This window comes from Klebsiella sp. NPDC088457 (assembly GCF_044900465.1).
In the GTDB taxonomy this organism is placed as follows: Bacteria; Pseudomonadota; Gammaproteobacteria; order Enterobacterales; family Enterobacteriaceae; genus Klebsiella.
This window is the reverse complement of record NZ_JBJDNH010000010.1, coordinates 57,672-139,674: the sequence shown is the minus strand read 5'-3', so window position 1 is coordinate 139,674 and position 82,003 is coordinate 57,672. Positions and strand designations below refer to the sequence as shown.

At 56.0% G+C, this 82,003-nt stretch carries 78 protein-coding genes and 2 pseudogenes (1 of these 80 running past the window's edge); 39 read left to right on the top strand and 41 right to left on the bottom strand.

Annotation, left to right across the window (positions count from 1 at the left end; translation table 11 throughout):
• Nucleotides 1-52: 52 nt before the first annotated feature.
• From minC to minE, 3 genes are read left to right on the top strand one after another with little or no spacing between them, the layout of a single operon-like run.
• The gene (minC, locus tag ACI2JR_RS08870; RefSeq protein ID WP_462478357.1) at nt 53-751 is read left to right on the top strand and encodes a septum site-determining protein MinC; all 699 of its coding nucleotides are present in this window, start codon (nt 53-55) and stop codon (nt 749-751) included.
• 23 nt (nt 752-774) lie between these two features.
• A complete protein-coding gene (minD, locus tag ACI2JR_RS08865) occupies nt 775-1,587 on the top strand; it encodes a septum site-determining protein MinD (protein ID WP_041146180.1) in 813 nt (270 codons plus the stop codon).
• Nucleotides 1,588-1,590: 3 nt separating this feature from the next.
• Nucleotides 1,591-1,860, top strand: a complete 270-nt coding sequence (minE, locus tag ACI2JR_RS08860) for a cell division topological specificity factor MinE (protein WP_002910902.1) — start codon at nt 1,591-1,593, stop codon at nt 1,858-1,860.
• An 83-nt stretch (nt 1,861-1,943) separates the two neighbouring features.
• On the opposite strand, the gene rnd is transcribed toward minE, so the two are convergent.
• The 5 genes from rnd to ACI2JR_RS08835 form a co-directional block, all read right to left on the bottom strand.
• Nucleotides 1,944-3,059 carry a ribonuclease D gene (gene rnd / locus ACI2JR_RS08855; RefSeq protein ID WP_165905633.1) on the bottom strand — a complete coding sequence of 372 codons (1,116 nt, stop codon included), beginning with the start codon at nt 3,057-3,059 and terminating at the stop codon, nt 1,944-1,946.
• Nucleotides 3,060-3,140: 81 nt separating this feature from the next.
• A complete protein-coding gene (gene fadD, locus ACI2JR_RS08850) occupies nt 3,141-4,826 on the bottom strand; it encodes a long-chain-fatty-acid--CoA ligase FadD (RefSeq protein WP_132724643.1) in 1,686 nt (561 codons plus the stop codon).
• A 208-nt stretch (nt 4,827-5,034) separates the two neighbouring features.
• Complete coding sequence (locus ACI2JR_RS08845) at nt 5,035-5,616, bottom strand: Slp family lipoprotein (RefSeq protein WP_132724644.1); 582 nt, start codon at nt 5,614-5,616, stop codon at nt 5,035-5,037.
• Between the two features lie 38 nt (nt 5,617-5,654).
• Nucleotides 5,655-6,350, bottom strand: a complete 696-nt coding sequence (gene tsaB, locus ACI2JR_RS08840) for a tRNA (adenosine(37)-N6)-threonylcarbamoyltransferase complex dimerization subunit type 1 TsaB (RefSeq protein WP_132724646.1) — start codon at nt 6,348-6,350, stop codon at nt 5,655-5,657.
• A gap of 67 nt (nt 6,351-6,417) precedes the next feature.
• Nucleotides 6,418-8,328, bottom strand: a complete 1,911-nt coding sequence (locus ACI2JR_RS08835; protein ID WP_462478351.1) for an ATP-dependent DNA helicase — start codon at nt 8,326-8,328, stop codon at nt 6,418-6,420.
• A 131-nt stretch (nt 8,329-8,459) separates the two neighbouring features.
• Here ACI2JR_RS08835 and ACI2JR_RS08830 point away from each other — a divergent pair, with 131 nt between their 5' ends.
• Complete coding sequence (locus ACI2JR_RS08830; protein ID WP_132724650.1) at nt 8,460-8,804, top strand: RidA family protein; 345 nt, start codon at nt 8,460-8,462, stop codon at nt 8,802-8,804.
• Here ACI2JR_RS08830 and ACI2JR_RS08825 read toward each other — a convergent pair whose 3' ends face one another.
• Nucleotides 8,805-8,990 (bottom strand): YoaH family protein, encoded by a 186-nt coding sequence (locus ACI2JR_RS08825; protein WP_132724652.1) that lies wholly within the window; start codon nt 8,988-8,990, stop codon nt 8,805-8,807.
• Nucleotides 8,991-9,078: 88 nt separating this feature from the next.
• Here ACI2JR_RS08825 and pabB point away from each other — a divergent pair, with 88 nt between their 5' ends.
• The 4 genes from pabB (at nt 9,079) to ACI2JR_RS08805 (ending at nt 14,338) form a co-directional block, all read left to right on the top strand.
• Entirely contained in the window at nt 9,079-10,434 is a 1,356-nt protein-coding gene (gene pabB / locus ACI2JR_RS08820; protein ID WP_462478350.1) for an aminodeoxychorismate synthase component 1, read from the top strand.
• A gap of 3 nt (nt 10,435-10,437) precedes the next feature.
• Entirely contained in the window at nt 10,438-11,016 is a 579-nt protein-coding gene (locus ACI2JR_RS08815; RefSeq protein WP_462478349.1) for a CoA pyrophosphatase, read from the top strand.
• A gap of 256 nt (nt 11,017-11,272) precedes the next feature.
• The gene (gene sdaA / locus ACI2JR_RS08810) at nt 11,273-12,637 is read left to right on the top strand and encodes an L-serine ammonia-lyase (protein WP_462478348.1); all 1,365 of its coding nucleotides are present in this window, start codon (nt 11,273-11,275) and stop codon (nt 12,635-12,637) included.
• A gap of 132 nt (nt 12,638-12,769) precedes the next feature.
• Complete coding sequence (locus tag ACI2JR_RS08805; protein WP_462478347.1) at nt 12,770-14,338, top strand: EAL domain-containing protein; 1,569 nt, start codon at nt 12,770-12,772, stop codon at nt 14,336-14,338.
• A gap of 57 nt (nt 14,339-14,395) precedes the next feature.
• Here ACI2JR_RS08805 and yoaE read toward each other — a convergent pair whose 3' ends face one another.
• Nucleotides 14,396-15,955 (bottom strand): CNNM family cation transport protein YoaE, encoded by a 1,560-nt coding sequence (gene yoaE, locus ACI2JR_RS08800; RefSeq protein WP_132724662.1) that lies wholly within the window; start codon nt 15,953-15,955, stop codon nt 14,396-14,398.
• Nucleotides 15,956-16,402: 447 nt separating this feature from the next.
• On the opposite strand from yoaE, the gene manX reads away from it, so the two are divergent.
• The 5 genes from manX (at nt 16,403) to mntP (ending at nt 20,596) form a co-directional block, all read left to right on the top strand.
• On the top strand, nt 16,403-17,374 hold the full coding sequence (gene manX / locus ACI2JR_RS08795; RefSeq protein WP_132724664.1) for a PTS mannose transporter subunit IIAB: 972 nt from the start codon (nt 16,403-16,405) through the stop codon (nt 17,372-17,374).
• Nucleotides 17,375-17,429: 55 nt separating this feature from the next.
• Nucleotides 17,430-18,230 (top strand): PTS mannose/fructose/sorbose transporter subunit IIC, encoded by an 801-nt coding sequence (locus tag ACI2JR_RS08790; RefSeq protein ID WP_132724666.1) that lies wholly within the window; start codon nt 17,430-17,432, stop codon nt 18,228-18,230.
• A 12-nt stretch (nt 18,231-18,242) separates the two neighbouring features.
• A complete protein-coding gene (locus ACI2JR_RS08785; RefSeq protein ID WP_132724668.1) occupies nt 18,243-19,094 on the top strand; it encodes a PTS mannose transporter subunit IID in 852 nt (283 codons plus the stop codon).
• Between the two features lie 55 nt (nt 19,095-19,149).
• Entirely contained in the window at nt 19,150-19,608 is a 459-nt protein-coding gene (locus ACI2JR_RS08780) for a DUF986 family protein (RefSeq protein WP_132726213.1), read from the top strand.
• A 421-nt stretch (nt 19,609-20,029) separates the two neighbouring features.
• A complete protein-coding gene (gene mntP, locus ACI2JR_RS08775; RefSeq protein WP_132724670.1) occupies nt 20,030-20,596 on the top strand; it encodes a manganese efflux pump MntP in 567 nt (188 codons plus the stop codon).
• A gap of 3 nt (nt 20,597-20,599) precedes the next feature.
• On the opposite strand, the gene rlmA is transcribed toward mntP, so the two are convergent.
• From rlmA to mgrB, 6 genes and pseudogenes are all read right to left on the bottom strand, one after another.
• Entirely contained in the window at nt 20,600-21,394 is a 795-nt protein-coding gene (gene rlmA, locus ACI2JR_RS08770) for a 23S rRNA (guanine(745)-N(1))-methyltransferase (RefSeq protein WP_132724672.1), read from the bottom strand.
• Nucleotides 21,395-21,455: 61 nt separating this feature from the next.
• Nucleotides 21,456-23,201 carry a peptidoglycan glycosyltransferase FtsI gene (gene ftsI / locus ACI2JR_RS08765; RefSeq protein ID WP_132724674.1) on the bottom strand — a complete coding sequence of 582 codons (1,746 nt, stop codon included), beginning with the start codon at nt 23,199-23,201 and terminating at the stop codon, nt 21,456-21,458.
• A gap of 191 nt (nt 23,202-23,392) precedes the next feature.
• Complete coding sequence (cspE, locus tag ACI2JR_RS08760; protein ID WP_001062678.1) at nt 23,393-23,602, bottom strand: transcription antiterminator/RNA stability regulator CspE; 210 nt, start codon at nt 23,600-23,602, stop codon at nt 23,393-23,395.
• A 12-nt stretch (nt 23,603-23,614) separates the two neighbouring features.
• Nucleotides 23,615-23,759: pseudogene (locus ACI2JR_RS08755) on the bottom strand (DUF2627 domain-containing protein).
• Nucleotides 23,760-24,393: 634 nt separating this feature from the next.
• A complete protein-coding gene (locus ACI2JR_RS08750) occupies nt 24,394-24,684 on the bottom strand; it encodes a YebO family protein (RefSeq protein WP_132724676.1) in 291 nt (96 codons plus the stop codon).
• A gap of 74 nt (nt 24,685-24,758) precedes the next feature.
• Nucleotides 24,759-24,902, bottom strand: coding sequence for a PhoP/PhoQ regulatory lipoprotein MgrB (gene mgrB, locus ACI2JR_RS08745; RefSeq protein WP_015584020.1), 144 nt, complete (start codon nt 24,900-24,902; stop codon nt 24,759-24,761).
• Between the two features lie 159 nt (nt 24,903-25,061).
• On the opposite strand from mgrB, the gene ACI2JR_RS08740 reads away from it, so the two are divergent.
• Nucleotides 25,062-25,304 (top strand): YobH family protein, encoded by a 243-nt coding sequence (locus ACI2JR_RS08740; RefSeq protein WP_132724678.1) that lies wholly within the window; start codon nt 25,062-25,064, stop codon nt 25,302-25,304.
• A 59-nt stretch (nt 25,305-25,363) separates the two neighbouring features.
• On the opposite strand, the gene kdgR is transcribed toward ACI2JR_RS08740, so the two are convergent.
• Nucleotides 25,364-26,155: a DNA-binding transcriptional regulator KdgR gene (kdgR, locus tag ACI2JR_RS08735; RefSeq protein ID WP_132724680.1), complete on the bottom strand. Its 792-nt coding sequence runs from the start codon at nt 26,153-26,155 to the stop codon at nt 25,364-25,366.
• A gap of 177 nt (nt 26,156-26,332) precedes the next feature.
• Here kdgR and ACI2JR_RS08730 point away from each other — a divergent pair, with 177 nt between their 5' ends.
• Nucleotides 26,333-27,706 carry an MFS transporter gene (locus ACI2JR_RS08730; protein ID WP_132724682.1) on the top strand — a complete coding sequence of 458 codons (1,374 nt, stop codon included), beginning with the start codon at nt 26,333-26,335 and terminating at the stop codon, nt 27,704-27,706.
• Nucleotides 27,707-27,784: 78 nt separating this feature from the next.
• On the opposite strand, the gene htpX is transcribed toward ACI2JR_RS08730, so the two are convergent.
• The 4 genes from htpX to ACI2JR_RS08710 form a co-directional block, all read right to left on the bottom strand.
• Nucleotides 27,785-28,666 (bottom strand): protease HtpX, encoded by an 882-nt coding sequence (htpX, locus tag ACI2JR_RS08725; protein WP_004863936.1) that lies wholly within the window; start codon nt 28,664-28,666, stop codon nt 27,785-27,787.
• 233 nt (nt 28,667-28,899) lie between these two features.
• On the bottom strand, nt 28,900-30,948 hold the full coding sequence (gene prc / locus ACI2JR_RS08720; protein WP_462478346.1) for a carboxy terminal-processing peptidase: 2,049 nt from the start codon (nt 30,946-30,948) through the stop codon (nt 28,900-28,902).
• Nucleotides 30,949-30,967: 19 nt separating this feature from the next.
• Entirely contained in the window at nt 30,968-31,642 is a 675-nt protein-coding gene (gene proQ, locus ACI2JR_RS08715) for an RNA chaperone ProQ (RefSeq protein ID WP_132724686.1), read from the bottom strand.
• Between the two features lie 97 nt (nt 31,643-31,739).
• Nucleotides 31,740-32,237, bottom strand: a complete 498-nt coding sequence (locus ACI2JR_RS08710; protein ID WP_462478356.1) for a GAF domain-containing protein — start codon at nt 32,235-32,237, stop codon at nt 31,740-31,742.
• 132 nt (nt 32,238-32,369) lie between these two features.
• Here ACI2JR_RS08710 and yebS point away from each other — a divergent pair, with 132 nt between their 5' ends.
• The 5 genes from yebS (at nt 32,370) to ACI2JR_RS08685 (ending at nt 38,403) form a co-directional block, all read left to right on the top strand.
• Nucleotides 32,370-33,653, top strand: coding sequence for a membrane integrity lipid transport subunit YebS (yebS, locus tag ACI2JR_RS08705; RefSeq protein ID WP_462478345.1), 1,284 nt, complete (start codon nt 32,370-32,372; stop codon nt 33,651-33,653).
• Nucleotides 33,622-36,255 (top strand): MlaD family protein, encoded by a 2,634-nt coding sequence (locus tag ACI2JR_RS08700; protein WP_462478344.1) that lies wholly within the window; start codon nt 33,622-33,624, stop codon nt 36,253-36,255. Before yebS ends, ACI2JR_RS08700 begins: the two co-directional genes overlap by 32 nt.
• 74 nt (nt 36,256-36,329) lie before the next feature.
• Nucleotides 36,330-37,763 (top strand): 16S rRNA (cytosine(1407)-C(5))-methyltransferase RsmF, encoded by a 1,434-nt coding sequence (rsmF, locus tag ACI2JR_RS08695; protein WP_462478343.1) that lies wholly within the window; start codon nt 36,330-36,332, stop codon nt 37,761-37,763.
• A 115-nt stretch (nt 37,764-37,878) separates the two neighbouring features.
• Nucleotides 37,879-38,118, top strand: a complete 240-nt coding sequence (locus tag ACI2JR_RS08690; protein ID WP_132724696.1) for a YebV family protein — start codon at nt 37,879-37,881, stop codon at nt 38,116-38,118.
• A 93-nt stretch (nt 38,119-38,211) separates the two neighbouring features.
• On the top strand, nt 38,212-38,403 hold the full coding sequence (locus tag ACI2JR_RS08685; protein WP_064793225.1) for a YdfD/YebW family protein: 192 nt from the start codon (nt 38,212-38,214) through the stop codon (nt 38,401-38,403).
• Between the two features lie 3 nt (nt 38,404-38,406).
• Here ACI2JR_RS08685 and pphA read toward each other — a convergent pair whose 3' ends face one another.
• Complete coding sequence (gene pphA, locus ACI2JR_RS08680) at nt 38,407-39,051, bottom strand: protein-serine/threonine phosphatase (RefSeq protein WP_132724698.1); 645 nt, start codon at nt 39,049-39,051, stop codon at nt 38,407-38,409.
• A 165-nt stretch (nt 39,052-39,216) separates the two neighbouring features.
• Here pphA and ACI2JR_RS08675 point away from each other — a divergent pair, with 165 nt between their 5' ends.
• The 3 genes from ACI2JR_RS08675 to ACI2JR_RS08665 all read left to right on the top strand — a co-directional run bounded on the left by ACI2JR_RS08675 (nt 39,217) and on the right by ACI2JR_RS08665 (nt 42,388).
• The gene (locus tag ACI2JR_RS08675) at nt 39,217-40,167 is read left to right on the top strand and encodes a VirK/YbjX family protein (protein WP_462478342.1); all 951 of its coding nucleotides are present in this window, start codon (nt 39,217-39,219) and stop codon (nt 40,165-40,167) included.
• Nucleotides 40,168-40,281: 114 nt separating this feature from the next.
• Entirely contained in the window at nt 40,282-40,425 is a 144-nt protein-coding gene (locus ACI2JR_RS08670; RefSeq protein WP_462478341.1) for an Ecr family regulatory small membrane protein, read from the top strand.
• Between the two features lie 625 nt (nt 40,426-41,050).
• The gene (locus tag ACI2JR_RS08665) at nt 41,051-42,388 is read left to right on the top strand and encodes a hypothetical protein (protein WP_462478340.1); all 1,338 of its coding nucleotides are present in this window, start codon (nt 41,051-41,053) and stop codon (nt 42,386-42,388) included.
• Nucleotides 42,389-42,990: 602 nt separating this feature from the next.
• On the opposite strand, the gene ACI2JR_RS08660 is transcribed toward ACI2JR_RS08665, so the two are convergent.
• From ACI2JR_RS08660 to yobA, 3 genes are read right to left on the bottom strand one after another with little or no spacing between them, the layout of a single operon-like run.
• Nucleotides 42,991-43,329, bottom strand: coding sequence for a YebY family protein (locus ACI2JR_RS08660; protein ID WP_165905612.1), 339 nt, complete (start codon nt 43,327-43,329; stop codon nt 42,991-42,993).
• A gap of 16 nt (nt 43,330-43,345) precedes the next feature.
• Nucleotides 43,346-44,215 (bottom strand): copper homeostasis membrane protein CopD, encoded by an 870-nt coding sequence (gene copD, locus ACI2JR_RS08655; RefSeq protein WP_132724706.1) that lies wholly within the window; start codon nt 44,213-44,215, stop codon nt 43,346-43,348.
• A 3-nt stretch (nt 44,216-44,218) separates the two neighbouring features.
• A complete protein-coding gene (yobA, locus tag ACI2JR_RS08650; RefSeq protein ID WP_132726216.1) occupies nt 44,219-44,593 on the bottom strand; it encodes a CopC domain-containing protein YobA in 375 nt (124 codons plus the stop codon).
• Nucleotides 44,594-44,719: 126 nt separating this feature from the next.
• Here yobA and ACI2JR_RS08645 point away from each other — a divergent pair, with 126 nt between their 5' ends.
• Together ACI2JR_RS08645 and exoX are read left to right on the top strand one after the other, a co-directional pair.
• Nucleotides 44,720-44,950, top strand: a complete 231-nt coding sequence (locus ACI2JR_RS08645; protein WP_132724708.1) for a DNA polymerase III subunit theta — start codon at nt 44,720-44,722, stop codon at nt 44,948-44,950.
• Nucleotides 44,951-45,028: 78 nt separating this feature from the next.
• The gene (gene exoX, locus ACI2JR_RS08640) at nt 45,029-45,688 is read left to right on the top strand and encodes an exodeoxyribonuclease X (protein WP_132724710.1); all 660 of its coding nucleotides are present in this window, start codon (nt 45,029-45,031) and stop codon (nt 45,686-45,688) included.
• A gap of 5 nt (nt 45,689-45,693) precedes the next feature.
• Here exoX and ptrB read toward each other — a convergent pair whose 3' ends face one another.
• The 3 genes and pseudogenes from ptrB to ACI2JR_RS08625 all read right to left on the bottom strand — a co-directional run.
• Nucleotides 45,694-47,754 (bottom strand): oligopeptidase B, encoded by a 2,061-nt coding sequence (gene ptrB, locus ACI2JR_RS08635; RefSeq protein ID WP_462478339.1) that lies wholly within the window; start codon nt 47,752-47,754, stop codon nt 45,694-45,696.
• A gap of 116 nt (nt 47,755-47,870) precedes the next feature.
• Nucleotides 47,871-48,545, bottom strand: coding sequence for a tellurite resistance TerB family protein (locus ACI2JR_RS08630; RefSeq protein WP_462478338.1), 675 nt, complete (start codon nt 48,543-48,545; stop codon nt 47,871-47,873).
• A gap of 220 nt (nt 48,546-48,765) precedes the next feature.
• Nucleotides 48,766-49,000 (bottom strand): annotated as a pseudogene (locus ACI2JR_RS08625) (YebG family protein); the annotation flags it as partial.
• A gap of 135 nt (nt 49,001-49,135) precedes the next feature.
• On the opposite strand from ACI2JR_RS08625, the gene purT reads away from it, so the two are divergent.
• Nucleotides 49,136-50,314 carry a formate-dependent phosphoribosylglycinamide formyltransferase gene (gene purT / locus ACI2JR_RS08620; RefSeq protein WP_132724718.1) on the top strand — a complete coding sequence of 393 codons (1,179 nt, stop codon included), beginning with the start codon at nt 49,136-49,138 and terminating at the stop codon, nt 50,312-50,314.
• A gap of 62 nt (nt 50,315-50,376) precedes the next feature.
• Here purT and ACI2JR_RS08615 read toward each other — a convergent pair whose 3' ends face one another.
• From ACI2JR_RS08615 to zwf, 3 genes are all read right to left on the bottom strand, one after another.
• Nucleotides 50,377-51,018 carry a bifunctional 4-hydroxy-2-oxoglutarate aldolase/2-dehydro-3-deoxy-phosphogluconate aldolase gene (locus ACI2JR_RS08615; protein WP_132724720.1) on the bottom strand — a complete coding sequence of 214 codons (642 nt, stop codon included), beginning with the start codon at nt 51,016-51,018 and terminating at the stop codon, nt 50,377-50,379.
• Nucleotides 51,019-51,058: 40 nt separating this feature from the next.
• On the bottom strand, nt 51,059-52,870 hold the full coding sequence (gene edd, locus ACI2JR_RS08610) for a phosphogluconate dehydratase (RefSeq protein WP_462478337.1): 1,812 nt from the start codon (nt 52,868-52,870) through the stop codon (nt 51,059-51,061).
• A 222-nt stretch (nt 52,871-53,092) separates the two neighbouring features.
• A complete protein-coding gene (zwf, locus tag ACI2JR_RS08605; RefSeq protein WP_132724724.1) occupies nt 53,093-54,568 on the bottom strand; it encodes a glucose-6-phosphate dehydrogenase in 1,476 nt (491 codons plus the stop codon).
• Between the two features lie 319 nt (nt 54,569-54,887).
• On the opposite strand from zwf, the gene ACI2JR_RS08600 reads away from it, so the two are divergent.
• Together ACI2JR_RS08600 and pyk are read left to right on the top strand one after the other, a co-directional pair.
• A complete protein-coding gene (locus ACI2JR_RS08600) occupies nt 54,888-55,793 on the top strand; it encodes a MurR/RpiR family transcriptional regulator (protein ID WP_165905634.1) in 906 nt (301 codons plus the stop codon).
• Nucleotides 55,794-55,911: 118 nt separating this feature from the next.
• On the top strand, nt 55,912-57,354 hold the full coding sequence (gene pyk, locus ACI2JR_RS08595) for a pyruvate kinase (RefSeq protein ID WP_132724726.1): 1,443 nt from the start codon (nt 55,912-55,914) through the stop codon (nt 57,352-57,354).
• A 72-nt stretch (nt 57,355-57,426) separates the two neighbouring features.
• On the opposite strand, the gene ACI2JR_RS08590 is transcribed toward pyk, so the two are convergent.
• Entirely contained in the window at nt 57,427-58,761 is a 1,335-nt protein-coding gene (locus tag ACI2JR_RS08590) for a 2-hydroxycarboxylate transporter family protein (RefSeq protein ID WP_462478336.1), read from the bottom strand.
• A 422-nt stretch (nt 58,762-59,183) separates the two neighbouring features.
• Here ACI2JR_RS08590 and ACI2JR_RS08585 point away from each other — a divergent pair, with 422 nt between their 5' ends.
• The 3 genes from ACI2JR_RS08585 (at nt 59,184) to dcuR (ending at nt 62,684) form a co-directional block, all read left to right on the top strand.
• Nucleotides 59,184-60,131 carry an AEC family transporter gene (locus ACI2JR_RS08585; RefSeq protein ID WP_462478335.1) on the top strand — a complete coding sequence of 316 codons (948 nt, stop codon included), beginning with the start codon at nt 59,184-59,186 and terminating at the stop codon, nt 60,129-60,131.
• A gap of 75 nt (nt 60,132-60,206) precedes the next feature.
• Nucleotides 60,207-61,892: an NAD-dependent malic enzyme gene (locus ACI2JR_RS08580; RefSeq protein WP_462478334.1), complete on the top strand. Its 1,686-nt coding sequence runs from the start codon at nt 60,207-60,209 to the stop codon at nt 61,890-61,892.
• A 75-nt stretch (nt 61,893-61,967) separates the two neighbouring features.
• A complete protein-coding gene (dcuR, locus tag ACI2JR_RS08575; protein ID WP_462478333.1) occupies nt 61,968-62,684 on the top strand; it encodes a two-component system response regulator DcuR in 717 nt (238 codons plus the stop codon).
• Between the two features lie 55 nt (nt 62,685-62,739).
• Here the strand turns inward: dcuR and lpxM are convergent, their stop codons facing one another.
• From lpxM to znuA, 3 genes are all read right to left on the bottom strand, one after another.
• Nucleotides 62,740-63,714, bottom strand: coding sequence for a lauroyl-Kdo(2)-lipid IV(A) myristoyltransferase (lpxM, locus tag ACI2JR_RS08570; protein WP_132724736.1), 975 nt, complete (start codon nt 63,712-63,714; stop codon nt 62,740-62,742).
• Between the two features lie 175 nt (nt 63,715-63,889).
• Nucleotides 63,890-65,209: a murein DD-endopeptidase MepM gene (gene mepM, locus ACI2JR_RS08565; RefSeq protein WP_132724738.1), complete on the bottom strand. Its 1,320-nt coding sequence runs from the start codon at nt 65,207-65,209 to the stop codon at nt 63,890-63,892.
• Nucleotides 65,210-65,224: 15 nt separating this feature from the next.
• A complete protein-coding gene (gene znuA / locus ACI2JR_RS08560) occupies nt 65,225-66,169 on the bottom strand; it encodes a zinc ABC transporter substrate-binding protein ZnuA (protein WP_132724740.1) in 945 nt (314 codons plus the stop codon).
• A gap of 78 nt (nt 66,170-66,247) precedes the next feature.
• On the opposite strand from znuA, the gene znuC reads away from it, so the two are divergent.
• Together znuC and znuB are read left to right on the top strand one after the other, a co-directional pair.
• Complete coding sequence (gene znuC / locus ACI2JR_RS08555) at nt 66,248-67,000, top strand: zinc ABC transporter ATP-binding protein ZnuC (protein WP_132724742.1); 753 nt, start codon at nt 66,248-66,250, stop codon at nt 66,998-67,000.
• The gene (gene znuB / locus ACI2JR_RS08550; protein ID WP_132724744.1) at nt 67,000-67,785 is read left to right on the top strand and encodes a zinc ABC transporter permease subunit ZnuB; all 786 of its coding nucleotides are present in this window, start codon (nt 67,000-67,002) and stop codon (nt 67,783-67,785) included. Before znuC ends, znuB begins: the two co-directional genes overlap by 1 nt.
• 63 nt (nt 67,786-67,848) lie before the next feature.
• On the opposite strand, the gene ruvB is transcribed toward znuB, so the two are convergent.
• The 6 genes from ruvB to aspS form a co-directional block, all read right to left on the bottom strand.
• Nucleotides 67,849-68,859: a Holliday junction branch migration DNA helicase RuvB gene (gene ruvB, locus ACI2JR_RS08545; RefSeq protein ID WP_132724746.1), complete on the bottom strand. Its 1,011-nt coding sequence runs from the start codon at nt 68,857-68,859 to the stop codon at nt 67,849-67,851.
• Nucleotides 68,860-68,867: 8 nt separating this feature from the next.
• On the bottom strand, nt 68,868-69,479 hold the full coding sequence (gene ruvA / locus ACI2JR_RS08540) for a Holliday junction branch migration protein RuvA (RefSeq protein WP_132724748.1): 612 nt from the start codon (nt 69,477-69,479) through the stop codon (nt 68,868-68,870).
• Between the two features lie 79 nt (nt 69,480-69,558).
• Entirely contained in the window at nt 69,559-70,080 is a 522-nt protein-coding gene (gene ruvC / locus ACI2JR_RS08535) for a crossover junction endodeoxyribonuclease RuvC (RefSeq protein ID WP_462478332.1), read from the bottom strand.
• Nucleotides 70,081-70,222: 142 nt separating this feature from the next.
• Entirely contained in the window at nt 70,223-70,963 is a 741-nt protein-coding gene (locus ACI2JR_RS08530; protein ID WP_132724752.1) for a YebC/PmpR family DNA-binding transcriptional regulator, read from the bottom strand.
• Between the two features lie 60 nt (nt 70,964-71,023).
• The gene (gene nudB, locus ACI2JR_RS08525) at nt 71,024-71,467 is read right to left on the bottom strand and encodes a dihydroneopterin triphosphate diphosphatase (RefSeq protein WP_462478331.1); all 444 of its coding nucleotides are present in this window, start codon (nt 71,465-71,467) and stop codon (nt 71,024-71,026) included.
• A gap of 1 nt (nt 71,468) precedes the next feature.
• A complete protein-coding gene (gene aspS / locus ACI2JR_RS08520) occupies nt 71,469-73,256 on the bottom strand; it encodes an aspartate--tRNA ligase (RefSeq protein WP_132724756.1) in 1,788 nt (595 codons plus the stop codon).
• Nucleotides 73,257-73,524: 268 nt separating this feature from the next.
• On the opposite strand from aspS, the gene ACI2JR_RS08515 reads away from it, so the two are divergent.
• The 5 genes from ACI2JR_RS08515 to cmoB are packed head-to-tail and all read left to right on the top strand — an operon-like array spanning nt 73,525 to nt 77,148.
• Nucleotides 73,525-74,091: a hydrolase gene (locus ACI2JR_RS08515; protein WP_462478330.1), complete on the top strand. Its 567-nt coding sequence runs from the start codon at nt 73,525-73,527 to the stop codon at nt 74,089-74,091.
• A complete protein-coding gene (locus tag ACI2JR_RS08510) occupies nt 74,088-74,906 on the top strand; it encodes a DUF72 domain-containing protein (RefSeq protein WP_462478329.1) in 819 nt (272 codons plus the stop codon). Before ACI2JR_RS08515 ends, ACI2JR_RS08510 begins: the two co-directional genes overlap by 4 nt.
• Nucleotides 74,907-74,959: 53 nt before the next feature.
• Nucleotides 74,960-75,355, top strand: a complete 396-nt coding sequence (locus tag ACI2JR_RS08505; RefSeq protein ID WP_132724762.1) for an MAPEG family protein — start codon at nt 74,960-74,962, stop codon at nt 75,353-75,355.
• Nucleotides 75,356-75,394: 39 nt separating this feature from the next.
• Nucleotides 75,395-76,138 (top strand): carboxy-S-adenosyl-L-methionine synthase CmoA, encoded by a 744-nt coding sequence (gene cmoA, locus ACI2JR_RS08500; RefSeq protein ID WP_132724764.1) that lies wholly within the window; start codon nt 75,395-75,397, stop codon nt 76,136-76,138.
• Nucleotides 76,135-77,148 carry a tRNA 5-methoxyuridine(34)/uridine 5-oxyacetic acid(34) synthase CmoB gene (gene cmoB, locus ACI2JR_RS08495; protein ID WP_132724766.1) on the top strand — a complete coding sequence of 338 codons (1,014 nt, stop codon included), beginning with the start codon at nt 76,135-76,137 and terminating at the stop codon, nt 77,146-77,148. The genes cmoA and cmoB overlap by 4 nt, the downstream gene beginning before the upstream one ends.
• Nucleotides 77,149-77,236: 88 nt before the next feature.
• On the opposite strand, the gene cutC is transcribed toward cmoB, so the two are convergent.
• On the bottom strand, nt 77,237-77,980 hold the full coding sequence (gene cutC / locus ACI2JR_RS08490; RefSeq protein ID WP_132724768.1) for a copper homeostasis protein CutC: 744 nt from the start codon (nt 77,978-77,980) through the stop codon (nt 77,237-77,239).
• Nucleotides 77,981-78,056: 76 nt separating this feature from the next.
• Nucleotides 78,057-78,626 (bottom strand): VOC family protein, encoded by a 570-nt coding sequence (locus ACI2JR_RS08485; RefSeq protein ID WP_462478328.1) that lies wholly within the window; start codon nt 78,624-78,626, stop codon nt 78,057-78,059.
• A gap of 230 nt (nt 78,627-78,856) precedes the next feature.
• Between ACI2JR_RS08485 and argS the strand changes: the two genes are divergently transcribed.
• Nucleotides 78,857-80,590: an arginine--tRNA ligase gene (argS, locus tag ACI2JR_RS08480; protein WP_462478327.1), complete on the top strand. Its 1,734-nt coding sequence runs from the start codon at nt 78,857-78,859 to the stop codon at nt 80,588-80,590.
• A gap of 394 nt (nt 80,591-80,984) precedes the next feature.
• Here argS and ACI2JR_RS08475 read toward each other — a convergent pair whose 3' ends face one another.
• Nucleotides 80,985-82,003: the 3' portion of a glycoside hydrolase family 105 protein gene (locus tag ACI2JR_RS08475; protein ID WP_462478326.1), read on the bottom strand. 121 nt of this gene lie beyond the right edge of the window; only the last 1,019 of its 1,140 coding nucleotides appear in the window; its start codon lies beyond the right edge, outside the window — the gene reads right to left on this strand; its stop codon occupies nt 80,985-80,987.

Genomic DNA, 82,003 nt, shown 5'->3' with positions numbered 1-82,003 from the left:
GAATATCACCGCACTTCGGCGGGTGATAAACAGCACAGTGAGTAAGGCCAGGATGACAAATACGCCAATCGAACTTAAAGGCAGTAGCTTCACCTTATCTGTCGTTCATTTGCACGACGCAAATCCCGAGGTTATTCGTCAGGCGTTAGAAGACAAAATCGCCCAGGCTCCCGCTTTTTTACGTCATGCTCCCGTCGTTGTGAATATCAGCAGCGTCGAAGAGGTCGTTGACTGGCGCGCCATGCACGAGGCCATCGCCAGCACCGGCTTACGGATTATGGGCGTGAGTGGTTGCAAAATCCCGCGGCTGAAGACGGAAATCGACCGCAGCGGGATCCCTTTACTGACGGAAGGGAAAGAAAAAATGCCCCGTCAGGCGCCGTCAGAACCGGTTGCACCAGCGCCAGTTGTTAATCAGATCACAAAAACACGTTTAATTGATCTGCCGGTACGTTCCGGTCAGCGCATTTATGCTCCAAACTGTGATCTAATTGTTACAAATCATGTGAGTGCCGGTGCGGAACTTATTGCCGACGGTAACATCCATGTATATGGCATGATGCGAGGACGAGCGCTCGCAGGCGCAGGTGGCGATAGAGAAGCGCAAATATTTTGTTCACACCTCACGGCGGAGCTGGTGTCCATCGCTGGGGAATACTGGCTGAGTGATAATATCCCGGCCGAATTTTATGGCAAAGCGGCGCGCCTGAGTCTGGGTGATACCGCGTTGACTATTCAACCGTTGAGTTAGTCCCTTTTTAACAAGGAATTTCTATGGCACGCATTATTGTTGTGACTTCGGGTAAAGGGGGCGTTGGCAAGACTACCTCCAGCGCGGCCATCGCTACCGGTCTGGCCCAGAAGGGAAAGAAAACCGTCGTTATCGACTTCGATATCGGCCTGCGTAACCTCGACCTGATCATGGGCTGCGAGCGTCGGGTGGTTTATGACTTCGTCAACGTCATTCAGGGCGATGCCACGCTGAATCAGGCGTTAATCAAAGATAAACGCACCGAAAACCTCTATATCCTCCCCGCTTCCCAGACGCGTGATAAAGATGCGTTGACCCGCGAAGGCGTCGATAAGGTTCTCGAAGAACTGAAAAAAATGAATTTTGATTTTGTTGTCTGTGATTCACCTGCAGGCATCGAAACCGGTGCGCTGATGGCGCTGTACTTTGCTGACGAAGCCATCATCACCACTAACCCGGAAGTCTCCTCCGTTCGTGACTCCGACCGTATCCTCGGCATCCTCGCCTCCAAATCCCGCCGTGCGGAAAATGGCGAAGAGCCGATTAAAGAACATCTGCTGCTGACGCGCTATAACCCTGGCCGCGTCAACAAAGGCGACATGCTGAGCATGGAAGACGTTCTGGAAATCCTGCGTATCAATCTGGTCGGCGTGATCCCGGAAGATCAGTCCGTACTGCGCGCGTCAAACCAGGGCGAGCCGGTTATTCTGGACGATGCATCAGATGCAGGTAAGGCTTATGCCGATACGGTAGAACGTCTGCTCGGAGAAGAACGTCCTTTCCGCTTCATTGAAGAAGAGAAGAAAGGTTTCCTCAAACGCCTGTTCGGAGGATAAATTATGGCATTACTCGACTTTTTTCTCTCGCGGAAAAAGAACACGGCCAACATTGCGAAAGAGCGCCTGCAAATCATCGTCGCGGAGCGTCGTCGCGGCGATGCTGAACCGCATTACCTGCCGCAGCTACGGAAGGATATTCTGGAAGTCATCTGTAAATATGTGCAGATCGACCCGGAAATGGTCAGCGTGCAGCTGGAGCAGCGAGACGGTGATATTTCGATTCTGGAGTTGAACGTGACTTTACCAGAAACGGAAGAGTCGAAATCCTGACGGTGGGTGCACCCGATAGCCTTGCGCTATCGGGCCAGTTTGTTGTATGGCCCGGATATCACCTCCGGGCTATTTGCCGTGGCTTAGCGCGGATATTCGCTTAACAGCGCCTTCAGGCGATCGGCCATCAGTGCGCTACGCCAGCCGGAAATTAGCTCCGGCAAGGTATTGCCGCTCTTCAACTGCCAGTGCCAGTTTAGCAGCTGGTTAATCTGCCGTCTGGACGCCAGCAGCTCCGCACTCAGCCCCGTTCCGCTACTCACATCCTGCACCAACGCTTTAATCTCTTTAAAGACCTTGCGGTATCCCGGCATATCGATCAGGTTTTGCAGCGGTTCCGGTAACGCCTCTTCCGGCAGCTCCTGCGCTTTCGCCACCAGGCTTATCAGCGTTTTACCGTGGAAGCGAATTTCACTGCCGGATAATCCCAGGCTATCGAGCTCGCCCAGGCTCCCCGGCATATAGCGCGCCACGCTCCACAGGTGTTCTTCACGAACGACAAAATTAACCGCCATATCGCGATCGCGCGCTTTACGCAAACGCCACTCCGCCAGCAGCTGCAGGCAGCCAAGCTGGCGGCTGCGCAGTTGCCAGGCGTTGCCGATATCGCGCCATGCCTGCGCCGGGTCCTGCACTTCCTGGCGACGCTGCTGCATCAGACGACACTCATCCAGCGCGGCGGGTAGCCAGCCGGCGGCTTCGGTTTCCGCCATCAGCTTGCTGGCGATAGGCAGCAGATACCAGACATCGGCAGCGGCATAATCGCACTGACGCTGGGTCAGCGGACGCGCCAGCCAGTCGGTGCGCGACTCGCTCTTATCCAGCGCGACGCCGGAGTACTCTTCCACCATGGATGCGAATCCCCATGACATCGGGCGACCGCAAAAGGCCGCCAGAATCTGGGTATCGATCAACGGCGCCGGCATCAGGCCAAAGGTGTTGAGGAACACTTCCAGATCTTCACTGCCGGCGTGCAGGTACTTGGTGACGTCTTTGTTCAGCAACAGCTCGCGCATGGGCGCCCAGTCGCTGATTTCCAGCGGGTCGATCAGCGAAACCTGTGTGCCGTCAAACAGTTGCAACAGGCCCAGCTGCGGGTAGTAGGTGCGGGTGCGGACAAATTCCGTATCCAGCGCAAGCGCCGAAGCCGCGCTTGCCGCTTCACAGATGGCGCGAAGACCATCGTCGGTGGTGATCATCTGATAGTTCAAATCATACTCTCTTAACTTGCGCCCATAAAAAACGCCGGCTTAGCCGGCGTCTGGCGACTCGCGTATACCTTAGGCTTTATTGTCTACTTTAGCGCGGGCTTCGTCACGCAGTTCTCGCCGTAAAATTTTCCCAACGTTGGATTTCGGTAGCTCATCACGAAATTCCACCAGTTTTGGCACCTTATAACCGGTCAGGTGACGGCGGCAGAAGGTAATCAGCGCCTCTTCGGTCAGCGCCGCGTCTTTCTTCACGACGAAGATCTTCACCGCTTCGCCGCTGCTGCCTGACGGGACGCCGATGGCGGCCACTTCCTGAACGCCAGAATGCTGCATCACCACATCCTCGATCTCATTCGGATAGACGTTGAAACCGGAGACCAGGATCATATCTTTTTTACGGTCCACGATGCGCAAAAAGCCTTCATCATCCATTACCGCAATATCCCCGGTATACAGCCAGCCGTCTTTGATAATTTCAGCGGTCGCGTCCGGGCGCTGCCAGTACCCCAGCATCACCTGCGGGCCTTTCACGCACAGTTCCCCCGGCTGACCCGGCGGCACTTCATTATCGTCATCGTCCACCAGTTTCGCTTCGGTAGACGGGACCGGCAAACCGATACTGCCGCTATGATAGTCAATATCGTGCGGGTTAACGCTGACCAGCGGCGCGCACTCGGTCAGCCCGTAGCCCTCCAGCAGATACTGGCCGGTCAGTTTCATCCAGCGTTCGGCCACCACCTGCTGCACCGGCATCCCGCCGCCGGCGGAGAGATGCAGTGAAGAGAAGTCGAGCTGCTGGAACTCTTTATTGTTGAGTAAGGCGTTGAACAGGGTGTTAACCCCGGTCATTGCCGTAAACGGGTATTTCGCCAGCTCCTTCACCAGACCCGGAATATCGCGCGGGTTGGTAATCAGCAGGTTCTGGCCGCCGAGTTCAATGAACAGCAGGCAGTTCATGGTCAGCGCAAAGATGTGGTACAGCGGTAATGCCGTAACGACAAACTCTTTCCCCCGGTGCAACAGCGGCCCGTAGGTGGCATTCACCTGTTCGAGGTTAGCCAGCATATTGCGGTGGGTGAGCATCGCCCCTTTCGCCACCCCGGTGGTACCGCCGGTATATTGCAGGAACGCCAGATCTTCCGTGACAATATCGGGTTTGACGTACTGCAGGCGGTAGCCATTATGCAGCGCGCTGCGGAAAGAGATCGCGTCAGGCAGATGATACTTCGGCACCAGCCGCTTGATATATTTGACGACGAAATTCACCAGCGTGCCTTTCGCCGTGGAGAGCTGATCGCCCATGCGCGTCAGAATCACGTGTTTCACCTGGGTTCTGGCGACCACTTTCTCCAGGGTATGAGCAAAGTTGGAGACGATGACAATCGCCGCCGCGCCGCTGTCATTGAGCTGGTGCTCCAGTTCCCGCGGCGTATACAGCGGATTGACGTTCACCACGATCATCCCGGCGCGCAGAATACCGAATAACGCAATGGGGTATTGCAACAGGTTAGGCATCATCAGCGCGACGCGGTCACCCTTCTGCAGGCCCAGCCCCTGCTGAAGATACGCGGCGAACGCCCGACTGCGCTCCTCCAGCTTACGGTAGGTCATCACCTCGCCCATATTGATAAATGCCGGCTGGTCGGCATATCGCGTGGTGGCATGTTCAAACAATTCAACCAGGGATTGATAGCGGTCAGGATTTATCTCCGCCGGAACATCGGCGGGATAGCGGTTTAGCCAAACCTTTTTCACTGCATCACCTCTGAAATAGTTATTCGTCGTCATCACAGCCCCTGATCAACAAACATTCTGTTAACATTATATTAACTCAGCGTACCAGTTTATTAATTAGGCGTTTTACAGGTTGCGAAGCGCGTCACTATTTATTTTTCTTATCAGACTAAAAATGAAGAAACAGCGGACAAGCCGCTGTTTCTTTTAGCTTACAAAAACTACAAAATCATTCAGTTACAACACTTCTGACTTCCGCAGGGCCCGGATTATACCAACCCCAGCCGCCATAGCCGTAGCCCCAGGGGCGTGGGCCAAACATCCACGGATCGATAGGCTGCGGCGGCATAACCACCTGCTGCACCACGTTCCAGCGCTTATAGCCGGTGGCGTTCATCAGCATAAATTTGTAGGGCGTGTTGCCTACTTTTCCGTCGACGGCGCCGGTAATCGGGCCGACGACGGTGACCAGCTGACCACGAAAATCGACCGGGTCAAGGAAGCCATTCACGTCGGCGTAGATCCGCCCGCGTGAAGGTTCATTCAGCTCAGGCCGGGCGCCGCTGTCTAACGGCACGGTGGCAATCTCCAGCCGGGTTTTCCCCTGTTGATTCTGGATGTTGACGACCTTACCGCCAAAGCGCGCTTCCTGGCCGACATACAGCTGCGGCGCAGCCATCACCCGGACTAAATCTTGCTGTGGCGTCGGACTGGAGCCTTTAATGGCATCCGGCACCGAAACGCAGCCGCTCAACGCGGCGGCAACGGCGCCCGCTAAAAACCAACGTACTACTTTATTTTGACCCGCCATGATGCGACTCCTTATCTCAGGCTTCTGCTTACTGAGATTCATTCCCGGCCGGGAAGTTTCTTCCATGCCACTTCGTTTCGCAAATAAACCGGTTCGGCTTTCTCCACGGCGACGGTTTGTCCGGCAGCGAGCAGATAGCAGGCCAGCGGCAGCATATCCTCCGCCTCGGGCAGCGTCATTTCGCCGTCGGTTAATACCAGTGGCGCGTTTTTCGCCAGATCGGGCCAGGCTTGCCAGCCGGTGCCCACGGTCGCCCACTGGCCTGCCAGCTGCTGCAGGCGTTCGCTCACCGCTTCCGGCTTCAGCACCGCCTCGCTCTCCTCACCGTGCCAGACCCCCTGCTCATCACGCTGGTATTCCGCCCAGTAGACTTCCCCCATGCGAGCATCAATAGCGGCCAGCACGCGGGTCGCTCCGGTTTTACGCCATGCGCCCTGCGCCATGGTGGCCAGGGTCGACACGCCGATCATCGGCAGTTCCGCCCCCAGCGCCAGCCCCTGGGCAATGCCGATACCGATGCGCACGCCGGTAAAACTGCCCGGCCCGCGGCCAAACGCCAGCGCATCGAGGTCAGTGAGTCGCAGATGACTTTCCGTCAGGACATCCTGCACCAGAGGCAGAATACGTTGCGTGTGTTCGCGGGGACAAATTTCGAAATGAGCACAAAGGGTGCCATCATTCCACAGCGCCGCGGAGCAGGCCTCCGTGGCGGTATCGATAGCCAAAATTCGCATGGGTTGTCGCGCTCTCGCTCTAGCAGATTGACAAAATGGCGCGCAGCTTACCACATTTTGCGACAGATTACCTCGCCGGCGGCACGGCGAGGAAGCGCACCGCCCGGCGAATATCGCGGGTTCGCGGCGCCGGCGGCAGGCTCGCGAGGAACACCGCGCCATACGGGCGCATCACCAGACGGTTGTCGCAAATCACCAGCACCCCGCGGTCGTCGATATCACGAATCAAGCGCCCTACCCCTTGCTTGAGGGTAATGACCGCATCCGGCAGCTGAACTTCAGCAAAAGGATCGCCGCCGCGCAGGCGACAATCTTCCATCCGCGCTTTCAGCAGCGGATCGTCCGGCGAGGTAAACGGCAGCTTGTCGATAATCACCAGCGAAAGCGCATCGCCGCGCACGTCTACCCCTTCCCAGAAGCTGCTGGTGGCCACCAGCAGGGCGTTACCGGCGCTGACAAACTGCTGCAGCAGCTGCCCCTTGCTGGTTTCTCCCTGCAGCAGCACCGGTAGCGTCATGGTGGCGCGGAACTGCTCGGCCAGATCGCGCATCATCGCGTGCGAGGTACAGAGCATGAAGCAGCGACCGTCGTTGGCCTCAATCAGCGGTTTGAGCATCGCCGCCAGGTGCCGCGCGCCGCCGGGCTGATTGGGCAACGGGAGATTGCGCGGCACGCAGAGCAGCGTCTGGCGGGCGTAGTCAAATGGGCTCGGCAGCAGCAGCGACTCCGCCTCTTCAATACCGAGGCGCGCGGTGAAGTGGTGCAGATCGTCGTTAACCGACAGCGTCGCCGAGGTAAAAATCCAGCTGCCCGCTTTTTGCGCCATTACCTCTTTAAACTTTTCCGCGACGGTTAGCGGGGTGAGCGCCAGGGTAAAGTGGCGGGAAGTACATTCGTACCAGTAGCTAAAGCCCGGCTGGTTAATCTCCTTCAGCCGTTTCAGGCGCGCGCGATACACCGTGGCGCGCTCGAAAGCGGCATCCAGTAGCGCCGAGCGGCCAAGGGAGAGTTTCGCCACGTCGTAGCATAGCTCCAGGGCATCATCGAGCAGCAACAGCGCACGCTGAATATTGCTATCCGCCAGCAGGTCACGAAGATTGCCGCGATAGCCGGGTTCGCCGAGCTGCAAACGGAAATCCTGCGCGCTCTGCGCCAGGCGGTCGGCGCACTTTTGCAACTGCTGAGTATCTTTTAGCTCGGTGCGGTAGGCGATGGTGATGTCCTTCGCCAGGTCCTGCAGCTGGCGACTGGAGAGCGACTGGCCGAAATACTGGCTGGCAATATCCGGGAGCTGATGCGCTTCATCGAAGATCATCACCTCCGCCTCCGGGATAAGCTCGGCGAAGCCGCTCTCTTTAACCACCATGTCGGCGAGGAATAGGTGATGGTTCACCACCACCACATCGGCATCCATCGCCTTTTTACGCGCTTTAACGACGAAACAGTCTTTATACAGCGGGCAGTCGCTACCCAGACAGTTATCGTTGGTGCTGGTGACCAGCGGCCAGGCCTGGGAGTCTTCGGCGACGCTGACGCAGGTGCTGATATCGCCATCGACGGTTTGATTCGACCACGAGCGCAGCAGAATCACGTCGCTAAGGGTTTGTACCGGCAGATCGCCGCCGGCCATCGTCTGCTGTTCGAGGCGTTCAAGACACAGGTAGTTGGAGCGCCCTTTCAGCAGCGCCAGTTTACCGGTGAAGTTCAGCGCTTTTGCGACGGTCGGCAGATCGCGGCTGTACAGCTGATCCTGCAGCGCTTTCGATCCGGTGGAGATAATCACCTTTTTATTGGCCCGCAGCGCCGGCGCCAGATAGGCGTAGGTTTTGCCGGTCCCGGTGCCTGCCTCGACCACCAGCGGCCGCGCCGCTTTAATCGCCTGGGCCACCGCCATCGCCATCTGGCTCTGCGGTTCGCGCGGTTTAAATCCCGGAATCGCCCTGGCCAGCTGGCCGTCTGCTGCAAAATCGTCGATCACAATGCCCCCTGGTTATCTGGACAGTGATTATGTCAGGGAGGGCGTCGTTTCACCAGTCCGGGTAGTGACGCGGGCAGAACATTGTGGCAGTCTTGCCGCTGTCTGATGGAATAAAACCGAAGGAAACTAACATGACAATTACGCGTATCGATGCCGAAGCCCGCTGGTCTGATGTGGTGATCCACAACCAGACGATTTACTACACCGGCGTACCAGCAAACCTTGATGCGGACGCCTTTGAGCAAACCGCGAATACCCTGGCGCAGATTGACGCCGTGCTGGAAAAACAGGGTAGCAACAAGTCGCGTATTCTTGATGCCACCATTTTCCTCGCGGACAAAAGCGATTTTGCCGCGATGAACAAAGCCTGGGACGCCTGGGTCGTTGCCGGCCACGCCCCGGTACGCTGCACCGTTCAGGCCGCGTTAATGAAGCCGGAATACAAAGTCGAAATTAAAATTATCGCCGCGGCTTAATTACTCGTCTTCGTCTTCATCTTCAAAGCGCGCGACGATCCGATCTCCGGTATGCGTGGCGCGCAGTTCACTCGCCACCAGCGCAATGGCCTCACCGCTGCTCATCCCGTTAGCCATCAGTTCCTGAATACGTTCTACCGCTTGTTGCTGTTGCTCGTGGCTCAGCGAAGGTAAACCTGCAAACATGACTCACTCCTGCTACATTGTGTGGCGTAATTATTTCATGCCGCCCCCCTTTTACACCAGAGGACGGTAACGATTAGGATCGAGGAAGATGTTGTCCCCCGCTATTATTACCCTGCCATGGCACCCGGATGCTGCCGGGCGTTTCTTTACTCCTTTAAGCACCACGCCGTGGGCGATGCTGTTGCATTCCGGCTTTGCCGACCATCCGCATAACCGTTTTGATATTATCGTCGCTGAGCCACGCGCCACGCTGGTCACCCGCGGCGGGACAACCGCGATTGATGACGGCCAGACGCAAAGCCTTTCCACGGCCGATCCGCTGACGCTACTGCAGGCGCAGCTGGACCAGTGCGGACTCGCGCCGCAGGCGCATCCCCATCTGCCGTTCCTCGGCGGCGCTCTGGGACTGTTCGGTTACGATCTGGGCCGCCGTTTTGAATCCCTGCCCTCGCAGGCCGCGACGGATATCGCGCTGCCGGATATGGCCGTCGGTATTTATGACTGGGCGCTGACCGTCGATCATCAGCGCCGCGAAGTCTCGTTGCTTAGCTACGGCGATCCTCATGCCCGGCTCCGCTGGCTACAGGCGCAGTCCCCCGCGCCGGTGGTCCCTTTTGCCCTGACGTCGCCCTGGCGTTCAAATATGACCCGCGCGCAGTACGGCGAGAAATTCCGCCAGGTCCAGGCTTACCTGCAGAGCGGCGACTGCTACCAGGTCAACCTGGCGCAGCGTTTTCAGGCCAGCTACCGCGGCGACGAGTGGCAGGCATTTTGCCAGCTAAACCGTGCCAATCGTGCGCCGTTCAGCGCCTTTATTCGCCTGCGGGAAGGCGCCGTGTTGAGCCTGTCCCCCGAGCGCTTCATCCGCCTGGAGCAAGGCGCGATCCAGACCCGGCCGATTAAAGGCACCCTGCCGCGCCTGGCGGATCCGCGGGAAGACGCCCTGCAGGCGGCTAAACTGGCCGGCTCGCCAAAAGACCGGGCGGAGAATTTAATGATCGTCGACTTGATGCGAAATGATATTGGTCGGGTCGCCGAAGCCGGTAGCGTACGGGTTCCGGAGCTGTTTGTGGTGGAACCCTTCCCGGCGGTGCACCATCTGGTGAGTACGATTACCGCCAGACTGCCGGCTCATCTCGATGCCAGCGATCTGCTGCGCGCGGCGTTCCCCGGCGGTTCGATTACCGGCGCCCCCAAAGTGCGAGCGATGCAAATTATTGATGAACTCGAACCTCAGCGACGCAATGCGTGGTGCGGCAGTATCGGCTATATCAGCCGGTGTGGCAATATGGATACCAGCATTACTATTCGCACGCTGACGGCATTTCAGGGGCAACTGTACTGCTCAGCCGGCGGCGGCATCGTAGCGGACAGTGAAGAAGCGGCCGAATATCAGGAAACGTTTGATAAAGTGCATCGTATTTTGCAACAACTGGAGAGCTAGAACATGGCGGATAGCAGCCTTGAACTGGACGACTTTCTTTCGCGTTTTCAATTATTGCGCCCGCAGCCAACGCGCAACGCGCTGAATCAGCGCCAGGCGGCCGTGCTGGTGCCCATCGTTCGTCGGCCGCAGCCGGGGCTGCTGCTGACCCAGCGCTCGTCGCGGTTACGTAAACACGCCGGCCAGGTCGCCTTCCCGGGCGGCGCCGTCGATGACACCGACGCGACGCTTATCGCCGCCGCATTGCGCGAGGCGCAGGAAGAGGTCGCGATTCCTCCACACGCGGTCGAGATCATCGGCGTCCTGCCGCCGGTGGATAGCGTCACCGGCTTTCAGGTCACCCCGGTGGTCGGCATTATTCCGCCGAATCTCCGCTATCATGCCAGCCAGGACGAAGTGGCGGCGGTCTTTGAAATGCCCCTCGCCGAGGCGCTGCGCCTGGGGCGCTACCACCCGCTGGATATTCATCGGCGCGGCAATTCGCATCGCGTCTGGCTGTCGTGGTATCAGCACTATTTTGTCTGGGGGATGACCGCCGGCATTATTCGCGAGCTGGCCCTGCAAATCGGTATTAAGGCTTAGCTTTTCTCATCACTTCTGATGCGGTCGCCGCGCCGGCCGCGTTCACCGCCTTGCCGGTCGCGTCCCCCCGCGCGGCGGGTCGATACATTAGGATATATACTCAAAATGAGAAGGCGCTCTCATCATTAGTAATTTCTCCGTTATCCATTAGTTTAATTCATGTGAATAGTTAAGCTGATGGTGCGGTTCCCTCTTACACTATGGGCAGTTATCACATCGTTGCCGCTGCTGCGGTAACCCTGTCAGGAGTATTAGCGTGATTAGTATATTCGACATGTTCAAGGTGGGGATTGGTCCCTCATCTTCCCATACTGTAGGCCCGATGAAGGCCGGTAAACAGTTCGTCGATGACCTGGTCGAAAAGGGATTGCTGAATGAAGTGACCCGCGTGGCGGTGGATGTCTACGGCTCGCTTTCATTAACCGGCAAAGGCCACCATACGGATATCGCCATTATTATGGGACTGGCGGGCTATGAGCCGGCAACGGTCGACATTGACGCGATCCCGGCATTTATCCGCGACGTCGAAAGCCGCGGGCGTCTGCTGCTGGCGCAAGGGCAGCATGAAGTGGATTTCCCGCAGGATGACGGCATGCGTTTTCGGAGCGACAACCTGCCGCTGCACGAAAATGGGATGACGATTCATGCCTGGGCGGGCGACAAAGAGATCTACAGCAAAACGTATTATTCCATCGGCGGCGGTTTTATCGTCGACGAGGAGCATTTCGGCAAAGAAAGCGCCAATGAGCTGAGCGTACCCTACCCGTTCAAATCGGCGCAGGAGATGCTGGCATACTGCAAAGAAACCGGGCTGTCGCTCTCCGGCATGGTGATGCAGAACGAGCTGGCGCTGCACAGCAAGAAAGAGATTGAAGATTATTTTGCTAACGTCTGGCAAACCATGCGCGCCTGTATCGATCGCGGCATCAATACCGAAGGCGTGCTGCCTGGCCCGCTGCGCGTCCCGCGTCGCGCCTCTGCGCTGCGCCGTCTGCTGGTAGCCAGCGACAAGCTGTCCAACGATCCGATGAACGTCGTCGACTGGGTGAATATGTTCGCCCTCGCGGTCAACGAAGAGAACGCCGCCGGCGGGCGCGTCGTGACCGCGCCGACCAACGGCGCCTGCGGTATCGTGCCGGCGGTACTGGCCTACTATGACCACTTTATCGAATCCGTCAGCCCGGACATTTATATTCGTTACTTTCTGGCGTCCGGCGCCGTGGGCGCGCTGTACAAGATGAACGCCTCGATTTCCGGCGCGGAAGTCGGCTGTCAGGGCGAAGTCGGCGTGGCCTGTTCGATGGCGGCCGCGGGGCTGGCTGAACTCCTTGGCGCCAGCCCGGAGCAGGTGTGCGTCGCTGCGGAAATCGGTATGGAACACAATCTTGGCCTCACCTGCGACCCGGTCGCCGGCCAGGTGCAGGTTCCGTGCATCGAACGTAACGCAATTGCCTCCGTGAAGGCAATCAACGCCGCGCGTATGGCCATGCGCCGGACCAGCGAACCGCGCGTCTCGCTCGATAAAGTCATCGAAACGATGTATGAAACCGGTAAAGATATGAACGCCAAGTATCGCGAAACCTCCCGCGGCGGCCTGGCTATCAAAGTCCAGTGTGACTAAACGCTCTCTCGTAAAATGCGCCCGGGCCGGGCGCATTTTTCTTTTTTTCTTCGCTATTTATTTACCCCCCCTACCTTTGCGCTATGACGGTTGTTATCCTTAACAGAACTTAGAGTCGACAGGGTGTCGCGCATGCAAAATGCACAAAAGGTTATTACGACATACCGCCGTAAACGTATTGCCGTTTGTTTGATTGTCGCGCTCCTGACGCTCACAACGACGCTGGTCTTCCGATTTATTTCACAGCGCAGCCTAAATCAGCAACGCGTGCAGATAACCACCGGTCAGATGGTGGCGGCGATGGACGAAATTTTGCGCCCGCTGGCGGCTCAGCGCCTGTCGCTGCAGCAGCTGGTGGGGCAACCCTGCCGCGACGTGCAGCTGCCGCTGCGCAAGCTGGCGGCCTCGCTGCAAACGGTGCGGACAATCGCGCTGGTGAAATCCAATATCCTGTACTGCTCCAGTATCTATGGCGAGCGTAACATCCCCATTCATCAACGTCAGCCCATGCTCCCCGCCAGCCACCCGCTGCTGGCCTATGCCACCGACGGCTCGCTGCTGGTGGGTTCTCCGGTGTTAATTCAATGGTTCCCGGCCTCTTTGAGCGGCGCTGACGGCGTGCTGATGATGATTAACATCGAGCTGCTGGGGGAGTTAATTCTCAACGCAAAATCACCATTAATTACCGGTATTGGTCTGCGTGTCGGCAGCAGGAGTTTTATCAACGGTGTCGGCGTGGTCGAGCACGACGCCGGGCCGGGCGAGCAGATTATTTACAGCCAGAGCTCAACGCAGTTTCCGTTTACCATTAACGTCAGCGGTCCCGGCGCCTCGGCTATCGCCCTCAATGAACTCCCCGGCGTTCTACCGCTGGCGCTGATCCTGAGCCTGATGATGACCGGTATCGCCTGGCTGATGACCGCCGGCAGAATGAGTTTTTCCCGCGAAATCAGCCTCGGTATCGCCGCACGCGAATTCGAGCTATGGTGCCAGCCGCTGGAGAATCTGCGTACGCAACAATGCTGCGGCGTTGAGATCTTGCTGCGCTGGAATAATCCGCGTCGGGGAAATATCTCTCCGGAGGTCTTCATTCCTATCGCGGAAGGTTACAACCTGATCGTTCCGCTCACCCGCTACGTGATTGCGGAAACCGCGCGCCGGCTAGCCCTGTTCCCTGAGAATAAAGATTTTCATATTTCGATCAACGTCGCTGCTCGCCATTTCGCCAATGGCGAACTGCTGCGCGATCTGCATCACTACTGGTTTAGCGCCCACCCGATACAGCAGTTGGTGGTTGAACTTACCGAACGCGACGTGCTGCAGGATGGCGATCGGCATATGGCGGAGCATCTGCATTTTAAAGGCGTCCAGCTGGCGATCGATGACTTCGGCACCGGCAACAGCTCCCTGTCGTGGCTGGAAAAACTGCGTCCTGACGTGCTGAAAATTGATAAGTCTTTCACCAGCGCCATCGGCGTTGACAGCGTCAATGCGAAGGTGACGGATATGATTATCGCGCTTGCGCACCGCTTGAAAATTGTGACGATCGCTGAGGGGGTTGAGACGGAGGAGCAGGCGGAGTATCTGCGGCGCCACGGGGTCGATATCCTGCAGGGGTTCCGCTACGCCAGGCCCATGCCGATAGCGCAATTTCCACAGTGGCTGGCGGCCTCGCAGACGCGCCCGGCGGTGGATAATTAACCGGCCAGCCTCCGGGAGAGGCGGCTGGCCGACCGGCACACTACGTTTGTTTGCCGGTTACTCTTCTTCGTGGCTATCGGGCTGAGTCTTCACAACCCGCACCAGATCGACACGATAGTCGTTCGCTTCAAGGACCGTAAACTGCAGTGGCGCCCGCTCCACTACATCGCCGGTACGCGGGATATGGCCATTTACGGCAATCACCAGCCCGGCAACCGTGGCGATGTCTTCATCTTCATTGACGATGTCATCCAGGCCCACCGCCTGCTGTAAGGCGTGCAGGTCGGTTGAACCTTTGATCAACCAGCCGTCGCCGTCAGCGACAATTTCTGGCGTTTCATCAGCATCCGGGAATTCACCGGCAATGGCTTCCAGAACATCCAGCGGCGTCACCAGCCCCTGCACCACGCCAAACTCGTTGGTCACGATGACGAAGCTTCCGCGCGCGCGACGCAGCACGCCCAGCAGGTTGATCGGATCCAGTGTTTCCGGCACCACGATCGCCGGAGAGGCAGAAGCTAACGCCGCGACGTTCTCACCGCCCTCCAGCGCCACCAGCATCTCCTTCGCCCGCACGATACCAATGATTTCATCCAGCTCGCCCCGGCACACCGGGAACAGGCTGTGCGGCGAGGAGAGCAGCTGGCGACGAATTTCTTCTTCGCTTTGCTCCGCATCCACCCAGCTGATTTCACCGCGCGGGGTCATAATGCTGCGCAATGAGCGCTGCGCCAGAGTCAGAACGCCGTTAATCATATAGCGCTCTTCTTCGGCAAACGCCCCTTCCGGCACCGGCACCGGCGCCGGGCTGTCGCCATCATGGCTGACGGCGTGTTGCTTACGCCCACCCATCAGACGCAGGATCGCATCCGCCGTACGCGCGCGCAGCGGCAGCGTCGACTGGTGGCGAATAAAGTTACGTCGCGCCACCTGGTTGAAGAACTCAATGGTGATCGAGAAGCCAATCGCCGCGTACAGATACCCTTTCGGAATATGGAAACCGAAACCTTCAGCCACCAGGCTCAGGCCGATCATCAGCAGGAAGCTCAGACACAGCACCACCACCGTCGGATGCTGGTTGACGAAGCGGGTTAACGGCTTCGAGGCCAGCAGCATCATCATCATCGCAATGACCACCGCGGCCATCATCACCGGCAGATGATTCACCATCCCGACGGCGGTAATCACCGCATCCAGCGAGAAGACGGCGTCAAGCACCACGATTTGCAGCACCACTACCCAGAAACTGGCATAACCTTTGCCGTGGCCGGCATCATGCTGGCGGTTTTCCAGCCGTTCATGCAGCTCAGTGGTCGCCTTAAACAGCAAGAATATCCCCCCGAGCAGCATGATGAGGTCGCGCCCGGAAAAAGAGAGATCCGCAATGCTGAACAGCGGTTTGGTCAACGTCACCATCCACGAAATGACCGACAGCAGCCCCAGACGCATGACCAGCGCCAGCGACAGACCGATCAGACGCGCTTTATCACGTTGTTTCGGCGGCAGTTTATCCGCAAGGATGGCAATAAAGACCAGGTTGTCGATACCGAGCACGATCTCGAGGACGACCAGCGTCAACAAACCGATCCAGATCGAGGGATCCATTAAGAATTCCATGAGTTGCTCCAGTTAACGACCGACGGAGTCATCGCGATGTCATCCACGGCAGAGACAATCGTAGCGGGTAAAAAAGCGTAGCAGGTAGCGGCGGCAGAAAAGTGCCTGAAGGTGAAAAGACGTCGATGAGGGTCCATACAGCGGGCTATGCCCTATACTCCTGAGTAATTAAACGGAAGCTAAACATAGCAAAAAATGGAGGAAGATTGGAAAAAATTTTACCAGTCTTTGCAATAGGTAAGCCTATTTTTTGCGCTGCGAATTTATTGCTTGCAGATGCGTGATTAACGGATCTTCATCACATTAATTATTTTTTCACTATCTAAAATAATTCACGGTAGTAATTATTTTAGAACCTACACCCTCACTGAATCGATTTTGTCCGCAAGAATGATTCAGGATGTATCACAACAGATGATGCATTCACGATAATAAAGGAGGTAGCAAGTGACGATTGCTATTGTAATAGGCACACATGGTTGGGCTGCAGAACAACTGCTGAAAACCGCAGAAATGCTGTTGGGCGAGCAGGAAAACGTTGGCTGGATCGATTTCGTCCCTGGTGAAAACGCAGAAACGCTGATCGAAAAGTACAACGCACAGCTGGCAAAGCTGGATACAGCAAAAGGGGTGTTGTTTCTCGTCGATACATGGGGAGGCAGCCCGTTCAACGCTGCCAGCCGCATTGTCGTGGATAAAGAACATTACGAAGTGATTGCCGGCGTCAACATTCCGATGCTGGTTGAAACGCTGATGGCGCGCGACGACGATCCGTCGTTCGACGAGCTGGTGGCCCTGGCGGTAGAAACCGGTCGTGAAGGCGTGAAGGCGCTGAAAGCGAAAGCGGTGGAGAAAGCGGCCCCTGCTCCGGTTCAGGCTGCGGCGCCTAAAGCGGCAACGCCGGTGAAACCAATGGGGCCAAACGACTATATGGTGATCGGCCTGGCGCGCATCGACGACCGTCTGATTCACGGTCAGGTTGCTACCCGCTGGACCAAAGAAACCAACGTCACCCGCATTATCGTCGTGAGCGATGAAGTGGCGGCGGATACCGTACGCAAAACGTTATTGACACAGGTTGCTCCTCCGGGCGTCACGGCCCACGTTGTCGATGTGGCAAAAATGATCCGCGTCTACAACAACCCGAAATACGCAGGCGAGCGCGTCATGCTGCTGTTTACTAACCCTACCGACGTGGAACGTGTCGTTGAAGGCGGCGTGAAAATCACGACCGTCAACATCGGCGGGATGGCTTTCCGTCAGGGTAAAACGCAGGTGAACAACGCCGTTTCGGTCGATGAAAAAGATATTGAAGCATTTAAGAAACTGAATGCCCGCGGTATTGAACTGGAAGTCCGTAAAGTTTCCACCGACCAGAAACTGAAAATGATGGACCTGATCGGCAAGGTGAGCAAATAGCCCTGCGGGTCGGCCCCAATTTTCAACTTAAGACTTAATCAACAGGAGAAGTACAATGGAGATTACCCTTCTTCAGATTGTGCTGGTGTTCATCGTCGCGTGTATTGCGGGTATGGAGTCGGTACTTGATGAATTTCAGTTCCACCGTCCTCTGGTGGCCTGTACCTTAATCGGTATCGTTCTGGGCGACATGCAGAAAGGTATCATCATCGGCGGTACGCTGGAGATGATCGCCCTGGGCTGGATGAACATCGGCGCGGCCGTTGCACCGGATGCCGCGCTGGCGTCCATTATATCCACCGTTCTGGTTATCGCCGGCGGTCAAAGCATCGGCGCCGGTATCGCCCTGGCTATCCCGCTGGCGGCGGCAGGCCAGGTACTGACCATCATCGTGCGCACTATCACCGTGGCCTTCCAGCACGCGGCGGATAAAGCGGCGGAAAATGGCAACCTGACGGCCATCTCGTGGATCCACGTTTCGTCGCTGTTCCTGCAGGCAATGCGTATCGCCATCCCGGCCGTTATCGTGGCTATCTCCGTCGGGACCAGCGAGGTTCAGGGCATGCTGAACGCTATTCCGGAAGTGGTGACCAGCGGTCTGAACATCGCCGGCGGCATGATTGTAGTGGTCGGTTATGCGATGGTCATCAACATGATGCGCGCAGGCTACCTGATGCCATTCTTCTACCTCGGCTTTGTTACCGCGGCGTTCACTAACTTCAACCTGGTTGCTCTGGGTGTGATTGGCGCAGTCATGGCTATCCTCTACATTCAGCTGAGCCCGAAATATAACCGCGTAGCGGGTGCGCCAGCTCAGGCTGCTGGTAATAACGATCTCGATAACGAACTGGACTAACAGGTGAGCGAAATGGTTGATATGACTAAAAATACCACCGAGAAAAAACTCACTCCGAGTGACATTCGTGGCGTGTTCATTCGTTCTAACCTGTTCCAGGGGTCATGGAACTTCGAACGTATGCAGGCGCTGGGCTTCTGCTTCTCTATGGTACCGGCCATTCGTCGCCTGTACCCGGAGAACAACGATGCACGTAAGCAGGCTATTAAGCGTCACCTGGAGTTCTTTAACACCCACCCGTACGTCGCCGCGCCGGTACTTGGCGTTACGCTGGCGATGGAAGAGCAGCGCGCCAACGGCGCAGAGATCGACGATGGCGCCATCAACGGCATCAAAGTCGGTCTGATGGGGCCGCTGGCAGGGGTCGGCGACCCGATCTTCTGGGGTACCGTTCGTCCGGTATTCGCCGCGTTAGGTGCCGGCATCGCGATGAGCGGCAGTCTGCTGGGCCCGCTGCTGTTCTTTATCCTGTTCAACGCCGTCCGCCTGCTGACCCGTTACTACGGCGTGGCTTACGGTTACAGCAAGGGTGTGGATATCGTTAAAGATATGGGCGGCGGTTTCCTGCAGAAACTGACCGAGGGGGCGTCAATTCTCGGCCTGTTTGTCATGGGGGCGTTGGTTAACAAGTGGACGCACGTGAACATACCGCTGGTGGTGTCCAAAATCACCGGCGCGGATGGCCAGGTTCACGTCACCACCGTGCAGACCATCCTTGACCAGCTGATGCCGGGCCTGGTGCCTCTGCTGCTGACCTTCGCCTGTATGTGGCTGCTGCGGAAGAAAGTTAACGCCCTGTGGATCATCGTTGGCTTCTTCGTCATCGGTATCGTCGGCTACGCTATCGGCCTGCTGGGCCTGTAATTATCCTGTTGTCCGCCGGGGGCCTGCCCCCGGCTTTTTTTTAACTGGAGGATGGATGACACTCACGGACCTGGTGCTGATTCTGTTTATTGTTGTTTTACTGGCGTTTGCGATTTATGACCAGTTTATTATGCCGCGCCGCAACGGCCCGCTGCTCCTCGCTATCCCCCTGCTCCGCCGCAGCCGCGTCGACGGGATCATCTTCGTCGGCCTGACGGCCATACTGATTTATAACAACATTATCAGTCACGGGGCGCTAATAACCACATGGTTATTATCTGCACTGGCATTAATGGGCCTGTATTTGTTCTGGATAAGAACCCCTAAAATCATCTTCAAAGCGACGGGCTTTTTCTTCGCCAATATCTGGATTGAATATAAGCGAATTAAAGAGATGAATTTATCGGAAGATGGCGTGCTGGTGATGCAATTAGAGCAGCGACGCTTGCTTATTCGTGTACGAAATATCGACGATCTGGAAAAAATTTACAAACTTCTCGTTTCAACTCAGTAAGTTAAAAATATAGCGCAGGCTATATTCCCGCGAATTACGCCAGATGAATACATAGCCATGGCTATATTTCAGCTGGCCATTTCAACGATATTATTTAACGATTTATTGACCTATAAATTCAAATGAAAATCGTTATCATTTGGTTGCCGAAATAAACCAAAGCTGTTATTGTTTTATATTCTAAAAATATGTTAAGGTTGCGCCCGTCGTTGGGGAGTAGCCGATTTCCTGCCTGTCAGGAGATGTACGTGTCAACATACTCGTTGCAAAACGTGGCACGTACGGGTTGAAGAAGATGCTCAATCAGGCGAGACCATAGACACATCACTGCTGTACGCAATCCCCTGTCGTGGGCCGCGTTGCGTATATTTACTGGGGGTAGTGATGTGTCATATGGATTTTCCCCGGTCAGGACGCACTCATGAACATATCCGCGATGATTCTTCTTGCTTTTGGCATGTCCATGGACGCCTTCGCGGCTTCTATCGGTAAAGGCGCTACGCTACACCAACCTAAATTCTCCGAAGCCTTACGCACCGGGCTGATTTTCGGCGCCATCGAAACCCTGACGCCGCTCGTCGGCTGGGGTATGGGGATGCTCGCCAGTCAGTTTGTTCTGGAGTGGAATCACTGGATTGCCTTTGTCCTGCTGGTATTCCTCGGCGGGCGTATGGTGATTGAAGGTTTTCGCGGTACCGATGACGAAGCGTGCGAAGCCCCGCGCCGTCATGGATTCTGGTTGCTGGTCACCACCGCCTTCGCCACCAGCCTCGACGCAATGGCCGTCGGTGTTGGCCTGGCGTTCCTGCAGGTCAATATTATCGCCACCGCGCTGGCCATCGGCTGCGCGACGTTGATTATGTCAACCCTGGGGATTATGGTCGGGCGATTTATTGGCCCGCTGCTGGGCAAACGGGCTGAAATCCTTGGCGGTATCGTCCTGATTGGCATTGGCGGCCAGATTCTGTGGAGTCATTTCGCCGGTTAACGCTCAACCTTCACGCTGCCAGAAATGCACCATAAAGTCGGTCTGGCAGCCAAACGCGGCCTGTGCGCGTAATGTTGCACGCACCGCCGGTTTTGCCCGCCATGCGAAGGGCGTCATCTGCAACAACGCTTCGGCTTCATGCCCGGTCAGCTGCATCGGATAGGCCAACTGCTGCTGTTGACGCAGCGTAAACCCGGGCATCTCTTCGTTATTTTCCTCATGCAGCCGCACATCAGCATAAATCAGCCCTTTCAGTTCCAGCAGATGCCGCGGTCCCGGCGTGGCGGTGATGACCCAGCCGCCAGGCCTGACGACGCGCGCCAGCTCCTGCGCGTTGCAGGGCGCATAAATCCGAATCACCGCATCAAGGCTGGCGTCATCAAAAGGCAGGCGCTGGCTGGAGGCGACGCAAAAATTCACCTGCGGGTAGCGTTTCGCCGCGGCGCGAATCGCCGCTTTCGACACGTCCAGGCCCCAGCTGTTGGCGGCGATAGCGGCAAATGCATGGCTGTAATACCCTTCTCCGCAGCCGATATCCAGCAGGTCGACGGGGGCTACGCTGGCAAGAAATGCGCTGATGGCATCGCGGAGCGGTTGATAGTGTCCGGCGTCGAGAAACGCCCGCCGCGCCTGCATCATCTCCGCGCTATCGCCCGGATCGCGCGAGCGCTTGAACTGCACCGGCAGTAAATTGACATACCCCTCTTTCGCCAGATCGAACTGGTGCCGCTGCGGGCAAATATAGCTATTATCGCGCCGGGTAAGCGGCGCGTGGCAAAGTGGGCAACTGTATGACATGACAACTCCGATGTCGCTGAAAGGGCGAAAGTGTAGCGCTATTCGCCCTTTCAGACCACTGTTACAACGCCGGCGGCGCGGCCTCGCCGTTGTGCATCACGATCAGATTTTCCGAGCCCTGCGGCATCCCGTCCGGCATAACGTTCTCCAGGCGTAAAACGTCCCCCATGATCTGGCTGAATACCGGCGCCGAGATTGCCCCGCCGTAGTAGGCCCCGTTACCAGGGTCGTTAATCACCACCACCAGCGCGAACTGTGGATGACTGGCGGGCGCCACGCCTGCGGTATATGCCACGTATTTATCGATATATTTGCCATCCGGACCGATTTTTTTGGCGGTCCCGGTTTTTACCGCAATACGGTAATCACGCACGGCGGCTTTAGTCCCGCCGCCGCCCGGCAGCGCCACGCTCTCCATCATATGTTCCACCTCGTGGACGATCGGCTCTGGCATCACCCGGGTGCCAATCACCGGGGGGTCGATCCGGGTGATTGATAAAGGACGTTCAATGCCAAAACCGCCGATAGTGGCATAGACATGCGCCAGCTGCAGCGGTGTGACCATCAGACCATAACCAAAGGCAAAGGTCGCGCGGTCCAGTTGCCCCCAGTAGCGACGCTGCGGCATCAGCCCCGAGCTCTCGCCGGTCAGCCCCAGTCCGGTCGGGTCGCCAAAACCAAACGCTTTATAGGTATCAATAAGATGCTGCACCGGCATGGCCAGCGACAGATGGGAAACGCCGGTATCGCTGGATTTTTGCAGGATACCGGTCAACGTCAGCTCCGGGTAATAGCCGACATCGCGAATGCGGTGTCCATCGAGCACAAAGGGATGGGTATCCACCACGCTATCCGGCTGCACAATCCCCTGCTGGAGCGCCGTCATCACCACCAGCGGCTTGACCGTTGAGCCCGGCTCAAAGATATCGCTGATGGCGCGATTACGAAAATCATCCAGTTTGGCATCATCACGGTTATTGGGGTTAAAATCCGGATAGCTGGCCATCGACAGAATTTCGCCGGTGTCGATCTTAATCAACACCGCCGCGCCCGATTCCGCTTTATTCCAGTTCACGGCGTTATCCAGCGCATCTTCGGTCACCGTCTGCAGCCGTTCATCGATACTCAGCTGAATATTATGTGCCGGAACCGCCGCCTCTTCGGTAATATTCTCAATCACGTGGCCATGGCGGTCTTTGCGCACCAGTCGACGCCCCGGCATTCCGGTGAGCTGAGCATTAAAGCTTTTCTCAATCCCCTCAATACCCTGGTTATCGATATTGGTGAATCCCAGCAGGTTAGCCGCCACGTGCCCCGCGGGATAAAAGCGGCGCGATTCATCACGCAGATTGATCCCCGGCAGGTGCAGTTTGTCGATCCATTCGGCCTGCTCCGGGTTAACCTGACGAGCCAGATAGATAAACCGCATATGAGGATGACTCTCAACGCGTCTGGCCAGATCGCTCAGATTGAGATGCAGAGCCTCCGCCATCGCCTGCCAGCGCGGGCCATAGCCGACGCCGCCCTTTTGCATAATCGTTTGCGGGTCGGCCCAGATGGCGCTCACCGGCACGCTTACTGCCAGCGGGCGGTTCTCACGGTCGCTGATCGTTCCACGTTGCACATCGATGGGCTCTTCGCGCAATGAACGCATATCTTCTTGTTTAACAAGGTTATCTGGAGAAATTATTTGCAGCCAGGCCACCCGGCCTAACAGTATTCCGAGACAACCGAGAATAGCCACGCACAACAACCCAAAACGCACCGGGGTGAAATGAGCAGCTGACTTACTTTTGTTCTTTTGCACCGTAGCTCCAGCATTATTTTGCAACCATCTGATTTAACAGAAAATCAGCAAAACAAAATGCGAAACAGTGCTAATAAGGATGTTGTTTTGCAACAAAGCGCGACGGCGGGGGAAAAATGGAAATGTTTTGCAATAAAGACTAAAAAGCCCCGCAGAGGCGAGGCTTTTTCTACAAGATGAGTGGTCTTGAATCAGATAGCAGTAACGTTAACTGCTGCCGGACCTTTCTGGCCGTCCTGAATTTCGAACTCAACGTTCTGGCCTTCAGCCAGAGTTTTGAAACCGTTACCCTGGATAGCGGAGAAGTGTACGAACACATCTTTGCTGCCATCAGCCGGAGTAATGAAGCCAAAACCTTTAGACTCGTTGAACCACTTAACTTGACCTTTAATCTTTGCCATTTGCAAAATTCCTTAGACTGTTTTCTTCGCCCGTAGGCGCTTACATAGATAAAACTGACACATTACTGCATGAGGCACTAATATAAGGTTCGGCAGAGAAGCGGTATTCAACGACAACGTGTTTACTCAGGACTTCTTTACTGAAAATGCCACACATAAACAGAACTGTACCTCGTTTAACCCGAAAGGTGTTATCACATACAACGTAAATAATGGCAAGCCATTTTTAAACGTGTCTCGATCCCCCGCACAAATTATAAGGTAATCATTTGATCACCTGCACATTTATGCGTCTTTGCCGCCCTGGGCTACCCTCGCCGTCACGCCCGCCAGACAATATAGTTAGCCTGAACGTTGCAACTTTTTTACCATAGCTCAACAACTTCTGTTCGTCCAGGTACCCGGGCGTACGAACGGCCAATTTTCAGGGGTAACCATCCGCGGCTGTGCATAATGATGCGCATAAAAACGCATATCGATAGCTGAAAATGCGCTTGATTTAAGCCGTATAGCGATATAAAGCCGCGATCATGGCCAGGCTATAAATATTATTTATAGTACAATTGAAACGTGAACCATTAATGACAATATTTTTCGTCAGACAATTAAAACGCATGGTTATTATATTATTTGAGTAACTGCAAAATCAGTGAGGTTAGTAGAGAGAATTGCGAGCGCCAGCACATTAAGTGACATCAGATAAGTCACAAGGATGAGAAAAGATAAGAATAAGTTATAGCTAAAGGCGATAATACAGGCGCACACCGCGACGGTGCACACCTGTCCACGGGTTACCGTTCGGCGACGAGACGAATAAAGTCGTCATCGTCCTTGCCCTTCTCTCCCGTTGAAGTTTTGGCAACCTCTTCCTTTTCAGGCTCATTGGCTTCACAAAGACGACGCAGCAGCGCGTTTTGCCGCTTTTGCTGATCCAGTAAGGCCTGCAGCAGTGCAATCTGCTGATTGGTGCGCGAACTTGCGCGATTAACAAAAAACCATAACACCAGACCGACAAACAGCAGCACGATGGACAGCGCCAGTGATGCCAGATTAAAGATCCCAGGACTTAATAACTCACTCATTTCACCACCTCAAAGAGAAGGCGTTCATTCTACCACTCGCGCAGCAGAAGAAAATCGGTCGTCATAAAAATGTCTTACCAGGGGATGAACTTGTTGATCGTGCAGATGCCGCTGAAAAACTGTACATCCTGATCGCACATTACGTTAAGCATCTGAGTCCACAGCAATAAACAGCCTGCTATGATGACTATCAGCAAAACCCAGCGTACTTTTTTCACTCCACTCTCCGCATCAGTATCAGATGGTTCCAGGATAACATGAGCATCTTAAACCGCGGCTAACTGTAATACGAAAGGCAAGTTTAGGAATCATAGACTTGTTTCAAGGCGTGTAGCTGGCAAAATTAACGCAGGGATAATACAAATAATGAGGCAACAATGCGATTAATCATTCGTTCCATTGTCGTACTGGCTATCGTCTGGATTGGCATATTATTAAGCGGTTACGGCATCTTGATTGGCAGCAACGAGAACGCAGCGGGGCTGGGTCTTCAGTGCAAATATCTGACTGCGCGCGGCACCAGCACCGCACAATATGTCCATTCGGATAGCGGCATCATCGGGCTCACCGACTGCCCCGTGTTGCGTAAAAGCGCCACCGTTATCGACGACAAAGGCTAATGTTTTTGGGCTACAGCATGGGTTGCCGCTGTAGCCCACGAACCAGAACGCCATTGCGATCAGAATGGATAGTCGTTGTACCCCATCTGTTCAGAAATCTTACGCGCCGCGGTATGTAACATCGCCACGTATTCGTGCAAACGTTCTTCCGAGAAACGCAGGGTCGGGAACGAGATGCTCAGCCCGGCGATCACCACGCCAAAGCGGTCGAATACCGGCACGCCGATGCAGCGCAGCCCCTCTTCCTGCTCTTCGTTATCTTCGCCATACCCCTGCTGACGCACCTGATCAAGCACCCGCAGCAGCTCCTCGGTACTGGTAATCGTCCGGTCGGTGCTCCGTTTGTACTCGACGCCTTCCAGAATCTGCTCAACTTCGCCACGATCGCGCCACGCCAGCAGCACTTTACCAATAGCGGTGCTATACAGCGGGTTGCGACGACCAATACGCGAATACATGCGCAGGTTGTACATCGAGTCTATTTTGTGGATATAGACAATGCTGTCTTCATCCAGCGCCCCCAGGTGAATAGTCTCTTTCGTCAGGCGTGAAAGTTCACGCATCTGGATGTCGGCACTGCGTACCAGATCGACATTCTGTAACGCGCGAGCGCCGAGTTCGAACAGCTTCAGCGTCAGCGAGTATTTCTCTGACTCGCCTTCCTGAGCCACATAGCCCAACGATTTCATGGTCTGCAAAAAGCGATAAACGGTGCTTTTTGACATCATGACGCGCTGGGATAGTTCGGTTATGCCAATTTCACGCTCTTCACCAAGCGCCTGCAGAATGCCAAAAACCTTCAATACCGAAGAGACAGAATCTGGCTGCTTATCCAAATCTGCAACTGCCATTTATCACCTCATCGTAACTGTTTTATAAAATTTAGAACCGGTTTTTATTATAAATTCGCATTACGGTAGCCGCAATCGTTCTTCTGCTCATTCGTTACAAATCTGCGACATACAGCCGAATAATCAATGCTAAAATCATTATCCAGAGAATAGTCACCACTAAGACGCACATTTAACATGGATAAAAACATTCCCGATGGCCTGCCTTTGCCGCAGCGCTACGGCGCCATCCTGACCATCGTTTTAGGCCTGGCAATGGCGGTACTCGACGGGGCAATCGCCAACGTGGCGCTGCCCACCATCGCCAGCGATTTAAATGCCTCCCCGGCCGCCTCAATCTGGATCGTCAACGCCTACCAAATCGCTATCGTTATCGCGCTGCTGCCGCTCTCATTTTTAGGCGACATGGTCGGCTATCGACGGATCTATAAAATCGGCCTGGCGCTCTTTACCTTCACCTCCCTGGCCTGCGCCCTCTCCTATAGCCTCGAGATGCTGACCCTCGCGCGCGTGGCGCAGGGTCTGGGCGGAGCGGCTCTGATGAGCGTCAATACGGCGCTGATTCGCCTGATCTTCCCGCAGCGTTTTCTCGGCCGCGGGATGGGGATTAACTCCTTTGTGGTTGCCGTTTCATCCGCAGCCGGCCCCACCATTGCCGCGGCGATCCTCTCCGTCGCCTCATGGCAGTGGCTCTTTTTAATCAATATCCCGCTGGGAATCGTTTCGCTGATCCTCGCGATGCGCTACCTGCCAGCAAATACCGGACGGAGTAAAATTACCCGCTTCGATCTCCCCAGCGCGATCATGAACGCCCTGACCTTTGGCTTACTGATCACCGCGCTCGGCGGATTTGCTCAGGGCCAGTCCGGCCAGCTGGTGCTCGCGGAAGTGGTTGCGATGCTGATCATCGGCTTCTTCTTCGTCCGCCGCCAGCTGCAGATGACGGTTCCTCTGCTCCCCATCGACCTGCTGCGGATCCCGCTTTTTTCACTCTCCATTTGCACCTCGATTTGTTCATTCTGCGCGCAGATGCTGGCCCTCGTTTCCCTGCCCTTCTTCCTGCAGTCGATGATGGGGCGCAGCGAAGTGGAAACCGGACTTCTGCTGACGCCATGGCCGTTAGCGACGATGGTGATGGCGCCGCTGGCAGGGTATCTGATTGAGAAAGTCCACGCGGGACTGCTGGGCGCACTCGGTCTGCTGGTGATGGCCTGCGGCCTGTTCGGTCTGGCGCTGCTGCCCGCATCACCTTCCGACCTGGATATCATCTGGCGGATGGCGCTTTGCGGCGCCGGTTTTGGTCTGTTCCAGTCGCCGAATAACCATACGATAGTCTCTTCCGCACCGAGCCATCGCAGCGGCGGCGCCAGCGGAATGCTGGGAACCGCGCGCCTGCTCGGACAAAGCATCGGCGCGGCGCTGGTCGCGCTTTTGCTTAATTTAGAGGGCAACAGCGGCACCCACAGCGCGCTGCTGCTGGCCGGCGGGCTAGCCGTCATTGCCGCGACCGTCAGCGGGCTTCGCGTGACCCAGCCCCGTCCGGGCAGATAGTCGCCCTCAGGTTTCAGGTAAAAAAAATCCGCGGCCCTGAAGCCGCGGATTTTTGTTTTTATTTCTGAACGTGCTGAATTACTTCAGGTATTCCCCGCTACGCAGCGCTTCAATACGCTTATCCAGCGGCGGGTGAGTCATGAACAGTTCGCTCATCGACTTCGCTTTACCGTTAATACAAAACGCCATCATGCTGCTGGCCTCCTGCGGTTCGTAGCTGGTTTTCAGACGCTGCAGAGCGGCAATCATTTTCTCCCGGCCAACCAGTCTGGCAGATCCGGCGTCCGCATGGAACTCACGGTAGCGCGAGAACCACATGGTGATGATGCTGGCCAGAATACCAAACACCAGCTCCAGAACGGTGGCAACGGCAAAATAAATCAGCGGGTTACCGTTACTGCTTTCGCTGTCATCCCGGTTACCGCCAAGAAAACCGGCCGCAATCTGCGCAATAACGCGCGAGATAAAGATAACGAAGGTGTTCACCACCCCCTGAATCAGCGTCATGGTGACCATGTCACCGTTGGCGATATGGCTGATTTCGTGAGCGATAACGGCTTCCGCTTCATCACGGCTCATGTTTTGCAACAACCCGGTGCTCACGGCAACCAGCGAAGCATCGCGGCGCGCGCCGGTGGCGAACGCGTTGATATCCGGCGCATGGTAGATGGCGACCTGCGGCATGCCGATGCCAGCCTGCTGCGCCTGCTGGGCAACGGTATTCATCAGCCAGCGTTCCGTTTCATTACGCGGCTGCTCAATGACCTCCCCACCCACCGATTTTAGCGCCATCCATTTCGACATCATCAGCGAAACGATCGAACCACCAAAACCAAAAAGCAGCGCCATAATCAGCAGTCCGGTCATGCTGCTTGACTGAATTCCTGTCAGGCTTAGCACCAGCCCGAATACCACCATCACTGCCAGGTTGGTCAACAGGAAGAGCGCGATTCGCATCATAATTTTCTTTTAACCTCGGTTTAACAAAACGCACTATGCGATTACCCATATCGTATGGGTAGAACGTTAATTTTCAACCATCAACCCCCGCTAAGTCACGAGAAAGACACAACTTTACATTTTGTAGCATATCGCTGACATCAACGTCAGGTGTTGACATTTTGTATGTATTAATCAGGAAAAGCGGGGAGAGAGAAATGAAAACGGGCACAGTATGTGTGCCCGTTAGAGACTTATTTACTGACCGGTGGTTCCACCGCTGGCTGCTCTTTCTCAAGATGAGCGAGGTCGAGCGCGATGTGGACCGTCTCATCAAGATACGGATCCGGTTCCTGGTAATCTTTCGGCAGATCGTCCAGTTTCTTCAGCGCCGGCTTGCCTTCGCGCTTCAGACGGTCGTTGATGCGTGCCAGACGCGTCGCATCGTCTTCTTCGTTCTCTTTCTCACGCTGGGCGTAATTCAGGGAGACGATATAGCGCTTATCTTTCATCGCGTTGTAGCGGGCAATGTCCTTCATGATGTACTGGAATTCCGGATCTTTGGCGATCCGCTCATCATGCAGCTTCAGCAGACCTGGTCCAAACGGCGTCAGATCGCCGGACTTCACATAGGTCGCCGCATTGACGCTATCCCACGGCAGCGCGTTATCTTCATACTGCTCACCGGTTTCGCGATCTTCGGTGCCGGTCGGCATCATGATATCCGGCGTCACACCTTTACGTTGAGTACTGCCGCCGTTGATGCGGTAGAACTTCTGAATGGTGTACTGTACGGAACCCAGCGCCGGCCAGTCAGGACGCAGCATCTGATCGTAGATGCGGTTCAGCGAGCGATACTGCTGAACGGTGCCTTTACCGAAGGTTGGCTCGCCGACAATCAGCCCGCGGCCATAGTCCTGCATGGCGGCAGCGAAGATTTCCGATGCCGAAGCGCTGAAACGATCGACCAGCACCACCAGCGGGCCTTTGTAGTAAACAACGCCGTCCGTGTCGCTGTCTTCGCGCACTTTACCGTTGTTATCGCGGACCTGTACGACCGGGCCGGATGGAATGAACAGACCCGAAAGCGATACCGCTTCGGTTAGCGCGCCACCGCCGTTACTGCGCAGGTCGATAACGATGCTGCTGACATTCTGTTTCTCCAGCTTCTGCAGCTGCACTTTGACGTCGTCCGTCAGTCCAACATAGAAGCCAGGAATATCCAGGACGCCGACTTTCTCTTTACCGACGGTTTTCACCGACATTTTCACCGCGCGATCTTCAAGACGGATACGTTCACGGGTCAACGTCACGATGCGCGTTTTCGCCCCTTTACCGGCAGGCAGAACTTCGAGACGAACTTTACTGCCCTTCGGCCCTTTAATCAGGGCGACAACGTCGTCCAGACGCCAGCCGATGACGTCAACCATGCCCTTACCGGACTGACCGACGCCAACGATGCGATCGCCGACGCTAATGGATTTGCTCTTCGCCGCCGGGCCGCCGGCCACCAGCGAATTAATCACCGTATAGTCGTCATCCATCTGCAGCACCGCACCGATCCCTTCTAATGACAGGCTCATTTCGGTATTGAACTGTTCGGTATTGCGCGGTGACAGATAGTTGGTGTGCGGATCAATCTCACGGGCGAAGGCGGTCATCACCAGAGAGAACACATCTTCGCTGTTGGATTGCGCCAGACGGCGAATGGCGAATTTGTAGCGACGGGTTAAGGTTTCGCGAATTTCTTTATCATCTTTGCCGGCGAGCTTCAGGCTCAGCTGGTCAAACTTAACCTTGGCATCCCACAGCGCGTTCAGCTCGGCCTCGTCTTTCGGCCACGGCGCTTTGCTGCGGTCCAGATTGAAGCTATCGTTGCCGGTAAAGTCCATCGGACGTTCCAGCACCTTCAACGCATACTGATAGCGCTCGAAACGACGTTTCTGCCCGAGGTTATACAGGTCGTAAAAAACGTCCAGCTTTCCGCTGCGCAGCTCGTCGCCGATCTGGTTCTTCTTCGCGGAGAACTGCGCGATGTCGCTGGCCAGCAGCACGTTGTGGCTGTAGTCCAGTAGATTCAGGTAGCGATCGAAAATTTTTGCCGAGAAGGCATTGTCGAGATCAAATTGCCGATAGTGGGAGCGCGTAAAACGCGAGGTCACCCGCTCACTGACCGTCGCGTGCTGCGGCTCTTCTTTCAACACGGGGATCTGATCGGCGCTGGTAATATCGTCCACGGCGAACGCATGGCCTGCTATCGCTAGCAGGCCCGCAAGCGCGGTGAGCTTAAAGAATTTGTTCATGCCTGGCCCGGCCTCCGTTTCAGAACACCAGGTGTTCTGCGCGTACAATCATTGACATACCAGAAGTCAGCTGTACACGAACGCCATCTTTGGTGATTTCCAGAACGGTGGCGTCCATTGCATTGTTGCCTGCTTTCACCTTCAGAGCCTGGCCAACGCTTAATGCGGTCAGATCTGATACAGGGGTATGACGCTCTTCACGCGGTGCTTTCGCAACGGCAGGACGCGGCTTACGCTGTTCGGTGCCTTCTTTGCGGCGAACCTGAGGACGAGGCTTACGCTCACGGCGAGCGCCATCTTCCTGCTGACCCGCAGCGGCGGCGGCTTCGCGCTTTTTAGCCTGCTGGCTTGCGCGCTGCGCCTGAACGCGAGCTTTGGCTTCCTCGAGCTGCTGACGGGCGTGAGCCACATGTTGCTCTTCCAGTTCGCCACACGGGTTGCCATCAAGGTCAACGCGGATAGCGCCCGGCTTAACGCCGTACAGATAACGCCAGCTCGAAGTATAAAGACGTAAAGCGGCACGAAGTTGGGTTTTGCTGAGATTCATCTCCCCCCCAACACGCTCAACAAGATCCTGAAAAATACCGACTTTCAGGGGGCGAGCTTCGCCTTCAGCGCTGAAACACTGAGGGAAACGTTCGGCCAGAAACGCGATAACTTCTTTACTGCTATTCAACTTAGGTTGATTTTCCATGAAATTTCCTGATTACAACGGACGTAGCCAACAAGCCGCAGGCATGAACAGGCGTCATTATAATGACGCCATCGCTAAATGCTACGTTATCCGTTGATTATCCTGCGACGTGGGCAAATATTTTTTGATAGTCGGTCGCAGAAATGAGTTTTTCCAGATGTGCGACCAGTTCAGCCAGCCCTTGTTCATCCTCAACGGTGAAGCGGGAATACGCGGTGCTGTCGATATCCAGAACGCCAATAATCTGATTATTCACCTGCAAAGGAAAAACGATTTCCGAATTGCTGGCGGCATCACAGGCAATGTGACCATCGAAGGCATGGACATCTTCCACACGCTGCAGGCGATTTTGTGCCACGGCCGTGCCGCACACGCCGCGCCCAACCGGGATCCGTACGCAGGCCAGTTTGCCCTGGAAAGGCCCCAGCACCAACGTATCGCCTTCGAGCAGATAGAAGCCTGCCCAGTTAACCTCACTCAGGCGCTCAAACAGCAGCGCGCTGGTGTTCGCGATCATGGCCAAAAAACTGGTTTCGCCTGCCATCAATGCCTGAAAATCACGGTTCAGATCCGCGTAAAATTCTGTTTTGTTCATTATATAATCACTTAGTTGTCTTACTGCCAAACACTTACTGCCTAATAAAATAAGCATTAAATGCGTTCAGGCTCAAGATGAATTCATTCCTGGGTTAAGATAGTGAGATACATTCATTCCTGTACGTAATAAATGCCACTAAAAACACAACCGATTACGCCAGCCAAAAAGATGATCGTGCATGCGGTAGGTCAACCCTTGCCGCAGGCGCACTATCACCGCTGCCCCCAGTGCGACATTCTGTTCCGCTTGCCGGTGCTTAAGCGCAATCAGAGCGCGTGGTGCCCCCGTTGCAACGCGAAAGTTCGCGATGGCCGTGACTGGTCGCTTTCGCGCCTTGGCAGCATCGCGCTGGCAATGCTGGTACTGATGCCTTTCGCCTGGACGGCGCCGCTGCTGCGCCTGCACCTGCTCGGCGTGCGTATTGACGCTAACGTATTACAGGGCATCTGGCAAATGACCGGTCAGGGCGATCCGCTGACCGCGGCGATGGTGCTGTTTTGCGCCGTTGGCGCGCCGGCGCTGCTGGTTATCTGTATCGCTTACCTGTGGCTGGGAAACGTGCTGGGGATGAATTTACGCCCGGTGCTGCTGATGCTGGAGCGGCTCAAAGAGTGGGTGATGCTGGATATCTATCTGGTGGGCATCGGCGTGGCCTCCATCAAGGTACAGGATTACGCCTTCCTGCAACCGGGCGTCGGGCTCGTCGCCTTTATCTCGCTGACGCTGCTCAGCATCCTGACGATCATTCATATGAATGTTGAAGAGCTGTGGGAGCGTTTTTATCCGCAGCGACCGGCGCTGCGCCCGGATCCGGCGCTGCAGGTGTGTACCGGTTGCCATTACACCGGTTTTCGCGATTCCCGCGGGCGCTGCCGCCGCTGCCATACCCCGCTACGCCATCGGCGGCCGCAGAGCTTACAACGAAGCTGGGCCGGCTTGATCGCCTCAATGGTGTTCCTGATCCCGGCTAATCTGCTGCCGATCTCGATTATTTACGTTAACGGTTCTCGCCAGGATGATACGATTCTCTCTGGCATCATGTCGTTGGCGAACAGCAACATCGCCATTGCCGGGGTGGTGTTTATCGCCAGTATTCTGGTGCCCTTTACCAAAGTTATTGTGTTATTTACGCTGCTGGTCAGCATACACTTCAGGTGTGAGCAGGGACTGCGTACCCGCATTCTGCTACTGCGGCTGATTACCTGGATCGGTCGTTGGTCAATGTTGGATCTGTTTGTTATCTCATTAACCATGTCTCTGATCAATCGCGACCAGCTCCTCGCTTTTACGATGGGACCGGCTGCGGTATATTTCGGCGCCGCGGTAATATTAACTATCCTTGCTGTTGAATGGCTGGACAGCCGCTTACTTTGGGACGCACATGAGTCAGGAAACACCCGCTTCACCGACTGAAGCCAGAATTAAAACCAAACGTCGCATTTCGCCATTCTGGCTGCTGCCGGTGATTGCGTTCTTGATCGCCAGCTGGCTGATCTGGACCAGCTATAACGATCGCGGGACGACAATTACCATCGACTTCCAGTCGGCCAACGGGATTGTCCCGGGACGCACGCCTATCCGCTATCAAGGGGTAGAGGTGGGCACCGTGGAGAATATCTCCCTGAGCAAAGACCTGAGTAAAATCGAGGTGTCCGCCAGCGTCAAAGGCGACATGAAAGACGCTCTGCGTAAGGAGACTCAGTTCTGGCTGGTGACCCCGAAAGCCTCGCTGGCCGGTGTTTCCGGTCTTGATGCGCTGGTTGGCGGTAACTATATCGGCATGATGCCGGGCCCGGGAGAGGCGCAGGATCATTTTGTCGCCCTCGATACCCAGCCCAAATACCATATCAACAATGGCGAGCTGATGATTCATCTGCAGGCGCCGGACCTCGGTTCACTCACCAGCGGCTCCCAGGTCTACTTCCGCAAAATCCCCGTTGGCCGGGTTTATGATTTCTCGCTCAATGACAACAACCAGGGCGTGACCATCGACGTCCTGATCGAACGGCGCTTCACCAACCTGGTGAAAAAAGGCAGCCGCTTCTGGAATGTCTCCGGCGTGAAGGCCGATGTTGGCCTCGGCGGCGCGAAAGTTCAGCTGGAAAGCCTGTCGGCGCTGGTCAACGGTGCCATCGCCTTTGACTCCCCTGCGGATTCCCAACCGGCTCAGCAAAATGATGAGTTCGGGCTGTATGAAGATTTGGCCCACAGCCAACGCGGCGTGCTGGTCACCCTCGAACTGCCCGATGGCCGGGGGTTGAAGGCCGGTTCTACCCCGCTGATGTATCAGGGGCTGGAAGTCGGCCAGCTCACTAAACTCAACCTCACCCCCGGCAGTAAAGTGACCGGTGAGATGACGGTCGACCCCAGCGTCGTCACCCTGCTGCGGGACAAGACGCTGATTCAGATGAAAAAGCCGAAGATTTCTCTGGATAACCCGAGCCTCAGCGCCCTGCTTACCGGCAATACCTTTGAACTGGTGCCTGGCGAAGGGGAAACGCGCAACCACTTTGTCGTTCTGCCGGCGGATAAATCCCTGCTGGAAGAGCCTGACGTCGCCACGATCACCCTGACGGCGGCGGAGAGTTACGGGATTGATGCCGGGCAGCCGCTGGTGCTGCACGGCGTGAAAATTGGTCAGGTTCTGGAGCGTAAACTGACCGCTAAAGGGGTGACCTTCCAGGTGGCGATTACCCCTGAGTATCGTGGACTGGTGCACGGCGACAGCAAATTTGTCGTCAACAGCCGCCTTGATGTGAAGGTCGGTCTCGATGGCGTCAAAGTGCTCGGCGCCAGCGCCAGCGAGTGGGTTGACGGCGGGATTCGCATTATTCCCGGCGAAAAAGGGGCGATTCAGTCCAGTTATCCTCTGTATGCCAATATGGAAAAGGCGGAGGAAAATAGCCTGAGCGACGTGCCGACCACCACCCTGAGCCTCACGGCGGAAACCCTGCCGGACGTTCAGGAGGGTTCGGTGGTGCTGTATCGTAAATTCGCCGTCGGCGAGATTATTTCGGTCAAACCCCGTCGCAACGCCTTTGATATCGATCTGCACATCAAGCCGGAATATCGTCATCTGCTGACCAGCAATGGCGTGTTCTGGGCCGAAGGGGGCGCCAAAGTCCAGCTCGATGGTCATGGTCTGACCGTGCAGGCGTCACCGCTGGCGCGAGCGCTGAGAGGCGCCATCAGTTTTGACGATCTCAGCGGAAACAGCGCCGCTGCGCGCATCGGCAATAAACGCATTCTCTATGCTTCAGAAACCGCCGCTCGTGCGGTAGGCGGTCAGATCACGCTGCACGCCTTCGATGCGGGTAAAATATCCGAAGGGATGCCGATTCGCTACCTGGGGATTAATATCGGCCAGGTGCAGACGCTGAATTTAATTACCGCTAAAAACGAAGTGCAGGCGAAAGCCGTGCTCTACCCGGAGTACGTTAATACCTTCGCCCGCGGCGGCACCCGCTTCTCGGTGATTACCCCGCAAATTTCTGCGGCGGGCGTTGAACACCTGGATACGATCTTCCAGCCCTATATCAACGTGGAGCCGGGTCGCGGTTCGCCGCGTCGTGATTTTGAAATTCAGGAAACGACGATCAGCGACTCCCGCTATATCGATGGCCTGAGCATCGTCGTCGAAGTGCCGGAGGCGGGTTCTTTGGATATCGGTACGCCGGTGCTGTTCCGCGGCCTGGAGGTCGGTACGGTGACCGGGCTGACGCTGGGCTCCATGTCCGATCGCGTGATGGTCAAACTGCGCATCAGCAAACGCTATCAGTACCTGGTTCGTAACAACTCGGTATTCTGGCTCTCTTCCGGGTATAACCTCGACTTTGGCCTGATCGGCGGCGTGGTGAAAACCGGGACCTTCAACCAGTTTATTCGCGGCGGTATCTCCTTTGCCACGCCGCCGGGCACGCCGCTGGCGCCGAAAGCGCAGGATGGTAAACACTTCCTGCTGCTGGAAAGTGAACCGAAAGAGTGGCGCGAATGGGGCACCGCCCTGCCGCAGTAAGCAAAACGCTCCGGTGTCCACCGCCGGAGCGTTTATGATAAACTGCGCACCCTTTTTTCTTGTGGTGCGCACCAGTGGCTCAAAACGCTGTCTACTTTCCCGACCAGTTCCTCGCTCAAATGCGTGAGGCGATGCCGACGCATCTCTCCTTCGATGATTTTCTCGCCGCCTGCCAGCGTCCGTTGCGCCGCAGCCTGCGCGTCAACACGTTGAAAATCAGCGTGGCCGACTTCCTGCGACGGGTGGCGCCTTACGGCTGGCAGCTGACGCCCATTCCGTGGTGCGAAGAAGGTTTTTGGATCGAGCGAGATGATGAAGATACCCTGCCGCTGGGCAGCACCGCCGAGCATCTGAGCGGTTTGTTTTACATTCAGGAGGCCAGCTCAATGCTGCCGGTTGCCGCGCTGTTTGCCGATGGCGACATGCCGCAGCGGGTAATGGATATGGCCGCCGCGCCAGGATCCAAAACCACGCAGATCGCCGCCCGCATGGACAACGCCGGCGGGATCCTCGCCAATGAGTTTTCCGCCAGCCGGGTTAAGGTCCTGCATGCCAATATCAGCCGCTGCGGAATCAGTAACGTTGCCTTGACCCATTTTGATGGCCGGGTATTCGGTGCTGCCCTGCCGGAGTGCTTTGACGCCATCCTGCTTGATGCCCCCTGCTCGGGCGAAGGGGTGGTACGTAAGGATCCCGACGCACTGAAGAACTGGTCGCCGGAAAGCAACCAGCAGATTGCGCAAACCCAACGCGAGCTGATCGACAGCGCGTTTCACGCGCTGCGCCCCGGCGGCACGCTGGTTTACTCCACCTGTACCCTTAACCGGGAAGAAAATGAAGAGGTGGTACAGTGGCTATTGGCCCGCTATCCGCAGGCGGTGGCGGCGTTGCCGCTTGGCGCATTATTCCCGCAGGCCGCTGAGGTATTGACGCCTGAGGGTTTTCTCCACGTCTTCCCACAGTTTTTTGACTGCGAAGGCTTTTTTGTCGCCCGTTTACAGAAAACCGCGGCCATCGAACCGCTGCCGGCCCCCGGATATAAGGTCGGGAAGTTTCCTTTTGCACCGCTGAAAGGCCGGGAAATTGCCGCGGTTTCCGCCGCCGCAGCCGGCGTGGGCCTGCGCTGGGATGACAGTCACAGCCTGTGGCAGCGCGATAAAGAGATTTGGTTATTCCCGAAAGCGCTGGAATCCTTGATTGGCCAGGTGCGTTTTTCGCGGATTGGCATTCGTCTGGCAGAGACGCATAACAAAGGTTACCGCTGGCAGCACGAGGCGGTCATCGCCCTTGCGGAGCCCGACGCACCGTTTGAACTCAGCCAGGCCGAAGCGGAAGAGTGGTACCGAGGGCGCGATGTCTACCCCGCAACACCGCCGCAGCAGGACGAAGTTATCGTCACCTTCCAGGGCGCCCCCCTTGGTCTGGCGAAGAAAGTCGGTTCGCGGCTGAAAAACAGCTATCCGCGGGAACTGGTTCGCGATGGAAAGTTATTTGCCGGTCAGGCGTGATCGAGTTCGAATAAACAGCATTTTTTAACTGGCGATTTGCGCCTCATTGTCTACGCTGAAAAATGGCGGCCTTAACTGGTCGTACCACGACTCAGCAGATCAATGGGGTGAACTTATGAGCAAAACCAGCATTCGTATCGGCGCGTTTGAGATAGACGATGCCGAACTGCACGCAGAACAGCAGGGAGAGCGAACGTTAAGCATTCCTTGTAAATCCGATCCAGATTTATGTATGCAACTGGACGGCTGGGACGCCGAAACCAGCGTACCAGCCATCCTCGATGGTCAACATTCCGTCCTTTACCGCAAGCACTACGATCAACAAGCCGATGCCTGGATCATGCGCGTTGCCTGATTCAAAAAGAACCCGTCGCCTGAGACGGGTTATTTCTCCCCGCCCTTTCTGAGCTACCCTATACTGATAAACCAAGCCGAATATGAGGCCAGGATGTTTGCCTTAGTGTTGTTTATTTGTTATCTGGACGGCGGTTGCGAAGATATTGTGGTGGACGTTTACGATAACGAACGACGGTGCCTGGTGGCGATGGATGACCAGCGAATACGCCAGGGCGGCTGTTTTCCGGTCGAGGATTTTATCGATGGCTTCTGGCAGCCAGCCAGCAAATACAGTGACTTCTGACCCTCACTGCAGCTGCACCAGCGTCAGTTCACCGCCGAACACCGCCCCGGTATCAATGTAATGCTGATTATCGCTATCATAACGCCGCTGTAACGGCGTATGGCCGAACCAGAAATGATCGGCGCCGCCAATCGCGCCGTGCCGCCCGGCGAGATGATCGGTGAGACGCTGCCGACGCCATAATACCTGCTCCGCGTCCACCGGCTGCTGCCAACGATAGCTGGCCGCCGGGTAATCGGCGTGCGCAACAACGTGCCGCTGCGAGCCAGCGCAAAGCTCAACGATCAGCGGTAGTTCGCGACAGCGGACCAGGAGTCGATCAATCTCCTGCTGTTCACGCCGCGAGCTCTCCTGATACCAGCTTCCGCCATTCATGATCCATAACGCCAGCGCCCCGCTCTCTTTTGCATCCAGCGCCATCTGTTCATGATTTCCCCGCACCGCGCGAAACCAACGGCAGCGAATCAGCGCCAGGCAACGCGCGCTTTGCGGCCCGCGATCGATCAGATCGCCCACCGAGATGAGCAGGTCCTGGTAAGGGTCGAACTTTCGCTGGCGCAGTTTTGTCATCAGCAGCGCAAAGCAGCCGTGTACATCGCCTACCAGCCAGATATTTCGCCAGGCTGAACCATCAATACGCTGATACATATTTTGTCCCCCTGCTACAATTATAGATAATTATTTATCGTCTGATACGCCTTAGATATCCACATCAATCAAATTTAAACGAAAGCGAAATATAGTCCGTCCGGATATTAATCTCGCGTCGCCCTGTCTCTAAAATAGAGGCTAAATAACGACGAGGTATTTATCGTGACGGACAATAGCCTGCATTCAACCTACGCAGTACAGCCACGCACAAATCTTATTGCCGATCTGGTGATGGGCCGACTTATTCCCGCGCCAATTTGGCAAACGCGTCATTATCGGCTTAAATTTTTGCTACGCACGGCCTTATTTTATAAACCCACCCGGGCGATGCTGGATAATCTCTCCGCGCGCCCGGACTTTAAGCAACTGCTCGCCGCGCAGGTGACGCTGCCGGGGAAAGTTCATCGCCAGTATCTGGCCCGCGGGCTCAGCGCCAGCCAGCGCGCGCAGGCGATGATCAGCCACTATCAGTTTCTCGATACCCTCCCCGGCACGCGCCTGGCTGGCGCCATGACGTCGGCCAGGGAACTGAAGCTGCTGGAGCTGCGGGGCAAAGATGACGCCCTGTTCACCTTATCAGCCTCCTCTGCCGGTAAAGCGGAACGTGAGGGCGAGACCACGTTGTGGCTGCGCGACGGCAATCAGACGCTTCTCGCCAGCGCCACCTTCAGCGTCGTCTGCCAGCAGGAACAATGGCAGCTGATCATCGGAGGATTGCAGGGCCCACGGCGTAACGTCTCCCATGAAGTGATTAAGCTCGCCACCCGCGCCTGCTATGGTCTGTTCCCTAAACGCCTGCTGCTTGAGTTTATCTGGGCCCTGGCGGCGCGAAGCAATATCCAGGCGATTTATGGCGTGAGCGATAACGGCCACGTTTTCCGGGCGCTGCGCTATCGTCTGAGCAAAGGGCGCCATTTTCATGCCAGCTATGACGAATTCTGGCAATCTGTTGATGGCATCGCCGAGGGCGCCTGGCGCTGGCGCTTACCGCTGCGGCTGGAAAGAAAGACACTCGAGACGATCGCCAGCAAAAAACGCGCCGAATACCGCCGTCGTTTCCAGCTGCTTGATGACATGATCGCTCAGGTGGACCTGCTCACCTCCCGTGCTTAGCAGAATGGGGCGCATCAATTAGACGCCGTTTTGCGTAACGGCGTTTGCATCTTATCCTCTGGTTTCGTTACTATCATGCCTTCATCGTTTTCCTTTCGGGTAACCATTGAAGTTATGAGTAAAACTGAAACCGTTCTCCTGGCACTTGTACTGGTCATTCTGCTAACGGCTCTTTGGTTTATTTTCAGCGGTGCAATTTGGGCGTTAGTCAGTTATCTTGAAACGCAGCTGTACCCTTCTTTTGTTACGCCAGAATAACGTCTTATCTTTTATTCGCGAAGCACTTAGACCCATCCTCTCTACCCTACCATTTTTTAAAAAGCAAATTTTAATAAAATTAAAAATCATATTTCTTAATCTCATTGCTATTCTGTTTATCATCCCGACAGAGATACTCTTCGCCTTCCGATGTTGGCCCGCGACGTTCACCTGCGCTACGGGTCCAATCAGGTGCAGGTGTTTTCTTTCCTCTTTTTGCACGACTCGTCTCAGAGAATTCATTCATCCACGCCACAAGTCTACAGTTCCGACATTCAACCAGGAACGGCACACACTCCACATACCGCATCGTCGTAGGGCGGTTGTTGGCCAGCGCGCGTTTTCAAACCACTGACAACGGTAATTTTGCCGATAACCGCACCGGGTGCATCCCAGATAAGCCATCCTTCCGGCTTTAACCCTGGCAGACCCGCTCCCTCTAAGGAGGGTGTCAGATATCACCGCCAGTGGTTAACAGAGACCTTGTCCGAATTCAGCAGTCCGGCATTTGCTGTAACGCTGTGTACCTTTGCTTGCTAACGCTGTAAAATCCTGCGTTTCACCGCTCATGATGACGGGCTTCCATACTGAAGAAGTGAAACTCATTAAATAAAGGGATTTAAAATTGAAAAAGCATTTGTATTATCTCTCCAGTCTCCTGGTCATCTTATTATCCTGTAACGTTTTTGCTACCGTGGGATTTTTATCACCGAGCGGTATCAACCCAAAATTTGCCGCTAATGTCAATATCGCGATGATCAATGTCTACAATGAAGAACAACTTCGCCATGAACTCATCCTGGCCGAAAAAAACGGTCTTCAACTTTACCTTGATCTGGGACCGGCCCTCAATACTGCAAGAAAAACTGAAAACATTTCCACAGTTTATTACGATGATAATAATTTACGCCATCAAAAAATATTTAAGCCAATAGACCAAAATAAACTCAGAGCCTTGCCAGCTGACACTTTGCTAAAGGCAAAAATCAGCAAACTATTACCCAGCATAGAACAATACCGTGATAACGTTGCCGCAATATTTCTTGCCGACGAGCCATATCTTAATGGTTTGAATAAAAATGATCTGGAACATGTCGCAGCGCAAACAAGATCGCTTTTAGATGCCAGAGGGCTTAAAGAAATAAAACTAGGCGTCATCTTTGCGAGCGCGATGTTCAATGCCGAGTTCGCCAGAGAATTAGACAAGAAATCAATAAGATATGTTGAAGGCATTGACAATCACTATCGTAACATCGCCGAAAAAATAAAAAACAATACGGCGACCGATGATGAAAAAAAGTGGCCTGAAATTATCGAAAAATTCAGATTAACAACCTACGACTCAGCAGGAAACATCTATACAGAAGGTGGAATTCCTAAAGGGTTTGATATTTATACGTTCGATTTCTACCTTTCTACGATCCTGTTGGATAATCTTTATAATGATATTCCTGCCTGGTTCGCTGCGAAAAATATCGATAAATCATGTCAGGTTTTTAATAACAAAACCGTAGCACAAATTCGTCAAGAATTAAGTTTTTTTAGCGATGGCGCAATGGATACAACAGAACAAGATATCCAGCATGACAAAGATATTATGGATGATCTCTATACCTGTAGAATGAATACCACGATAAAATTACTCCAGCAGGAGATTCAATCTACCTCGCCTCAGGCAAACATCGTTCTTATCTCAGAGTCAAGCAGCAATGGGGTCATGGAGTTCGACCGCACAGGTAACCTTAAGCAGGGGCAACCAGAAAAACTCGTTGAGCTCCGCGTCCTCCACGAAGTCCAAAGAGCACTAAAGCTCTATCAGGATCAGCAATACCAAAATATCTCAGGAATTCTGTTTTTCTTGTTCAACGATGAATATGATAACACCATCAAAATTAATATTGGTGGTGCGGGGTCAATGCCTTCAGTTCTGACCGAAATTTATTCATTAAATGAACGAGAGTAATGATTTCACAGATCTAAGGCGGTGATGCGCGTCCGGAGGTTTTCCTACGACTCCGGACAACCGTGAATCCTTCATGATCGCACGATAACCATAGGCTATCCGTTATCCTCTGCATTGTCCCCAAAGTTTATCCGGCATAAAAAGTATGGCGATCAAGTTAAGCTGTCTGTTCCGCGCGCAACGCTACCTCGAACCGGTGGTGATAATGCGTTCATCAAGCAGAGATTTTCTGTAAAGGGAATGTTAAGGCGTTTTTTGTTGTGGTATAAGGGGACAAGACCCTCGCGCGAAATGAAGGATTATTTCGGGTCTTATGCTGTAACTGATTGATAAATTTCACATAAAAAGAGACCGAACACGATTCCTGTATTCGGTCCAGGGAAATGGCTCTTGGGAGAGAGCCGTGCGCTAAAAGTTGGCATTAATGCAGGCTAAGTCGCCTTGCCTTATAAGAATAGTTTACCGCGTCAGGTTTTCCAGTCCGCAACAAAAGTGGCCGAATATTTCCTGACGAAATGGCTTATGCCAACAAAAAACCGCCGCACCCCGCAAGGGGTGCTGGCGGTTTTTTATACGCTAATTCAGCAAGATACGTTCAAGAATCAGCACAGTTTCTGCGCGCGTTCGATAAATGGCGCCAGGCTCATTTTTTGCCCCGGATGCTGCGGATCGTCCACCTGGATAATCGAGATCGGCTGGCCGCTGGTTTTACCCGCCTTCACCTGCTGCCCGGCGATATCATTCAACGGATACTGCACCAGCGTGCTGGGGTTAATGGCAAACAGCGCATTACCCGGGCGACAGGTCAGCATCACCTCCTCGCGGTTAAACGCCCAATTATCCTTGCCCACTTCAAAGCGGCTCACGGTGATAATTTGCGGAGCCGCCAGCGCGACGCCAGAGCTTGCCAGTAACAACATTGTCAGAACAATTTTTTTCATGATTTAACCAGTTAATTCAAAAAGGTTCCCAGGTTGCAAACAGGCTGACGGCCGCCAGCGCCAACGCGCCAAGCGCCATTTCCACCTGCGTGGTGCGCAGAATGAGCTGCTCCGCTCGCGTTCCGCTCACCGACATACGTGGCACCAGAACATACCTGTTCACCAATGCAATTGCCACCATCCCTGCGACCAGCGCACATTTGAGCAATAGCATCTGCCCCCAGGGTGAATCACGGAATAACCCTCCCTGGATCAGCAGCGTATTCACCACGCCGCTGGCAAGGGTCCCCGCTACGGCCAGATGCCCGTAGCGCGAAAAACGCATCATGGCGCTAATCGCCGCATGACGCCAGCGCCCTTGCGCCAGCCGCAGGCAGTAAATAAACGGCAGCAGGCCGCCAAACCAGCTGGCGACGCAGAACAGATGCACGGCATGGTTGGTACGCTGCAGGAAGCCGCGCGCGCCTTCACTCATCGCCGCATGCCCCACGCCCGCCATCAGCAACAGCTGCGCGCAAAGCAGCACCAGTAGCAGCCGCCCCGCGCGACGTGGCTTTAACCACGCCACCGCCAGCGCGATCCAGGCCAGCAGGATCTGCCACAGCCAGACGCTGCCAAACCGGGTGCCGGCAACGGCTTGCCAGATGGCGGGTTGCCAGACATCCGGCCAACCGTCGCCCATTAATCCACCCTGCGCCATCAGCATCAGCAATGCCGAGAGCGCACTGAACAGCAGAAGATGGCGCAGCAGCGGGGAAAAGCGCTGCATCAGCAAACGCCGCAGCGTCGGCTGCGCCCACCACACGCCGTACAGCAAGCAGCCAAACGCCACCATCAGCGAAGTGAAGTGGACAAAACGAAGCGTGATATAGAGTCCCGTGAGCATCGGTTATTTCACGGTAAAGTGGTATTGTCCTTTGGTTTTGTGACCGTCGACGGAGACGACATGCCAGTCAACGGTATAGTCACCCGCCGCTAAAGGCTCGGCGACTGGCACGATCAGCTGGGCTTGATTGCTGTCGCTGCGCGTGAGTTCTCCGGTTTTGACCGTTTTTTGCTGCGGCCCGCTGAGGGTCACGCCGCTGAAGCGGGTTTCGATACCTTCAGAAAAATTAAGCGTCAGGGTCTGCGGGGAAGTACTGACCTCCGAGCCTGCGGCGGGGGTTTGCTGTTGCAGATGCGCGTGGGCAAAAGCCGCAGCGCTGGCCAGGAAACCGGCGAGAAGAGCGGATACGCGCAGCGCGCGTACGGCGATGGGACGCATAATCGTCATTCCTTTTCGTTATGTATGTAGCACAGAGAATAACCCTGTATAATGGCGTAGTCGAGCGGTGCGTCGACGTCGAAGGTCACGCCCGATCGGTTTTCGGCATCATGAAGGAGAAACCCATTGCAAAATAACCTGGCAAAAATCTCGCAGGATGAGATGGATAAAGTCAATGTCGATCTTGCCGCGGCCGGCGTCGCTTTTAAAGAGCGTTACAATATGCCCGTCGTCGCCGATTTGGTTGAAAGAGAGCAGCCTGCGCACCTGCGTGACTGGTTTCGCGAGCGGCTGATAGCCCATCGCCTGGCTTCCGTTTCATTGTCGCGTCTGCCCTATGAACCCAAAGCGAAATAATTCCCGTCCGCTGCGGACATCCCGATTGGCAAGACCTGCGCATTCTATTACGCTGGTTTCTTTGGCCTGGAGCGAGCCATGCTACGCGTAATCGATACAGAAACCTGCGGGTTGCAGGGAGGCATTGTCGAAATCGCCTCCGTCGATGTTGTCGATGGACAAATCACCAACCCCATGAGCCATCTGGTGCGCCCCGACCGCCCGATCAGCCCGCAGGCCATGGCGATCCACCATATCACTGAAGAGATGGTCGCTGACAAACCCTGGCTTGAAGAGGTGTTACCGCATTACGTCGGCAGCCCGTGGTATGTCGCCCACAATGCCAGTTTCGATCGCCGGGTCTTGCCGGAAATGCACGGGGAATGGATTTGTACCATGAAGCTGGCGCGTCGCCTGTGGCCAGGCATCAAATACAGCAATATGGGGCTGTATAAGTCGCGTAAGCTGAACGTCGCCACGCCTGCGGGATTACATCAGCACCGCGCGCTGTACGATTGCTATATCACCGCGGCATTACTGCTTGATATCATTAACGTCACCGGCTGGGCACCTGAAGAGATGGCGACCATTACCGGCCGCCCGGCGCTGTTAACCACCTTTACCTTTGGTAAATATCGCGGCAAAGCGGTTTCCGAAATAGCAGAAAATGACCCAGGCTATTTACGCTGGCTGTTCAATAACCTGGATCGGATGAGCCCCGAGCTGCGCTTAACGCTGAAGCATTATCTCGGGGAGTAGCGGCGCTAAACGTCCGCCTGGCCTGGCAAGGTGCCCTGCGCCAGGCCAATCAGAAAGGCATACTCTAACGCCACACCTTCATAGCTTTTAAAGCGCCCCGACTTGCCGCCATGACCGGAATCCATATCGGTGCACAGCAGCAGCAGATTATCGTCCGTTTTCAGCTCCCGCAGTTTCGCCACCCATTTTGCCGGTTCCCAGTATTGCACCTGCGAATCATGTAAACCGGTGGTGACCAGCAGATGAGGATACGCCTGCGCCGTAACGCCATCGTAAGGGCTGTAGCTCTTCATATAACGGTAGTAGGTTTCATCCTGCGGATTGCCCCACTCCTCAAACTCGCCGGTAGTCAGCGGAATCGACTCGTCGAGCATAGTGGTCACGACATCAACAAACGGCACCTGGACAACCACCCCGTGAAACAGTTCCGGGCGCTGGTTAATGGCGACGCCCATCAGCATCCCTCCCGCGCTGCCGCCCATACCGTAGCACAAATGCGGATCGCCATAGCCCTGCGCCAGCAGCGCGTCGCAGACATCGAGATAATCATTAAAGGTATTTTTCTTACACAGAAACTTACCGTCCTCATACCACTGCTGCCCGAGCTCTCCCCCGCCGCGAACATGGGCGATAGCAAAGACGAAGCCACGGTCAAGCAGGCTGAGGCGGCTGGCGCTGAAATCCGCATCCTCGCTGGCGCCGTACGACCCATAGGCGTAAACCAGCAGCGGACTGGCCCCTTTGCGGAAATGTTCGCGTCGGTAAACCAGCGAGACCGGGACTTCAACGCCATCACGAGCCTTAATCCACAGGTGTTCGCTGCGGTAACAGGTGGCGTCGAACCCTTTCACTTCCTGCTGTTTGAGCACCCGCCGCTCGCCGGTATCCATATCCAGTTCAAATAAGGTATCCGGCGTGGTCATTGACGAGTAACCGTAGCGTAAGCGGGAGGTTTCCGGCTCCGGATTATAGGCAAGCCAGGTCACGTAGGCCGGATCGTCAAACGCAATCCCGACCACCTCCCGGGTCTTGCGGTTGATCTGCCGCAGGCTGGTTAGCCCACGCTGGCGTTCTTCCACCACCAGCCAATCGGTAAACAGCGTGAACCCTTCCAGCATGACGTCGTGGCGCGGCGCAATCAGGGTTTGCCACTGCTGTTCATCACGCGCATGGCTGCGATAAAGACCGAAGTTTTTCCCCTCGCGGTTGGAGCGCAGGTAAAAAGCGTGCTGATAGTGATCGAGACTGTATTCGTGATCTTTGCGGCGCGGCAGGAAGCATACCGGTTCAGCATCCGGCATTTCGGCATTGAGCAGCAGCACTTCACTGGTGGTGGCGCTGGCAAGATAGATCACCATGAACTGCTGGGAGGTGGTCTTATGGACGCTGACATAGAACGTTTCATCCTTCTCCTCATACACCAGCACATCTGAATGCGGTGAAGCCCCCACGGTATGCCGCCAGACCTGGTAAGGCAGCAGCGTGGTCGGATGCTTACGGACATACCATAGCGTTTGTGAATCATTGCTCCAGGCAAATTCTGGCGAAACGTTCTCCAGCACCTCAGGGTACCAGCTGCTGTTTTGCAGATTGCATAAACGCAGGCCATACTGCCGCCGGGAGAGATAATCCTCCGCCACCGCCATCGTATGATTGTCAGGCGAGATCCCGAGCGCGCCAAGGGTATAGAACTCGCTATGCGCCGCACGCTGGTTGCCATCGAGCAGCAATTCCCATGAGTCCCACTCCTCTTTCAGCACCGACTGGCGTTGATAAATCGCGTATTCGCAGCCCGGCTCATACACCTGACGATAGCGATAGCCATTTTTGCTATAGGGGGCGGAGACTTCCCGTTGCGGGATGCGGTCAATAATCTCTTTCAGCACCCGCTCCTGCAAACTCCGCTGCGTGGACATAACCTTCTGGCCGTACGCGTTTTCCGCGCGCAGATAGTCAAGCACGTCTGACCGCGCGCGATCGTCGTCGCGCAGCCAGAAGTAGTTATCGATGCGGGTATCGCCATGTAAGGTCATGGCGTGGGGGATTCGTTTCGCTTTTGGTGGCATCTTTTGCTCTTTTGCATCCTGTATCTGTACACAAAATCATTCAAGAAACGACTTGAAGGATGGCGTGTCTATAAGGGTGGCAAAAGTGGCACGCGTTGCAAGCAAAACCTGCTGATTCAGGTGGAAAGCGCCTGTTTTTGCGCCTGAATATCCTGTTCAATATCGGCGCGCACTTCCGCCGGGAGCCGTAACGCCTCGCCAAGCGCATTGAGATAGCTACGTTCCATAAAGTGATCGATATCGATCACCGCGCAGCTGATGTAATAGACTTCCAGCGCTTCCTGCTCGCTGCTGATGCCCTGCGCCAGACGCTGGGGATCCAGAGGTTGCGCCAACGCGCGATCGATCAACACCCGCCCCTGGACATCGATATTGGCCGCCCGCAGCTGCTGCTCAATATTAGCCCGCTCGCTGTCATCAATGTGTCCATCGCTTTTCGCGGCAAACACCAGCGCCATGATCAGCCGTTCGCTGCGGGCATCCAGCTCGCCAGCTGGCGCGGCAGAGCCGGCGGGCTGCGGTTGCGCCCCCTGCGGCGAATGGCGGCGCATTTTCTGCTGATACTTATTCCACAACACGCTCCCTGCCACCGCACCGCCGCCAACCAGCAGCGCGCTGGTGCCATATTTGGCCAGCAGCTTGCGTGATGACTGACTCGCCACCAGCAGCCCCGCCAGACCGCCCAGCGCGCCGGGCAGGAGGAAATTGTTACCGTCAGCGCGTTCGCCGGACGGCGAAGATTGCCCCTGCTGGCCGAGCAGAGACTGCAGTTGATTGAGCCAGTTAGCCATGAATGCCCTCGTTGCTGAATAAGCGATGCCATCAGCCTAAACGACGCGATGTCAGGAAATGTTATCCATGGCTAAAGATGCGCAAATTCCAGACGCGCTCAGGCCGCTTTCGCTTTGCGCGCCCTGCTGGCCGCCGGGACGGCAACGGAAGGTTTGCCCGGCTCATCCGCAGAGTCCGTCTCGCTGTGGCCGTCCTGTCGCGCCACTTCCTCACTCTCTTGCGGGAGTTTCCCGGACTTCAGAATATGATGGAGCGTGTCTTTGCGTTCCGCCAGCCACATCGCCATTTCATCGCGTTGAGGTTCATCCAGCGTCAGCGGGCACGCCACCAGCCAGTCGTTAAGGACCTCGGCAAGATCGAGCATTTTGTCGTAAGCATCGGCCTCTTTTTTGCTGGTAAACGACATCTTTTCCTCACCTTCGCGGATCACCACATATTGAATTGCAACCGCCATCGCGCAGCCTCTTTATACTGTATTTTTATACAGTATAACAAATTTTCCGCCAGGACTCAACCAACAGCCATAAAGACAGACGCAAACGTTTTCGTTTATAATGCGGCGTATGTTTTTTTACTGCGGAAAAGAGTCATGACTTTATTAGGCACAGCGCTGCGTCCTGCAGCCACGCGGGTGATGTTATTGGGTTCAGGCGAACTGGGTAAGGAAGTCGCCATCGAGTGTCAACGCCTGGGGATTGAGACCATCGCGGTCGATCGCTACCCCGATGCGCCAGCGATGCAGGTCGCACATCGCTCACACGTGATCAACATGCTGCACGGCGAAGCTCTGCGCGCGCTGGTCGCGCAGGAAAAACCTGACTACATCGTGCCGGAAATCGAGGCTATCGCTACGGATACGCTGGTCGAGCTGGAACTGTCCGGGCAGAAAGTGGTCCCCACCGCGCGCGCGGCGAAGCTGACGATGAACCGCGAAGGCATTCGTCGCCTGGCGGCGGAGGAGCTGCAGCTGCCGACATCCGCCTACCGCTTTGCCGACAGCGAAGCGGCGTTTCGCGAAGCCGTCGCCGATATTGGCCTGCCCTGCATCGTTAAACCGGTGATGAGCTCTTCCGGCAAAGGCCAAAGCTTTATTCGCCATCATGAACAGCTGGCTGACGCCTGGCGCTATGCCCAGCAGGGCGGCCGCGCCGGCGCCGGTCGGGTGATTGTTGAAGGGGTGGTGAATTTCGATTTTGAAATTACCCTGCTTACCGTCAGCGCCGTCGACGGCGTCCATTTCTGCGCGCCGGTCGGCCACCGCCAGGAAGATGGCGACTATCGCGAGTCCTGGCAACCGCAGCAGATGAGCGCGCAGGCGCTGGCCCGCGCCCAGGAGATTGCCAGCAAAGTGGTTCTGGCGCTCGGCGGCTATGGTCTGTTCGGCGTCGAGCTGTTCGTCTGCGGCGATGAGGTGATTTTCAGTGAAGTTTCGCCCCGCCCGCATGATACCGGAATGGTGACGCTCATCTCCCAGGATCTCTCTGAGTTCGCCCTGCACGTTCGCGCCTTCCTCGGCCTGCCGATTGGCGCGATTCGCCAGTACGGCCCGGCGGCCTCCGCGGTGATTCTGCCGCAGCTGACCAGCCAGAACGTCACCTTCGGCAATATTCAGGCCGCCGTCGGCGCCGGCCTGCAGCTGCGCCTGTTCGGTAAGCCGGAAATTGACGGCTCCCGTCGACTGGGCGTCACCCTGGCGGTGGCTGACAACGTCGAGGAAGCGATTGCCCGCGCGAAAGCGGCCGCTGCGGCGGTGCTGGTGCAGGGATAAAAAAACCCGGTAGCGCTCGCGCTTACCGGGTCTGCACTTAGCGATAGATCAGGGCGTAAAAATTACTTCGCGCCCTCTACCGCTTCACGGGCAATTTTCGTGATACGGTCGTAATCACCGGCTTCCAGCGCATCCGCCGGCACCAGCCAGGAGCCGCCGATGCACAGCACGCTGTTCAGCGCCAGGTAGTCGCGGTAGTTTGCCGGAGAGATCCCCCCGGTCGGGCAGAAGCGGATATGCGCGAACGGGCCGCCGATAGCCTGCAGCGCTTTTACGCCGCCGTTTGCTTCCGCCGGGAAGAATTTGAACTCTTTCAGGCCATACTGCATACCCAGCATCAGTTCGGATACGGTGCTGATACCCGGGATCAGCGGGATGGTCCCTTCTTCCGTCGCCGCTTTCAGCAGCGACTCGGTCAGGCCAGGGCTGATAGCAAACTGGGCGCCAGCTTCGGTGACGGCTTTCAGTTGCTCTACGTTGGTGACGGTACCTGCGCCGACAATCGCCTCCGGCACTTCTTTCGCAATCGCGCGGATCGCCTCCAGCGCGCATTCGGTACGCAGCGTCACTTCCAGTACGCGTACGCCGCCGGCAACCAGCGCTTTGGCCATCGGCACAGCGTGTTCCAGCTTTTTCACCACGATCACCGGTACTACCGGGCCGGAGGTGAGGATTGCTTCTGCAGTTGTTTTCCAGTTTTTCATCAGAGTTTCTCTCTCGCCAGATCTACAAAATTGTATCGTCTTAAAAAGTGATGCAGGTTGCGCCCTGTTCTGCTCCGGAGAGTTTTTCCCGCAGCGCGGCGAACATTTCCCGACCGCTCCCGACACGCGAACCGCTGAGGTCAGGAACATGCGGCTGGCGTGCAGCCAGTTCGGCGTCATCCACCAGCAGCGTCAGTTCACCGCTCTGCCCGTTCACGCGGATGGTATCGCCATCACGTACTTTCGCCAGCAGCCCACCATCGTACGCCTCAGGCGTTACATGGATTGCTGACGGTACTTTGCCTGATGCGCCGGAGAGTCGACCATCGGTGACCAGCGCAATTTTGAAACGGCGGTCCAATAATACACCAAGTGGCGGCATAAGTTTATGTAATTCTGGCATGCCGTTCGCTTTTGGCCCCTGATGACGGACAACAACCACGCAGTCTTTGTCCAGCAATCCGGCTTCGAAAGCCGGCAGCACGTCGTGCTGGCTTTCAAAAACCACCGCCGGCGCTTCAATAATCTGGTTTTCCACCGGCACGGCGGAGGTTTTCATCACCGCCCGCCCCAGGTTACCGCTGAGCACTTTCGTCCCGCCATGGCGAGAGAATGGCCTGGCGAAAGTCGCAATAACCTGATCGTCTAACGGCGCCTCCGCCCCTTCACGCCAGTCCAGCTCGCCGTTATTCAGCCACGGCTCCATGGTATAGCGCGAGAGACCGAAGCCGGCCACGGTATGCACATCTTCGTGCAACAGGCCGCCTTTCAGCAGTTCACGCACCAGCACCGGTACGCCGCCTGCCGCCTGGAAGTGGTTAATATCCGCCGGGCCGTTCGGGTAGAGGCGCGCCAGCAGCGGCACGACGTCAGAAAGATCGGAGAAATCATCCCAGTTAATAATGATGCCCGCCGCTCGAGCCATCGCCACCAGGTGCATCGTATGGTTAGTCGAGCCGCCGGTTGCCAGCAGCGCCACAATGCCGTTGACCACCACTTTCTCATCGAACATTTTCCCCAGCGGCAGCCATTCGTTGCCGTTGCCGGTCATCCGCGTCACCTGGCGCGCAGCGGCGACGGTCAGCGCTTCGCGCAGCTCGGCGTCCGGGTGAACAAACGAGGAGCCCGGGAGCTGCATGCCCATGAATTCGACCACCATCTGGTTAGTATTAGCGGTCCCGTAAAAGGTGCAGGTCCCCGGAGCGTGGTAGGAGGCCGCTTCAGATTCCAGCAGCGCCATGCGATCGACCTTACCTTCGGCATACAGCTGGCGAATACGTACTTTCTCTTTGTTCGGCAGACCGCTGGCCATCGGGCCAGACGGCACGAAAACGGACGGCAGATGGCCAAAGGAGAGCGCGGCCATGGTCAACCCGGGGACAATTTTGTCACACACTCCCAGATACAGCGCGCCGTCGAACATGTTATGCGACAGGCCAATAGCGGCAGACATGGCGATCACCTCACGGCTGAGCAGCGAGAGCTCCATGCCGTCCTGGCCCTGAGTAACGCCATCGCACATCGCCGGAACGCCGCCGGCGACCTGGCCTACCGCATTCACCGAATGCAGCGCCTTGCGAATAATATCCGGGTAATACTCATACGGCTGATGGGCGGACAGCATGTCGTTATAGGAGGTAACGATGGCAATATTGTTCCGCAGCATGCTCTTCAGCGAGGCTTTATCATCCGACTGACAGGCCGCAAAGCCATGGGCCAGGTTACCGCAGGCCAGCTGCGCGCGATGGACGGTATCCGTTTTGGCTTGATTAATCCGTGCGAGGTAGGCGGTGCGGGTTTCACGCGACCGTTCGATAATGCGATTTGTTACCCGTAACATTGTCGAATTCATAAAGGCTCCTGAATTTTTATCTGTCCGGCTACAGCGTTTTTAGCGATACCTGAGAAGGTGAAAGGCACCAGCACTGCAGCTCAGCGGCAAAATATCTGCCTGCAGTGTAATAAAAAAAGCCCCGGGGGTGAATCCTCCCGGGGCTTAAAAGAATAAAAATTATGCGACTTACTGCGTCAGATCATGTTACCGGTAAAATAACTCATCCGGATAATGACCGGACTATTCAAATTCATTCCATGAACGACCATCGCGGGTAATCATCGCCACAGAAGCGACCGGTCCCCAGGTGCCTGCCTGATACGGTTTTGGCGCATCGCGATCGGCGGCCCAGGCTTCGGTAATGGAGTCAACCCACTTCCACGCCTCTTCCACTTCATCACGGCGTACGAACAGCGCCTGAATACCGCGCATGGTCTCCAGCAGCAGACGCTCATAGGCATCCGCCAGGTGCGTTTGATTGAAGGTTTCCGAATAGCTCAGATCCAGCTTGGTAATCTGCAGATTGTGTTTGTGGTCAAGACCCGGAACTTTGTTAAGAACCTGGATATCAACGCCCTCATCCGGCTGGAGACGAATCGTTAACTTGTTCTGCGGCAGCTCCTGCCAGTTCTCTTTGAACAGGTTCAGCTCCGGCGTTTTGAAATACACCACCACTTCGGAACATTTGGTCGGCAGACGTTTACCGGTACGCAGGTAGAACGGCACGCCGGCCCAGCGCCAGTTGTCGATATCGACGCGGATCGCCACGAAAGTTTCGGTATTACTCGATTTGTTGGCGCCCTCTTCTTCGAGGTAGCCCGGCACTTTTTTCCCCTGGGCAAAACCCGCGGTGTACTGGCCGCGAACCGTTTTCTCACGCACGTTAGAGCGATCGATACGGCGCAGGGACTTCAGCACCTTCACTTTTTCATCGCGGATGCTGTCGGCGCTGAGGTCCGAAGGCGGCGACATCGCAATCATGCACAGGATCTGCAGCAGGTGGTTCTGAATCATGTCGCGCATTTGCCCGGCCTGATCGAAATAACCCCAGCGGCCTTCAATGCCGACTTCTTCAGCAACGGTGATCTCGACGTGATCGATCGTCCGGCAGTCCCAGTTGTTGACGAACAGGGAGTTGGCAAAACGCAGCGCCAGCAGGTTAAGTACCGTCTCTTTGCCGAGGTAATGGTCGATACGATAGACCTGGCACTCTTCGAAGAATTCGCCAACCTGATCGTTGATCTCGCGGGAGGTATCCAGCGAGGTGCCCAGCGGTTTTTCCATGACCACACGTGCCGGTTTGGCGTTCAGTTTCGCCTGGCCGAGGCCTTTGCAAATCGCGCCAAAAGTGCTCGGCGGCATCGCAAAGTAGTTGATGGTGACCCGGTTTTCCTGATCAAGCATTTTACCCAGGCGGGTGAACGCCTTGGTGTCGTTGACGTCGAGGTTACAAAAATCCAGACGTCCGCTCAGGGTTTCCCACAGACCTTCATCAATTTTTTCCTTCATGAAGGTTTCAAGCGCTTCACGTACTACCCTGGTGTAAGCATCTTTATCCCAGTCAGCACGTCCGACCCCGATAATGCGGGTATCCGGGCTGATCTGGCCAGCCTTTTCAAGCTGATACAGGGAAGGCAACAATTTACGACGCGCCAGGTCACCCTTCGCGCCGAAAATGACCAGATCGCATGCCTGGGCCGTTTGCGTTACCGCCATGTCATTCTCCTCAGTTGATAGTCTGGTGCTTATGCCAGGCTATATTTGTAATTTTCTTACACTGCACTGTACTGTGTTTACGAATTTCCCGAAACCCTCCGGCCCCCTTTCCCGACGCTAAACCGCACGTGGAGAAAACTTACGGCGACATTTTGGGCATCCGGCTAATATTGTTCGTTGTTTCGACCGGTTTTAAGTTAGTAAAATACGACTCTGATCATGTAATGAAAAAAAACAACATTTTTTAACGTCATTCCTCCCCGCTTGCGGCCGCGGAGGGGTATATTCTTGCTAAAATGCCCGATGATTTCACCCATTACTGAAATCGCTTCCACTGATGAGCGCCCCGTTACCCATGAACATGCTGGAAAAAATCCAGTCCCGACTGGAACACCTTAGCAAATCCGAACGCAAAGTGGCGGAAGTCATTCTTGCAACGCCTGCTCAGGCCATTCATTCAAGCATCGCCGCCCTGGCGCTGGAAGCGGGCGTCAGCGAGCCGACCGTTAACCGCTTTTGCCGGAGTCTTGAAACCCGCGGCTTTCCCGATTTTAAACTTCATCTGGCACAAAGCCTGGCACACGGGACCCTCTATGTTAACCGTAATGTCGATGAAGACGACAGCGTAGAGTCCTACACCGGAAAAATATTCGAGTCGGCAATGGCCAGTTTAGATCAGGTCCACCACTCTCTCGACATGTCAGCGCTGAACCGCGCCGTCGATCTTTTAACCCAGGCGAAGAAGATCGCCTTCTTCGGTCTTGGCTCCTCGGCGGCGGTCGCCCACGACGCGATGAACAAATTTTTCCGTTTCAATGTTCCGGTTATCTACTCCGACGACATTGTCCTGCAACGCATGAGCTGTATGAATTGTAATGATGATGACGTCGTGGTGATTATCTCACATACTGGCCGCACGAAAAGCCAGGTGGAACTGGCGCGGCTGGCGCGTGAAAACGATGCCATGGTCATCGCGATTACCTCTGCCAATACCCCTCTGGCGCGCGAGGCGACGCTGTCGATTACGCTCGATGTTCCCGAGGATACGGATATCTATATGCCGATGGTTTCACGTCTTGCCCAGCTGACGGTGATTGACGTGCTGGCCACCGGCTTTACTCTCCGTCGCGGGGCAAAATTCAGAGATAACTTGAAGAGGGTCAAGGAAGCATTGAAAGAATCGCGTTTTGATAAAGAACAGCCCGTACACAGCGATAACCTATAAAACTTGATAATCAGTTACACCTTCGGTTCTGTCCCCACGGCACGGCGACGTTGCTGGCTGGCACCACCGATTCCATGTTCACGCAACACCAAAATTGTTTTAGTCAACGGAGTATTACATGTCCAGAAGGCTTCGCAGAACCAAAATCGTCACCACCTTAGGCCCGGCAACCGATCGCGATAATAACCTGGAAAAGGTTATTGCTGCAGGCGCTAACGTAGTACGTATGAACTTCTCTCACGGTACCCCGGAAGATCATCAGATTCGTGCGGATAAAGTGCGGCAAATCGCGGCAAAACTGGGCCGCCACGTCGCTATCCTTGGCGATTTACAAGGTCCGAAAATCCGCGTATCCACCTTCAAAGAAGGCAAAATTTTCCTCAATATCGGCGACAAATTCCTGCTGGACGCAGAACTGAGTAAAGGCGAAGGCGATAAAGAGAAAGTCGGTATTGATTATAAAGGCCTGCCGGCAGATGTGGTGCCTGGCGATATCCTGCTGCTCGACGATGGCCGCGTCCAGCTGAAAGTCATCGAAGTTCAGGGTCTGAAAGTGTTTACCGAAGTGACCGTCGGCGGACCGCTGTCTAACAACAAAGGCATCAACAAACTGGGCGGGGGCCTCTCCGCCGCCGCGCTGACTGAAAAAGACAAGGCTGACATCTTCACCGCGGCGAAAATCGGCGTGGATTACCTGGCGGTCTCCTTCCCGCGCTGCGGCGAAGACCTGAACTATGCGCGCCGTCTGGCGCGTGAAGCGGGCTGCGATGCGAAAATCGTGGCGAAGGTAGAACGTGCGGAAGCCGTGTGCGATCAGGACGCGATGGATGATGTCATTCTGGCCTCTGACGTGGTGATGGTCGCGCGTGGCGACCTCGGCGTCGAGATCGGCGATCCGGAACTGGTGGGGATTCAGAAAGCCCTGATCCGCCGCGCTCGTCAGCTGAACCGCTCGGTGATCACCGCGACCCAGATGATGGAGTCGATGATTACCAACCCGATGCCAACCCGTGCGGAAGTCATGGACGTTGCCAACGCCGTCCTCGACGGTACCGATGCCGTGATGCTCTCCGCGGAAACCGCTGCCGGCCAGTATCCGTCAGAAACCGTCGCGGCGATGGCGCGCGTGTGCCTCGGAGCGGAAAAAATCCCTAGCCTCAACGTTTCCAAACACCGTCTGGACATCCAGTTCGACAACGTTGAAGATGCGATCGCCATGTCTGCCATGTATGCGGCGAACCACCTGAAAGGCGTCACCGCGATCATTACCATGACCGAATCGGGCCGCACCGCGCTGATGACCTCGCGCATCAGCTCCGGCCTGCCGATTTTCGCCCTCTCCCGCCACGAGCGCACGCTCAACCTGACCGCGCTGTACCGCGGGGTGACGCCGGTTTACTTCGATAGCACCAACGACGGCGTCGCCGCCGCGCATGATGCGGTCAACCTGCTGCGCGACAAGGGCTATCTGGTCTCCGGCGACCTCGTTATCGTGACCCAGGGCGACGTGATGAGCACCATCGGCAGCACCAACACCACCCGTATCCTGACCGTCGAATAATCAATTCCGCTTCAGAGACACGCCAACCTGCCAGCGGCGTCGCCGGCAGGTTTTTTTTCGCCAATCACGCCTTCAGACAATCCATTTCAGCAGTAACGTCGCGGTAATAACCGTCGAGGCACCGCCAATCCGGGTGGCAATTTGCGCAAAAGGCATCAGCGACATGCGATTTGACGCGGATAAAATCGCCACATCGCCGGTCCCGCCAAGGCCGCTATGGCAGCTGGTGACGATGGCGGCCTCCACAGGATACATATTCAGCTTTGCTGCAATCAAAAAACCGCTTAATGCCATCGCAATCACGATTGCACCGCAGACCACGACATAGCCGATGGAGAACACCGCGACCACGCTCTCCAGAGGAACGTACAGCATCCCCAGACCTATCATCAGCGGCCAGACCAGAGCAGCAGAGACAAATTTGTAGCAGCTGTGTGCCCCCAGCTCCATCGCCGCCGGGATAATTTTGCTGTACTTGCAAAGGACGGCAGCCAGAATCATCAACACCGGTCCAGGGATGTGCACCACCTTCTCTAACAACCCGCCGACGATGAAAAACGCGCAGATCATTAACAACCCGGCGCCCATCAGCTGGAAATCGGTGGGCTGCCCCCCCTGCGCCTGAGCGAAAACGCGATTCTCATCGCCACTGCGAATCAACATGCCGTCACCGGACAGCGACGGGCGGCGCAGCCCCAGCCGCGCCAGAAAGCCCGCGCAGATGATCGCAAAGATATTGCCCACCACCGCTGCCGGCGCCAGCTGGGCGACGTACACATCCGGGGTTTGCCCAAGGATCGCCGAATACGCCAGCGAGAGCGGCAGGATCCCTTCTCCGATGCCGCCGCCAATGATCGGTACGATAATAAAGAAAAAGGTGTGGTAAAGGCTGTAGCCGAATAAGCTGCCCACCAGCAGGCCGGTCACTATCGCCGCACCGGTTCCGACGACAAGAGGAACGAACATCCGCACCATCCCGTGGATCAGGATCGTTCTGTTCATCCCCAGAATACTGCCCACCACCAGGCAGGCGATAACGAAGTAAAGCAGATTGGCTTCTTTCATCAACAGGTGCACGGTATCCAAAGTATGTGCTTCAAACGCGCCAAAGTAGACCAGTAGCGACGGCGTCATCAGACACAAAATCGCCGGACCGCCGATATCTTTCAGAACCGGCACCATCCGCCCAATTTTCGCCAGCGCGAAGCCTAACGTCATGATCACCGCCAGCCCGCCAATCATGTTTTTTGGCAGCAGGCCCGCCATCGCAGAGATGGTAACGATAGCGGCAATACCGACAAACAGCGTTAAAGGCACGGCACCGACTTCAACATGGGATAAAAAACGCGGTGTCTGCCCAGCCGCCAGCGTTTTTTCTAGCGGCTGGTTGAGTGAATTATTTTTCATTTCTCACCTGCATTGTGATAGGTAGCGTAGGGTCGTCACGCAATAGTAAAATTGCGCAGGAAAATAAATCGCCAAAATAGAATAAAGAGAAGCTCATCATTAAAATCAGCAAAACGTTAGCACAGGGTTGCGCTATAAAAAAGAATACCGGTATTGGCGTCATCACTTTGTGACCAGGTTACAAACCCGGTGTTAAGTAATTTAATTTATTGCGCGGTAGCTAAAGTTATTATTGCAAATAAAAAACCATCACCCTCTATATAAAACAAGAGGTTATTCGCAGAATCTCTATTTGTAAGTAAAGTTCCTGAAGCGAAATTATTTAAACAGCGGCCATTGTGATGTTAATCACCTTTCAAACCTTAGGGCCTCGTTAGATTAAAAAACGTCAGCAACCCTACACTATATTTTCAGGACAAACTATGCCAACGCTGCTATTGCAATCTCTGTTTCCACTGGTGTTTATCATGCTACTCGGTTGGCTGAGCGGGAAGTTAGGCTATACCCGTCGAGAGGACGCCTCGGTGTTAGCGACGGTCGTTATTCGGTTCGCTCTGCCCTTTCATCTTTTTATTGGCGCATTAAATACCGATCCGGAAAAAATTAAAAATTTCACCTTTATGGTCGTATTAGTGATTGGTCTGATGGGGTCATACTTTCTTAGCCTGCTGATCTCACGATACGTTTTTCGCCACGATATAAAAACCAGCGCGATTCAATCCCTGGTGTGCGCATTTCCTGATATGGCCTATTTCGGCGCGCCGGTCCTCGCGGTCCTGATCGGGCCGGAAGGGTTTCTCGGTGTGCTCATCGGGAACCTCATCACCAGCGTATTGATGATTCCTCTGACGATCGTCCTCATTCGGATGGGCGATAAACATTGCGCAACCGAGCGACAGAAGCTGCATGCCGGTAAGCTGGTCATGCAAAATCTCCTCAACGCCATACGCAACCCTATCGTCTGGATCCCCATTTCCGGCGTGCTGTTAAGCCTTGCCGGCGTGCAGCTGCCGCAGATGCTCAGTATGCCGATTGAAATGGTCGGCAAAATTGCCGGCGGTCTGTCGCTGTTTGCGCTTGGCCTGCTGTTTTACGGCGAACGTCCGACGGTCAATATGCAAACCTGCACCAACATTAGTATTAAAAACCTGATTCAGCCGGCCATGATGGCCGCTGCTGGCCTCGCTTTTGGTCTCAGCCACAGTCTGATGCAGCAGGTTATTATCATCGGCGCCACCCCTTCGGCGATTGCCGCCGGGATGTTTGCCCTGCGTAGCGATACCTATATCGAGCCAGCTTCATCCTCGATTTTACTCGGCACCGCAATTGGCGTCGTCACGGAAGGAATAATGATTTATTTCATTTCTTAACGCCGCCGTTCGCCAAACATCATTAAACAGGTCTATCCCTGTCTTGCTTTAAATACAACACTCAGGAGTCTTGCCATGTTAGTCAAAGAAACGTTATACACGCCTTATAATGGGGCGGTTCTGCTGGAAAACCCGCTATTAAATAAGGGGCTGGCCTTTACCGAGGATGAGCGTGCGGCGTTTAATCTCCAGGGATTACTGCCGCACAATGTCGAAACCATCGACGAACAGACCGAGCGGGCGTGGAAGCAGTTCTGTCAATTTAAGCGTGATATCTCCCGCCATATTTACCTGCGCAACATTCAGGATACCAACGAGACCTTATTCTATAATTTGTTGCGTAACCATATAAAAGAAACCCTACCGATTATTTATACCCCTACGGTAGGCGAAGCCTGCGAACACTTTTCCGAAATTTATCGGCGCGGGCGCGGCCTGTTTATTTCATGGCCGAATCGGCATCACATCGATGAGATGCTGCAAAGCTTTTCCCGCAATGATATTAAGGTGATTGTCGTCACCGATGGCGAGCGCATTCTTGGTCTTGGCGATCAGGGAATTGGCGGAATGGGGATCCCTATCGGTAAACTCTCTTTGTATACCGCCTGCGGCGGGATCCACCCTGCGGCGACATTACCTGTCATGCTGGATGTCGGGACCAATAATGCGCAGCATCTGGAGGATCCGCTGTATATGGGCTGGCGCCATCCGCGCATTAACGACGACCAGTATATGGAGTTTATGGACATGTTTGTTAACGCGGTAAAACAGCGCTGGCCGCAGGTCCTGCTGCAGTTCGAAGATTTTGCCCAGAAGAACGCCAGCCGGCTGCTCAATCGCTATCGCCATCAGCTGTGCTGTTTCAATGACGATATCCAGGGCACCGCCGCCGTTACGTCAGGCACGCTCATCGCTGCCGCAGCGGCGGCTGGCACCCGGATTCGCGACCAGCGGGTGGTTTTCCTCGGAAGCGGATCTGCCGGATGCGGCATCGCCGAAAAAATCATCGCCCTGATGGTTGACGATGGTCTGTCTGAGCGCGAAGCGCGTAATAACGTCTTCATGGTCGACCGCTTTGGCCTGCTGACCGATGAGATGCCCAATCTGCTCGATTTCCAGCAGGGCCTCGTGACCCCGCGGGAAAACATTGCCCACTGGGACGTCAGCGCCGCTCATCTGTCGCTAATGGATGTGGTACGCAACGCGCATCCCACCGTCCTGATTGGCGTATCCGGGCAACCGGGGTTGTTCAGCGAAGAGATTATCAAAGAGATGCACCGCCACTCTCCTCGGCCGATCGTGATGCCACTGTCGAACCCAACCTCTCGCGCCGAAGCGCAACCGCAAGATTTACTCGAATGGACCCAGGGGAGCGCGCTTATCGCCACCGGTAGCCCGTTCGAACCGGTGTTCTATCAGGGTGTAACCTATGACATCGTCCAGTGCAACAACGCCTACATTTTTCCCGGACTGGGCTTAGGCATCCTGGCGGCAAAAGCGACGCGCGTAACAGAAGCGATGCTGATCACCTGCAGCAAGACGCTGGCCAGCCACTCGCCTTTAGCCACCGTCGGCAAGGGAGGTTTGTTACCTCCGGTAGAAGAGATTGAGCTGATTTCCAAAGCGATCGCGATGGAGGTCGCGCGCGTGGCCCAGGCTGAAGGGGTGGCGCCTGAATTAAGCGAGGATGAACTGGCCGCCAATATCGACAAAACCTTCTGGCGGGCGCGCTACACCGCCTATAAACGCGCTTCATTGTAACGGCGGCCAACCTTAATCACCCGGGAAGCCCGCGGCGTTTTCTCCCCGGCTTCCCGATAGCCAGAGGAACAGCGCATGTTCAATGTGCTCATTGTGGATTATGATTCGATGGTGGCGGAGCTTAACCGGCTGTTTATCGGCCGGGTCGCCGATTTTCGCTGCTGCGGTATCGCCTCGACGATTGCTGAAGCGGAGCAGATGCTTAACCAGTTACCCTCCATCGATCTGGTACTGCTGGATGTTTATATGCAGCAAGAAAATGGCCTGGATCTGTTGCCGACCCTGCGCACCAACGCCCGCAGCATCGATGCGATCATGATTACCTCCGCCGCAGATGCGTTGACCGTCCAGACGGCGATGCGCTACGGCGTGGTCGATTATTTGCTGAAACCGTTTCAGTTTCCACGCTTTGAGGAGGCGCTGCTGTCGTGGCGCGCGCGCCATATTCTGCAGAACGCAAAGTCGAACTATGCGCAGTCGGATGTCGACGATCTGCTGCGTAGCGGCATTCAGCGCTCAACGGGCAGCCGTCGTTTACCTAAAGGGTTAACATCACAAACGCTGCGCATGGTGTGCCGGTGGATCGATACTCACCAGGAGCGCGATTTCTCTACCAACGAGCTGGCCGCGGCGCTGCATATTTCCAGAGTATCGTGCCGTAAATATCTGATTTGGCTGGAGCAGATCAACCTGCTTTACACCACCAACCACTATGGCGTGACCGGTCGTCCGGAGTACCGCTACCGGCTGGTCAGCGAGCACAGCGCTGTGCTCAGACAATATAGCCAATGAGCCCGTCAGGCTCATTGGCGAGGCGTATTCATCTCAGGAGAGGGATAGACGACGCTTACTTCTTCTTCGGGAACAGCTCTTTACGTTTATAAGGCTCGATTTCGCCCGGTTTACGCGTCTTCAGCAGCTTGAGGATCCAGGTATACTGCTCGGTATGCGGCTTCACGAAAATCTCCACCTCTTCGTTCATCCGCCGCGCGATAGTGTGGTCATCGGCCTCGAGCAGATCGTCCATCGGCGGACGGACCAGCACCGTCAGACGATGGGTTTGACCATCATAGACCGGAAACAGCGGCACCACGCGAGCGCGGCAGACTTTCATCAGGCGACCAATCGCCGGTAAGGTTGCTTTGTAGGTGGCGAAGAAATCAACGAATTCGCTATGCTCAGCGCCGTGATCCTGGTCAGGCAGATAGTAGCCCCAGTACCCCTGGCGCACCGACTGGATAAACGGTTTGATGCCATCGTTACGCGCGTGCATCCGCCCGCCAAACCGACGTCGGACGGTATTCCAGACGTAGTCGAAGACCGGGTTACCCTGGTTATGGAACATCGCCGCCATTTTCTGCCCGCCGGAGGCCATCAGCATGGCCGGAATATCCACCCCCCACGCATGAGGCACCAGGAAGATCACCTTTTCATTATTGCGCAGCATTTCATCGATGATTTCTTTCCCCTGCCAGTCGACGCGGGCAAGAATGCGCTGCGGGTCGCGCAGGCCGAGTTCAGCCATCATCACCATCGCCTGCGGCGCAGACATGTACATTTCATCAATAATGGCTTCGCGTTCCTGCTCACTTTTTTCCGGGAAGCAGTACAGCAGGTTTATCTGCGCGCGGCGGCGAGAACTTTTCGCCAGCCGCCCCACCAGACGCCCCAGCTTACCGAGGATCGGGTCGCGAAAAACGGGAGGCGTCAGGGCGATACCGGCAAAGGCGAATACCCCCAGCCAGGCACCCCAGTAGCGAGGGAGTAAAAAGGATCTCTCAAATTTTGGAATAAACTCACTATTATTTTTTTTCGTTTCCATGCCCAGTCCACAGCCGTACTGCATAAGAAAAAGAATGGGGTGACCCCGTAAACAGCAGATTGCAGCCACGCTCGCCGTAACCCGAATCAGTTTGGGCATAGTTTAGCGACACGCGGCAGAACCTACAAAAGAAAAAGCCGGCGCGTCAGGCGGACCGGCTTGCATTGGTGATGGGTTAGTCGAACCGCAGCTGCGGGATGACTTCTTTTACCTGCGCCAGATAATCGGTGCGATCGGAACCGCTCAACCCTTCGGTACGCGGCAGTTTCGCCGTCAGCGGGTTGACCGCCTGCTGGTTAATCCACACTTCATAGTGCAGGTGCGGCCCGGTAGAACGGCCGGTATTGCCAGACAGCGCAATACGGTCGCCGCGTTTCACTTTCTGCCCCGGTTTCACCAGCAGCTTACGCAGATGCATGTAGCGGGTGGTATAGGTGCGGCCGTGACGAACGGCGACATAATACCCCGCCGCGCCGCTGCGCTTGGCAACCACCACTTCGCCATCACCGACGGAAAGGACCGGAGTCCCCTGCGGCATGGCAAAATCCACGCCACGGTGCGGCGCGATACGCCCGGTCACCGGATTCAGGCGTCGTGGGTTAAAGTTCGACGAGACGCGGAACTGACGCGCCGTCGGGAAGCGCAGGAAGCCCTTCGCCAGACCTGTACCGTTGCGGTCGTAGAACTTGCCATCTTCGGCGCGAATCGCGTAGTAATCCTTGCCATCGGAACGTAAACGCACGCCCAACAGCTGGCTCTGCTCACGCTTACCGTCAAGCATTTCGCGTGACATCAGCACCGAGAACTCGTCGCCTTTCTTCAGCTTGCGGAAGTCCATCTGCCACTGCATCGCCTTGATCACCGCACTGACTTCGTTACTGGTGAGGCCGGCGGCGCGCGCGCTGGCGACGAAGCTGGCGCCAACGGTGCCGTTCAGCACGCTATTGACCCAATCCCCTTTCTGTAGCTCGCTGCTCATCTTAAAGCCATTGGCCACCCGGTCGTAGGTACGGGTTTCGCGACGAGACATTTCCCAGGTCAGGCTCTGCAGATCGCCATCCGCCGTGAGTGTCCACGACAGCTGTTGACCAATTTTCAGGTTACGCAATTCTTTATCGGCGGAAGAGAGCTGAGCGATATCGCCCATATCAATGCCGTACTGGTTGAGGATGCTGCTCAGGGTATCGCCGGTAGACACCACGTATTCATGGCCGCCTGAATCGCTATCCCCTTTCTCATCCAGTTCATCCTGGGGAATCGCTTCTTCTTCCTGCGGCGCCTGGTCGATAGGCTCGGAGGCTTCCGGCAGCAGAGAACGAATTTCGCTTTTTTCCAGCTCGATGGTTCTGACGATAGGGGCGGATTCCGGGTGGTAGATGTAGGGTCGCCAGACGGCGACCGCTAATGTCAGAACGCTCAGCGACCCCAGCATAACGCGATGAGGTCGTGGCAGATTGTTAAATGCCTGAGTGACAGCGCGGGCTATCTGTTGCACGTATTCACTTCCTCGTTAATCTCCTTTCAGGCAGCTCGAATACTGTTTCGCCAGTTGGTTGAGGAACTGCGGGTAACTTTCTTTACCCAGCTTAATTCCAATGCCAAGTGGGTCCAGGGTTCCCATGCGCACGGAGGTGCCTCTGGCAACAGCTTCTATGACGGCTGGCCTGAACTGTGGCTCAGCAAAAACGCAGGTCGCTTTTTGCTCAACCAACTGTGTTCTGATTTCGTGTAAACGCTGCGCACCAGGCTGTATTTCAGGGTTAACGGTGAAATGACCAAGCGATGTCAGACCGTAGTGTTTTTCAAAGTAGCCATAGGCATCATGAAAAACGAAATACCCTTTCCCGTTCAGCGGTGCGAGCTCGTTACTCACCTGCTTATCGGTTGAGGCTAAGTTTGCCTCAAATTCTTTCAGGTTTGCGTCAAGTTTGGCTCGACTCTGCGGCATAAGTTCCAATAATTTATCGTGGATTGCAACCGCCGAAAGCCGCGCTATCTCTGGGGATAACCACAGATGCATGTTGTAGATACCGTGATGGTGATCGTGGTCACTATTTTCACCTGCGCCGTGGTGATGATCGTCATCATCGTCGTCGTCATCCGCCCCTTTCATCAGCAACGGTTTCACGCCGGCAAGCTCGGCAATCGTCACCTTTTTATTCGGCGCAATGCTTTGCGTTGACTTATCCATAAACGCCTCCATCTCTGGACCAATCCAGACCACTAAGTCTGCGTTCTGTAAGCGTTTTACATCAGAAGGTCGCAATGAATAATCATGCTCTGAGGCGCCGTCCGGCAGGAGAACCTGGGTATCGGTGACGCCGTCGGCGATAGCGGAAGCGATAAAGCCTAACGGTTTCATTGAGGTAACAACGGCGGCGTTAGCCGCAGAGGTTTGAGTGAACAAAAAAACGGCGCCAAGTCCAGCGCAAAGAAGCGTATTTTTATGTAACATAATGCGTCTAGTCATCGTAATGAATGAGAAAGATGTGATATTATAACATTCACTAGCTTGTGCAACCCCTAATTTGACATGACAAATCTTGTAACTCTGGAAAACGTCTCGGTCGCCTTCGGCCAAAGACGCGTGTTGTCTGACATTTCGCTGACGCTAAAGCCCGGCAAAATTTTGACTCTACTCGGCCCCAACGGCGCGGGTAAATCGACGCTTGTGCGGGTCGTTCTCGGACTGGTAGCACCGACTGACGGTGTTATCAAGCGCGAGAGCAACCTGCGAATTGGTTACGTCCCGCAAAAACTCCACCTCGATGCCACGATGCCGCTCACCGTCAACCGGTTTATGCGTTTACGTCCCGGCACCCATAAACGGGATATTCTGCCGGCGCTGAAGCGCGTCCAGGCCGGGCATCTGATCGATGCGCCGATGCAGAAGCTCTCCGGTGGCGAGACCCAACGCGTACTGCTAGCCCGCGCCCTGCTGAACCAACCGCAGCTGCTGGTGCTTGATGAGCCGACCCAGGGCGTCGATGTCAACGGTCAGGTTGCGCTGTACGATCTGATCAACCAGCTGCGCCAGGAGCTTGATTGCTCGGTGCTGATGGTGTCGCACGACCTGCATCTGGTGATGGCGAAAACCGATGAGGTTCTGTGCCTGAATCAGCATATTTGCTGTTCCGGTACGCCGGAAGTGGTCTCGCTGCATCCGCAGTTCATCTCGATGTTCGGCCAGCGCGGTGCGGAACAGCTGGGTATTTATCGTCACCATCATAATCACCGCCATGACCTGCAGGGGCGGATTGTACTGCGTCGGGGAAATGAGCGCTGATGATTGAATTACTGTTACCCGGCTGGCTGGCCGGGATGATGCTTGCCTGTGCGGCAGGCCCGCTGGGATCGTTTGTCGTCTGGCGGCGGATGTCTTATTTCGGCGATACGCTGGCCCATGCCTCTTTGCTTGGCGTCGCTTTCGGCCTGCTGCTGAACGTTAATCCGTTTTATGCGGTGATCGCGGTGACGCTGCTGCTGGCCGGCGGCCTGGTGTGGCTCGAAAAACGCCCGCATCTGGCGCTGGATACTCTGCTGGGGATCATGGCGCACAGCGCGCTGTCGCTCGGTCTGGTGGTGGTCAGCCTGATGTCGAATATTCGCGTCGACCTGATGGCCTACCTGTTTGGCGATCTGCTGGCGGTTACCCCGCAGGACCTGATCTCTATCGCCATCGGCGTGGTGATTGTGCTGGCGATCCTGCTCTGGCAGTGGCGGAACCTGCTGTCGATGACCATCAGCCCTGACCTCGCCTTTGTCGATGGCGTAAAGCTGCAGCGGGTGAAATTACTGCTGATGCTGGTGACCGCGCTGACCATCGGCGTGGCGATGAAGTTCGTCGGCGCGCTGATCATTACTTCGCTACTGATCATTCCCGCCGCAACGGCTCGCCGCTTCGCGCGCACGCCGGAGCAGATGGCCGCGGTCGCGGTCGGCGTCGGTATCGTGGCGGTAACGGGGGGGTTGACCCTCTCGGCGTTTTACGACACGCCGGCCGGGCCGTCGGTGGTCCTCTGCGCTGCGCTGCTGTTTATCTTCAGTATGATGAAGAAATCCGCCGCCTGAGTTATCGTTCCCCCGGTCGCGCGATGCAGAGCGGGGGAACGGTCTGTGATCCGGGAATGACGGCTACGGCATGGCCGGCGGCGTGATGCCAAAGTGATTCCAGGCGCGCACCGTCGCCATCCGGCCACGCGGCGTTCGCTGCAAAAAGCCTTGCTGAATCAGGTACGGCTCCAGCACATCCTCAATGGTTTCCCGCTCTTCGCCGATCGCCGCCGCCAGGTTATCCAGGCCCACCGGTCCGCCGAAGAACTTATCAATCACCGCCAGCAGAAGTTTGCGGTCCATATAATCGAACCCCTCCGCATCAACGTTGAGCATGTCCAGCGCCTGAGCGGCGATGTCCAGCGATATGGTGCCATCATGGCGTACCTCGGCAAAGTCACGCACCCGGCGCAGCAGGCGGTTGGCGATACGCGGCGTGCCACGCGCCCGGCGCGCCACTTCCAGCGCCCCTTCTTCGCTCATTTCCAGCCCCATAAAGCGGGCGCTGCGGCTGACGATATGCTGCAGGTCTGGGACCTGGTAAAACTCCAGCCGCTGTACGATGCCAAAACGGTCACGCAGCGGCGAGGTTAACGACCCCGCGCGCGTGGTGGCGCCAATCAGAGTAAACGGCGGCAGGTCGATTTTTATCGAGCGCGCCGCCGGCCCTTCGCCGATCATGATATCCAGCTGGTAATCTTCCATCGCCGGATACAGCACCTCTTCCACCACCGGGGAAAGTCGGTGTATTTCGTCGATAAACAGCACGTCGTGGGGTTCGAGGTTGGTCAACATGGCGGCCAGATCGCCCGCCTTCTCCAGCACCGGGCCGGAGGTCGTGCGCAAGTTAACGCCCATTTCATTGGCGACAATATTCGCCAGCGTGGTTTTCCCAAGCCCCGGAGGACCAAAGATCAGCAGGTGATCGAGCGCATCCCCGCGCAGCTTTGCCGCCTGGATAAAAATCTCCATTTGCGAACGCACCTGCGGTTGACCGACATACTCTGCCAGTAATTTGGGGCGGATTGCGCGATCGGCCGACTCTTCAAACCCGGTGCTGTCTGCTGAAACCAGCCTGTCTGCTTCAATCATCCCTTACCTCACAACGCGGCGCGAAGCGCTTCACGAATTAGCATTTCACTGTTGGCGTCCGGACGGGCGATTTTACTCACCATTCGGCTGGCCTCCTGAGGTTTATAGCCCAGCGCCACCAGCGCGGCAACCGCTTCCTGTTCGGCATCGTCATCGGACGGGCCGGCCGGCGAGGTCAGCACCAGATCGGCCGCCGGAGTAAACAGGTCGCCGTGCAGACCTTTGAAACGGTCTTTCATTTCAACGATCAGCCGCTCAGCGGTTTTTTTGCCGATACCCGGCAGTTTCACCAGTGCGGCAAGCTCCTCGCGCTCAACGGCATTGACGAACTGCTGCGCCGACATCCCGGAGAGGATCGCCAGCGCCAGCTTTGGCCCGACGCCGTTGGTTTTAATCAGCTCTTTGAAAAGGGTGCGCTCCTGCTTGTTATTAAAGCCATACAGCAACTGCGCATCTTCGCGAACGACAAAATGGGTGAAAACGACGGCTTCATGGCCCACATCCGGCAGTTCATAAAAACAGGTCATCGGCATATGTACTTCATAGCCCACGCCTCCCGTTTCCAGTAATACGAGCGGAGGTTGTTTTTCGAGAACGATGCCTCTGAGTCTGCCTATCACATGGAGCTCCTGCGTTAAGGGCGAAAGTATCTGCGGTATCATAAAAAAAGGCTGGATGAATATCCAGCCTGATTTGAGGTTATCGTAAGCGTCCGCGCGCCAGGTTGAGCCGCGTCTCGCCGATCTGCGCCGCGTTCTGACTGATGTGGCAGTGGGTGATGGCGATAGCCAGCGCATCCGCCGCATCCGCCTGCGGATTGGCCGGGAGTTTAAGCAACGTGCGCACCATGTGCTGCACCTGGCTTTTCTCCGCGCTGCCGATACCGACCACGGTTTGCTTCACCTGCCTGGCGGCATACTCAAAGACCGGCAGGTCCTGATTGGTCGCCGCCACAATCGCCACCCCGCGCGCCTGCCCCAGCTTCAGCGCTGAGTCGGCGTTTTTCGCCATAAATACCTGTTCGATGGCGAAATAATCGGGTTGGAACTGGGTAATGATTTCCGTCACCCCGGCGTAAATCAGCTTCAGGCGCGACGGCAGATCGTCAACCTTAGTGCGAATACAACCGCTGCCAAGGTAGCTCAACTGCCGTCCGACCTGATGAATAACGCCGTAACCGGTAATGCGTGACCCCGGGTCAATACCGAGAATAATCGCCATCACGCCCCTCCGGTTAACGATAAGCGCTGCCCTGAAGATTTCAGCTCACCGGCAGGCCACCACTCAGAGAATCCCCGGCCGCGTGAAGCAACAACGCAACCGGGACGAGCTACGGCACCTGCGGGCTGAAAAATAACGGGGATCACAGCGTTGCTGCGACCTCATCAGAGATCTCACCGTTATGATACACTTCCTGTACGTCGTCGCAGTCTTCCAGCATATCGATCAAACGCAGCAGTTTCGGTGCGGTTTCCGCATCCATATCCGCTTTGGTCGAGGGGATCATGGAGACTTCCGCCGCATCGGCCTTCAGACCGGCCGCTTCCAGCGCATCGCGTACCGCGCCCATATCTTCCCACGCGGTATAAACGTCAATCGCGCCGTCGTCATAGGCCACCACGTCTTCGGCACCGGCTTCCAGCGCCGCTTCCATAATCACGTCTTCATCGCCAGCTTCAAAAGAGATCACCCCTTTCTTGCTGAACAGATAGGCCACAGAACCATCGGTACCGAGGTTGCCGCCGGTTTTGCTGAAGGCGTGACGCACTTCGGCAACGGTACGGTTGCGGTTGTCACTCAGGCACTCAACCATCACCGCGGTGCCGCCAGGGCCGTAACCTTCATAGATGATGGTTTCCATGTTCGCGTCTTCGTCGCCGCCGACGCCACGGGCGATAGCGCGGTTCAGGGTGTCGCGGGTCATGTTGTTGGACAGCGCTTTATCGACTGCCGCACGCAGACGCGGGTTGGAGGCGACATCGCCGCCGCCCAGACGCGCAGCGGTAACCAGCTCACGAATGATTTTAGTAAAGATTTTACCGCGCTTGGCATCCTGTGCCGCTTTGCGGTGTTTGGTGTTGGCCCATTTACTATGACCTGCCATAAAAAACTCTCCAAAAATGCCTTCTTCCCGCAGCCTTCTGTGTGCAAAGGCCGGGGAATACTAGTCGGCGTTAATTACAAATTCTTCAATCGCCTGCCGGTTGCTCCACGACTTGGTTAACGCGGCGGCTTCCGCCGCATTCACCCAGCGGTAATCCAGATGCTCGGTAAAGACAATCTGGCGTTCTTGAGGAAGCGCAAGACAGAACCAAAATTCCGTATTGCGCTCTACGCCCGGCCCATAGCGATGACGTAAATGAGAAAATATCTCGAACTCCACCGTGCGCTGACAGTCGATTAAGGCCAGCTGCTCGCGAGCAACATCAATGGCGACCTCTTCCTTTACTTCACGCGCGGCGGCTTGCGCTGCGGTTTCCCCCGCTTCCAGGCTGCCGGTTACCGACTGCCAGAAAGCAGGATCATCGCGTCGCTGCAACATCAGCACCCGCTTCGTATCTTCGGCATAGATCACTACCAGAACGGAAACGGGAAGCTTGAATGACATCTTACTTATTCTCCGGAGACTCTTTTGTCTCCTTCGCCACAACCTGAATACCTAATTCGCCCAGCGATGCCGGATTGGCAAAGCTCGGCGCTTCGGTCATCAGACAGGCCGCCGCGGTGGTTTTCGGGAAGGCGATAACATCACGGATGTTATCGGTACCGGTCAGCAGCATGGTCAGACGGTCAAGACCGAAGGCCAGACCGGCGTGCGGCGGCGTACCGTATTTCAGCGCATCCAGCAGGAAGCCGAATTTTTCACGCTGTTCTTGTTCGTTGATGCCCAGGATGCCGAATACCGTCTGCTGCATATCGCCATTGTGGATACGCACGGAACCGCCGCCCACTTCATAGCCATTGATAACCATATCGTAGGCGTTAGCAATCGCCGTTTCCGGCGCGGCTTGCAGCTCGTCGGCTGTCATATCGCGCGGCGCGGTAAACGGGTGGTGCATCGCGGTCAGGCCGCCTTCGCCATCGTCTTCAAACATCGGAAAGTCGATAACCCACAGCGGCGCCCATTTGGCTTCGTCAGTCAGGCCCAGGTCTTTACCCAGTTTCAGACGCAGCGCGCCCAGCGCATCGGCAACCACTTTCTTGTTGTCGGCACCGAAGAAAATCATGTCGCCGTCCTGCGCGCCGGTGCGCTCAAGGATCGCTTCGACGATTTCCGCGTTGAGGAATTTCGCCACCGGGCTGGTGATGCCTTCGAGGCCCTGCGCGCGCTCGTTGACTTTCATATAGGCCAGGCCTTTCGCGCCGTAGATCTGTACGAACTTGCCGTACTCATCGATCTGCTTACGGGTCAACGCAGCGCCGCCGGGAACGCGCAGCGCGGCCACGCGGCCTTTCGCATCGTTCGCCGGGCCGGAGAAGACCGCGAATTCTACCGCGTTCACCAGATCGGCAATATCGACCAGCTCCATCGGGTTACGCAGATCCGGTTTATCAGAACCGTAGCGGCGCTCGGCTTCCGCAAAGGTCATGACCGGGAACTTGCCGAGGTCGACGCCCTTCACATCCAGCCACAGTTTGTGGACCAGCTCTTCCATCACTTCGCGCACCTGCGGTGCGGTCATAAAGGAGGTCTCCACATCGATCTGGGTGAATTCCGGCTGACGGTCAGCGCGCAGGTCTTCGTCACGGAAGCATTTGACGATCTGATAGTAACGGTCGAAGCCGGACATCATCAGCAGCTGTTTGAACAGCTGAGGAGACTGCGGCAGCGCGTAGAATTTACCTTTATGGACGCGGCTTGGCACCAGATAGTCACGGGCGCCTTCCGGGGTCGCTTTGGTCAGCATCGGGGTTTCGATATCAAGGAAACCGTGCTCGTCCATAAAGCGACGCACGAAGCTGGTGATTTTGGCGCGAGTTTTCAGGCGTTGGGCCATTTCCGGCCGACGCAGGTCCAGATAACGGTATTTCAGTCGTGCTTCTTCGGTGTTGACGTGATTGGAGTCCAGCGGCAGCGCCTCTGCACGGTTGATGATGGTCAGATCGGACGCCAGTACTTCGATGTCGCCGGTAGCCATGTCGCTGTTGACGTTTTTCTCGTCGCGCGCGCGTACGGTACCGGTGACCTGAATGCAGAACTCATTGCGCAGTTCGGAAGCCAGCTTTAACGCCTGGGCACGATCCGGATCGAAAAACACCTGCACGATGCCTTCGCGGTCACGCATATCGATGAAGATAAGGCTACCAAGATCACGACGACGGTTGACCCAACCACACAGAGTCACCTGCTGCCCCACGTGGGACAGACGTAGCTGTCCGCAATATTCTGTACGCATGAGATATCCCTTAACTTAGCCGCAGGCGGTTTGTTGCCTGCCTCGCAGGCGACGGAGTCGCAGCTTTAGCTGAATGTCACAACTGAATGAAAAAAGGCGGTCATTATAATAGAATTTCCGCCGCACGATAAGCCCGATGCAGTTTGTCCGTTGCTTTGCTGTACGCTTATTGCCTGTGCTCACAAAAATTAACAAAAATTGATACCCATGAGCACGATTGGCAACGGTATTGTAACGGCCAAACCACTGAACAAGATACGGGGATACCATGTTAGAACTCAATGCGAAAAAAACAGCGCTGGTGGTCATTGACCTGCAGGAAGGCATTTTGCCCTTCGCCGGCGGCCCACACCGCGCCGATGACGTCGTGACGCGCGCCGCCCGTCTGGCGGAAAAATGTCGCCAGCAGGGTTCACCTGTCGTCATGGTCCGCGTCGGCTGGTCCGCTGATTTCGCCGAAGCGCTGAAGCAACCGGTTGACGCCCAGGCCGGCGCGCACGCCCTGCCGGACAACTGGTGGACCTATCCGCAGACGTTAGGCAAACAGGACGGCGATATTGAGGTCACCAAACGCCAGTGGGGCGCCTTCTATGGTACCGACCTCGAGCTGCAGCTGCGCCGCCGCGGCATCGACACCATTATCCTCTGCGGGATTTCCACCAATATCGGCGTCGAATCCACCGCGCGTAACGCCTGGGAGCTCGGCTTTAATCTGGTGATCGCCGAAGATGCCTGCAGCGCGGCCTCTGCCGAACAGCACCAGGGCAGTATGACGCATATTTTCCCGCGCATCGCCCGCGTGCGCAGCACCGAGGACGTTCTCGCCGCCTTATGATGTATATCGGGCTTCCGCAATGGTCGCACCCCAAATGGGTGCGCCTGGGTATCACCAGCCTTGAAGAGTATGCTCGCCACTTTAACTGCGTGGAGGGCAACACCACCCTTTATGCGTTACCCAGGGACGAAATCGTCAGCCGCTGGTATGAACAAACCCACGACGACTTCCGCTTCTGCTTTAAATTTCCGGCGACCATTTCCCACCAGGCGGCGCTGCGTCATTGTGATGATTTAAGCCGCGAATTTTTTACCCGCATGGCGCCGCTGGAAAGCCGGATTGGCCAGTACTGGTTACAGCTGCCGGCCAGCTTTGGCCCCGCTGACCTTCCCGCCCTGTGGCAGTTCCTCGATACCTTACCGGCCGGTTTTACCTATGGCGTCGAGGTGCGGCATCCGGAATTTTTCGCCAAAGGAGAAGCCGAGCAGGCGCTCAACCGCGGCCTGCATCAGCGTAACGTCAACCGCGCCATCCTCGATAGTCGCCCCGTCCATAGCGCCATCGCGCGCACGCCGGCGATGCTCGACGCCCAGCGCAAAAAGCCCAAACTGCCGGTGCACGCGGTAGTCACCGCCAGCAATCCGCTGGTGCGCTTTATCGGCAGCGATGACATGGTGCAGAATCAGCAGCTGTTTGGCATCTGGCTGCAGACGCTCGCCAGATGGTGCCAGACCACCACCCCTTATCTGTTTCTCCACACGCCGGATATCGCCCAGGCCCCGGAGCTGGTGAACACCCTGTGGGCGGAGATACGTGCGGTATTGCCAGAGGTCGGAGCTGCGCCGTCAATTCCGCAGCAAAGCTCTCTTTTCTGATATCCTGCTATGATAGTCGGAGCCATCTGACAGAATAAAAGGGAGTTTTTTGTATGGTCAGCGCGCTGTACGCGGTTTTAGGTGCGTTATTGTTAATTAAGTTTTCGTTCGATGTCGTTCGCCTGCGCACGCAGTATCACGTTGGGTATGGCGACGGCGGTTTTAGCGAGCTGCAGGTGGCGATTCGCGTGCATGGCAACGCCGTTGAATATGTGCCCATCGGCATTATTCTGCTGCTGTTTATGGAAATGAACGGCGCCCAGAACTGGATGGTGCACGTCTGCGGCATTTTACTGATTGCCGGACGGCTGATGCATTCTTATGGTTTTCACCACCGGCTGTATAGCTGGCGCCGCTCGGGGATGAGCGCCACCTGGTGTTCCCTGTTGCTGATGGTGCTGGCTAATCTGTGGTATATGCCCTGGGAGTTGGTTTTCTCCTTACATTAGCGCACAATACGCCGTTTTCGTTTTTTCGGGTTTAACGTTATGTCTCACCGCGATACGCTTTTTTCCGCGCCGATTGCCAGTCTCGGCGACTGGACCTTTGATGAACGGGTTGCTGAAGTCTTCCCGGATATGATCCAGCGCTCTGTTCCCGGCTATTCCAATATTATTTCTATGATCGGCATGCTGGCCGAACGATTCGTCCAGCCAGAGACTCAGGTCTACGATCTCGGCTGTTCGCTCGGAGCGGCAACGCTCTCCATCCGGCGTAATATTGCTCATCCCGGCTGCAAAATTGTGGCGGTGGATAACTCCCCGGCCATGGTCGAACGCTGTCGTCGTCATATTGATGCCTACAAAGCGCCCACGCCGGTCGAGGTTGTGGAAGGCGACATTCGCGATATCACCATTGAGAATGCCTCGCTGGTGGTGCTGAATTTCACCATCCAGTTTCTTGCCCCCGCTGAACGCCAGGCGATCCTCGATAAAGTATACCAGGGGCTGAATCCCGGCGGCGCGCTGGTCCTGTCGGAGAAATTCAGCTTCGAAGATGCCGAGGTTGGCGAACTGCTGTTCAACATGCATCACGACTTTAAGCGCGCCAACGGCTACAGCGAACTGGAAATCAGCCAGAAGCGCAGCATGCTGGAAAACGTCATGCTGACCGACACGGTTGAGACCCATAAGGCGCGCCTGCGCCAGGCCGGTTTTGCACATGCCGAACTGTGGTTCCAGTGCTTTAACTTTGGTTCGCTGGTGGCGGTGAAATCCGGGGAAAAAGGATGATCGATTTCAGCAATTTCTATCAGCGAATTGCCAAAAGCCCGCTATCCCACTGGCTGGAAACGCTGCCTGCCCAGGTGGCCGCCTGGCAACGAGAGGCCCTGCACGGCAAGTTCCGTGAATGGGAGCGGGCGGTTGAGTTTCTGCCCGAGCTGGCGCCGCATCGGCTGGATCTGCTGCACAGCGTAACCGCCGAAGCCGAAACGCCGTTGAGCGAAGGTCATCGCCTGCGCGTTGAGAACCTGCTCAAAAACCTGATGCCATGGCGCAAAGGCCCCTACTCGCTTTACGGCGTGGATATCGATACCGAATGGCGTTCGGACTGGAAATGGGATCGCGTCTTGCCGCACCTTTCCGACCTGAGCGGACGGACGATCCTCGACGTCGGCTGCGGGAGCGGTTACCACATGTGGCGGATGATCGGCGCTGGCGCGCAGCTGGCGGTGGGGATTGACCCGACGCAGCTGTTTTTATGCCAGTTTGAAGCAGTGCGTAAGCTGCTGGGCAACGATCAGCGCGCGCATCTGCTGCCGTTAGGCATTGAGCAACTGCCGGCGCTGAATGCCTTTGATACCGTATTTTCGATGGGCGTACTGTACCATCGCCGTTCTCCGCTCGACCATTTATGGCAGTTAAAAGATCAGTTAGTTGAAGGCGGCGAGCTGGTTCTGGAAACGCTGGTGATTGAAGGGGATGAAAACACCGTTCTGGTGCCGGGCGACCGCTACGCGCAAATGCGTAACGTTTACTTTATCCCTTCGGCCGCGGCGTTGAAAATGTGGCTGGAGAAGTGCGGTTTTGTCGATGTCCGCATCGTGGATGTCGGCGTCACCACGACCGAAGAGCAGCGCCGCACCGGGTGGATGACCACCGAATCGCTGGCGGACTTCCTCGACCCTGCCGACAGCAGCAAAACCCTTGAAGGCTACCCGGCTCCGCAGCGCGCGGTCATTATTGCGACCAGACCGGAAACCCAGCAGTCGCTGGCGAAAAAAGCGGCGCAACGGAAATAAAGGCGAAAAAAAGACCCCTGTTGAAATGGCAGGGGCCTGGTACGGGCAATCATCATATTGGGCGACATGATGTGCGGCAAAAAATGGTTTAACCTCTCTGCGCAGAAATGATTTGCCTCATTTCTGCGACCGCTACGCCGTTAACGGCATAACGCGAATATTCATCTGCGTCGGCATCGGCCGACATCGACAGGCCAGAATGGCGAAACCGCATCGGCGAAGGGACCCATTGCCCGGCCGAGCTATGCACCTCTTTTACGCCTGCCTGGAGAAACTGCGCCAGGTTAGCCGCTCTTACCCCTGCGCCAGCCATAATGATTGGAGTATCGCCCAGGGCAATAAGTTCCGTAATTAATGAAAGACCTTTTTCTGCCGACGCCTGTTGGCCCGATGTCAGGATCCGCGCAACGCCTAAATCGGCCAGCGCGTGATAAGCCCGACGGGGATCCGCACACATATCAAACGCCCGGTGGAACGTCACCGCCAGGGGACCCGCCGCCGCCATAACGTTACCCATGCGGGGGATATCCACCTGACCGTCGGCATCGAGGATGCCGATCGCCACGCCGGGAAAACCCAGCTCTCTGACCATGGCGACATCGTCAAGCATCGCCGCAAACTCGCCTCCGGTATAGCAAAAATCGCCGCCACGCGGCCGAATAATCGGATGAACCGGGATGGTCACCGTTTCCCGGACCGTTTTCAATACGCCCAGCGATGGGGTTAAGCCACCTTCCCGAGGCGCGGCACACAGCTCAATTCGGTCGGCGCCGCGGCGCTGCGCCTCTTGCGCGCACTCCATGCTATAACAGCAAACTTCCAGTAACGTCATTTCCTTCTCCCTTCACTGCGCTGGCGACACAGCATGTCATGATTTATGGCTACAGAAACCGCGCCGCTTCACACTGTTACGCATCCGCTTGTTCACTGGCGACAATTTGCTCAATCGACCACGGATGAAACTTGACGGTGACGCTGCCGTCCGTCACCGCCAGCGTCGGATTCGGCAGGCGTTCGCGTTCCCCTTTCGGCGAGCTGGTTTTGACAAAAATGCCCGGCTGGCTCAGGCCTTCATCGGAAAGTAACGCCAGCGCCCGCGCGTTCAGCGAATCCGGCTCGCCCGGCAAGACGATTTCAACATGCTCCCACCCCTCGTGCGGGTAACGCTTCTCCCCCGGCCACGGCAGCTCAACCACCTGAAAGCGCCAGTGGGCAACGCAGATCGGTTCATCAAGTTTAAACAGACAGATAGGACGCCCGTTGATCGTATTTTCCGACAGCAGCGTACCGCACCGTTCGAAGCCGCGGCGCCAGCGCTCCGCCGTGGTATTCTGGTGGCAACGCAATGAAATATGGTCCGCCGCAAGCGGCGCGATATCCAGCCCCAGCCGGTTGGCCAGGCCGTTCAACGCGGCGCTAAAGCGCGGCAGGTCCGAGAAAATATCGTCAAGTTCATCAATTTGCTGCCAGTTCGCCATTCGTAACCTCAATCCACGCCAAAGAGCGTTAATTTATCGCGTTTCCCGGCGGCGACCAACCGGGAATCCTCTCCGGCGTCCGCTGAGTGGCTATTGATTAAGCGTGCCGCCCGCCAACGCGCGCGCGGTGCTGACGCATGAGCGCAAATGCAGTATACTCCCGGCCTAATTTGTCCACATTCCGGCGCCGCCCCGTAGGGGTTATCGCGCCTTAAAAGTAAGGTATTCCGGTGAATATTCAGGCTCTTCTCTCAGAAAAAGTCAGCCAGGCCCTGATCGCGGCAGGCGCCCCTGCCGATTGCGAACCTCAGATCCGCCAGTCAGCAAAAATCCAGTTCGGCGACTATCAGGCCAACGGCGTGATGGCAGTGGCGAAAAAACTGGGTATGGCGCCACGACAACTCGCAGAGCAGGTGCTGTCTCATCTCGACCTGAACGGGATCGCCAACAAGGTCGAAATCGCCGGGCCTGGCTTTATCAATATTTTCCTCGATCCGGCCTTTTTAGCGGACAGCGTCAACAGCGCGCTGACCTCAGAGCGTCTGGGCGTCGCCCAACCGGAGCCACAGACGGTGGTTATCGATTACTCGGCCCCGAACGTGGCGAAAGAGATGCACGTCGGCCACCTGCGTTCCACGATTATCGGTGATGCCGCGGTGCGTACCCTCGAGTTCCTCGGGCATAACGTCATCCGCGCCAACCACGTCGGCGACTGGGGTACCCAGTTCGGCATGCTGATCGCCTGGCTGGAAAAACAGCAGCAGGAAAACGCCGGCGAGATGGCGCTGTCTGACCTCGAAGGCTTCTACCGCGATGCCAAAAAGCATTATGACGAAGATGAAGTCTTTGCCGAGCGCGCCCGTAACTACGTGGTGAAACTACAGGGCGGCGATGCTTACTTCCTCGAGATGTGGCGCAAGCTGGTCGACATCACTATGACCCAAAACCAGATCACCTACGATCGTCTGAACGTCACCCTGACCCGCGATGATGTGATGGGTGAAAGCCTGTACAACCCGATGCTGCCGGGCATCGTCGCCGACCTGAAAGCCAAAGGTCTGGCCGTCGAGAGCGAAGGCGCGACCGTGGTGTTCCTTGATGAATACAAAAACAAGGAAGGCGAACCGATGGGCGTCATCATCCAGAAAAAGGATGGCGGCTACCTCTACACCACCACCGATATCGCCTGTGCGAAATATCGTTATGAAACCCTGCACGCTGACCGGGTGCTCTACTACATCGATTCCCGTCAGCACCAGCACCTGATGCAGGCGTGGACGATCGTGCGTAAAGCCGGCTACGTGCCGGAGTCGGTACCGCTGGAACACCACATGTTCGGCATGATGCTGGGTAAAGACGGCAAGCCGTTTAAAACCCGTGCGGGCGGTACCGTGAAGCTCGCCGACCTGCTGGACGAAGCGCTGGAGCGCGCGCGCCGTCTGGTAGCCGAGAAGAACCCGGATATGCCTGCCGATGAGCTGGAGAAGCTGGCCAATGCGGTGGGTATCGGCGCGGTGAAATATGCCGACCTGTCGAAAAACCGCACCACCGACTATGTCTTCGACTGGGACAACATGCTGGCGTTTGAAGGCAACACCGCGCCGTATATGCAGTATGCCTATACCCGCGTGCTGTCCGTGTTCCGTAAAGCGGACGTCGACGAAAACGCGCTGGCCGCGGCGCCGGTTATCATTAGCGAAGCGCGTGAAGCGCAGCTGGCCGCGCGCCTGCTGCAGTTTGAAGAGACCCTGACCGTGGTTGCCCGTGAAGGCACGCCGCATGTAATGTGCGCTTACCTCTACGATCTGGCCGGTCTGTTCTCCAGCTTCTACGAGCACTGCCCGATCATCACCGCCGACAGCGAAAGCGCGCGCAACAGCCGCCTGAAACTGGCGCAGCTGACCGCGAAAACGCTGAAGCTGGGTCTGGATACGCTGGGCATTGAGACCGTTGAACGTATGTAATCGCGATGCAGACATAAAAAACCCGGCGCTGTTTGCCTGATGCCGAGCGTTTAAGGATGCATTGCCCGCTCCTGTGGCGATATAAGAATCCGTAATCTCACCGTGATTACGGATTTTTTTATGCTGTTCAGCCGGGTTATCAACCTCTCTGGCCGGCGACCCCGTAGCTGACGTCGCCGTTAAGCAGGAGATTTCTTTTTTACACGGGTTTGGGCACAGGAGGTGTGTGGCTCGTTCTGTGGAATATTCCGCTGGAATGTTCTGTGCACGGTGAATCCGTTTTTTTTCTCCTCCTCCGCGGCGGACGAACGGCACGGGGGCGTTTCGCCCGCCCCCGTGGCCTCCGGCAAGGCGCTGAAAACTGCCGCGGCGCGGCTTGCCAGGTTTTTTATTATCAGAAATATTTCCGCAGATACTCCGTGAGGCACAGAATCGCCATCGCCTGGCCGTACGGCATTGAGGTCAACGGAATATCACGATAGAAATCGAGAGTCGACCCCATCCCGGTACCAAACGACGTTTGCCGCAGCTCGCCCTGCGCAGAGATATGGCTCACAATCCCGCGAATGGCCTTCTCCGCGATGCCGGCATATTCCCGACTGACGTAGCGCTTACGCACCGCTTTCAGGATGCCGTAGGCGAACCCGGCCGTCGCCGAGGCTTCAGGATAAGAGTGCGGATCGTCCAGCAGCGTATGCCACAGGCCGCTGTCGTCCTGACATTTCGCCAGCGCGGCAATTTGGGCGGTCAGAACCTGGATCAGATAGCGCCTGACGGCGCTGTGTTCCGGGAGAGCGACCAGTTCGAGGAAGTCCGGAATCACCATCGTCAACCAACTATTACCGCGTGCCCAGCGCGCGCGCGCGAAGTTATGCTGGCCGTCATAGCTCCAGCCGTGGAACCACAGCCCGGTCTCACGATCCATCAGGTTCTGTACGTGGAGTAAGAACTGATAGGTGGCTTCTTCCACATACTGCGGCCGATCGAGCAATTTACCGATTTTCGCCAACGGCAGCACGGTCATCATCAAGGTATCGTCCCACATCTGCTGATGATTTTCCTCCGCCAGGGTGATGTGCTGCATCCCGCCGTGATCGGTGCGCGGCATCTCATACATCGCCCACTCCGCCCAGCTGTCGAGCCAGGGTAAGTACTCCTGCCTGCCCGTCTCTTCGTAGCGGTAAGCCAACGTTAAGAAAGGCGCCATGGTATTGACGTTTTTGGTCGTGGCGCCTTCGGCAAAGCGCTCGGCAAACCAGTCGTCGATAATATCGCGCATTGCGACATCCCCGGTCTGCTGGTAATACTGATGAATGCCGTACAGACCCACGCCATGGGTCCATTCCCAACCGGCCCACCCTTTGGTGTCAATCACCCGCCCGTCGTCCAGCCGCAGCAGAAACGTCCCCTCTT

Excerpts from the sequence above, each read along its gene's own strand:
- rlmA (WP_132724672.1), bottom strand. The coding sequence starts at position 21,394 with ATGTCATACAGTTGCCCACTTTGCCACGCGCCGCTTACCCGGCGCGAT.
- ACI2JR_RS08685 (WP_064793225.1), top strand. The coding sequence starts at position 38,212 with ATGTTTGCCTTAGTGTTGTTTATTTGTTATCTGGACGGCGGTTGCGAA.
- ACI2JR_RS08830 (WP_132724650.1), top strand. The coding sequence starts at position 8,460 with ATGACAATTACGCGTATCGATGCCGAAGCCCGCTGGTCTGATGTGGTG.
- ACI2JR_RS08805 (WP_462478347.1), top strand. The coding sequence starts at position 12,770 with ATGCAAAATGCACAAAAGGTTATTACGACATACCGCCGTAAACGTATT.
- aspS (WP_132724756.1), bottom strand. The coding sequence starts at position 73,256 with ATGCGTACAGAATATTGCGGACAGCTACGTCTGTCCCACGTGGGGCAG.
- ACI2JR_RS08790 (WP_132724666.1), top strand. The coding sequence starts at position 17,430 with ATGGAGATTACCCTTCTTCAGATTGTGCTGGTGTTCATCGTCGCGTGT.
- znuC (WP_132724742.1), top strand. The coding sequence starts at position 66,248 with ATGACAAATCTTGTAACTCTGGAAAACGTCTCGGTCGCCTTCGGCCAA.
- ACI2JR_RS08670 (WP_462478341.1), top strand. The coding sequence starts at position 40,282 with ATGAGTAAAACTGAAACCGTTCTCCTGGCACTTGTACTGGTCATTCTG.
- ACI2JR_RS08515 (WP_462478330.1), top strand. The coding sequence starts at position 73,525 with ATGTTAGAACTCAATGCGAAAAAAACAGCGCTGGTGGTCATTGACCTG.
- znuA (WP_132724740.1), bottom strand. The coding sequence starts at position 66,169 with ATGTTACATAAAAATACGCTTCTTTGCGCTGGACTTGGCGCCGTTTTT.
- cmoB (WP_132724766.1), top strand. The coding sequence starts at position 76,135 with ATGATCGATTTCAGCAATTTCTATCAGCGAATTGCCAAAAGCCCGCTA.
- cmoA (WP_132724764.1), top strand. The coding sequence starts at position 75,395 with ATGTCTCACCGCGATACGCTTTTTTCCGCGCCGATTGCCAGTCTCGGC.
- dcuR (WP_462478333.1), top strand. The coding sequence starts at position 61,968 with ATGTTCAATGTGCTCATTGTGGATTATGATTCGATGGTGGCGGAGCTT.
- ACI2JR_RS08700 (WP_462478344.1), top strand. The coding sequence starts at position 33,622 with ATGAGTCAGGAAACACCCGCTTCACCGACTGAAGCCAGAATTAAAACC.
- ACI2JR_RS08710 (WP_462478356.1), bottom strand. The coding sequence starts at position 32,237 with ATGAACAAAACAGAATTTTACGCGGATCTGAACCGTGATTTTCAGGCA.
- ACI2JR_RS08615 (WP_132724720.1), bottom strand. The coding sequence starts at position 51,018 with ATGAAAAACTGGAAAACAACTGCAGAAGCAATCCTCACCTCCGGCCCG.
- ACI2JR_RS08580 (WP_462478334.1), top strand. The coding sequence starts at position 60,207 with ATGTTAGTCAAAGAAACGTTATACACGCCTTATAATGGGGCGGTTCTG.
- ACI2JR_RS08740 (WP_132724678.1), top strand. The coding sequence starts at position 25,062 with ATGCGATTAATCATTCGTTCCATTGTCGTACTGGCTATCGTCTGGATT.
- exoX (WP_132724710.1), top strand. The coding sequence starts at position 45,029 with ATGCTACGCGTAATCGATACAGAAACCTGCGGGTTGCAGGGAGGCATT.
- mntP (WP_132724670.1), top strand. The coding sequence starts at position 20,030 with ATGAACATATCCGCGATGATTCTTCTTGCTTTTGGCATGTCCATGGAC.
- yebS (WP_462478345.1), top strand. The coding sequence starts at position 32,370 with ATGCCACTAAAAACACAACCGATTACGCCAGCCAAAAAGATGATCGTG.
- minC (WP_462478357.1), top strand. The coding sequence starts at position 53 with ATGACAAATACGCCAATCGAACTTAAAGGCAGTAGCTTCACCTTATCT.
- pphA (WP_132724698.1), bottom strand. The coding sequence starts at position 39,051 with ATGTATCAGCGTATTGATGGTTCAGCCTGGCGAAATATCTGGCTGGTA.
- ACI2JR_RS08505 (WP_132724762.1), top strand. The coding sequence starts at position 74,960 with ATGGTCAGCGCGCTGTACGCGGTTTTAGGTGCGTTATTGTTAATTAAG.
- purT (WP_132724718.1), top strand. The coding sequence starts at position 49,136 with ATGACTTTATTAGGCACAGCGCTGCGTCCTGCAGCCACGCGGGTGATG.
- lpxM (WP_132724736.1), bottom strand. The coding sequence starts at position 63,714 with ATGGAAACGAAAAAAAATAATAGTGAGTTTATTCCAAAATTTGAGAGA.
- edd (WP_462478337.1), bottom strand. The coding sequence starts at position 52,870 with ATGAATTCGACAATGTTACGGGTAACAAATCGCATTATCGAACGGTCG.
- ACI2JR_RS08530 (WP_132724752.1), bottom strand. The coding sequence starts at position 70,963 with ATGGCAGGTCATAGTAAATGGGCCAACACCAAACACCGCAAAGCGGCA.
- ACI2JR_RS08815 (WP_462478349.1), top strand. The coding sequence starts at position 10,438 with ATGGCGGATAGCAGCCTTGAACTGGACGACTTTCTTTCGCGTTTTCAA.
- ACI2JR_RS08585 (WP_462478335.1), top strand. The coding sequence starts at position 59,184 with ATGCCAACGCTGCTATTGCAATCTCTGTTTCCACTGGTGTTTATCATG.
- ACI2JR_RS08785 (WP_132724668.1), top strand. The coding sequence starts at position 18,243 with ATGGTTGATATGACTAAAAATACCACCGAGAAAAAACTCACTCCGAGT.
- minE (WP_002910902.1), top strand. The coding sequence starts at position 1,591 with ATGGCATTACTCGACTTTTTTCTCTCGCGGAAAAAGAACACGGCCAAC.
- yoaE (WP_132724662.1), bottom strand. The coding sequence starts at position 15,955 with ATGGAATTCTTAATGGATCCCTCGATCTGGATCGGTTTGTTGACGCTG.
- proQ (WP_132724686.1), bottom strand. The coding sequence starts at position 31,642 with ATGGAAAATCAACCTAAGTTGAATAGCAGTAAAGAAGTTATCGCGTTT.
- ACI2JR_RS08825 (WP_132724652.1), bottom strand. The coding sequence starts at position 8,990 with ATGTTTGCAGGTTTACCTTCGCTGAGCCACGAGCAACAGCAACAAGCG.
- ACI2JR_RS08630 (WP_462478338.1), bottom strand. The coding sequence starts at position 48,545 with ATGGCTAACTGGCTCAATCAACTGCAGTCTCTGCTCGGCCAGCAGGGG.
- ACI2JR_RS08780 (WP_132726213.1), top strand. The coding sequence starts at position 19,150 with ATGACACTCACGGACCTGGTGCTGATTCTGTTTATTGTTGTTTTACTG.
- yobA (WP_132726216.1), bottom strand. The coding sequence starts at position 44,593 with ATGCGTCCCATCGCCGTACGCGCGCTGCGCGTATCCGCTCTTCTCGCC.
- zwf (WP_132724724.1), bottom strand. The coding sequence starts at position 54,568 with ATGGCGGTAACGCAAACGGCCCAGGCATGCGATCTGGTCATTTTCGGC.
- pabB (WP_462478350.1), top strand. The coding sequence starts at position 9,079 with ATGTTGTCCCCCGCTATTATTACCCTGCCATGGCACCCGGATGCTGCC.
- ruvC (WP_462478332.1), bottom strand. The coding sequence starts at position 70,080 with ATGGCGATTATTCTCGGTATTGACCCGGGGTCACGCATTACCGGTTAC.
- nudB (WP_462478331.1), bottom strand. The coding sequence starts at position 71,467 with ATGTCATTCAAGCTTCCCGTTTCCGTTCTGGTAGTGATCTATGCCGAA.
- rnd (WP_165905633.1), bottom strand. The coding sequence starts at position 3,059 with ATGATCACCACCGACGATGGTCTTCGCGCCATCTGTGAAGCGGCAAGC.
- ACI2JR_RS08845 (WP_132724644.1), bottom strand. The coding sequence starts at position 5,616 with ATGGCGGGTCAAAATAAAGTAGTACGTTGGTTTTTAGCGGGCGCCGTT.
- kdgR (WP_132724680.1), bottom strand. The coding sequence starts at position 26,155 with ATGGCAGTTGCAGATTTGGATAAGCAGCCAGATTCTGTCTCTTCGGTA.
- pyk (WP_132724726.1), top strand. The coding sequence starts at position 55,912 with ATGTCCAGAAGGCTTCGCAGAACCAAAATCGTCACCACCTTAGGCCCG.
- cutC (WP_132724768.1), bottom strand. The coding sequence starts at position 77,980 with ATGACGTTACTGGAAGTTTGCTGTTATAGCATGGAGTGCGCGCAAGAG.
- ACI2JR_RS08485 (WP_462478328.1), bottom strand. The coding sequence starts at position 78,626 with ATGGCGAACTGGCAGCAAATTGATGAACTTGACGATATTTTCTCGGAC.
- znuB (WP_132724744.1), top strand. The coding sequence starts at position 67,000 with ATGATTGAATTACTGTTACCCGGCTGGCTGGCCGGGATGATGCTTGCC.
- ACI2JR_RS08660 (WP_165905612.1), bottom strand. The coding sequence starts at position 43,329 with ATGAAAAAAATTGTTCTGACAATGTTGTTACTGGCAAGCTCTGGCGTC.
- ACI2JR_RS08510 (WP_462478329.1), top strand. The coding sequence starts at position 74,088 with ATGATGTATATCGGGCTTCCGCAATGGTCGCACCCCAAATGGGTGCGC.
- cspE (WP_001062678.1), bottom strand. The coding sequence starts at position 23,602 with ATGGCAAAGATTAAAGGTCAAGTTAAGTGGTTCAACGAGTCTAAAGGT.
- ACI2JR_RS08750 (WP_132724676.1), bottom strand. The coding sequence starts at position 24,684 with ATGAGTGAGTTATTAAGTCCTGGGATCTTTAATCTGGCATCACTGGCG.
- minD (WP_041146180.1), top strand. The coding sequence starts at position 775 with ATGGCACGCATTATTGTTGTGACTTCGGGTAAAGGGGGCGTTGGCAAG.
- ACI2JR_RS08590 (WP_462478336.1), bottom strand. The coding sequence starts at position 58,761 with ATGAAAAATAATTCACTCAACCAGCCGCTAGAAAAAACGCTGGCGGCT.
- copD (WP_132724706.1), bottom strand. The coding sequence starts at position 44,215 with ATGCTCACGGGACTCTATATCACGCTTCGTTTTGTCCACTTCACTTCG.
- ACI2JR_RS08730 (WP_132724682.1), top strand. The coding sequence starts at position 26,333 with ATGGATAAAAACATTCCCGATGGCCTGCCTTTGCCGCAGCGCTACGGC.
- prc (WP_462478346.1), bottom strand. The coding sequence starts at position 30,948 with ATGAACAAATTCTTTAAGCTCACCGCGCTTGCGGGCCTGCTAGCGATA.
- htpX (WP_004863936.1), bottom strand. The coding sequence starts at position 28,666 with ATGATGCGAATCGCGCTCTTCCTGTTGACCAACCTGGCAGTGATGGTG.
- tsaB (WP_132724646.1), bottom strand. The coding sequence starts at position 6,350 with ATGCGAATTTTGGCTATCGATACCGCCACGGAGGCCTGCTCCGCGGCG.
- ptrB (WP_462478339.1), bottom strand. The coding sequence starts at position 47,754 with ATGCCACCAAAAGCGAAACGAATCCCCCACGCCATGACCTTACATGGC.
- ruvB (WP_132724746.1), bottom strand. The coding sequence starts at position 68,859 with ATGATTGAAGCAGACAGGCTGGTTTCAGCAGACAGCACCGGGTTTGAA.
- ACI2JR_RS08690 (WP_132724696.1), top strand. The coding sequence starts at position 37,879 with ATGAGCAAAACCAGCATTCGTATCGGCGCGTTTGAGATAGACGATGCC.